Here is a 112770-nt window from a genome sequence, read left to right as displayed (position 1 = left end):
GTTTCATCATCACGGCCTGGCAATCGGCATCCAGCGGCGTGACCGATGGCCGACGGATCAGGTCGCAGGCGAGTTGAAGAGTGGGCGAGAGGTCGGCTGGGGCTGTCATGGAAGGTCCGATGAAAATGAAGTTAAAACGTGTTGGAGCGAGGCTTGCCCGCGAAGGCGGTGGGTCAGGTGTAGGTGAGGCGTCTGACACAACGCCTTCGCGGGCAAGCCTCGCTCCAACAGTGCAAAAAAGGGGGACATCTTAAAGCAAAACGGCGACCCGAAGGCCGCCGTTTGGCTATGCATTTACCGGTTTTAGACCGTCACCGGCTCAGCCACCGCCTTGGGTTTAGGCAGCGACGACAAAAACGCCATGATCAGCGCGGCAAGGTACGGCAGCGATTGCACCAGCAGCATGGCGACCCAGAAGCGCATGTCGTTGCTCGGCAGGCCCTGCACCAGGCAAATCCCCAGCGCCGCACCCCACAGCAGCAGCATGATGAACACTTCTTCACGAGCCTCGGAAATGGCGACCAGGAATCCATGACTGGATGCGTTTTTCGGCGTGCGAAAAAACGGAATGCTGGTGGTGAAGAAACCATACAGCACCGCTTTGGCGATGGTGTGCGACAAGGCCAGCCCGGCCAGCGCAGCGAAGAACGCATCCTTCAGGTTCACGCCCACGGCGCGGCGGTAAAGAAAAATGATCTTGCCCACTTTGAAGAAAAACAGCGCCAGCGGCGGAATGGCGAAAATCAGCAGCGGCGGGTCAACGCGCTTGGGCACGATGATCATCGCCGATGACCACATCAACGCGCCGACCGTGAAGAAGATGTTCATGCCGTCCGCCACCCACGGCAACCAGCCCGCGAGAAAGTGATAGCGCTGGCCGCGAGTCAGCTCAGTGTCTTTGCCGCGCAGGAGGCTGGCGGCGTGACGCTTGATGATCTGAATAGCGCCATAGGCCCAGCGGAAACGCTGCTTTTTGAAGTCGATGAAGGTGTCCGGCATCAATCCCTTGCCGAAACTGTTATGGGCATAGGCCGCCGAATAGCCCTTTTCGAATACTCGCAGACCCAGCTCGGCGTCCTCACAAATGCACCAGTCAGCCCAGCCGAGCTCTTCGAGCACCGAGCGACGGGTCATGGTCATGGTGCCGTGCTGAATGATCGCGTCACGGTCGTTGCGGGTGACCATGCCGATGTAGAAGAAGCCTTTGTACTCCGAATAGCATAGCTTTTTGAACGTGCTTTCGTTCTGATCGCGATAGTCTTGGGGCGACTGCACGACGGCGATTTTCGGGTCGGCGAAATGCGGGACCATGTGCTTGAGCCAGTTGCGGTCAACGCAGTAATCCGAATCGATCACGGCAATGACTTCAGCGTCAGCAGCGGTGTGCGGAATCAGGTAATTCAGCGCGCCGCCTTTGAAGCCGGCCAAGGGCGCGACGTGGAAGAACTTAAAGCGCGGGCCAAGCGTTTCACAGTGCGCCTTGACCGGCTCCCAGACGGCGGGGTCCTTTGTGTTGTTGTCGATCAACAGCACCTCAAAGTCTGGATAATCGAGAGCGGCGAGGGCGTTGAGCGTCTGTTTGACCATCTCCGGCGGCTCGTTGTAGCACGGCACGTGGATGGAGACTTTCGGTCTGTAGGCGCTGTCCGTTTCGACTGGCAGGAATTCACGACGCCGCTTGTGGGTCCATACCGCCTCCGCCAGTTCGTGGGCTTCGGTCAACAAGACGATGAACACGCCAAGCGCGCCCAATGCCAGCAAAAAGCCCACCAGCAAACTGAACCATGTGCTGTATTGCTGGCTGTAGTCGTAGCCGATCCACACCAACACCGACCCGCACAAGAAGGCGATGAAGGTCAGGAACGTACGACCGCGTTGACGCAGCGCCGAGCCATCGATCAGCAACAGGGCGAGCGAAAGCATCGCCAGCACCGCTGAGCCTGTGGCTAGTACGCGCCATTGCGGGATCGCGACGACGGGGCCTTCAAAGTTGAATTTCTGCTGGCGGTTGGCGTTGTACACGCCCCAGTACGCGCCGACCGAGCCTTCGTCGCTGGCCTTCCACGGTTGGTCGAACGCTTCGATGACGAAGTAGTTGAAGCCCTGACGGTTCAGCTTGTTCACCAGCGTGCGCAGGTAGACCGCCTGATCGGCAGGGGTCGCGTCAGCACCGCCACGCATGTGACCGTTGCTCGGCCAGCCGACTTCCGACAGCAGCAACGGCTTTTTCGGGAACATGCGTTTGAGCTCTCGCGCACGGTCAAAAACGAACTGCCCGGCGTCGGCCATGGGCACAAATTCCCAATAGGGAAGAATGTGCGCCGCGATCAAATCGACGTGCTTGCCCAGTTCCGGGTTGTCCTTCCAGATATGCCATTGCTCGGACGTGGTCACTGGGACTTTCACCGCCGCTCGCACGCGATCGATGATGGCGATCAGCTCCTTGACCGTGATTTCTTTGCGGAACAGGGCTTCGTTGCCGACCGTCACCCGCACTACGCTGCGGGTGGTATTGGCCAGTTCGATGGCGCGGGTGATTTCGCGCTCATTGCGCTCCTGGTCCGGGCTGATCCAGATACCCAGCGTCACCCGCAAGCCGAATTCTTCCGCCAGCTTGGGTATGTCACCCAACGGGCCGTCGACTGAATAGATGCGGATGCTGTCGGTTTGTTTGCTGATCAGCTCCAGGTCCTGGCGCATCTCATCGTCGGACGGATACACACCTTTCTGTGGGTTTTGTCCCAGGCGAAAAGGGGAGTAGGAGAAACCGGAGATTTGTTCCGGCCAATTGGGCGCTGTTACAGGGCGATTGATCAACGCCCAGAAACCAGTGAACAGCGCAGCAATAGCCACGACGACGACCAGGTTGAGTCCAAATTTACGCGATGACATAGATGTTTCGGGTTCCGAAAGGGGGAACAAGCGATCGCCGAAGAGCTTCGGTGGGCTAGAGCTTTGTCAGCCTACACGGCTTGAAGTTCGATTCAGTATTTGGTGTAGGAAGATTCTACCGGGTGGCATCTTCTGTAGGAGCGAATTTATTCGCGAGGGGTTTTGCGCTCTGCACCCCTTTGTCGGCTGTACCAGCGACTCGCGAATGAATTCGCTCCTACAGAAGGGCGTTGCGCCTATAATGCGCGCCGGTTTTTGGGGGATTGGTCATGAGCACAGAAGATCCGCGTTTCGCTGGCGTCGCCCGGTTGTATGGCATCGAAGGTCTGGAGCGGCTGCGCGCGGCCCATGTGGCGGTCGTTGGCATCGGCGGCGTGGGGTCGTGGGCGGCCGAAGCCATGGCCCGCTGTGGCGTAGGAGAAATCTCGCTGTTCGACCTGGACGACGTGTGCGTCAGCAACAGCAACCGCCAATTGCACGCCCTGACCAGCACCGTCGGGCGGGCGAAGGTCGAGGTCATGGCCGATCGTCTGCGTGAGATAAACCCCGATTGCGTCGTCCATGCGGTGGCGGATTTCGTCACCCGCGAGACCATGGCCGAGTACATCACGCCAGACATCGATTGCGTGCTCGACTGCATCGACAGCGTCAACGCCAAGGCGGCGCTGATTGCCTGGTGCAAACGCCGCAAGATTCAGATCATCACCACCGGCGGTGCAGGCGGGCAAATCGACCCGACGCTGATTCAGGTGTGCGACCTCAACCGAACCTACAACGACCCGCTGGCCTCAAAAGTGCGCTCGACACTGCGTAGGGATTACGGCTTCTCGCGCACCGTCACCCGCCATTACAGCGTGCCGTGCGTGTTCTCTACCGAACAACTGCGCTACCCGAAACCCGACGGCAGCATCTGCCTGCAAAAGAGTTTCGTCGGTGATGGCGTAAAGCTCGATTGCGCAGGCGGTTTTGGCGCGGTGATGATGGTGACGGCCACGTTCGGCATGGTAGCGGCGACCAAAGCGGTGGATAAGATCGTCGCGGGCGTGCGGCGTCCATCCGACCGGATCAAAGCGAAAGAAGCAGCTCAGCCTGCCAGTTGACGCATCCGCTGCAGCACGGCGTTGAGTCCGTTGCTGCGCGAAGGCGAGAGCTGGCGACTCAAGCCCAACTGATCGAACCAGTGGGTCAGGTCGATGCTCTGCAGTTCAGCTGCGGGCAAGCCGTTGACCCGTGCCAGCAACAACGCCACCAGGCCGCGAATCAGCCGCGCGTCACTGGCTGCACGAAACTGCCAATGGCCGTTGCTGAAATCAGCCAGCAACCAGACTTTGCTTTCGCAGCCGTCGACCAGATGCTCATCGGTTTTTTCGTCGTCGGGGAGGGAGGGCAGGCGTTCGCCCCATTGCATCAACAGTCGAGCGCGCTGCTCCCAGCTCAATGGCGCGCTGAAGGTTTCCAGCGCTGTTTGTGCCTCGATTGGCAGGCTCATCGCAGCAACTCCAACGCCTGATCCAGCGCGGTAAAAAATCGCTCAAGATCGTCGGAATCGTTGTACATCCCCAGCGACACCCGAATCGCCCCGGCCAGCCCCAGACTGTTCAGCAGCGGAATCGCGCAGTGATGGCCAGCGCGCACCGCGATGCCTTGCTCTGTGAGCAAATGCGCCACATCGGCATTGTGGACGCCTTCCACCACAAAGCTTACGAGGGCCAGCGTCGGGCTGCCCAATAAACGCACGCCGTCGCGGGCGAGCAGTCCTTCGCGCAAGAGGGCGTGGAGCCCTGCCTCATGTTCCGCGATGGCCCGAGCGTCCAGGCTGTTGAGGTAATCGAGCGTTGCACCCAAACCAATCACTCCGGCAATCGGTGGAGTGCCCGCTTCAAAGCCCAGTGGCGCAGGGCGGAAGGTGGCTTCGTGATAGTTCGTCTGCAACAACATCTCGCCGCCAAACTGCCAGTGGCGTAGCAGTTCGAGCGCATTGTTGCGGCCATACAGCACGCCAACGCCGTCTGGACCGTACAGTTTGTGGCTGGAAAAAACGTAGAAATCACAGCCCAATGCCGCGACGTCGTGCCGGCCATGCACCACGCCTTGCGCGCCATCGACTACGGTGATCGCATTGTGCGCTCTGGCCATCGCCAGCAATTGGGACAGCGGTTGCCAGCCGCCCAGTACGTTCGACAGCTGGCTCACTGCTACCAATCGCGTACGCGGGCCGATCAGCGAGGCCGCTAGATGCAGATCGATCAAGCCACTTTCAGCGAGCGGCAACACCACCAGTTTCAAACCCCGGCGCTGCACCAGTTGCTGCCACGGCAACAGGTTGGCGTGGTGTTCCAGTGCGCTGATGACGATTTCGTCGTCGGGTTCGAACAGGTGTTCCAGCCCGTAAGCCAGCAGGTTGAGCGCCGAAGTCGCGCCATGGGTGAACACCACTTGCCCGGAGGTACCGGCATTGAGCCATTGGCCGACTTTATGGCGCGTGTCTTCATAGGCTTGGGTCGCCAGCGCGCCCGGCAGATGCTGCGCCCGGTGCACGTTGGCGGCGCCGTTGGCGTAGTAATGGCTCAGGGCATCGATCAGGCGTTGTGGCTTTTGGGCGGTGGCGGCGCTGTCCAGATACGTCTGGCCTTGCCGTTGCAGGGCGGCGATGGCTGGAAAGTCAGCGCGCCAGGGAGAGGGAAGCAACATGTTCAGGAACTCGGTGGGGCGGGTTCGGAGCCCCGAGAGGCTCCGACTCGCACGCAGCATCGATCAGTTGTGAGCGTGCAGCGCTTCGTTCAGCTCGATGGCCGACTTGTGGGTTTTGCATTCCACTGCGCCGGTCTGCGAATTGCGACGGAACAGCAGGTCAGGCTGACCGGCCAGATCACGCGCTTTCAGCACTTTGACCAGTTCGTTGTTTTCATCCAGCAGCGCGACTTTGGTGCCAGCAGTTACGTACAGACCGGACTCAACGGTGTTGCGATCGCCCAAAGGAATGCCGATGCCGGCGTTCGCGCCAATCAGGCAGCCTTCGCCGACCTTGATCACGATGTTGCCGCCGCCGGACAAGGTGCCCATGGTCGAACAACCGCCGCCCAGGTCCGAACCTTTGCCGACAAACACGCCAGCCGACACACGACCTTCGATCATGCCCGGGCCTTCGGTGCCGCCGTTGAAGTTGACGAAACCTTCGTGCATGACGGTGGTGCCGTCGCCGATGTAAGCGCCCAGACGCACGCGCGCGCTGTCAGCGATACGCACGCCACTCGGCACGACGTAGTCGGTCATTTTCGGGAATTTATCAACAGAGAACACTTCCAGCAGCTCGCCCTTCAAGCGCGCTTCGAGCTGGCGCTGAGGCAGCTCAACCAGATCAACGGCGCCTTGGCTGGTCCATGCCACGTTCGGCAGCAGCGGGAAGATGCCGGTCAGGTTCAGCCCGTGAGGCTTGGCCAGACGATGGGACAGCAGATGCAGCTTGAGGTAAGCCTCCGGCGTTGAGGTCAGCGCGGCATCTTCGGCCAGCAGCGTGGCGACCAGCGGCTTGTGGCTCTCGGCCAGACGGGTCAGCAGGGCTGCTTGAACCGCGTCGACAGATTTCAGTGCGTCGGCCAGTTTGGACGCCAGATCGGTATTGAATGCGATGGCCTGGTTGCCGCCGGTGTATCCCAGAATGGGAGCGACCGCGGCGATCAATTCAGCCGACGGATTGACCAGCGGCTGAGCGTAAAACACTTCCAGCCAAGTGCCTTGACGGTTTTGTGTGCCAACGCCGAAGGCCAGGCTGAACAATGAAGTGGACATGTAAATACCTCTTTAACGATTAAAGGCTATCTCAATCAGTCGATAGCCGCTGCGTACAGTTCGGGTTTGAAACCAATCAGGGTTTTGCCGCCAAGATCCAGCACGGGGCGCTTGATCATCGACGGCTGCGCGAGCATCAGTTCGATAGCCTTCTCTTGGTCGAGATCGGCTTTCTGAGCGTCGTCGAGTTTGCGGAAGGTCGTGCCGGCGCGGTTGAGCACCACTTGCCAGCCATGTTCGTTGCACCACTGCGTCAGGTGCTCGCGATCAATGCCTACCGCTTTATAGTCGTGGAAATCGTAATTCACCGATTTTTCGTCGAGCCAGGTGCGAGCCTTTTTCATCGTGTCGCAAGCCTTGATCCCGAACAGGTGCAACGTGTTTTCATCAGCCATGAACGTGTCGCCGGTGAGAGGTTGGAAAAAACGGTGACGGATTATGCCACGACCACACCCATTGGGCGCGGCCCGCTGGCGGGTTTATCCGGTCGATACCTGTGTGCGGTCTGTTTATACCCATGGGCAACAGCGAAATGACAGCTTAACCCGCTAAGATGGCACTTCGAAGCTGCAGCACAGTCAGTCTCCGGACGACTCACACATCTCGTCCGATCAGGAAACTACGCCGATGCAAACAGCCTATACCGTCCTTATTCTGTTGACGCTGGTAGGCCTCTCTCGGTTAGTGGCCCGGGTCATTCCGGTGCCACTGCCGTTGGTGCAGATCGCCGCCGGAGCGTTGCTGGCCTGGCCGACGCTGGGCCTGCACGTCGCCCTCGATCCAGAACTCTTCCTCTTCCTTTTTCTGCCTCCGCTGCTGTTTTCAGACGGTTGGCGCATGCCTAAACGTGACCTCTGGCGTTATCGCGGGCCCATTCTGACGCTCGCTGTCGGGCTTGTGATCTTCACCGTCGTCGGTGCTGGCTATTTTATCCACTGGATTTTGCCGACCATTCCACTGCCGGTGGCCTTCGCACTGGCCGCGGTACTTTCACCTACAGATGCTGTGGCAGTTTCGGCTATCGCTCAAGAACGCTTGCCGGTGCCGATCATGCGTCTGCTGCAAGGCGAAGCGCTGATGAACGATGCGTCGGGCCTGGTGACGTTCAAGTTCGCCCTGGCGGCGGCGATCACCGGCGTGTTTTCTCTGGCCGACGCCAGCCTGACTTTCGTGTTGGTGGCGCTGGGTGGGCTGGCGGTGGGTGTGGCATTGAGCTGGCTGGTAGGGCGGCTTCGCAGCTGGATGATCGCGCGGGGCTGGGATGACCCTGCAACGCATGTCGTGTTCATGTTGCTCGTGCCCTTTGCTGCGTACGTGCTCGCCGAGCAACTGGGCGGCTCGGGCATTCTTTCGGCCGTGGCGGCCGGGATGATGCAAAGCTGGGTCGATCTGCTGCCACGTCAAACCAGTACCCGGCTGCTTAATCGAAGCGTCTGGACGCTTTTGGAATTCGCCTTCAACGGACTGATCTTTCTGCTGCTGGGCTTGCAGTTGCCGGACATTATCGGCGCTGTTACTCACAACGAGACTACGTTGTGGCCAACGCTGATGTGGCGCTGTCTGGATGTGTTAGCGATTTTTCTGGTGTTGATCGTGCTGCGCTACGTCTGGGTGCAGAGTTCATGGCGCTTGATGATCGCCCTCAGGCGTTGGCGCGGACGCGGCGATGATTCGCTCGAACCGACCACGCGTTCGGCGCTGCTGTTGACCGTCGGTGGCGTGCGCGGCGCGGTCACGCTCGCCGGTACCCTGTCGGTGCCAATGCTGCTGTCGGCCGGGGTGGAATTCCCCGAGCGTGATCTGCTGATTTTCATCGCGGCCGGGGTGATTTTGCTTTCACTGGTTGCTGCGAGTATTGCGCTGCCCCTGCTGCTGCGCGGAGTCGAGAATAGGCCCGACCCGAAGATGAAGCAGGAAGTGCGGGACGCCTGGAAACACACCGCTGAAGCTGCGATTCACGCATTGGAGAGCGAAGAGATGACCGACGCCACGGTGTCTCCGGACGCAGCACAGGCGGTGCTTGCGACCGAGGTCAAGGCTCGGATCATGTCGGAGTATCGGCACCGCCTGGAAATATTCAATGACACGGCTGAGGCGCAGGCATTGGCGTTCCAGATGGATGTTCTGGAGCGCAAAATGCGCATCAGTGCCCTGCGGGCGCAGCGGCTTGAGCTGTACAGGCTGCATCGTCATCACCAGATCGGTGATGACGTGTTGCGGCAGGTATTGGCGGAGCTGGATCTGAACGAGGCGAATCTTGGCGTCGTCCGGTAATTCTGCGGGGGCCTGTAGGAGCGAACTTGTTCGCGAGTCACTGCGTCAGGCGATAGATATGTATCGGTTGTGGCGACGTCTCGCGAACAAGTTCGCTCCTACAGCTTCAAGTTCAGATCCACGTCCTGGCGAAAGCGCGGTCAACGCTTCTGAACGAAATCCCTGATCCGCTCGGCCGCTTCGATGCACTCGGCCAGTGGCGCAACCAGTGCCAGACGCACGCGGCCTGCCCCTGGATTGAAGCCGTCCACTTCGCGAGACAGGTACGAACCGGGCACTACAGTCACGTGTTCGGCCACGAACAGGTCGCGGGTGAAGGCGGCGTCATCGGTGCCCACGTCGGGCCACAGATAAAAACCGCCATCAGGACGCTGTACGTCCAGGACCGGAGACAGAATATTCAGCACCGCGTCGAATTTTTCGCGGTACAGCGTACGGTTGGCGCGCACGTGCTCTTCATCGTTCCAGGCCGCGATGCTCGCCAGCTGGGTTTGAATCGGCATGGCGCAGCCGTGATAGGTGCGATACAGCAGGAACGCCTTGAGAGTCTCGGCATCGCCCGCCACGAAACCCGAGCGCAGCCCCGGCAGGTTCGAACGCTTGGACAGGCTGTGGAACACCACGCAACGTTTGAAATCTTCACGACCCAACGCAACGCAAGCGCTGAGCAAACCCGCTGGCGGAGTCGCCTCGTCGAAGTAAAGCTCGCTATAGCACTCGTCTGCGGCAATCACGAAATCATGCTTGTCGGCCAAGGCGATAAGCTTCTTCAGGGTTTCCAGCGGGATCAATGCGCCCGTGGGATTGCCGGGCGAGCAGAGGAACAGGATCTGACAACGGTCCCAGATGTCAGCCGTTACCGCGTCGAAATCCGGATTGAAACCGTGGCTTTTCAGGCACGGGAGATAGTGCGGCTGCGCGCCGGCAAGAAACGCCGCGCCTTCGTAGATTTGATAGAACGGGTTGGGGCTGATTACCAGGCCATCGTCGCTGCGATTGACAACCGTCTGAGTGAAGGCGAACAGCGCTTCACGTGTGCCGTTGACCGGCAGAACGTGCTTCGCCGGATCGAGCCAGCCCTTTGGCACGCCAAAACGACGCTCGCACCAGCCAGTGATGGCTTCGCGCAGCGCCGGGATGCCCGCCGTGGTCGGGTACACGGCCATCTGATCGAGATTATCGGTCAGAGCCTGGGCCACGAAGGCGGGCGATTTGTGTTTGGGCTCGCCAATCGACAGCGCAATGGGACGCTTGTCCGGGTTTGGCGTGACGCCGCCGAGCAATACGCGGAGCTTTTCGAACGGATAAGGCTGAAGCTGTTGCAGGGCGTTGTTCATCGGATGTCAGTCTCAATAAGCGGGGCGCCCTGGTCCGCAGAGCGAAAGGCAGGGCGCCGTTAAATCAAAAGTTCGGGCGACTCAAATGCTGATGCGCCATTCGCCAGCAGGCTCTTGCGTGACGCTGAGCTGTTCGACGATGGCGGCCTGTAAGCGCATACACAGTTGCGGGTCGGAGAGCGGCTGATTGTTTTCATCTGTTATAAAGAAAACGTCTTCGACTCGCTCGCCCAAGGTGGCGATTTTGGCGTTCTGCAAAGACAGGTCGAACTCCAGGAAAATCTTGCCAATTCGGGCCAAGAGCCCTGGCCGGTCTGGCGCGCTCAGTTCCAGTACCGTCACTGGGCGTTGGGCGTCGTTGGAAATCGTCACCTGAGGCGGGAAGGCGAAATGCTTGAGCTGACGCGGTACGCGGCGTTTGATAATCGTCGGGTAATCGTCCGGGTTGCGCAGCGCTTCGGTCAAACCGTCACGGATGTCCTTGATACGCTCTGGATTATCGCCAATCGAGCCGCCGTCGCTGTCGAGAACGATGTAGGTGTCGAGCGTGAACTGGCTGCTGGAGGTGATGACGCGGGCGTCATGAATGTTCAGGTTCAGCTGGTCCATGGCGGCCACGGTCACTGCGAAGAAGTCGTGCTGGTCCGGCGCGTAAATGAAGATCTGCGTGCCGCCCTCGAATTCGCGCTGGGTGGTTTCCTTGATCAGTACCAACGGACCGCCGTCAGCAGGTTGTTGCAGGATGGCATCGCTGTGCCAGGCCACGTCACCTGCGGTATGCCGCAGAAAATAGTCGTCCCCCAGCTGCGACCATAATTGCTCAACGTCGTCCGGGTCTGTGCCGTTACGCACCAAGATGTCCAGCGCTGCGGTTTGGGTGCGACGGATTTGTTCTTCGCGGTCTACCGGGTTCTCTAGGCCGCGCCGCAAGGCACGCTTGGTTTCGGTGTACAGCTGGCGCAACAGACTTGCTCGCCAGGAGTTCCAGAGGGTCGGGTTGGTCGCGTTGATGTCGGCGACCGTCAGCACGTACAGGTAGTCCAGATGCACTTCGTCGCCAACGAATTGGGCGAAATCGTGGATTACCTGCGGATCGGATAAATCCTTGCGCTGGGCAGTGGTGGACATCTGCAAGTGGTTTTGCACCAGCCACACGATCAGATGCGTGTCCCAGTTCGGCAACTGATGACGAATGCCGAACGCTTCTGCGTCGAGCGCGCCGAGCTCCGAATGGTCGCCACCCCGGCCCTTGCCAATGTCGTGATACAGGCCCGCCAGATAGATTAACTCGGGTTTGGGCAGCTTGCCCATGATCTTGCTGGCCAGCGGGAATTTCTCTGAAACCTGCGTGTACTGCAGCTTGCGCAGGTGTTTGATCAGGTTCAGCGTGTGAGCATCGACGGTGTAGATGTGGAACAGGTCGTGCTGCATTTGCCCGACGATATGGCCGAACTCCGGCAAGTAAAGCCCGAGGATGCCGTAGCGGTTCATCCGGCGCAGGTTGCGATGGATGCCGATCTCGCATTTGAACAGCTCGATGAACAAGCTGGTGTTGCGAATATCATTGCGGAAATCATCGTTGATCAGGTGCCGGTGCTCACGCAGCAGGCGAATGGTGTCGGCGCGCACACCCTTGATTTCCGGGCGTTGCGCCATCAGCACGAAAATCTCCAGCATCGCGAACGGCGTACGCTTGAAGACATTGGGGTGAGTGGCTTCGATGTAGCCGTCGTGCAGCTGGAAGCGCGAGTTGATCGACTCTGTGAGCGCGTTTTGATCGTCCGAGAGAATGACTTCTTCGAAATGCTGAATGATCAGGTCGCTCACCTGCGCGATGCTCATCACCACGCGGTAGTACTTCTGCATGAAGCGTTCGATGGCCAGTTTTGCGTCACTGTCCTGGTACCCCAGGAGGCGCGCGATGGTGCTCTGGTGATCGAACAGCAGCCGATCCTCGGAGCGCCCCGCCAGCATGTGCAAGGCGTAACGGACTTTCCAGAGAAACTCCTGAGACGACGCCAACAGGTTATTTTCACTCTCCAGCAGAAAGCCTTCGCCGGCGAGCGCGTGCAGATTCAGCGTGCCGTATTGGCGACGTGCTACCCACAAAATCGTCTGGATATCACGCAAGCCGCCTGGCGAGCCTTTTACGTTGGGCTCCAGGTTGTATTCGGTATCGTTGTACTTGTGATGACGGTTTTTCTGCTCGGCGCGCTTCGCCAGGAAGAATTCCTTGCTCGGCCACATCTGGCTCGGACTGGTGACTTCGAGCATGCGCTGGCGTAGTCGCTCAGGCCCGGCAATGGTGCGGCTTTCCATCAGGTTGGTGATCACCGTCAGGTCAGCCAGCGCCTCGACGGCGCACTCATCCACCGAACGCACGCTTTGCCCGACTTCCAGGCCGATATCCCACAGCAACGTAAGAAATCGCTCAATGGGCTCACGGAAAACTTCGTGGTCGGCGCTGTCCAGCAGAATCAGCAGGTCGATGTCAGAATAGGGGTGCAGTTCGCCGCGACCATAGCCACCGACTGCCAACAGTGCGATGTCGGCGTCCTCACTCCAGTCGAACTGATCCCATGCCTTTTGCAGGATATTGTCGACGAACCAGGCACGGTCCTCGATCAGCCGGCGGATGTCGCGGCCTGATTTGAAGCGCGCATCCAGCACTTCATGGGCCTGACGGATGGCTTTCTTGAACGCGGCTATAGGGCTCGCCTTCAGTGCCAGTTCAGCCTGGAACTGACCGCGATCGAACAAATCTGGATCCACCTGCGGCATCGAACTGCTTTCCTTCTATCTATATCGGGCCGAACGTCATAGTCGGCGCAACCATCAGGCCGAGGTGCGGGCAATGGTGTCGTCGCTGCGAAGGGTGAAAATTTCGTAGCCGTCTGCAGTGACGAGGATAGTGTGTTCCCATTGTGCAGATAGCTTGCGGTCCTTGGTGATCGCTGTCCAGCCATCGCCAAGCAGGCGGGTTTCAGCCTTACCCTGGTTGATCATGGGCTCGATGGTGAAGGTCATGCCTTCCTTGAGTTCCATGCCATCACCGGCTTTGCCGTAGTGCAGGATCTGCGGTTCTTCATGGAACACTTTGCCGATGCCATGGCCGCAGTATTCGCGGACTACTGAGAAGCCGTTCTTCTCGGCGTGCTTTTGGATGACTTCGCCAATGTCACCCAGGCGTGCGCCTGGCTTGACGATCTCAATGCCTTTGTACAGGCATTCCTGGGTGATGCGAGAAAGGCGCTCTGCCCACTCAGGGACTTTGCCGACATGGAACATCTTACTGGTGTCGCCGTGGTAGCCATCTTTGATGACGGTGACATCGATGTTGAGCACGTCGCCTTCCTTCAAAGGCTTCTCATTGGGAATGCCGTGGCACACCACATGGTTGATCGACGTACAGATCGACTTCGGGAAGCCTTTGTAGTTGAGCGGGGCAGGGATGGCTTTTTGTTCGTTGACGATGTAGTCGTGGCAGATGCGGTCGAGCTCGTCAGTGGTGACACCGGGCTTGACGTGCGCACCGATCATTTCCAGAACGTCGGCGGCCAGGCGGCCGGCGATGCGCATCTTTTCGATGTCTTCAGGGGTTTTGACGGTCATACAAGGCTCTCTGGGCGCGGCGGGGCCGCGGCTAAACACGGAAAAAAGCGATTCTATCAGACCGCTGGAAGGGCGGTTATCATCGTGGCTTATACAGAGTGCGCAAGCGCTGGCCAGATGCCTTTGCCAGCAACGCAAAACGCTCGAAGAAACAGGCGCTTATTTCGTGTTTCGTTTATCGAGTCTTTTGTGATATAAAATGCGCCGCTTTCCGGGGTCCGTCCCCGCGAGCTTAAACCCACACACGTGTCGACACGATGACCTGGGTGCCCTCGGCTTTAGCCGCTGGTTGGTCATTGGGATACGTGGAGGCCTAACCCGACTTATCAAGGAACTATCATGTCCCAAGTCAATATGCGCGATATGCTGAAGGCCGGTGTGCACTTCGGTCACCAAACCCGTTACTGGAACCCGAAAATGGGTAAATACATTTTCGGCGCGCGTAACAAGATTCACATCATCAACCTTGAAAAAACCCTGCCTATGTTCAACGAAGCTTTGACTTTCGTTGAGCGCCTGGCTCAGGGCAAAAACAAGATTCTGTTCGTCGGCACCAAGCGCTCCGCTGGCAAGATCGTTGCTGAAGAAGCGGCACGTTGCAACTCGCCGTACGTTGATCACCGCTGGTTGGGCGGCATGCTCACCAACTTCAAAACCATCCGTGCTTCCATCAAGCGTCTGCGTGACCTTGAAATCCAGGCCGAAGACGGTACTTTCGCCAAGCTGACCAAGAAAGAGGCGCTGATGCGTACTCGCGATCTGGAAAAGCTGGATCGTAGCCTGGGTGGTATCAAAGACATGGGCGGTCTGCCAGACGCACTGTTCGTTATCGACGTTGATCACGAGCGCATCGCGATCACCGAAGCCAACAAGCTGGGTATCCCGGTTATCGGCGTAGTCGATACCAACAGCAGCCCGGAAGGCGTTGACTACATCATCCCAGGTAACGATGACGCAATCCGCGCTATCCAGCTGTACATGGGTTCGATGGCTGATGCTGTAATCCGTGGTCGTAACAATGTTGCTGGCGGCACCGACGTTTTCGTCGAAGAAGCTCCAGCTGCGGTCGTTGAAGGCTGAGTAGTTAACGCCTAGCGTTTACTCAGTACGCAAAAAGGGGGCTTAGCCCCCTTTTTGCCACCTCGAAAACCCTTCTGGCGTTGCCATCGATCAAATGGTCATGTGCAGCTGTCAGCATGGATTTTCAAGAATTTGAACGCCCGCTCACGTGGGTGGAATGGTTGAAGACCTATCCAAAGAGGATTTTGAAATGGCAGAGATTACTGCAGCGTTGGTCAAAGAACTGCGCGAGCGTACCGGCGAAGGCATGATGGACTGCAAGAAGGCCTTGACCAAGGCTGGCGGCGACATCGAAAAAGCCATTGATGATATGCGTGCTTCGGGCGCGATCAAGGCAGCCAAAAAAGCAGGCAACGTTGCTGCTGAAGGTGCTATCGCTGTCAAAGTCAGCGAAGACGGCAAGCGTGCCACTATCATCGAAGTCAACTCTCAGACTGACTTCCTGGCTCTGCAAGACGACTTCAAAAACTTCGTCAACAACAGCCTGGAAAAAGCGTTCGCTGACAAGCTGACTGAAGCCGCTCCGTTGATCGAAGCGCAAGAAGTCGAGCGTACTGCGCTGGTTGCCAAGGTTGGCGAAAACGTCAACATCCGTCGTCTGGCCAGCATCGAAGGTGATGTGGTCAACGCTTACCTGCACGGCAACAAGATCGGCGTAGTTGTCGTTCTGAAAGGCGGCGACGCTGAGCTGGCAAAAGACATCGCGATGCACGTTGCTGCAAGCAACCCTGAGTTCCTGCTGCCGTCGGAAGTTTCGGCCGAAGCGATCGAGCGCGAAAAGGGTGTCTTCCTGCAGTTGAACGAAGACAAAATCAAAGGCAAGCCTGCCGAAATCGTTGAAAAAATGGTTGGCGGTCGTATCACCAAGTTCCTGGCTGAAGCCAGCCTTGTTGAGCAGGCGTTCGTCAAGAACCCTGAAGTCAAGGTCGGTGAACTGGCCAAGAAAGCCGGCGCTGAGATCGTTTCCTTCACTTACTACAAAGTAGGCGAAGGCATCGAGAAGCCAGTCGACAACTTCGCTGAAGAAGTCGCTGCTCAAGTAGCTGCCAGCAAGAAGTAAGACGGTTATCCAGCTGTCGCCCCGAAGAGGCTGCCCGCTTACGCGCGCAGCCTCTTTGTCAAAGCGGTGGGGGGAATTTGTTTTTCAGGATGTGGTCCACAAGGCTGCTTTTACCTGACGTTGTAGCCTAGAGTTAGCGCAAGAACCGGCTCACAACCTAGATTTTTTTTAAACGCCGCAGGAGAGATTCGCAATGGCTCAGCAGGGCAGTGGTTATCAAGCTCGCTATAAACGCATTCTACTCAAGCTTAGCGGCGAGGCCCTGATGGGGTCTGAAGAATTCGGTATTGATCCCAAAGTGCTGGATCGCATGGCGCTGGAAGTCGGCCAGTTGGTCGGTATCGGTGTTCAGGTAGGTCTGGTCATTGGTGGTGGTAACCTGTTTCGTGGCGCGGCGCTGAGTGCTGCCGGCATGGATCGGGTCACGGGCGATCACATGGGCATGCTGGCCACGGTGATGAATGCCTTGGCGATGCGCGATGCCCTGGAGCGCGCCAACATCTCGGCCATTGTCATGTCGGCCATTTCCATGGTGGGCGTGACCGATCACTATGATCGTCGCAAGGCAATGCGTCATCTGAACGCCAAAGAAGTCGTGATTTTCGCAGCCGGTACGGGCAATCCGTTCTTCACCACTGACTCGGCCGCTTGCCTGCGAGCGATCGAAATTGACGCCGATGTAGTGCTCAAGGCGACCAAGGTCGATGGCGTGTACACTGCGGACCCATTCAAAGACCCACACGCCGAGAAGTTCGATCATTTGACTTACGATGAAGTTCTGGATCGCAAATTGGGTGTTATGGATCTGACAGCGATTTGTCTGTGTCGCGACCACAAGATGCCGCTGCGTGTATTTAATATGAACAAGCCCGGCGCCCTGCTGAACATCGTGCATGGCGGCGCTGAAGGCACCCTGATCGAGGAAGGCAAACAATGATCAATGAAATCAAGAAAGACGCTCAAGAGCGGATGCAGAAATCCCTGGAATCCCTGGCCCATGCGTTCGGCCAGATCCGCACCGGCAAGGCGCATCCAAGCATCCTGGGCAGCGTGATGGTCCCTTATTACGGTTCGGACACTCCCTTGAGCGGCGTCGCCAACGTGACTGTCAAGGACTCCCGGACCCTGCAGGTCGTAGCGTTTGAGCGCAATATGCTCGCGGCGGTCGACAAGGCTATCCAGAGTGCCGGCCTGAACCTTAACCCTACCAACCTGGGCGAGCTGCTGCTGATCTCCATGCCAGCGCTGACCGAGGAAACCCGCAAGGGCTTCACCAAGCAGGCTCGCAGTGCAGCAGAAGACGCCCGCGTTGCCGTGCGTAATATTCGTCGCGATGCTTTGGGTGACTTGAAAAAACTGGTCAAAGACAAAGAAATCAGCGAAGACGAAGAGCGTCGTGGTGCGGCAGATATTCAAAAGCTGACCGACAAGGCTGAAGCGGATATCGACGCTGCTACCAAGACTAAAGAAGCAGACCTGATGGCCGTATAAGGGTCCGGAAGCTTTCATGGAAAAGACTAAGCTGGCTGAGCCGTCGTCGGTGCCGCGTCATGTCGCGATCATCATGGATGGGAACAATCGTTGGGCGAAAAAGCGTCTGCTGCCGGGTGTCGCCGGTCATAAAGCAGGCGTGGATGCTGTTCGTGCGGTGATCGAAGTGTGTGCAGAGGCCAAGGTCGAGGTGCTGACACTGTTCGCGTTCTCCAGTGAAAACTGGCAGCGCCCCGCCGAAGAGGTTGGGGCGTTAATGGAACTGTTCTTTACTGCGTTGCGTCGAGAGACCAAGCGGCTAAATGACAACGGCATCAGCCTGCGCATCATTGGTGATCGTTCACGTTTCCATCCGGAGTTGCAGGCAGCAATTCGCGAGGCCGAAGCGCGCACGGCGGGTAACGACCGTTTTGTCCTGCAGATTGCTGCCAATTATGGCGGACAGTGGGACATTGCCCAAGCTGCGCAACGCCTGGCGCGGGAGGTTCAGGCGGGCCATCTAAAGCCTGAGGACATCACCCCCGAGCTGCTGCAGACGTGCCTGTCGACAGGTGATTTGCCATTGCCGGACCTCTGCATTCGTACCGGCGGCGAGCACCGCATCAGCAACTTCCTGTTATGGCAGCTGGCCTATGCCGAGCTGTACTTCTCCGACCTGTTCTGGCCGGACTTCAAACACGAAGCCATGCGCAAAGCGCTGGCCGATTTTGCTTTGCGCCAACGCCGCTTCGGGAAAACCAGCGAGCAGGTAGAAGCTGGAGCCCGAGCTTAATGCTGAAACAACGAATCATCACTGCGCTGATCTTGCTGCCCATAGCCCTCTGCGGCTTCTTCCTGCTAAAAGGCGGCAGTTTTGCACTGTTCATTGGGGTGGTCGTTACGCTTGGGGCGTGGGAGTGGGCACGTCTGGCCGGGTTCGAGGCTCAATCATCGCGAGTGCTCTACGCGGTAGTCGTTGCGGTTTTGCTGTTTCTCCTCTACTTGCTGCCAGGCCTTGCGCCGTGGGTATTGGTGGCAGCGCTGATCTGGTGGCTCGTTGCGACCTGGCTGGTGCTGACATACCCAGAGTCCAGTGAGCATTGGTCCAGTTCCATCTGCAAACTGGTCATCGGACTCCTGATTTTGTTGCCGGCGTGGCAAGGTTTGATCTTGATCAAGCAGTGGCCGCTTGGTAACTGGCTGATTCTTTCGGTCATGGTGCTGGTCTGGGGTGCGGATATCGGCGCCTACTTCTCAGGCAAAGCCTTCGGCAAGCGCAAGCTCGCACCGAAAGTCAGCCCTGGCAAAAGCTGGGAAGGGCTATATGGCGGGCTGGTCGCCAGTTTGCTGATTACCGCCGTGGTAGGGATTTTCCGTGGCTGGTCCTTCTCGCAGTTCTGCTTTTCCCTGATTGGCGCGGCCATCGTTGTGCTGATTTCGGTGGTTGGCGATTTGACGGAAAGCATGTTCAAGCGCAAATCCGGGGTCAAGGACAGCAGTAATCTGCTGCCGGGTCATGGCGGCGTACTTGATCGTATCGACAGCCTCACCGCTGCAATTCCGATTTTCGCGCTGCTGCTCTGGGCTGCTAACTGGGGCGTGATGTGAGCCAGCTCCAGCAGATCACTGTATTGGGTGCCACAGGTTCTGTGGGCTTGAGCACCCTGGATGTCATTGCCAGGCATCCCGAGCGTTACCAGGTTTTTGCGTTGACCGGCTTTAGTCGTGTGACCGAGTTGCTGGCGTTGTGCGTACGCCACAAACCTCAGTTTGCGGTGGTACCAACGGCAGAAGTTGCGCAGACGCTGCAGGTCGATCTTCAGGCCGCAGGGTTGGACACTCGCGTATTGGTGGGGGAGGGCGGTCTCTGTGAGGTGTCGGCCCATCCGGAGGTCGACACCGTTTTGGCAGCTATAGTCGGCGCCGCAGGTTTACGTCCGACCCTTGCTGCGGTCGAGGCCGGGAAAAAGGTCCTGCTTGCCAACAAGGAAGCGCTGGTTATGTCCGGAGCCTTGTTCATGCAAGCGGTCCGGCGCAGCGGGGCAGTGCTGTTGCCTATCGACAGCGAACACAACGCCATTTTCCAGTGTCTGCCGGGCCACTACGCCAACGGTCTTGGGGCTGTGGGAGTGCGTCGCATATTTCTGACAGCTTCGGGCGGCCCGTTTCGAGAAACACCGCTGGCTGAATTGGCTCATGTCTCGCCGGAACAGGCGTGTGCGCACCCCAACTGGTCGATGGGTCGGAAAATTTCAGTCGATTCGGCCAGTATGATGAACAAGGGGCTTGAGTTGATCGAGGCCTGCTGGCTGTTCGATGCCAAGCCTGCCCAGATCGAAGTGGTGATACACCCGCAGAGCGTCATTCACTCCATGGTGGATTACATCGATGGCTCGGTGTTGGCGCAGTTGGGCAATCCTGATATGCGCACTCCTATTGCACATGCACTGGCATGGCCGGAGCGTATTGATTCAGGAGTGGCTGCACTCGATCTCTTCTCAATCGCGCGCCTGGACTTTCATGCTCCAGACGAGCTGCGCTTCCCTTGTCTGCGGTTGGCGCGTCAAGCTGCAGAAGCCGGTGACAGTGCGCCGGCGATGCTTAACGCGGTGAACGAAGTGGCCGTAGCTGCGTTTCTGGACAGGCGTATTCGCTATCCGGAAATCGCGAGTATGATCGACGAGGTTTTGAGCAAGGAGGCTGTGGTCAGCGTCTCCGAACTTGATGCTGTGTTCGCCGTGGATGCCAAGGCTCGCGAACTGGCCGGGCAGTGGCTTGGCCGCAATGAGCGCTAAGAGCGATATATCAGTCTCTACGGGCCCGTTGGCTTGCGCATGCGTCGATAACCTTTTGCCAGGAGAACAGCAATGAGCGCGCTATATATGATTGTTGGCACCCTGGTTGCGCTGGGTGTGCTGGTGACCTTTCACGAGTTCGGTCACTTTTGGGTGGCCCGGCGTTGTGGCGTTAAGGTATTGCGGTTTTCGGTTGGCTTCGGCATGCCGCTGTTGCGTTGGCATGACCGTAAGGGCACCGAATTCGTGGTTGCCGCGATCCCCCTGGGTGGCTACGTCAAAATGCTTGATGAGCGTGAGGGGGATGTTCCGCCGGAACTCGCCGATCAATCGTTCAATCGCAAGACCGTCTATCAGCGTATCGCCATCGTCATTGCAGGCCCTGTGGCCAATTTTCTGCTGGCAATTGTATTTTTCTGGATACTCGCGATGCTGGGCAGCCAGCAGGTGCGGCCTGTTATCGGCGCAGTAGAGGCGGGCAGCATTGCCGACAAGGCAGGGCTGACCGCTGGGCAGGAAATTGTTTCGGTTGACGGTGAGGCGACGTCGGGCTGGGCTGCGGTCAATCTGCAACTGGTCAGGCGTCTGGGCGAAAGCGGCACCATCGCGCTGAAAGTGCTGGATAAGGATTCCACGGCGCAATCCCCGCACCAGTTGGTCCTTAACGATTGGTTGAAGGGCGCTGATGAGCCTGATCCGATTCGCTCGTTGGGGATTCGTCCATGGCGTCCGGCCTTGCCACCTGTTTTGGCTGAACTCGATGTTAAAGGTCCTGCGCAGGCCGCGGGCCTTCGAACCGGTGATCGCTTGCTGGCGCTGGACGGTCAGCCACTCGCGGAGTGGCAACAAGTGGTTGACTGGGTTCGTGTCCGTCCTGAAACCAAAGTTTCGTTGCGCGTCGAGCGTGACGGTGCGCAAATCGATGTCCCGGTGACGCTGGCCGCCCGCGGCGAAGGCAAGGCCGCTACCGGTTATCTGGGTGCGGGAGTCAAGGGTGTCGATTGGCCACCGGAAATGCTTCGAGAAGTCAGTTACGGTCCTGTAGCCGCCATTGCGGAAGGTGCGCAGCGTACCTGGACCATGAGCGTGCTGACGCTCGATTCGCTCAGAAAAATGTTGTTCGGCGAGCTGTCCGTAAAAAACTTGAGCGGACCGATAACCATTGCTAAAGTGGCGGGCGCTTCGGCCCAGTCGGGTGTAGGTGACTTCTTGAATTTCCTTGCTTATCTGAGCATAAGCCTGGGAGTTCTCAATTTGCTGCCCATTCCAGTATTGGACGGGGGGCATTTGCTGTTTTATCTGATTGAGTGGGCGCGTGGTCGTCCCTTGTCAGAAAAAATACAGGGCTGGGGGGTTCAGATCGGAATCAGTCTGGTGGTCGGAGTGATGTTGCTCGCACTGGTCAACGATCTGGGACGACTGTAAAAAGCTACACCGAATTGTGAATCTGCCGCATTTTGCGGCAGTTTGTTTATTGCCAGTTGGAATAAGAAAGGACTTCATGAAACGTCTGCTGCTAACTGCGGTTCTTGCCGTACTGATGATCGCCGAAGTTCACGCTGAGTCCTTCACTATCTCCGATATCCGTGTCAATGGCCTGCAGCGGGTGTCCGCTGGCAGTGTATTTGGTGCGCTGCCGCTGAACGTGGGTGAGCAGGCGGATGATTCGCGTCTGGTTGATGCGACTCGTGCGCTGTTCAAGACCGGCTTCTTCCAGGATATTCAGTTGGGCCGTGACGGCAACGTCCTGGTCATCACTGTCGTCGAGCGTCCATCCGTCTCGAGTATCGAGATCGACGGCAACAAGGCAATCACCACTGAGGACCTGATGAAGGGCCTCAAGCAGTCAGGGCTGGCGGAAGGCGAGATCTTCCAGCGTGCCACCCTGGAAGGCGTGCGTAACGAGCTCCAGCGTCAATATGTGGCTCAGGGTCGCTATTCCGCCGAGGTTGCCACCGAGGTTGTTCCTCAGCCACGCAACCGTGTCGGTCTCAAGATCAACATCAATGAAGGCGCTGTCGCAGCCATTCAGCACATCAATGTGGTGGGCAACAATGTCTTCGCTGACGACGACCTCATTGATCTGTTTGAGCTGAAGACCACCAACTGGCTGTCCTTCTTCAAAAACGATGACAAGTACGCTCGGGAAAAACTCTCGGGCGACCTTGAGCGTCTGCGTTCGTACTACCTCGATCGCGGCTATATCAATATGGATATCGCCTCGACCCAAGTCTCGATCACGCCCGACAAGAAAAGCGTTTTCATCACCGTCAACATCAATGAAGGTGAGAAGTACAGCGTCAAGTCAGTCAAGTTGAGCGGTGACCTCAAGGTCCCTGAAGATCAGGTCAAGTCGCTCTTGCTGGTCAAGCCTGGCCAGGTCTTCTCCCGCAAGGTCATGACCACTACGTCCGAGCTGATCACCCGCCGTCTGGGTAACGAGGGTTACACCTTCGCCAACGTTAACGGCGTGCCGACTGCACATGACGAAGACCACACTGTCGATATCACCTTTGTTGTCGATCCGGGCAAGCGCGCTTACGTTAACCGTATCAACTTCCGTGGCAACACCAAGACTGCAGACGAAGTGCTGCGTCGTGAAATGCGTCAGATGGAAGGCGGCTGGGCATCTACTTACCTTATCGACCAGTCCAAGACCCGTCTTGATCGTCTGGGCTTCTTCAAGGAAGTGAACGTCGAAACCCCACCGGTGCCAGGCACCGATGATCAGGTTGACGTGAACTACGCCGTTGAAGAACAGGCATCCGGTTCGATCACCGCCAGCGTTGGTTTTGCTCAGAGCGCCGGTCTAATCCTGGGTGGTTCGATCAGCCAGAATAACTTCCTCGGTACCGGTAACAAGGTCAGCATCGGTCTGACCCGCAGCGAATACCAGACCCGTTACAACTTCAGCTATGTCGACCCGTACTTCACGCCGGACGGTGTGAGCCTGGGTTACAGCGCGTTCTACCGTAAGACCGACTATGACGACCTCGATGTCGATGTGGCGAGCTACTCGGTGAACAGCCTGGGTGCCGGCATCAACATGGGCTACCCGATTAACGAAACATCGCGTCTGAACTTCGGCCTGTCCGTGCAGAACGATGAGCTGAGCACCGGTCGCTACACCGTCGATGAAATCTTTGACTTCATTGACAAAGAAGGCGACAGCTTCACCAACTTCAAAGGCTCCATTGGCTGGTCCGAGTCGACCCTGAACAAAGGCACCTTGCCGACCCGTGGTTCGTCTCAGAGCCTGACGCTGGAAACCACCCTGCCGGGCAGTGACCTGTCGTTCTACAAAGTCGATTATCGGGGCCAGTTGTTCCACCCGATCACCACCAACTACACCCTGCGTCTGCACTCGGAGCTCGGTTACGGTGACGGCTACGGTTCGACTTCCGGTCTGCCGTTCTATGAAAACTACTACGCGGGTGGCTTCAACTCCGTGCGCGGTTTCAAAGACAGCACTCTTGGTCCTCGCAGTACGCCTAGTAAGGGGGAGAATGACCCTAAAGGCCTAGGCAAACCTGGTACAACGCTCGATCCCGACCAGGACGCACTGCCGTTCGGCGGCAACGTCTTGATCTCCGGTGGTGCGGAAATTCTGTTCCCGCTGCCGTTCATCAAAGACCAGCGCTCGCTGCGTACCTCGCTGTTCTGGGACGTGGGTAACGTCTTCAACACCAACTGCGGTGCGACCAAATTCACCAATGACGGCGATAAAGTCGAGTGTAACGGTCCTGATCTTTCCGGTCTTGCCAGCTCCGTCGGTGTCGGCGTGACCTGGATCACTGCGCTGGGCCCGTTGAGCTTCGCTCTGGCGATGCCGATCAAGAAGCCGGACGACAGCACCGAAACCCAGATCTTCCAATTCTCTCTTGGTCAGACCTTTTAAGCGTCTGATCACCGATAACGACAACGGATTCTGTAGGAGTACATCGTGCGTAAGTTGACCCAATTGGCATTGCTGGCAACGGTTTTGATTGCCACTCCCGTATTTGCCGACATGAAAATCGCTGTTCTGAACTATCAGATGGCGCTGCTGGAATCTGACGCAGCCAAGAAGTACGCTGTTGATGCAGAGAAAAAATTCGGCCCACAACTGGCCAAGCTAAAAACACTGGAAAGCAGCGCCAAAGGCATTCAAGACCGTCTGGTCGCAGGTGGTGACAAGATGGCTCAGCCAGAGCGCGAGCGTCTTGAGCTTGAATTCAAGCAAAAGGCCCGTGATTTCCAGTTCCAGTCCAAAGAGCTGAACGAAGCCAAAGCTGTTGCAGACCGCGAAATGCTCAAGCAACTCAAGCCTAAGCTGGACCAGGCCGTGGAAGAAGTGATCAAAAAAGGTGCCTTTGACCTGGTGTTCGAGCGCGGTGCTGTGATTGACGTCAAACCTCAGTACGACGTTACTCGCCAAGTCATCGAGCGCATGAATCAGCTGAAGTAACTTCATGACCGCGACTATCAAACTCGGCGAGTTGGCCGAGTTCCTCGGCGCCACACTGCGTGGCCCCGCGGACAAGGAAATATCCGGGCTGGCCACTTTGCATGAGGCGGGCCCCGGTCAGGTCAGTTTTCTGGCCAATCCGCAATACCGTAAATTCCTCGCCACGACCCACGCCTCTGCGGTGCTGCTCAAGCCTGCAGATGCCGAAGGTTTTGCCGGGGACGCGTTGCTCGTAGACGATCCGTATCTGGCTTACGCGAGAATCTCCCACCTGTTCGACCCAAAACCCAAGTCCCCTGCGGGTATCCACCCGAGCGCCGTCGTTGCTGATGATGCTCAGGTTGATGCAACCGCCAGTGTCGGTGCTTTTGCGGTTATCGAAAGTGGTGCGTGGATCGCAGCCGGTGTCACCATTGGCGCTCATTGCTTTATCGGTGCGCGCAGTACTATCGGTGAGGGTGGCTGGCTTGCTCCCCGAGTGACGCTCTATCACGACGTCAGAATCGGGCAGCGTGTTGTTATTCAGTCAGGTGCGGTCCTGGGCGGCGAAGGTTTCGGTTTCGCTAACGAGAAGGGCGTCTGGAACAAGATTGCGCAGATCGGTGGCGTCAGCATCGGTGACGATGTCGAGATCGGTGTGAACACCGCTATCGATCGCGGCGCGATGGATGACACGCGCATCGGCAACGGAGTGAAACTGGACAATCAGATCCAGATCGCGCACAACGTCCAGGTGGGTGATCACACCGCCATGGCCGCCTGTGTCGGGATCTCCGGCAGTTCAAAAATTGGCAAGCATTGCATGCTTGCAGGCGGGGTCGGGCTGGTCGGGCACATCGAGATCTGCGATGGGGTTTTCATCACAGGGATGACGATGGTGACCCGGTCGATTACCGAGCCCGGCGCTTATTCATCGGGTACAGCGATGCAGCCAGCCGCAGAATGGCGCAAGAGTGCAGCGCGGATGCGTCACCTCGATGACATGGCCCGACGCCTGCAACAGCTGGAAAAGATTGTCGAGGCAGTGACCTCAGGCGGTAAAGCTTCATCTGATGGCTGATACCTTTTCCTTATCAAGTGTGCACAGCCGATAAACTGCCTCCTTGATTTGCTAGAGGAGTGCTGCGCAACCGTCGCGCACTCCCAATCTTTACTACAGGCTTGCTCTCGAAATGATGGACATCAACGAAATTCGCGAATATCTGCCACACCGTTACCCGTTCCTGTTGGTGGATCGAGTGGTGGAGTTGGATGTTGAGACTAAAAGGATTCGGGCCTACAAAAACGTCAGCATCAATGAGCCGTTCTTCAATGGCCATTTCCCCCAGCATCCAATCATGCCGGGCGTGTTGATCATCGAGGCCATGGCGCAAGCTGCTGGCATCCTTGGTTTCAAGATGCTTGACGTTAAACCTGCCGATGGCACTCTTTATTACTTCGTGGGCTCCGACAAGCTGCGTTTTCGCCAGCCAGTACTGCCGGGCGACCAACTGATTCTTGAAGCGAAGTTTCTTAGCTGCAAGCGTCAGATCTGGAAGTTCGAGTGCCAGGCTTCGGTAGACGGCAAGCCGGTATGCTCCGCAGAAATCATCTGTGCGGAACGTAAACTATGAGTTTGATTGACCCTCGCGCAATCATCGATCCGACAGCCATTTTGGCTGACAACGTTGAGGTCGGCCCTTGGTCGATCGTCGGAGCCGGTGTGGAAATTGGCGAGGGTACCGTGATTGGTCCACATGTGATCCTTCGCGGGCCTACCAAAATCGGTAAGCACAACCACATTTACCAGTTTTCGTCGGTGGGTGAAGACACGCCTGATCTGAAGTACAAGGGCGAGGAGACTCGCCTGGTGATCGGCGACCACAACGTGATTCGTGAGGGAGTGACGATTCATCGCGGGACGATTCAGGACCGCGCCGAAACCACTCTGGGTGATCACAACCTGGTTATGGCCTATGCCCACATCGGTCATGACAGCGTTATTGGCAATCACTGCATCCTGGTGAACAACACTGCGCTGGCCGGCCACGTTCACGTTGACGACTGGGCAATTCTCTCGGGTTTCACCTTGGTTCATCAGTATTGCCGAATCGGCGCCCACAGCTTTTCCGGCATGGGTACTGCGATTGGCAAGGACGTGCCTGCTTTCGTCACAGTCTTCGGCAACCCTGCCGAAGCGCGCAGCATGAACTTCGAAGGCATGCGCCGCCGCGGTTTTTCCGAAGATTCTATCCACGCCCTGCGCAGCGCCTACAAGGTTGTCTATCGCAAAGGACTGACCGTGGATCAGGCCATTGCCGATTTAGCCGAGCCCGCCGCGCAATTCCCCGAAGTGGCGTTGTTCCTTGAGTCCATCCAGACTTCGACTCGCGGCATTACCCGCTGATCATGGCTGCCCTGCGTATCGCGCTGGTTGCCGGCGAAGCGTCTGGCGACATTCTTGGCTCGGGACTGATGCGTGCCATTAAGGCTCGTCATCCTGAAGCCGAGTTTATCGGCGTCGGCGGTCCGCTCATGGAAGCCGAGGGGATGACCAGCTACTTCCCCATGGAGCGCCTGTCGGTCATGGGGCTGGTCGAAGTCCTTGGTCGCCTGAAGGAGTTGCTGGCGCGCCGCAAAGAGCTGATTCAAACGCTCATTTGCGAAAAGCCCGACGTCTTCATCGGAATCGACGCGCCAGACTTCACCCTCAATATCGAACTCAAACTGCGTCAGGCCGGTATCAAGACCGTGCATTACGTAAGCCCGTCGGTGTGGGCGTGGCGGCAAAAGCGCGTGCTTAAGATTCGCGAAGGCTGTGATCTGATGCTGACGCTGCTGCCATTTGAGGCGCGTTTCTACGAAGAGAAAGGCGTGCCGGTGCGTTTCGTCGGTCATCCGCTGGCCGATACCATTCCCCTGGAAGCGGATCGTGATGCTGCTCGCATTCAGCTAAATCTGGGTGCCGGCCCAGTCGTGGCGCTCATGCCCGGCAGCCGTGGCGGCGAAGTCGGGCGTCTTGGCGCGTTATTCTTCGACGCGGCCGAGCGACTGCTCTTGGCGCGTCCTGAAATGCGCTTTGTGCTGCCGTGCGCAAGTCCTCAGCGTCGCGTGCAGATCGAACAACTGCTTGAAGGGCGCGACTTGCCGCTGACACTGCTCGACGGTCAGTCTCATCTCGCGTTGGCAGCCTGTGACGCAGTGTTGATCGCTTCCGGTACCGCGACACTGGAAGCGTTGCTGTACAAACGACCGATGGTGGTTGCCTATCGCTTGGCACCGCTGACCTTCTGGATACTCAAGCGTATGGTGAAAAGCCCGTACGTATCCCTGCCCAATCTGTTGGCCCAGCGCATGCTGGTCCCGGAACTGTTGCAGGATGCGGCGACCGCCGATGCCCTGGCCCAGACCCTGCTGCCGTTACTGGATAACGGCGCCGAACAAACGGCCGGTTTCGACGACATTCACCGGACCTTGCGTCGCGACGCATCCAATCAGGCCGCCGAAGCGGTGTTGAGCCTGATCGGCGCGTCGCCTTCACAATGAGCACGCATTCAATGCAAATGGGTCTGGACTTCAATCTGGTCGAAGAATTGGTCGCCGGCGTCGATGAAGTGGGCCGGGGCCCGCTGTGTGGCGCGGTTGTAACGGCTGCCGTGATTCTCGACCCCAAACGGCCCATTCTTGGGCTCAACGACTCCAAAAAACTGACGCACGCCAAGCGCGAAAAGCTGTTCGACGAGATTTGCGAAAAGGCGCTGTGTTGGCACATAGCGCGCGCCGAAGTCCACGAAATCGACGAGCTCAACATTCTGCACGCCACGATGTTGGCGATGAAGCGCGCTGTCGAAGGTTTGCTCATTACGCCAAAGCTGGCGCTGATCGACGGCAATCGTTGCCCGCAGTTGTCAGTGCCCAGTGCGCCGGTGATTCAGGGTGATGGGCAAGTTCCCGCCATTGCTGCGGCGTCGATCCTGGCCAAGGTCAGCCGCGACCGCGAAATGGCCGCCATGGAGATGATTTATCCGGGCTACGGGATCGGCGGGCACAAAGGCTATCCGACACCTGTTCATCTGGAAGCCTTGGCCCGATTGGGGCCGACGCCAATTCATCGCCGTTCATTCGCACCAGTACGTGCGGCTTACGAAGCCCGTGACATGATGATCGCTACATCGTTTACGCCGCTTCCGTTCGCGTGATCGCGTGCTGATGTTTTCATAAGAGGCCGGTACAATCCGGCCTTCGTTTTCTGTGCTTGATAGGATCACCCATGCCGGCTTCTTTCGTTCATCTACGCCTGCACACTGAATATTCCCTGGTTGATGGTCTGGTCCGGGTCAAGCCCCTGGTCAAAGCCCTGGCCGGGATGAATATGCCTGCGGTGGCGGTGACCGATCAGAACAACATGTGTTCGCTGGTCAAGTTCTACAAAGCGGCGATGGGTGCAGGCATCAAGCCTATCTGTGGCGCCGACCTGTGGCTGGCGGGCCGAGACAAAGATGCCGCGCTGAGCCGCATCAGCCTGCTGGTGATGAGCCCCAAAGGCTACCGTAACCTGACCGAACTGATCTCTCGCGGCTTTATCAGCGGCCAGCGCAACGGTCTGGTGATCATCGAGCGTGACTGGATCGCGGAAGCCAACGAAGGCCTGATCGCCCTGTCGGCCGCCAAAGAAGGCGAGATTGGCATGGCGTTGCTCGGTGGTAATCCGGGTGAAGCCGATCAGTTGCTCAAAGAGTGGATGGGCGTTTTCCCGGACCGCTTTTATATCGAGGTGCAGCGCACCAGCCGCATCAACGATGAAGAACATTTGCACGCCGCCGTTGCTCTGGCTGAACGCCACGGTGCCCCGCTGGTCGCCACCAACGACGTGCGCTTTATCAAGCAGGAAGACTTCGAAGCCCACGAAACTCGCGTGTGCATCGGCGAAGGCCGCGCCCTTGACGACCCCCGTCGCTCTCACAATTACAGCGATCAGCAATATCTGAAAAGCGCCGCCGAGATGGCCGAGCTGTTCAGCGATTTGCCGGACGCGCTGGAAAACACCGTCGAGATCGCCAAGCGCTGCAATATCGATGTGAAGCTGGGCACGGCGTTCCTGCCCAACTTTCCGATCCCAGATGGCATGACCATCGATGAGTATTTCCGCAAGGTTTCGTTTGACGGTCTTGAAGAACGTCTTGCCGTGCTGTGGCCCAAGGCGACCACGCCCAACTACGAAGAAAAACGTCAGGTGTACGTTGATCGGCTGAATTTCGAGCTGGATATCATCATCCAGATGGGCTTCCCCGGTTACTTCCTGATCGTGATGGACTTCATCCAGTGGGCCAAGAGCAATGGTGTGCCAGTGGGCCCCGGCCGTGGGTCGGGCGCCGGTTCGCTGGTCGCTTACGTGCAAAAGATTACTGACCTCGATCCGCTGGAATATGACCTGCTGTTCGAGCGCTTCCTTAATCCGGAGCGGGTCTCGATGCCCGACTTCGACGTCGACTTCTGCATGGACGGTCGCGATCGGGTCATCGATTACGTGGCCGAAAAGTACGGTCGCAACGCGGTCAGCCAGATCATCACGTTTGGTTCGATGGCGGCGAAGGCGGTGGTCCGGGACGTGGCGCGGGTGCAGGGCAAGTCTTACGGGCTGGCTGATCGTCTGTCGAAGATGATTCCGTTCGAAGTCGGAATGACTCTGGAAAAAGCCTACGAGCAGGAAGAGATCCTGCGTGACTTCCTAAAGGTTGACGAGGAAGCGGCGGAAATCTGGGAGATGGCGCGCAAGCTTGAGGGCGTGGTGCGTAACGTCGGCAAGCACGCCGGTGGTGTGGTGATCGCGCCGACCAAACTGACTGACTTTTCGGCCATTTATTGCGATGAAGAGGGCGGCGGTCTGGTCACCCAGTTCGACAAGGATGATGTCGAAGCCGCTGGCCTGGTGAAGTTCGACTTCCTTGGCCTGCGTACGCTGACCATCATCGATTGGGCGCTCAAGACCATCAACCGCGATCGCGCCAAGGTCAACGAACCGCCGTTGGACATCGCGTTCATCCCGCTGGACGACGCGCCGACTTACGAACTGCTGCAGAAGGCAGAAACCACCGCGGTGTTCCAGCTCGAGTCGCGCGGCATGAAAGAGCTGATCAAAAAGCTCAAGCCCGACTGCCTCGAAGACTTGATCGCTCTGGTGGCGCTGTTCCGTCCTGGCCCGCTGCAGTCAGGCATGGTTGACGACTTCATCAACCGTAAACACGGTCGTGCAGAACTGTCGTATCCGCACATCGATTACCAGTATGAAGGCCTCAAGCCGGTGCTGCTGCCGACCTACGGCATCATCCTGTATCAGGAACAGGTGATGCAGATCGCCCAGGTGATGGCGGGCTACACCCTCGGCGAGGCGGACATGCTGCGTCGTGCGATGGGTAAGAAAAAGCCCGAAGAGATGGCCAAGCAACGCGGCGGTTTTATTGACGGGTGCAAGACCAACAACATCGAGCCGGACCTTGCCGGTAACATTTTCGACCTGGTGGAAAAATTTGCCGGTTACGGTTTCAACAAATCTCACTCGGCGGCTTACGGCCTGGTTTCCTACCAGACCGCATGGCTGAAGAAGCACTACCCGGCGCCGTTCATGGCGGCGGTGTTGTCGGCGGACATGCACAACACCGACAAGGTCGTGACGTTGATCGAGGAAGTGCGCAACATGAAACTGCGCCTCGATCCGCCGGACGTGAATACCTCCGAATTCAAGTTCACCGTGGACGATGACGGTCGCATTCTGTACGGCCTTGGCGCGATCAAGGGCGTAGGCGAAGGCCCGGTCGAGGCGATCACCGATGCACGGATGGACGGTCCATTCACTGATTTGTTCGACTTCTGCGCCCGGGTTGACCTCAAGCGCGTGAACAAGCGCACCCTCGATGGCTTGATCCGCAGCGGTGCACTGGATCGCCTCGGGCCGTACTTCTTCGATGAGCCAAAACCGTATCAGGCCAACATCGATCGCAACCGGGCGGTCTTGCTGACTGCGTTGGCAGAAGCGATCCAGGCAGCCGAGCAGACTGCACGCAGCCATGACAGCGGCCATGCCGACCTGTTTGGCGGTTTGTTCGTTGAAGAAGATACCGACGTGTACGCCAATCATCGCGCAGCCAAGGAAGTCACCCTCAAAGAGCGGCTGCGTGGTGAGAAGGAAACCCTGGGTCTGTACCTGACCGGTCACCCGATCGATGAGTACGAAGGCGAGATCCGGCGCTTCGCCCGCCAACGCATCGTCGATCTGAAGCCTGCGCGCGATACTCAGACCGTTGCTGGCCTGATCATCAATCTGCGGGTCATGAAGAACAAAAAGGGCGACAAAATGGGGTTCATCACCCTCGATGACCGCTCCGGACGTATCGAAGCATCGCTGTTTGCCGAAGCGTTCCATTCCGCTCAGTCGTTGTTGCAGACCGATGCGATGGTCGTGGTGGAAGGGGAGGTCAGTTCGGACGACTTCTCCGGTGGCCTGCGTTTGCGCGCCAAACGGGTCATGAGCCTGCAAGAAGCGCGTACTGGCCTGGCCGAGAGCCTGCGCCTGACCGTGCGCAGCGAGTCGCTCAAGGGCGATCGTCTACGCTGGCTGGGCGATCTGTGCAAAAAGCATCGCGGCGCGTGCCCGATTACACTCGATTACACCGGGCTGGATGCCAAGGCGTTGTTGCAGTTTGGCGAAGCGTGGCGAATTGATCCCGCAGACGGCTTGATTCAAGCGTTGCGTGACCAGTTCGGACGAGAGAACGTCTTCCTGCAGTATCGTTGAACGCACAGGCGCGTTGTGACTGCCGGCCACGAAGGCCGGGCTCGCATAGCGCCTGTTCTCAGCCCTGAATTTTTAATCTCGACCTGAATGCGCCATCTCCCTTAAGGTATGGCGCTTACGGATCAACCGGCCGGCCTCTTGGCCGTCGACCCAAGACGGATGCCTATGAACCCGAATTTTCTGGATTTCGAACAGCCGATCGCTGACCTGCAAGCCAAAATCGAAGAGCTGCGTCTGGTTGGTAATGACAATTCGCTGAATATCGGCGATGAAATCTCTCGTCTGCAAGAGAAGAGCAATACGCTCACCGAAAGCATTTTCGGCAACCTGACCAGTTGGCAGATCGCTCGCATGGCGCGTCATCCGCGTCGCCCGTACACCCTGGATTACATCGGGCACATTTTCACTGAATTCGATGAGCTGCACGGCGATCGGCACTTCTCTGATGACGCTGCCATCGTCGGCGGTATTGCCCGTCTGGACAATCAGCCAGTGATGGTGATCGGTCATCAAAAAGGCCGTGAAGTGCGTGAGAAAGTTCGCCGTAATTTCGGCATGCCGCGTCCTGAAGGCTACCGCAAGGCTTGCCGTCTGATGGAGATGGCCGAGCGTTTCAAGATGCCGATCCTGACGTTCATTGACACCCCGGGCGCCTACCCTGGCATCGACGCCGAAGAACGTAACCAGAGCGAAGCGATTGCCTGGAACCTGCGTGTAATGGCCCGCTTGAAAACCCCGATCATCGCTACCGTTATCGGCGAAGGCGGTTCGGGCGGCGCATTGGCGATCGGCGTGTGCGATCAGTTGAACATGCTGCAGTACTCCACTTACGCGGTAATCTCGCCAGAAGGCTGTGCTTCCATCTTGTGGAAAACCGCCGAAAAAGCGCCGGATGCAGCAGAGGCCATGGGCATCACAGCTGATCGCCTGAAAGGCCTGGGTATCGTCGATCAGGTTATCGGCGAGCCATTGGGTGGCGCTCATCGTGATCCAGCCGGCGCCGCTGCGTCGATCCGCGAAGAGCTGAGCAGCCAGCTGTCGATGCTCAAGGGGTTCAATACTGACGAATTGCTGGCTCGTCGATATGACCGTTTGATGAGCTACGGTATTTGATTCAGCGTCGCTCTTGATTGTCGTCCGGCCAGCGTAACGCAGGGTCTTTCCAGCATGAGCAAGCCGGACTCCATCAAAAAAGAACTCTCCGCCCGTTTGCTCTCGCGCCTGGCCCCTTGGCGCGAGGCAGTCGGCTGGCGAATCGCCTTCTCCGGTGGTCTTGATTCCACCGTCCTGCTGCACCTGCTCGCCGATCTTTCCAGGCACGAGTCGCTTCCCCCCCTTTACGCAGTACACATCCACCATGGTCTTCAGACTGCTGCTGATAACTGGCCGGCGCATTGCCGTCGCGTCTGTCAGATTCTGGACGTACCGTTGCAGGTCATATCGGTTCAGGTTCTGGCCGGGCCCAGTGTCGAACAGGCTGCGCGTGAGGCTCGCTATGCGGCATTCAGTGAGGTGTTGCTGGAGGAAGAAGTGCTGCTGACGGCGCAGCACCGGGATGATCAGGCCGAAACCTTGTTGTTCCGGCTGCTGCGCGGAGCCGGTGTCCGAGGGCTGGCAGCGATGCCGTTTGAGCGCGATCTGGGTGTGGGTCGATTGTTGCGCCCTTTGCTCGACGAATCCCGGGAGCGGCTGGAGGCTTACGCCCGTGAGCAGGGTTTGAGTTGGGTGGAAGATCCGAGTAACGAGAGCAGCCGTTTCTCGCGAAACTATCTGCGACACCGGGTCATGCCTTTGTTGACTTCGCGTTGGCCGCAGGCAGTGGCGAGTATGGCGCGTACGGCGAGTCATCTGGCCGAGGCGCAGACACTGCTGACGGAGTTGGCCGAGCAGGATCTCGCTCAGGCCGCCACGCCTTCACCCTTTGACTGGCTCAATATTCCGTCTCTGGAACTGGCGCCGCTGGAGGCATTATCAGCTGCACGTCAACGCAACGCCCTGCGTCACTGGCTCGGCTCGCGAACGCGCCTGCCGGACAGCGATCATTGGGCCGGATGGGACAGCCTGCGCGATGCCGGCCCCGATGGACGTCCGATCTGGCGCCTGACCGATGGGCAGTTGCACCGCGCAGAAGGGCGCATCTGGTGGCTAGCCGGGGTATGGATGCGCAATGTCAGCGGCGCTCATGCCTGGCCACTGCCCGAAGATCCGCTGATCCTGCCGGGTAATGGTCAGCTTGAGTTTATCGGCGACGCGCCCAAAGGCGGGCTGCACATGCACTACCGACAGGGTGGCGAAATAATGAATCTCCCCGAGCGCGGGCGGCGCGATCTCAAAAGGCTGCTCAACGAACGCGGCGTGCCGGTGTTTTTGCGCGGCCGATTGCCGCTGTTGTATCGCGGTGAAGAGTTATTGGCCGTCGCCAACCTGCCCGGACTGGACGCTGAGCCCCGTGGACAATGGCGATTGCAGTGGTTGCCGCCGACGAACGACCAAAGTTTGAGCTGAAAGGGCGTTTCCGGTAGACTACGCTCCCTTCTTGATACAGCTTCTGTCGACCCATCTGGATCGATGAAAGTTGCCGATCACCAGCCAGTCTTTACTGGGCGATTCTCAAAAAATGTGGCGAATTATGGACAGGCCTTCATCCGGTCAGCCGTTTCCAGCGCAACAGTTTCAGGAATGCACTGTGAAGCACGCAGGTCATCGGGGGCTTCGGCCTTCCTTCGCTTTCCCCGGCGGCTCTGACCGCTTTAACGCAGACTTCTAGGGTTTTTCATGACGCGCTACATCTTCGTCACGGGCGGTGTTGTTTCTTCATTGGGGAAAGGCATTGCTTCGGCATCATTGGCGGCCATCCTGGAGGCGAGGGGACTTAAGGTCACCATGCTCAAACTGGACCCGTACATCAACGTCGATCCGGGCACCATGAGCCCTTTCCAGCACGGTGAAGTGTTCGTCACTCACGACGGCGCCGAAACTGACCTGGATTTGGGTCACTACGAGCGTTTCATTCGCACCACCATGACCCAGAACAACAACTTCACCACTGGCCGTGTGTACGAACACGTCCTGCGCAAAGAGCGTCGTGGTGATTATCTGGGCGCGACCATCCAGGTCATTCCGCACATCACCGACGAAATCAAGCGCCGCATCATCAAGGGTGCAGGCGACGCCGATGTCGCACTGGTCGAAATCGGCGGCACCGTGGGTGACATCGAGTCGCAACCGTTCCTCGAAGCGATCCGCCAACTGCGTTTCGAAGTCGGTGCACGTCGCGCGATGTTGATGCACCTGACTCTGGTGCCGTATATCGCGACAGCGGGCGAAACCAAAACCAAGCCGACGCAGCACTCGGTCAAGGAATTACGTTCCATCGGTCTACAGCCTGACATTCTGGTCTGCCGTTCCGATCACCCGATCGACATGTCGTCCCGTCGCAAGATCGCGCAGTTCACCAACGTTGAAGAGCGTGCGGTGATTGCGCTGGAAGACGCCGACACTATCTACAAAATCCCTGGCATCCTGCACTCCCAAGGCCTGGATGATTTCGTCGTCGAGCGCTTCGGTCTGCAATGTTCGGGCGCAGACCTCTCCGAGTGGGAAGCGGTGGTGGACGCCAAGCTCAATCCTGAGCATGAAGTCACTATCGCCATGGTCGGCAAGTACATGGAGCTGCTGGACGCTTACAAGTCGCTGATCGAAGCGATGAGTCACGCCGGCATCACCAACCGCACCAAGGTCAATCTGCGCTACATCGACTCTGAAGACATCGAGAATCAGGGCACCGGCCTGCTCGAAGGCGTGGACGCAATTCTGGTTCCTGGCGGTTTCGGACTGCGTGGCGTAGAAGGCAAGATCACTGCCGTCCAGTTCGCTCGCGAGAACAAGGTGCCCTACCTGGGTATCTGCCTGGGCATGCAAGTGGCGGTCATCGAGTTCGCACGTAACGTGCTGGGCTGGAAAGACGCCAACTCCACCGAGTTCGATCGCAGCAGCCCGCATCCGGTTGTCGGCTTGATCACCGAGTGGGAAGACGCCACCGGCGCAGTCGAAACCCGTACCGAAACCTCCGATCTGGGTGGCACCATGCGTCTCGGCGCACAGGAATGCCAACTGGAAAGCGGCTCGCTGGTGCATGACTGCTACGCCAAGGATGTGATCGTCGAGCGTCATCGTCATCGTTATGAAGTGAACAACAACCTGCTGCCTCAACTGATCGGTGCCGGTCTGAAAATCTCCGGTCGTTCCGGCGATGGCGCCTTGGTTGAAGTGGTTGAAGCGCCGGATCATCCGTGGTTCGTGGCTTGCCAGTTCCACCCGGAGTTCACTTCGACACCACGCGACGGTCACCCGCTGTTCAGCGGTTTCGTCAAAGCAGCGCTTGCTCAACATCAGAAAAAAGCCTGATAGGGAATTCATTACATGGCACAGAAAATCATCCGCGTCGGTTCTATCGAGATTGCCAACGACAAGCCAATGGTTTTGTTCGGTGGCATGAACGTGCTGGAATCGCGGGACATGGCCATGCAGGTCTGCGAAGAATACGTGCGGGTCACCGAGAAACTCGGTATCCCTTACGTGTTCAAGGCCAGCTTCGACAAAGCCAACCGCTCTTCGGTGACGTCGTATCGTGGTCCGGGCCTGGAAGCAGGCATGCGCATTTTTGAAGAGATCAAACGCACCTTCAACGTGCCGGTGATCACTGACGTGCATGAGCCGGATCAAGCGGCGACGGTGGCTGAAGTCTGCGACATCATTCAGTTGCCAGCGTTTTTGTCCCGACAGACCGATCTGGTCGTGGCGATGGCGAAAACCGGCGCTGTGATCAACATCAAGAAGGCCCAGTTTCTCGCGCCTCAGGAAATGAAACACATCCTGTCCAAGTGCGAAGAGGCGGGTAACGACCAGTTGATTCTGTGCGAGCGGGGTTCCAGCTTCGGGTACAACAACCTGGTGGTGGACATGCTCGGCTTCGGCATCATGAAGTCGTTCGAATACCCGGTGTTTTTCGACGTGACCCACGCGTTGCAGATGCCGGGCGGTCGCTCGGACTCTGCAGGCGGACGTCGTGCTCAAGTGACTGATCTGGCCAAGGCTGGCATCAGCCAGGGTCTGGCCGGTCTGTTTCTTGAAGCGCATCCGGACCCGGACAACGCCAAGTGCGATGGTCCATGTGCGTTGCGCCTGGAAAAACTCGAGCCTTTCCTGACTCAGCTCAAGACCCTTGATGATCTGATCAAAAGCTTTGCGCCCGTAGAAACCGCGTAAGACAGGCTTCTCTGGCGCTGCACCCTCCGGTAAAGTGCCGCTCGTTCAGTTCCCGACCAATGGGTCGGGAATTTTGTCGTTTCAAGGCCTGCCCGTTGTCCTACAGCCTTGAGATGCACAGCCGTTTCCCAGCTGCGTCGTTTTCGTCAATCTTGGAGTGTTTACAACAATGGCAAAAATCGTCGACATCAAAGGTCGTGAAGTTCTCGACTCCCGTGGCAATCCCACCGTGGAAGCAGATGTGCTCCTCGACAACGGCATCATCGGCAGTGCGTGCGCGCCGTCCGGTGCTTCCACCGGCTCGCGTGAAGCACTTGAGCTGCGTGATGGCGACAAGAGCCGTTATATGGGCAAAGGTGTTCTGAAGGCAGTTGCGAACATCAATGGTCCGATTCGCGACCTGTTGCTGGGCAAAGACCCGGTAGATCAGAAAGCACTGGACCACGCGATGATCGCGCTGGACGCCACCGAAAACAAAGCCAGCCTGGGCGCCAATGCGATCCTTGCTGTGTCTCTGGCCGCGGCCAAAGCTGCCGCGCAGGATCAAGACCTGCCGCTGTATGCGCACATTGCCAACCTGAACGGCACGCCGGGTGTCTACTCGATGCCGGTCCCGATGATGAACATCATCAACGGTGGCGAACATGCCGATAACAACATCGACATCCAGGAATTCATGATTCAGCCCGTCGGCGCCAAGACCTTCTCCGAAGGCCTGCGCTGGGGCACCGAAATTTTCCATCACCTCAAAGCCGTTCTCAAAGCGCGTGGCTTGAACACTGCTGTCGGTGATGAAGGCGGTTTCGCGCCAAACCTTAACTCCAATGCCGACGCGCTCGACGCCATCGCCGAAGCGGTTGCCAATGCAGGTTATAAGCTGGGCACCGACGTGACCCTGGCTCTGGACTGCGCCGCTAGCGAGTTCTACAAGAACGGCAAGTACACGCTGAGCGAAGAAGGCGAGTACGACTCTGCCGGTTTTGCTGACTACCTGGCCGATCTGGTCAGCAAGCACCCGATCATCTCCATCGAAGATGGCCTGGACGAGTCCGATTGGGCCGGCTGGAAAGTCCTGACCGACAAGATCGGCGACAAGATCCAACTGGTGGGCGACGACTTGTTTGTGACCAACACCAAGATCCTGAAAGAAGGCATCGACAAGAAGATCGCCAACTCGATCCTGATCAAGTTCAACCAGATCGGCACCTTGACCGAAACCCTGGAAGCCATCCAGATGGCCAAGGCCGCTGGTTATACCGCCATCATTTCCCACCGTTCGGGTGAGACAGAAGATTCGACCATTGCCGATCTGGCCGTGGGCACGGCTGCCGGGCAGATTAAAACTGGATCGCTGAGCCGTTCTGATCGTGTCGCCAAGTACAACCAGCTGCTGCGTATCGAAGAGCAATTGGGCAGCAAGGCGAAATACAATGGTCGCGGCGAGTTTCGCGGCTGAGTCGGAGATGGTAAAAAGGCAGCAGGCGTTGTAGGGGAATTCTCTTTTTTGAGAGTTTCCGGACGTTCTGATCCGTGAGCCCGGTGACCACCGGGCTTTCGGTCGTTTTGCATGGTCGCTTCTGCTGTCTTTTTATTCACCGGGTAACTGATATTTCAAATGCGCAGTCCTAACTGGTTGTTCCTTGTTCTGCTCTTGCTGCTGGCTGGCCTGCAATACCGTCTGTGGGTCGGTAATGGCAGCCTTGCGCAGGTGGCCAGTCTGACTCAGCAGATCGCCGATCAACACGCTGAAAATGATGTGCTGCTGGAGCGTAACCGGGTCCTCGACGCGGAAGTGCTGGAGCTCAAAAAAGGCCTGGAAACAGTTGAGGAGCGTGCCCGTCATGAGCTGGGCATGGTCAAGGACGGCGAGACCCTTTACCAGTTGGCGCAATGACGTTGGTGCGATGACACACTCCCTTCCTGCCTTCTGGGCAGTGATTCCCGCAGCGGGCGTTGGTGCGCGCATGGCGGCAGACCGTCCCAAGCAGTACCTGCAACTGGGCGGCCTCACAATTCTGGAACACAGCCTGCTTTGTTTTCTGGATCACCCCCGGCTCAAGGGGATGGTGATCAGTCTGGCTGTGGATGATCCCTACTGGCCGACATTGCCTTGCGCGCTGGATTCTCGAATTCAGCGTGTGGACGGCGGCAAGGAGCGCTCGGACTCAGTGCTTAACGCATTGCTGCATTTACATGCACAAGGCGCGGACGACAATGATTGGGTGCTGGTGCATGACGCCGCCCGGCCCAATTTGGCACGCAGCGATCTGGACAACTTGCTCATTGAGCTGGCTGAAGACCCTGTTGGCGGTTTGCTTGCGGTGCCGGCAAAAGACACCCTCAAACGCGCGGATAGCAGCGGCCGGGTCACTGAGACCGTGGACCGCAGCCTGATCTGGCAGGCCTACACTCCGCAGATGTTTCGCCTTGGCGCGTTGCATCGGGCATTGGCGGATAGCCTTGTGTCGAACGTCTTGATCACCGATGAAGCGTCCGCCATGGAGTGGGCGGGGCAATCGCCACGGCTGATTGAAGGGCGGGCTGACAATATCAAGGTCACGCGGCCTGAGGATCTGGAATGGCTGCGGCAGCGCCGAGGTGATTTCACCCGCCATTGACTTCTTGTAGGAGCGAGGCTTGCCCGCGAAGCTGACACCTCGATTCTGAAGAATGCGCTGCCAGGGTTGGCCACTTCGCGGGCAAGCCTCGCTCCAACAGGTTTGAATTCACCCTTCCTGATACTCCCCCTGCATCGCCAGCCCATCCTTGAGATAATCCACCAGCTTCCTCACCTTCGGTGATAAATGCCGTTGTTGCGGATACAGCCCCCAAACGGCTGTATTGGGCGGCTGATGCGCGTCAAGCAGCGAAATCAAGGCCCCACTTTTCAAATGCCCCTGCACGTAATAGTCCGGAAGCTGACACAGTCCGGTGCCATGCAATGCCGCATCCAGCACCGCTTGCCCACTGTTGCAGCGCCAGTTGCCGTGAATCCGTTGGGAAAACTCCTTGCCGTTTTGCTGGAGCAGCCAGGTATCGGAGCTGCCAATCAGGCAATTGTGGTGGCTTAGTTCTGAAAGGCTGTGCGGCCGACCGTAACGCTGCACGTAAGAGGGCGAAGCGCACAGATACATTCGCCTTGGGGCCAGGCGCGTTGCTACCAGCCGTGACTCCTGCAAACGGCCCAGCCTGATCGCCAAATCCATGCCCTCATGCACCAGATCCAGTGTGTCGTTGCTCAGCTCAATGTTCACGCGCAGCTGTGGGTATTCATCCATGAAGCGCGTCACCAACGGCGCGATAAAGCGTTCGCCATAGGCGACAGCGCACGTCATGCGCAGCAAGCCTTTGGGCTCACTGGTGAGATCTCCCACTGCTCGCAACGCTTCTTCGCGTCCGTCCTGCAAGCGTTGGCAGTGATGCAGAAACGTCTGGCCCGCTTCTGTCAGCGCCACCCGGCGCGTACTGCGGTACAGCAACTTGGTCTGCAAACGCTCCTCCAGGCGAGCAATCTGCCGGCTGATGTGCGAAGACGAAACACTTAGGCGCTCAGCGGCGGCCGTGAACTGCCCGCATTCGGCCACGGCGACGAACTCGTCCATTCCTTCCCAACGATTGGAGTACATCAATTGTCCCTGTACAGCATTAATGTTTTGCTTTTGACCGGATTATTCATCAACTGGCGATGTATTACACTCCATGGCTTGCGTTTACATCACTGGAGATGATTGATGATCAAGTCACGTGCTGCCGTTGCCTTCGGCCCTAACCAACCCTTGCAGATCGTTGAAGTGGACGTCGAGGCGCCAAAGGCGGGTGAAGTATTGGTACGAATCGTCGCCAGCGGCGTGTGCCATACCGATGCGTACACCCTGTCCGGCGCAGACTCCGAGGGCGTGTTCCCCTGCATCCTTGGGCACGAAGGCGGCGGCATCGTCGAAGCGGTAGGCGAGGGTGTCACCTCTCTGGCCGTCGGTGATCATGTGATTCCGCTTTACACCGCTGAATGCCGCGAGTGCAAATTCTGTTTGTCCGGTAAAACCAACCTTTGCCAAAAGGTCCGCGCTACACAAGGCAAAGGCCTGATGCCCGATGGCACCACGCGTTTCAGCTACAAGGGCGAGCCGGTTTACCACTACATGGGCTGCTCGACATTCTCCGAGTACACCGTGCTGCCAGAAATTTCCCTGGCCAAAATTCTCAAAGAGGCGCCGCTGGAAAAGGTTTGCCTGCTTGGATGCGGCGTTACGACCGGGATCGGCGCAGTGCTGAACACCGCCAAAGTGGAAGAAGGCGCGACAGTCGCGGTCTTCGGCCTGGGCGGTATCGGCCTGGCAGCCATCATCGGCGCGAAGATGGCCAAAGCCTCGCGTATCATTGCCATTGACATCAACCCGGCCAAGTTCGACGTCGCCCGGGAATTGGGCGCGACTGACTTCATCAATCCGAAGGACCACGACAAGCCAATTCAAGACGTCATCGTCGAACTCACCGACGGCGGTGTGGATTACAGCTTCGAATGCATCGGCAATGTGGGCTTGATGCGTGCAGCGTTGGAAAGCTGCCACAAGGGTTGGGGCGAGTCGGTCATCATTGGCGTAGCGCCTTCGGGTCAGGAAATTTCTACCCGGCCCTTCCAGTTGGTAACCGGCCGCGTCTGGCGCGGTTCGGCATTTGGCGGCGTGAAAGGCCGCACCGAGCTGCCGAGCTACGTCGAGAAATCCCAGACCGGCGAGATCCCGCTGGATACTTTCATCACCCACACCATGGGTCTGGAAGCCATCAATGAAGCGTTTGACCTGATGCATGAAGGCAAAAGCATTCGCACTGTCATTCATTTCTAAAACAGCAGCTAGAAGCTGTAAGTTTCAAGCTGCAAGCGCAAGGGCGTATCTCCTTCTTGCAGCTTATAGCTTGCGGCTTGCAGCCCGGAGCCTATGACCATGACCCTCGAAAACATCTCGTGCCAGAAAAGCTTCGGCGGCTGGCACAAGCGTTACAAGCATCACTCCGACGTGCTCGGCTGTGACATGACTTTCGCCGTTTACCTGCCACCGCAAGCGGAGCAGGGCGGCAAGCTGCCGGTGGTGTACTGGTTGTCTGGCCTGACATGCACCGATGAAAACTTCATGCAGAAGGCGGGCGCACATCGCGTTGCTGCCGAGCTTGGGTTGATCATCGTCGCGCCTGACACTAGCCCGCGCGGACCTGACGTTCCGGATGATCCGGACAAAGCCTGGGACTTCGGGCTGGGGGCCGGTTTTTATCTGAATGCCACGCAGCAGCCTTGGGCGCGGCACTACCGCATGTACGATTATGTGGTCAGCGAGTTGCCGTCGTTGGTTGAGGCCCATTTTCCAGCGTCGGAACTGCGCGGTGTGAGCGGCCATTCGATGGGCGGACACGGCGCGTTGGTTTGTGCGTTGCGTAACCCCGGTCGCTATAAATCAGTGTCGGCGTTCTCTCCGATCACCAATCCGATGGATTGCCCGTGGGGACAAAAAGCGTTTTCCAACTATCTGGGCGACGATCGCGCGCGGTGGCGTGAATGGGACAGCTGCGCACTGATTGCCGACGCGACCGAAAAGCTGCCGATCCTTGTGGATCAAGGCGATCGTGACGACTTCCTGGCCACTCAGCTCAAGCCTGAGGCGCTGGTTCAGGCGGCGAAATCCGCCAATCATCCCCTTGAGCTGCGCTTGCAACCGGGCTATGACCACAGCTATTTCTTCATCGCCAGCTTCATCGAAGACCACTTGCGACATCATGCACGCGCCTTGATGCGCTAATGCTCGACAAAGTAGGTAGAATCACGCCCTGACTTTTTCAGGGCGTTTTTTTATGCGTATTGGCCACGGCTACGATGTGCACCGTTTCGCTGAAGGCGATTTCATTACCTTGGGTGGGGTGCGGATTGCGCACAAGTCCGGTCTGCTTGCTCATTCCGACGGCGACGTGCTGCTGCACGCCTTGAGCGATGCATTGCTGGGCGCGGCTGCACTTGGCGATATCGGCAAACACTTTCCCGACACTGACCCGCAATTCAAAGGCGCCGACAGCCGCGTGCTGTTGCGTCACGTCCTCAAGCAAGTTCAGGCCAAGGGTTGGAAAGTCGGTAACGTCGACGCGACTATCGTTGCCCAGGCGCCAAAAATGGCCCCGCACATCGACGCCATGCGCGCTTTGATTGCCGCTGACCTGCAGGTCGAACTCGATCAGGTCAACGTCAAGGCCACTACCACCGAAAAACTCGGCTTCACCGGCCGCGAAGAGGGCATTGCCGTTCATGCCGTTGCTTTGCTGATTGCCGCATGACCGAATTCGAACTGCTGGGACCGCGTGCCTACGGCGACGCATTGGGCAGCGCTGTATTGAAAGCCACCGCCGAAGACTTCCAGGTCGATGAAGTGCTGGACATCCCGCTGTCTGGCGATGGCGAGCATCTGTGGCTGTGGGTCGAAAAACGCGGCCTGAACACCGAAGAGGCCGCGCGCCGACTGTCCAAGGCGGCTGGCGTGCAATTGCGCACCGTAAGTTATGCCGGGCTGAAGGACCGACAGGCGCTGACCCGGCAGTGGTTCAGCATTCAGTTGCCTGGCAAGGCTGATCCAGACCTGTCCGCGGCCGAAAACGACACCCTCAAGATAATCAAAAGCACCCGCCACAAGCGCAAGTTGCAGCGCGGCGCCCATGCGGCCAATGGTTTTACCCTGCGCCTGACGCAATTGCAGGCTGACACCGCAGCGCTGGACGCCCGGCTTGAGTCGATCAAGCAGCACGGCATTCCCAACTATTTCGGCGCCCAGCGTTTTGGTCACGAAGGTGGCAACGTCGGGGAAGCGCGGCAGTACGCCGAACGCAAGGCGTTGCCTGAACAGCGCAATGTGCGATCGCGATTGCTCTCAACGGCCCGCAGTTACCTGTTCAATAAAGTATTGGCGGCACGCGTTGCCGATGGCAGTTGGCAGCGTGCGCAAGTGGGTGATCTGCTGGCGTTTACCGACAGCCGCAGTTTCTTCCCGGCAGGTGAGGCGGAGTGCAGCGATCCGCGACTGGCAATCCTCGACCTGCACCCGACTGGCCCGCAATGGGGCGAGGGTGATTCGCCCGCTTCAGGGGTGACCGCCGATCTTGAAAACTCCATTGCTGGCGATGAGTCGGCCCTGCGTGACTGGCTGATCAGAGCGGGGATGGAGCACGAACGGCGCATCCTGCGACTGCCCATTGGGCAGTTGACGTGGCATTATCCCGAGCCTGACATTCTGCAACTGGAATTCGTTCTACCGGCCGGATGCTTCGCCACTGTTTTGGTGCGCGAACTCGTCGATCTGGCGCCGGTGGGGCAGACGGATAGCTCATGCGTATTCTGATTTCAAATGACGATGGGGTCACTGCACCCGGTATCGCCGCGCTCTATGGTGCGTTGGCTGATTATGCCGAGTGCGTAGTCGTCGCCCCCGATCAAGACAAAAGCGGCGCGAGCAGTTCGCTGACGCTCGACCGCCCGTTGCATCCCCACACGCTGGACAACGGTTTCATCAGCGTCAACGGCACGCCTACCGACTGCGTCCATCTCGGGCTCAATGGCCTGCTGGACGTTGAGCCCGACATGGTGGTCTCGGGGATCAACCTGGGCGCCAACCTGGGCGACGATGTGCTGTATTCAGGCACAGTGGCGGCTGCGCTGGAAGGTCGTTTTTTACAACGTCCTTCATTTGCCTTTTCATTTTTGTCGCGTCAGGTCGATAACCTTGCAACAGCTGCTCATTACGCCCGCTTGCTGGTCCAGGCGCATGAGCTTCTCGATCTGCCACCGCGCACCGTATTGAACGTGAATATTCCAAACCTGCCGCTCGAACACATCCGTGGTATTCAGCTGACCCGTCTTGGCCACCGTACCCGAGCGGCCGCGCCGGTTCGCGTCGTCGATCCGCGTGGCAGGGCCGGTTACTGGATCGCAGCCGCGGGCGATGCCGAAGACGGCGGTCCGGGCACTGATTTTCATGCTGTCTTACAAGGTTATGTATCGATTACCCCGTTGCAGCTGGATCGGACCTATCAGGACGGTTTCAACAGCCTGAACGCTTGGCTTGAGGGAATGGCCTGATGTCGCGTGAACAAGATGACCTGCTGCGTCGCGGCGTGGGGATGACCTCCCAACGCACGCGCGAGCGTTTGATTCAACGGCTTTATGAAGAAGGCGTATCCAACGCGCAAGTACTGGACGTGATCCGAAAAACGCCCCGGCATTTGTTCGTCGACGAGGCACTGGCCCATCGCGCGTATGAAGACACCGCTTTGCCGATCGGCCATAACCAGACCATCTCCCAGCCCTATATGGTGGCTCGCATGAGCGAGCTGTTGCTGGCGGCTGGCCCGTTGGACAAGGTCCTAGAGATTGGCACCGGCTCGGGTTATCAGACCGCAGTGCTGGCACAGCTGGTCGAGCGCGTCTTTTCAGTGGAGCGGATCAAGGTTCTGCAGGACCGGGCGAAGGAGCGACTGCTCGAGCTGAATCTGCGCAATATGGTTTTTCGCTGGGGGGATGGCTGGGAAGGCTGGCCGGCGCTGGCGCCCTATAACGGCATCATCGTGACGGCGGTGGCGACCGATGTGCCCCAGGCACTGCTCGATCAGCTGGCGCCGGGCGGGCGATTGGTGATTCCGGTGGGGTCGGGTGAGGTACAACAATTGATGCTGATCATTCGTGAAGAAAACGGGTTTTCCCGACACGTCTTGGGCGCTGTGCGCTTTGTACCATTGCTCAACGGACCTTTGGCCTAGTGCTCGTTTCAATGAGTACTGAATTCTCCTTGATACCGTCTGTCTACAGGCTGGCATTTTGGCGTGTGGCAGGACTTATGTGCCGGTAATCGTCGCAATGCGTGTCTACACCAGTAATCGTCAAGCTGTCTGCCGTACATTCGGCATATCGGGCAGCTTCAATTCAGTCACCAGTAAAGGGAGTGGCGGGTGAGTCTCACAGTCATTCGGCAGCGTATGTCTTCAACAAGTTTTCAGCGGCTGATGACTGGCATTGCCCTCAGTGTCCTGTTGGTCGGCTGTTCCAGTACCCCTTCAGGCGGCGTGCGCGTCGTTGATCGCAACGGCAAAGCGATTGCACCACAGCGCCAGCCGGTCACCACCGGACAGTACGTGGTCAAGCGTGGCGACACGCTGTTTTCCATTGCCTTTCGTTACGGTTGGGACTGGAAAGCGCTGGCTGCGCGCAACAGCGTCCCGGACCCGTACACCATTCACGTGGGCCAGACCATCCGTTTTGATGGCCGCTCAAGTTCTTCGGGCAGCGTCATTGCTGCAGCGCCGCAGACCACTACGTCCAGCACGACATCGCCATCGGGGTCCTTGAAAACGACGGTTATCTCCCGTCCTGTCGGGGTGACGCCGGTGGTTGTACCTCCGGTTGCAACGACCCCGGCGACCACGCCAGTCATCGCCGGAGTGAAGTCGGCAAGCGGCTGGGCATGGCCAACAAATGGCATTTTGATCGGCAAATTCTCTTCAAACGGTAGTTTGAATAAAGGAATTGATATCGCTGGGGATTTGGGACAGCCTGTTTTGGCTGCGTCTGATGGTGCGGTGGTTTACGCCGGGAGTGGTTTGCGGGGCTACGGCGAGTTAATCATCATCAAACACAGCGATACCTACGTCAGTGCTTACGGTCACAACCGTAGGCTGTTGGTTCGGGAGGGGCAGCAGGTCAAAGTCGGGCAAACAATTGCCGAGATGGGGTCGACGGGTACTGACCGGGTGAAACTGCATTTTGAGATTCGCCGCCAGGGTAAACCTGTTGATCCACTGGAATTTTTGCCGCGTCGTTGATCAGTTGTCAGCCTGTTCCTGCCGTAGAAGGAACAGGCTCAAGCGTTGCCAGGGAAAACACAGGCGCCGCTAGAGCTTGAGGTCGAACTCACCAAAGGACTATAACAATGGCTCTCAGCAAAGAAGCGCCGGAGTTTGACATAGACGACGAAGTACTCCTGATGGAGCACGCAATCGTTCTGGATTCGGCATCGGACAAGAAGCCAGCTGCACCTTCTGTTCGTGCCAAGGCCAAAAACTCCACAGCGCTCAAGCAACACAAGTACATCGACTACACGCGGGCGCTCGACGCCACTCAGCTGTATCTCAATGAAATTGGTTTCTCTCCTCTGCTGTCCCCGGAAGAGGAAGTCCACTTTGCGCGTCTGTCGCAAAGCGGATGTCCGGCCGGGCGCAAGCGCATGATCGAAAGCAACCTGCGACTGGTTGTGAAGATCGCCCGACGTTACGTTAATCGTGGCCTGTCACTGCTGGACCTGATCGAAGAGGGCAACCTCGGGCTGATTCGGGCGGTCGAAAAGTTTGATCCGGAACGTGGTTTCCGTTTCTCGACATACGCAACCTGGTGGATTCGCCAGACCATCGAACGCGCCATCATGAACCAGACCCGGACCATCCGGCTGCCGATTCATGTGGTCAAAGAACTCAATGTCTACTTGCGTGCGGCACGCGAGTTGACGCAAAAGCTCGATCACGAACCCTCTCCCGAAGAAATTGCCAATCTGCTTGAAAAGCCGGTGGGCGAAGTCAAACGCATGCTGGGTCTGAACGAGCGGGTGTCGTCGGTAGATGTTTCCCTGGGGCCGGACTCGGACAAAACCCTGCTTGACACGCTGACGGATGATCGCCCAACCGATCCGTGCGAGCTGCTGCAGGACGATGATCTTTCGCAGAGCATTGACCAGTGGCTTTCGGAGCTCACCGATAAACAACGCGAAGTCGTGGTAAGGCGTTTTGGCTTGCGTGGACACGAGAGCAGCACGCTGGAAGATGTCGGTCTGGAAATTGGTCTGACTCGGGAACGCGTCAGGCAGATTCAGGTTGAAGGTCTCAAGCGTCTGCGTGAGATTCTTGAAAAAAACGGGTTGTCGAGTGAGTCGCTGTTCCAGTGATGAGCTGACCGCCCAATGTAAAAAGCCCCGACTATTCGGGGTTTTTTTATGCCTGTGTCCCACAACGCGCGGAAAAAAATGGGCGTCTACCTCGACGGGTTTTGGATGCCGGAGTTCATATAAACCGGCATAGCGTCGTGTTCTGACTTCGCCTGTAAGCCATCTCTTACTCGTGATGTAAGCGATATTAGTGTCAGGGGGAAAGTTTTAGGCGGGTAGGAAGTAGGACGATTCCTATCTATTTGAATTCAAAGGCTATTTAATTTTTTCGACCTGAGCGCGCGTCTTGTTTTGAAAAGTTTGGGTGGTTGCGTGCAGCGCTCAAACCACTAATATCAGAACTGTGTCGAGGGATCGACGCAAGCGGTCAAGGAGGACTGCTCAAGGACATCGCAGGATGCGATTCATCAGGATGATGAAATGGATTAAAGGGATTATGGAAAAAATGTGGGCGGGTCATACCGCCCCTTTTTTCGCCTGCGAAAAAGTGTTGAATGCCCTTGACGCACAGAGGGCCCGCTAAGGCCCTTTGCTGATGCCGCTTTGAATCAGCGTTCCAGATCAGCAATCTTGCCGGTCTTGCCATCCCACTCTTTAGCATCAGGCAACGCATCTTTGCGTTCGGTGATGTTCGGCCAGATGTCCGCCAGCTCGGCGTTCAATTCTGTAAAGTTCTCCATGCCTGCGGGCACTTCATCTTCCGAGAAAATCGCGTTGGCCGGGCACTCAGGCTCGCACAGTGCACAATCGATGCACTCATCCGGGTGAATCACCAGGAAATTCGGGCCTTCGTAGAAGCAGTCCACCGGACATACTTCTACGCAGTCGGTGTACTTGCACTTGATGCAGTTGTCGGTGACGACGAAGGTCATTTCTAATTCTCTCCTCAGGCGGCGGCAGCAAAGCCCTACACGCGGGGCTGCTAGGTTCGGGAAGTCCCCCGGCCGTTTAAAACCCAGCTTTTGCCAAGCAGCGCTGGCTGTTTGCCCAAGCTGCACTGCTCGACCCTGGTTCGCTGCGTTTAAACGCGGCTCGGATTTTCTATGAAGCCAGGCTAAAAGCTCACAGCATCCCAAACCGCGCGGGATTCTAGCAGCTTGTTACGATTCTCGTTAGAGCCGTGTTTGCAATGCGTATAACAAGTCCAATGCCTGACGCGGTGTCATGTCGTCGACTTTGACCTTCGACAGCTCTTCAAGAACAGGGTGCGGCAAACTTGCAAACAGGTCGCTTTGCATCGGAATGGCCGGCTTGCCGGGTTTCGCCTTGGGTTGTTCGTGGGGCAGGCTGGTGGTTTCGAGCCGATGCAGGTGCTCTTTGGCGCGGCTGATGACCTTGGAGGGGACCCCCGCCAGTTGCGCCACTGCCAAACCGTAACTCTGGCTGGCAGGGCCGGGCAAGACACGATGAAGAAAGACGATGCGCTCGTTGTGCTCCGTGGCATTGAGATGCACGTTTGCCACCAATGGCTCGCTTTCTGGCAATACGGTCAATTCGAAATAGTGCGTCGCAAACAGCGTGTAGGCACGCAGTTGCGCCAGGCATTCCGCCGCTGCCCAGGCCAGAGACAAACCGTCGAAGGTGCTGGTGCCGCGTCCGACCTCGTCCATGAGCACCAGGCTCTTGTCGGTCGCGTTGTGCAGGATGTTGGCGGTCTCGCTCATTTCCACCATGAACGTCGAACGACCGCCTGCGAGGTCATCGCTTGAGCCGATCCGCGTGAAAATCCGGTCCACCAACGACAGCTCGCAACTGGCCGCCGGCACGTAGCTGCCGATATGCGCCAACAGAACAATCAGTGCCGTCTGGCGCATGTAGGTCGATTTACCGCCCATGTTCGGGCCGGTTATGACCAGCATGCGCGTGTTGTCGTCCAGCGCCAGATCGTTGGCCACAAACGGTGAAGCGAGCACTTGTTCAACGACAGGATGACGACCTTGCTCGATGCGCATGCAGGGCTCATCGACGAAGCGCGGGCAGTTCAGGTCCAGATTCAATGCACGCTCGGCCAGATTGCTCAGCACGTCCAGTTCCGCCAGTGCCGCTGCGGTGTCCTGCAGAGGCGCAAGGTGGCCGATCAGGTCTTCGAGCAGCGCTTCATAGAGCATCTTCTCCCGCGCCAGCGCACGGCTCTTGGCAGAGAGGGCCTTGTCTTCAAATTCCTTGAGTTCTGGCGTGATGAAGCGCTCGGCGCCTTTAAGCGTCTGGCGCCGAATGTAATCAGCAGGCGCCTGTTCGGCTTGCTTGCTTGGCAGCTCGATAAAGTAACCGTGCACGCGGTTGTAACCGACTTTCAGATGTGACAGGCCGGTGCGTGCTTTTTCACGGGTTTCCAGATCGATCAGGAACTGGCCGGCGTTTTCGCTCAGCGATTGCAGGTCGTCGAGTTCAGCGTCGTAGCCGGTTTTCAGTACTCCACCGTCACGGATGATGGCGGGCGGATTATCATTGATGGCGCGCTGCAGCAAATCGGCCAGTTCCGGATAGGTGCTGGTGGTCGATGCCAATTGCTGCAGATGCGGGGTGTCCAGGTCGATCATGGCCAGTTGCAGCTCTGGCAGCGCGCCGAGTGCGTCACGCAATCTGGCCAAGTCGCGAGGGCGGGCGTTGCGCAGGCCGATCCGCGCCAGGATTCGCTCGATGTCACCGATCTCCTTGAGCTGCGGCTGCAGTTTCTCAAAGCGATAATGTTCTAGCAGGCATGTGATCGACTGCTGACGCGCCTGGAGGATTTTCAGGTCTCGCAGCGGGCGATTGAGCCAACGTGTGAGCAGGCGTGTGCCCATGGCGGTCTGGCAGCGATCGACAACTGACTGCAACGTATTCTCGCGGCCGCCGGACAGGTTGGTGTCCAGCTCCAGGTTGCGCCGACTGGCGCCATCCAGCACCACCGTGTCGTCTAGACGCTCGTGGCGCAAGCTGCGCAAATGCGGCAGGGCTGTGCGCTGGGTTTCCTTGGCGTAGCCCAGCAGGCAACCGGCTGCTCCGATCGCCAGTGTCAGGTTCTCGCAGCCAAACCCTTTCAGATCCTGAGTCGAGAATTGCTGGCACAGGCTTTTGTGCGCCGAGTCACGCTCAAAATCCCAAGGCGCCCGACGACGAGCGCCGCGACGTTTCTCGGCAGGCAAGCCCTGAGGCCAGTCATCCGGAATCAATAGCTCAACCGGGTTGATTCGCTCCAGTTCCGCCAACAGGTTTTCCCAGCCCTTGATTTCCAGCACGCTGAAGTTGCCGCTGGTGATGTCCAGCACGGCCAGGCCGAACAGGCGTTCATCGCCCAGTACTGCAGCAATGAGATTGTCGCGGCGCTCGTCGAGCAGGGCTTCGTCGCTGACGGTGCCCGGCGTGATGATCCGCACCACCTGCCGATCGACTGGGCCTTTGCTGGTCGCCGGATCGCCGATCTGCTCGCAGATCACCACCGACTCGCCCAGCTTGACCAGTTTCGCCAGATAGCCTTCGGCCGCGTGGTACGGGATGCCGCACATGGGGATGCTTTGGCCTGCCGACTGGCCGCGAGCAGTCAGCGTGATATCCAGCAGCTTGGCGGCTTTCTTTGCGTCTTCGTAGAAGATCTCGTAGAAGTCGCCCATGCGGTAGAACATCAACTGATCCGGATGCTGGTTTTTTAGCTTCCAGTACTGCTGCATCATCGGGGTGTGTGCGGAGAGATCGGAAATTGCTTTATTCATCAGGTATTTAGGCAAATTCGTTGGGAGATTGAGGCAAATATGGGACAGCAGACGGGAATACCACCTACGTGGGCCGTCGACATGTCCGATTGCTTTTGCGATGGGCGCAAGGTTAACACGCGCCCCTGAGGGGCGCCGAATCGCTGCAATCGTCACCCTTCATTTCAAATCGATATTTTTCGCTCATTGCTGGCTAGGCTATCGCAACCGCCGCCAATTACAGGCGGCTCATATCAAAAGGATTTTTTATGAAGAGAAAACGCGGACGAGATTCGGTGAATGGGCGCTTCATCCCTCTGGAGGAAGCCAAGCGTCGTCCGAACGAAACCGTCATTGAAACTGTCAGAAAACCCTGCCCTCAAAAAGCACGCACCGAAGAAAAGGAACCTGCGTAGGTGGGCTGTCAGCGAGCGGTTACCGAGGTAGCCGTTCCAAGCCTTGCACCAGAATCTGCCTCGTGTACGGTATCGTTTTTACCCACCCCTACAGGAACACGCGTTGTGGATGAGATCTCGCAACTGGCTGCGACATTGGGTAGATCCTTGCAGGTATCCGGCGCTCAAGTGACCACCGCCGAGTCTTGCACCGGCGGCGGCATTGCAGAGGCCATCACCCGCATTTCCGGCAGTTCTGCCTGGTTTGAAGCAGGCTACGTGACGTACTCCAATGCTCAGAAGACTCAGCAACTGGATGTGCCGAGCCGATTGTTTCAGTCAGTGGGCGCCGTCAGTCGGGAAGTCGTGGAAGCAATGGTCCTTGGCGCACTTGAAAAAAGCGCTGCGCAATTTGCAGTGGCGGTCAGTGGTGTCGCAGGTCCGGATGGCGGCTCGCCTGACAAACCCGTCGGTACGGTGTGGATTTGCTGGGGCGCGGGTCAACAGTTACACACCAGGCGCTGGCAGTTCGACGGCGACCGGGATGCGGTCCGCCGACAAACGGTGAAGGCCGCGCTAGAGGGGCTGATACAGCTTGCCTCTGGAGAAATACCAAACCGGGGGTAGGCGCGCGCTGAACCCTGTGGAATAATACTGTCTACTTATACAGTTGTGTCGGCCGTCAGGCCCCAAATTATTACGTGAGGACTTCAATGGACGACAACAAGAAGAAAGCCTTGGCTGCGGCCTTGGGTCAGATCGAGCGTCAGTTCGGCAAAGGTGCCGTAATGCGCATGGGTGACCATGACCGCCAGGCTATTCCTTCTATCTCCACCGGCTCGCTCGGTCTCGATATCGCATTGGGTATCGGCGGCCTGCCAAAAGGCCGGATCGTGGAAATCTACGGTCCTGAGTCTTCCGGTAAAACCACTCTTACTCTTTCAGTGATCGCCGAAGCCCAGAAAATGGGCGCAACGTGCGCTTTCGTCGATGCGGAACACGCCCTCGACCCTGAATACGCCCTCAAGCTTGGCGTCAATGTCGACGACCTGCTGGTTTCGCAGCCGGACACCGGTGAGCAAGCGCTGGAAATCACTGACATGCTGGTGCGTTCCAACGCCATCGACGTCATCGTTGTCGACTCCGTTGCAGCACTGGTGCCCAAGGCCGAGATCGAAGGCGAAATGGGCGACATGCACGTCGGCCTGCAGGCCCGCCTGATGTCCCAGGCACTTCGTAAAATCACCGGTAACATCAAAAACGCTAACTGCCTGGTCATCTTCATCAACCAGATCCGTATGAAGATCGGTGTGATGTTCGGTAGTCCAGAAACCACCACCGGTGGTAACGCACTGAAGTTCTACGCTTCGGTCCGCCTCGATATCCGCCGCACCGGCGCGGTGAAAGAGGGTGATGAAGTCGTTGGTAGCGAAACCCGCGTCAAGGTCGTGAAGAACAAAGTGGCTCCGCCGTTCCGTCAGGCTGAGTTCCAGATTCTCTACGGCAAAGGCATCTACCGTAACGGCGAAATCATCGACCTTGGTGTGCTTCATGGTTTCCTGGAGAAATCAGGCGCCTGGTACAGCTATCAGGGTAGCAAGATCGGTCAGGGCAAGGCTAACTCGGCCAAGTTCCTGCAGGACAACCCTGAGATTGGCGCTACCGTCGAGAAGCAGATCCGCGAAAAACTGCTGACCGCCGCGCCGGACGTCAAGGCTCAATCGACCCGTGTTCCTCAGGACGATTTGGCTGAAGTCGAAGACGCCGACATCTGATCACGTCTATGTCTGCTGTACTGGATACACCCGTCGCCATACGGCGCACTGCAATGGACCTGCTCGCACGCCGCGAGCACGGTCGGGTCGAGCTGACGCGCAAGTTGCGTCAGCGCGGCGCCCCTCCTGAATTGATCGAAGCTGCTCTTGACCGTCTGACGGAAGAGGGGCTGCTCTCCGAATCCCGTTATCTCGAAAGTTTTGTCTCGTACCGTGCCCGTTCGGGTTATGGCCCTTTGCGTATTCGTGAAGAGCTCGGCCAGCGAGGTTTACAGCGCGCCGATATCGAGCATGCGTTAAGAGAGTGCGGTATCGACTGGCAGGAAAACCTCGAAGAAACCTGGCGCCGAAAGTTTTCCGGGCAGTTACCTGCCGATATACGCGAGCGCGCCAGGCAAGGGCGGTTTCTTACGTATCGTGGGTACTCGCTGGAAATGATCGGCCGCTTGTTGAGCGGCCGCAGAATGGACGACTGAGGCAAGCGCTATCGCCTGCCAAGCGTCCATGCTTCAAGTTTCCCGCAACGGCTCACGGGTCTGAACGGCGTCCGATTGGGATGCCTTCACCCAATTCTCTGATTGGTTGATGAAGTTCACCAATTCGCGCAAGCGTCCCTGGGTTCGGCCGTTGAAGCTGAACGCCAAGCGCGTCAGGAGGCTGAACTGAACGTCATCGTGCTCCTCACCCAAATACACATGCTGATGAAAGTCGTCATTCAGGCGCAGGTCGGCGAATGCGTCATGCATATGGGCCAATGCCCCTTCATTTAGAGCGTGGCGCATGCGGATGACGAACTTCTTCTTCAGCCAGCGGGTTGAGTGAAAGTTACCGTAGAACTGATTAATTTCGTCGACCGCTTCATCTGCGCTGTAAACCAGTTTGAGCAGGTTCATGTCGGCGGCCAGGATGTAATGGTTGCCTTCCAGCTCTTGCTTGATGAACTCAAGCGCGCCTTTCCAGAACGTCCCACCCGGTGCGTCCAGCAAAACGATCGGCACCAGCGGGCTTTTCCCGGTCTGGATCAGGGTGAGGACTTCCAGCGCCTCATCCAGTGTGCCGAAGCCGCCAGGGCAAAGGACCAACGCATCCGCTTCCTTGACGAAGAACAACTTGCGAGTGAAGAAGAAGTGGAACGGCAGTAAGTGGTCGGTGCCATCGACGGTTGCGTTGGCGTGTTGTTCAAACGGCAGGGTGATATTAAAGCCCAGGCTGTGATCCAGACCGGCGCCCTCGTGCGCGGCAGCCATGATGCCGCCCCCTCCGCCGGTGATGACCATCAAGTCCGAGGCAGCAAGCTTGGCGCCCAGTTCTTGCGCCAGTGCGTAGACGGGGTGCTCGCGAGGAGTGCGTGCGGAGCCAAAAACAGTCACCTTGCGCCGGCCCTTGAACGCATCCAGCACGCGAAAGGCGTTTTCCAGTTCGCGCAGCGCCTGCAATGTGATTTTGGCGTTCCAGCGATTGCGATCATCCTGAGCCATGCGCATGACGGTCAGCATCATGTCGCGGTACAGGCCGATGTTAGGGCTGTTGGGCGCTACTCGATTGATTTGCTCTTCTATCTTGCCGACGAGCTCAGCGCCATTGCTTTGAAAATGGGAAGACAGCACATCATTGGGTTCATAAGGCATTCAAGCTTTCTCCTTCTGCAGAATCTTCGATCCGTCTGTTAGGGAAGGATCGCGACGCATCATGCATCGCTGCTGGCAGCCTCTTATGGTGAAGGCGCGCACGGATGAAATGCCACGCTCATCCACACTGATTCTGCCTTTGTCCTGGGTTTAAAGAAAATTTACGTTGGGTGACGTGTTCAGGCAATTCCCATTTGCCTGCCGACTATTCAAGGGGACCAACGACCACTAACGGTCGGTGTCATCGATGATGTGCCCATTACCTCTGCTCAGGCAACAGCCGCGCAAGCTTGCAGGGATGCAGAAGTGGATCAACAGGTGTAGCGTGAGTTGACCGAGCCAGCGAAGAGCAATCACGCCACCCTTGAGCAGAGCGCGTGCGGCGGTGGGCGTCAGGAGGGAGATGGCGGTGTTGCATGCAGGCGCTGCTGGCTGACATGCGCTCCGGATATCTTAGTCGGGCGCAGTCAACCATGGGTCTGACGAATTACTTCTTGGCGGGTTTCGCGGCGCAGTCAGCACCGGTAAAAACCTGGCTGGTGATAGGGCGGTTGGTCTTGTACTCAGAGAACTGATACTTGAGCGTTGCGCCCTTAGCCATCAACTGGCGAAACCCGGCGTTGTGGCAGACACTATTTCCCAACTGATTTCGCACGGCGTCCGGGTTGGTACGCATTTGCTGCGCCTGACCTGATTGCACGCTCAGATGGTTGATCAGCTCCTTGCCATTAACGGTGTAGCCCTGATCCAGAATGTCTTCGTTAATGGCTCGAGGGGTACCGACGCTGCTTTCCTTCGCAACTGTTTCCAGCATTTTGCTCAGTTCGAAATCCTGCTTAGACGCCGCCTGGGCGCAAAGTGGAGCGACGAGTAAAAGCGTGAGGGTAGGGGCGATGAGGCGCAGCATTAAATTCTCCTGGTTCAGTGAATGGGCGTTGGACCCAACATAGGTGCAGGCGTTCACTGGCGGCACTGGTGCTTTTCAAGCGCCGCAGTATAGGTGAGTCGCCGGTCCGGACACCAGTCAGTGCGACGGGTCTGCTAGAATCCGCCGACTTTTTCACCTGAGCCTTTACCCCCGATGCGCATCCTTTTCCTGATGAATTGCTCATGGCTGATGACGCAATGAGCCACGCCGTCTCCCGCCTGCGTGCCGAGCGTCTGGCACGCAGTACCAAGCCTTTCATCGCAAGGGGATCGCGCGCACCTCGCTGTTCGGGCTGCAGGGTTATCGACAGCTACTGTCTGTGCGCGTGGAAACCGACCGTTCAAGCCAGTTCCGCCATGTGCCTGTTGATGTACGACACCGAACCGCTCAAACCGACCAATACCGGCTGGCTGATCGCTGACGTGATCAAAGATACCGAGGCCTTCGGCTGGTCACGCGTTGACGTGGACGCACACTTGCTCGCATTGCTCAGCGATCCGCAGTGGCAGCCTTATATTGTTTTCCCGGGGGAGTTCGTGGCGCCGGAGCGGGTGGTGACGGAGGTCCAAGTCGAGGAGGGCAGGCGCCCGTTATTCATTCTGCTGGACGCCACATGGAACGAAGCCCGCAAGATGTTTCGCAAAAGTCCCTACCTTGATCGGCTTCCGGTGCTGAGTCTGGCGCCTGAGCAGATGTCGCGCTACCGCTTGCGGCGCTCCAAGCGCGACGACCATTTTTGTACTGCCGAAGTGGCGGCACTGTGCCTGGAGTTGGCCGGTGACAACGTCGCAGCAGGCGTGCTCGACGCCTATCTGGACGTGTTCACTGCGCATTATCTGGGTGCGAAGTTCCAGCGACCGATCAATCTGGACGACGCTTCGCACACCCATCTCAAGGCTTTTCTATAAGCGCGTTGGTATTGGCAACGTGCTCAACGTCTTTGCGTGGCCACAACTGCGCCAATAGCATCCCGGCTAGCATCAACGCGCACCCCACGTATCCGCGCATTTGCAGCGATTCACCCAGCAGCCAGGCGCCAGCAATGGCGGCAAATACGGCTTCCATCGAGAAAATGATGGCCGCATGAGAGGCGATGGCATCTTTTTGAGCCACGACCTGCAGCGTGTAGCCGATGCCCACTGCGACGACGCCGCCGAAAAGCAGTGCAGGCATGGCACTGATAATCGAAGCGAGCTCGATGGGTTCAAAGCAGACTGCCAGCAACAGGCTGACTACCGCGCAGGTGACAAACTGCAGAAACGCCAGACGGATGGGATCGTGACGGCTTGCAAATATGCCCACCAGCACCACATGCCCGCCCCAAATGAACGCGCCAATCAGTTGCAGCCAGTCACCCGAGGCGACGTGAAAGTTGTCGCCGACACTGAGCAAAAACATGCCCATTACGGCCAGTGCACAGCCAATCCAGATCCCGACACCGGTTTTATGCCCCAGCATCAGCCCCAGAAGCGGTACTACAATCACATACAAACCGGTGATGAACCCTGAGTTGGTCACACTGGTAAATAGAAGGCCCACTTGCTGAAGGTTGATGCCCAGCGCCAACGCAATGCCCATGATCACGCCGCCTCGTAGCAGTCCGCGGGTCAGCAGCGGTTCTGGCGGCGGCTCGTTGGCAGGACGGCGCAAAATAAGCGGCAGCAGGCAAAGCGAGCCCAACGCAAAACGCAATCCGGAAAACAGGTAGGGCCCTATGTGGTCCATGCCCGCCATCTGCGCAACGAAGCCGGCACCCCAGATCATGGCAGTGAGCAGCATCAGCAGATCGGCGCGAAGGGCTTTTTTTCTCATGGTGTGGCTCGACAGGTCTGGGGTCGCAGACTTTGCCGCAAAGCGCCAAACTTGACCACCCCGGTTTCGCTGGGCATCCTTGGCGCCGCGTGACTACTTGAACGCCGTTTATTGCCTCTCTGGCGTTGAATGCGCCCCGTTGGCGCAGTGTGTATGTGTTGGCATTTCCGAATGCCATCGCGATGGCTGAATCCTTCAGCCGTCGCTATAAAAACAGGATCACGAAATGACTTACGACATCCTGATCGCCGATGACCATCCGCTGTTTCGCAGCGCTTTGCACCAAGCACTGACGCTGGGCCTTGGACCCGATGCGCGGCTGGTGGAAGCCGAGAGCATCGCTGATCTGGAAGCGCGTCTGAACGAGAAGTCGGATTGGGATTTGGTCCTGCTTGATTTGAACATGCCAGGTGCGTACGGGTTTTCCGGATTGGTCCTGTTACGCGGGCAATATCCTCAGGTGCCTGTAGTCATGGTTTCGGCCCAGGAAGAAGCGTCGGTGGTCGTGAAGTCAAGAGAGTTCGGCGCCAGCGGTTTCATTCCCAAGTCCAGTTCACTCGAGACCATTCAGCAGGCGGTCCGTCTTGTACTCGACGGCGATGTCTGGTGGCCGCCACAGGTTAATGAAACGATCAGTGTTTCGCCGGAAGCCAAGGCGGCGAGTCAAGGTCTGGCCAGCTTGACGCCACAGCAGTTTCGCGTGCTGACCATGGTGTGCGAGGGTTTGCTGAACAAGCAGATTGCCTATGAGCTGAGCGTTTCGGAAGCAACCATCAAGGCTCACGTTACAGCGATATTCCGCAAACTCAACGTTCGCACCCGCACCCAAGCCGCGCTGCTGTTGCAACAATTGGAATCTATTTCGCCCAACTGACAGGCTTTACATCCAGTGTTTGCGGGCGATTCGCAGGTCGTCTTCACACTTTTTTGACTGCCTCTGAACTAGCCTCCCTCGTCCTCATTATTAGTAGCCTTATTTATGTCGTCGCCCTTCAAAGGCCAAACCGGCCTTAAACGTATTCTTAACGCATCGGGTTATTCGCTCGATGGCCTGACTGCTGCTTTCAAGGGTGAGGCTGCGTTCCGTCAGTTGGTCATGCTCAACGTCATTCTGATCCCTGTTTCGTTCCTGCTGAATGTCAGCCGGGTAGAGCGGGCCTTGTTGATCGCAGTCTGCTTGCTGGCGCTGATTGTCGAGCTGCTGAACTCGGCCATCGAAGCCGCCATCGACCGGATTTCTCTGGATCGCCACCCGCTGTCCAAGAACGCAAAAGACATGGGCAGCGCCGCCCAGTTCGTGGCACTGACGATGATCGGAGCGGTCTGGTTACTGATTCTGCTCGGCTGATCACGCGATGCTGGGCAGAACAATCTCATCGCTGCGGCGCACACCCGCGGTGAATGAGCGACACAGGTCGAGGAATTCGCGAATCGCCGATGTCTGATATTTCTGCTTGTGCCAGATGAAATAAAATTGCCGCACCAGGTCCAGTTCCGGTGTTTCCACCGCCACCAGACTTCCCCGTCGAAACGCATCGCGCAACGCCAGGCGTGAAATACAACCAATCCCCAAACCTGATTCCACTGCGCGCTTGATCGCTTCGGTGTGCTCCAGCTCAAGGCGCACGTTCAGGCTATTGAGGTGGTGGCGCATCGCTTGATCGAAGGTCAACCGGGTGCCGGAGCCTTGCTCGCGCAGAATCCAGGCTTCGCGGGTCAGCTCTTCCAGGCTCGCTTTACCCCGTTTGGCGAGCGCATGCTGTGGCGCGCAGAACACCACCAATTCGTCCTCCACCCATGTCTGCACTTCGATGTCCGGGTGACTGCAATCGCCTTCGATCAGCCCCAAGTCTATTTCGTAATGAGCCACTTGCTGCACGATGTTGGCCGTGTTTTGAACATGCAGTTTCACCTGGCTTTCCGGGTGACGCTGCATGAAACTGCCGATTAACAGCGTCGCCAGGTAATTGCCGATGGTTAGGGTGGCGCCGACCGCCAGTGAGCCGAAACCTGACTTGCCGTTAAGCAGGTCTTCGATCTCCTTGGCCTGATCTAGCAGGGCAACGGCCTGCGGGAGCAGTTGCCGACCAGTGGCATTGAGGCTCAAGCGCTTACCGGCCCGATCAAACAACTGGCAGCTGGATTGGCGCTCCAGTTCAGTGACCGACGTACTGGCCGCCGATTGCGAGAGAGAAAGCAGCACCGCAGCACGGGAAACGCTTTCCTGCTGGGCGACGGCGACGAAGACCTGGAGCTGACGAAGAGTAAATCGCATATCTATATAACCGATAACCCATATCTTAATAATTCAGTTAACAGATATTGTGTCTGCCACTAGAATGTCGCGCAATGGCGCATTCACCTGCGCAGGCTTATTTCAGGAGTTCCCACGTACCATGAGCAACATGAATCACGAGCGTGTCCTCAGCGTTCATCACTGGAACGACACACTCTTCAGTTTCAAGTGCACCCGTGATCCAGGCCTGCGCTTCGAGAACGGTCAATTCGTCATGATCGGTCTGCAGCAGCCTAACGGGCGCCCGCTCATGCGTGCCTACTCGATCGCCAGCCCAAACTGGGAAGAGCATCTCGAGTTCTTCAGCATCAAGGTGCCGGACGGTCCGCTGACCTCCCAACTTCAGCACTTGAAGGAAGGCGACGAGATCATCATCAGCAAAAAGCCTACGGGCACGCTGGTGCTTGATGACCTCAAGCCTGGCAAGCACCTTTATCTGCTCAGCACCGGGACCGGTCTGGCGCCCTTCATGAGCGTGATTCAGGACCCGGAAACCTATGAGCGTTTCGAGAAAGTCATCCTCTGCCACGGCGTGCGCTACGTGAATGAAGTCGCCTACCGCGAGTTCATCACCGAGCACCTGCCGCAGAACGAATTCTTCGGTGAATCGCTGCGCGACAAACTGATTTACTACCCGACCGTTACCCGCGAGCCGTTCGAGAACGAAGGCCGCCTGACGGATCTGATGCGCAGCGGCAAGCTGTTCACCGACATTGGTCTGCCGCCGATCAACCCGCAAGACGACCGCGCCATGCTGTGCGGTAGCCCGAGCATGCTCGATGAAACCAGCGAAGTGCTCAACAGCTTCGGTCTGACTGTTTCGCCACGCATGCGCGAGCCGGGTGATTACCTGATTGAGCGGGCGTTTGTAGAGAAGTAATTTCGGCGAACGCCACCGAACTTTGTAGGAGCTGCCGAAGGCTACGATAAGACCTGAATGGTGTTTATCGATTCGATTTGCTCGCAGCCTTCGGCGGCTCCTACAGGGGGAATGTGTATTTCACGTTCCGTGTCTGACAAAAAAACCGCCTGGAGGTCACGGACCAGGCGGTTTTTTTGTTGGCGAAGATCTGGGGCGCTGCGTGGGAATCAGTGACCCGCCAGCACCACCTCCAACACCTGTATCAGGCCCGGCTGCGGATAATGCCATCGCACATCCACATCCCAGAACTGCGCGCCGTAGCGGCGCTCTGGCGCAGGTGTTTGATACGCCGGACGTGGGTCCTGCGCCAGGCATTGCTCGATCAACTCAACCATGGGCTCATTCAAACGCAAGCCGTGTTCGCGAGCTTGAGCCAGCGCCGCCACCTCCCATTCCACGGCAATCAATGTCGGCGCGCCGCTGGCCATGGTATTGGTCGCTTCACTGATGACATCGGCGTAAGGCACATACGGCTTGATATCCAGCACCGGCGTACCATCCAGCAAATCAATGCCGGACAGCCAGAGCTTCCCGGCCTCGATTTTGTCCAGCTTGACCACGGACTGGCCGATGCCATTGGGACGATGAGTCGCCCGCGTCGCGAAAACGCCCATGGACTGATTGCCGCCGAGGCGTGGAGGGCGCACTTTCAAGCGTGGCTTGTCCTCCAGCGCCTGATGAAACACAAACAGCAGCCAGACGTGACTGACGTGCTCAAGGCCCTGCACCGCATCGCCCTGATCAAACGGCGCTACCAACTCCAACACGCCGCGGGCAGCCGGTGCCAATTGAGGCTGGCGCGGGATGGCGAACTTCTCTTTGAAGCACGACCGAACGTAGCCCACAGGGGAGACGTTAAAAGTGTCAGTCATTGCGAGATCAGCAGCCGTCAGGTACGTACGCGCAGGGTCAGACCCTTAAGGAAGTTGCGTAGGAACTGGTCGCCGCAGGCGCGGTAGTTGTTGTGGCCGAACTTGCGAAACAACGCGCTAAGTTCAGGTTTGGAGACCGGGAATTCAGCGGCCTTGAGGATCGCGTGCATGTCTTCCTCCTTCAGTTCGAAGGCCACACGCAGCTTTTTCAGAACGGTGTTGTTGGTCATCGGCAGTTCGGTGGCGACCGCAGGGCGGCTTTCATCCTTACCGCGCTTGAAGAACACCAGGCCGTCGAGGAAGGACGCCATGATCTCGTCGCTGCACGGCTCGTAGCCTTCTTCTTCATCTTTCTTGGTGAACGCAATCACGTCAGCCTTGGTAACGTCGTGGCCGCCGAGCTTGATGATGTCCACGACTTTGGCGTCGCTGATATCAAGCATGTAGCGAACGCTACGCAGTACATCGTTGTTCATCATGGTGCTGGTGTCCTGATCAATCGGGTTAAGCGGCGCGCGAAGGTGCGCGCATCACTGAAAGGGGGCTGGTGTTAGAACTTCTCTTTGTCGGTCATGTATCGCCATTGGCCTTCTGGCACCTTGCCGATCGACACGCCACCGACGCGGATCCGGCGTACTGAAACGACTTTCAATCCGACCGCTTCGCACAGTTGGGCAATCACGCCCGGCTGCGGGTTTTTCATGGCAAAGCGCAGGCGGGTTTCGTTCTGCCAGCTGGCTTTGACCTTGGCCAATTCCTTGCCCTTGTAGGTCATGCCGTGGTTCAGGCGATTGAGACCGTGGGCGACCATGTCTCCAGAAACCTCAACGACGTATTCCTGCTCGATCTTGCTGCGGTCATCGGTCAGTTTGCGCAGGATTTTCCAGTCCTGGCTGAAGATCATCAGGCCGCTGGCGTTGGCCTGCATCGTCGATATAGCCTCCAGACGCAGGAAGTGACCTTTGAGCGGGCGCTTACTGAAGCTGTGATCTGCGGACAGTGTGCCGGGTGTGATCAACGCCAAGGCGACGTCGTCGGCCATGCCGGCTGGTTTGTTCAGCAGCAGGGTCACCGGCTCAGGCGCATCAGCCTTGGCATCCGGGCTGAGTTCGACTTTTTGATTCTCGACCTTGAACTGCGGCTCTTCGATAACCTGGCCGTCAACAGTGACCCAGCCACCTTCAATGAACAGCTCGGCCTCCCGACGGGAGCAGCCGACCAGTTCAATCAGGCGTTTGGAAAGGCGAATGGGGTCAGTCATGAGAAAAGCCGTTACAAAGAGGAAAGGCGCCTATTGTACCCGTGCAAGCACCGTTAATCGCGGCCACATTGAAAATGCACGGCAGATGGACGTCCATTCTGGGGATTTATTACGGGAGCATCGCGGCTGGCTGTGGTCTGCTGCTCATCCCCGACACTTTCGACCCCGGAGTTTGGACATGGCCAAATGGCTTCCCGCATTGCTTTTGACCCTCAGCCTGCCGCTGATGGCCTCCGAGAAACCCACTTATGGGCCGCAACTTGAGGGGTTTGAATATCCTTTCGCGGCGCAGAATTTCAGCTTTGAGTCCCAAGGTAAGAACGTTCAGATGGGTTATATGGACGTCAAGCCAACTGGTTCGTCGAACGGCCGCAGTGTGGTGTTGTTGCACGGCAAGAATTTCTGCGGCGCGACCTGGGAAGGCACTATCAAAGCGCTGAGCGCAGCCGGCTATCGTGTGGTGGCGCCCGATCAGATCGGCTTCTGCCGTTCGAGCAAGCCTGCCGATTACAGCTACACCTTCGAACAGCTCGCGCAGAACACCCAAGCGCTGCTGACCCATTTGGGTATCGATCACGTGACCGTGGTCGGGCATTCCATGGGGGGCATGCTGGCGACGAGGTTCTCGCTGTTGTACCCCGAGCAGGTGGATCAGCTGATGCTGGTCAACCCGATTGGTCTGGAAGACTGGAAAGCCAAGGGCGTTCCGGATCGCAGCTTCGATGACTGGTATGCGCGTGAACTGAAGACCAACGCCGAGAGCATTCGCAAGTATCAGCAATCGACGTATTACGCCAATGAATGGCGCCCGGAATTCGATCACTGGGTGGACATGCAGGCGGGGATGTTCAATGGCAAGGGCAAGGAAGAAGTCGCGCGTGCATCGGCGCAGACCTACGGCATGATCTTCAATCAGCCGGTGTTCTACGACTTTGAAAAGTTGAAGATGCCGACCGTGTTGCTCATTGGTCAGAAGGACAACACCGCCATCGCCAAGGATGCCGCGCCAGAAGCATTGCGCAAGGAGCTCGGCAATTATCCTGAATTGGGCAAAGCGGTCGCCAAGCGTATTGCGCAGTCCACGCTGGTGGAGTTCGCAGGCCTTGGTCATGCGCCGCAGATTCAGGACCCGGAGCAGTTCAATCGGGTGTTGATAAAAAACCTGAAGCATTAACGCTTGTTGGAGCGAGGCTTGCCCGCGAATACGGTGGGTCAATGACAGGGTGATCGACTGACACACCCCCTTGGCGGGCAAGCCTCGCTCCAACAGGATTACCTCGGTTGACGCAACTTCATCCGCAGCATCGGATAAGGTCTTCCCAGCCCATCCACTTCGGAGCGGCCAATGACCTCAAATCCTTGCTTGACGTAAAAGCCCAAGGCTTGCGGGTTCTGTTCGTTGACATCGAGCTGGTTGATATTGAAATGTTCTATGGCGTAGTCCAGCAGCTTCTTCCCCAGCCCTTGGCCTCGACATTCAGGCGCGATGAACAGCATTTCGAGCTTGCCGACGGTGGTGCCGGCAAAACCTGTGATCTTGAGGTCAGAATCGCGCAGGCAGATCAGGTTGACCACGTCCAGGTACTGAGTCAGCAACAGGTTCTTTAATAGAGCGATGTAGATGTCGGGGAGGAAGTCGTGGGTGGCGCGAACTGAATCCTCCCAGACCCGGGTGATTTCCGGGTAGTCATAAGCTTTCGGCAGATAGATGACCGAATGGTGGGGCATGTTACCGGCTCTCCCGTGACTGAGATGAGGACGTTGAAGTTTCACGATAGCCATAAAAAACTAACCCCGCCGTTTGAAGGGCGGGGTTGGTGTCGCTGAGATCAACTGTAGAGCCGATCCGACCTTTAGATCAAATCGTCTCAGCCCACAGGTCGTACTCATCGGCATCAATCACGCGGCACATCACTTTGTCGCCAGGCTTGAGGTTCTTGTCGCTTTCAACGAAAACGCTACCGTCGATTTCCGGGGCGTCAAAGAAGCAACGGCCGACGAAGCCTTGCTCGTCCACTTCGTCGATCAGCACTTCGATTTCCTTGCCGATCTTCATCTGCAGGCGCGCGGCGCTGATGGCCTGTTGGTGGGCCATGAAGCGATCCCAGCGCTCCTGTTTAACATCGTCCGGAACGATTGCCGCATCCAGCAGGTTGGCCGGCGCGCCTTCAACAGGCGAGTACTGGAAGCAACCGACGCGATCAAGCTGCGCTTCGGTCAGCCAGTCCAGCAGGTATTGGAAGTCTTCTTCGGTCTCGCCCGGGAAGCCGACGATGAACGTCGAGCGAATCACCAGATCCGGACACTGCTCGCGCCAGTTTTTGATACGCGCCAGGGTCTTGTCTTCGAAAGCCGGACGCTTCATCAGCTTGAGGATCTTGGGGCTGGCGTGCTGGAACGGGATGTCCAGGTACGGCAGGATTTTGCCAGCGGCCATCAATGGAATGATTTCATCAACGTGCGGGTACGGGTAAACGTAGTGCAAGCGGACCCAGACGCCTAAAGTGCTGAGCGCCTGGCACAGCTCGGTCATGCGGGTGCGCACCGGAGCGCCGTTCCAGAAACCGGTGCGGTACTTGATGTCGACGCCGTAGGCGCTGGTGTCCTGAGAGATCACCAGCAGCTCTTTGACGCCTGCTTTGACCAGACGCTGTGCTTCGTCGAGCACGTCGCCCACCGGTCGGCTGACCAGTTTGCCGCGCATCGACGGGATGATGCAGAAGCTGCAACTGTGGTTGCAGCCTTCGGAAATCTTCAAATACGCGTAATGACGCGGAGTCAGCTTGATGCCTTGTGGCGGCACCAGATCGATCAGCGGATTGTGATTGAGGTTGGGCGGGGCGGCGTCGTGTACGGCGTTGACCACTTGCTCATATTGCTGCGGACCGGTCACTGCCAGCACGCTGGGGTGAACGTTGCGGATGACGCTTTCGTCCACGCCCATGCAACCGGTCACGATGACCTTGCCGTTTTCAGCCAGGGCCTCACCGATGACTTCCAGCGATTCTGCCTTGGCGCTGTCTATGAACCCGCAGGTATTGACCACCACGACGTCAGCGTCTTCGTATGTCGGCACGACTTCGTAGCCTTCCATACGCAGTTGGGTGAGGATGCGTTCGGAGTCGACGAGTGCTTTCGGGCACCCAAGGGAAACGAATCCTACCTTCGGGGCGGAAGGCGTGGTAACGATGGACATGACTAACCTCGGCTTAGTGTGCCCAGGCTGTTGGCCGAGACACTGACTGGGCGCTTGGTGCGCCTCTGATCAAAAAGTGCGCAATTCTAGCGATGAGTCGCGCGATTGACCAGTGTTATACCGAGAATTACGACGAGTGCTGCGCTATGCTTCGCCGCGTTGCACCCGCAGCCAGAGCTACGGGGGGCATCTGAATTTAACGGTAGGGCGTGGGTCAATCTCTCAGCGCGCTATCGCGACGCTCGAGTCACGGTTTCAGGAGTGGTAAATGGGTCACGCAAGCAGTTCGGCAGAAGCCGGACATCAGTCCGCCAAACCATTGGGTTTACTGGTAGCAGCGGTTGGTGTGGTGTATGGCGACATCGGCACAAGCCCGCTTTATACGCTCAAGGAAGTGTTCAGCGGCGGCTATGGCGTGCAGGTCAGCCATGACGGGGTATTGGGCATTCTCTCGTTGATTTTCTGGTCGCTGATCTGGGTCGTTTCCTTCAAATATATGGCATTTGTCCTGCGCGCAGACAACCAGGGCGAGGGCGGGATCATGGCCCTGACCGCGCTGGCGCGGCGAGCAACTGCCAAATACCCCAAACTGCAATCGGCGATGATCGTCTTCGGCCTGTTCGGCGCGGCGCTGTTTTATGGCGACAGCATGATCACCCCGGCCATTTCGGTGTTGTCGGCCATTGAAGGCATGGAGCTGGCGTTCGACGGGCTTGAACGCTGGGTGGTGCCGATCTCGTTGGTGGTGCTGGTGGGCTTGTTCCTGATCCAGCGCCACGGCACGGCGCGCATCGGTATCCTTTTTGGTCCGGTGATGGTGACGTGGTTCGTCGTGCTCGGGGTGTTGGGCGTGTACGGGATAATGCAGCAGCCCGAAGTGCTGCATGCGGTGAACCCAATGTGGGCCGTGCGCTTCTTCATCGTGCACCCCGGCATTGGCGTGGCGATCCTCGGCGCTGTGGTGCTGGCGCTGACCGGTGCCGAAGCCTTGTACGCGGACATGGGCCACTTCGGGCGCAAGCCGATTTCCCGTGCCTGGTTCGCGCTGGTGCTCCCAGCCTTGGTGCTCAACTATTTCGGCCAGGGTGCGCTGGTGTTGCAGGACCCTGAAGCGGTGCGCAACCCGTTCTATCTGCTGGCGCCGAGTTGGGCTCTGCTGCCGTTGATCGCGCTTTCTACGCTGGCCACGGTTATTGCCTCACAGGCGGTGATTTCCGGCGCGTTTTCTATGACCCTGCAAGCGATTCAGTTGGGTTACATCCCGCGTATGTTCATTCAGCACACGTCCAGTGATGCTCAGGGCCAGATCTACATCGGCGCAGTGAACTGGTCGTTGATGGTCGGCGTCATTCTGCTGGTGCTGGGGTTCGAATCGTCCGGGGCCTTGGCCTCTGCGTACGGCGTGGCGGTAACCGGCACGATGCTCTGCACCACGATCCTGGTGTCGTCGGTAATGCTGCTGTTGTGGAAATGGCCGCCATTACTGGCTGTGCCAATCTTGGTGGGCTGTCTGCTGGTGGATGGCCTGTTCTTCGCAGCCAACGTGCCGAAAATATTCCAGGGCGGCGCGTTCCCGTTCATTGCCGGGATCGCGTTGTTCATCCTGATGACCACCTGGAAGCGCGGGAAGCAGTTGCTGGTTGAGCGTATCGATGAAGGCGGTCTGCCGCTGCCGATTTTCATCAGCAGTATTCGTGTGCAGCCGCCTCATCGTGTTCAGGGTACTGCTGTGTTTCTAACCGCCCGACCAGATGCCGTCCCGCATGCGCTGTTGCATAACTTGCTGCACAACCAGGTGTTGCATGAGCAAGTGGTGCTGTTGACGGTGGTGTATGAGGACAGTCCGCGAGTGCCTGCGTCCGAGCGTTTTGAGGTGGAGGCATATGGCGAAGGGTTCTTCCGGGTGATCCTGCATTTTGGCTTCATCGACGAGCCTGACGTACCGGCCGCGCTGAAACTGTGTCACTTGCCGGAGCTGGATTTCAGCCCCATGCGAACCACCTACTTCCTGAGCCGCGAGACCGTGGTGTCTTCCAAGCTGGTGGGGATGGCACGCTGGCGTGAAGGTTTGTTTGCCTTCATGTTGAAGAACGCTAACGGCAATCTGCGATTTTTCAAACTGCCGTTCAACCGGGTGATCGAACTGGGTACTCAGGTAGAGATGTGACGCTCAGCTGACGATAAAAAAATCCCCGCATTCTCACGAGTGCGGGGATTTTTTTTGCCGGCGGTTCAAGGCTTATTGCGTGGCTGTCTTGCCTTGGCGCTTGTTGATGGCATCAATCAAACGCTTGGCCAGGGCAGGGTAGTTCTCATCGAAGTGATGACCTCCTGGCAATTGCAGCTTCTCGCCTGGGGCGGTGGCTTCGGTGCAGCCGCTTTCGTCCTTCTCTTCGAGGCCGTAGACGCACAGCACCTTTGCCGCTGGAAGCTTGGCCATTTCAGGGCCGGTGGCAGCTTCTTTACCTGCAGCGCCGAGCCAGCCTTCTACCGCAATTTCGAAACTGCCGGTGCGGGCGAATGCCAACAAGACAATTGCGTCAACGCGGTTCTGATCATCGGGATCAAGACGGTTGTAGATCGCTGGCAGCACGTCTGCGCCGAACGAGTAGCCCATCAGGATGAAGCGTTTGGTACCCCATTTCTGGCGGTAATGGGCCATCAGGTCAGCCAGGTCAGTGGCCGTCTGCTCAGGCGACTTGTGCTCCCAGTAATAGCGCAAGGTATCGATACCGACGGTCGGGTAGCCCACTTTGGCCATCTCGCCGGCGACGTCTTTGTCCAGGTCGCGCCAACCACCGTCACCGGATAAGAACAGCGTGACCGTGTCAGTCGTCTGCCCGGCCGGGACTTCAACCACCGGAATGCGCAGGCCGCCGTCGTCATCGTCGCCACCGACCAACTGGTGACGCAGCTCGTTGTTCAGCACTTGCGGCAGCTTGATGTCGTAATCGCTGATGCTGGTTTCGGCGTTGGGCTGATCGCGCACCAGTTTGGCGGCGGTGTCGTCCGGTCCATCGTTCCACGCGGCCAGCCAGTGACCGTGGGCGGCCGATTGCGGCAGATTGTCGTGGCAGCCTGGGTCTTCAAGATTGAGACCGACCGAGATGGCCACAGCCTTGTCGTCGGTCTGCTCTGCGAGCCAGCGCCAGGCCAGAATCGAACCCGGGCCGATACCCGCCACCAGCGTGGCAGGCTTATCGAGTTTGCCGGCGGCCTGTTTGAATGTTTGCTCCTGCAGGGCGCAGTCTTCCTTGGGTATCACTACCTGAACGATCTGTGCTGACGCATCACGGCTCAGCGCCAGCAGCTGTTTTTCGCTCAGCGCTTCATCGGTGGTGACGGCCAGCGCGACATGGTTCTTGGGGCTGGACGGCGGCGTGGCGCGGATCAGCGCAGTACCGTTGTCGAGTGTGAGGTTTTCCAGCGTGGCTTGCGGGGCAGGGCGGTTCCACATCCAGGCCGCCAGTGCAACGGCGAGAATAATCAGGCCTGCAAGCAGAAATCGCCAGTAGCGTTGAATCATCAGCGTTTCACCAATCCAGTCAGGCCGCCCGCAATCAGGGCGGCGGTATCAGCCAGTGCAACCAGCGGATCGAGTCCGGCGGGCACGGCCATATAGCGGGGTTCCCAGTCAGGCTGGAATTTGTCTTTGAAGCGGCGCAGACCCTGGAAGTTATAGAGCTGCTCGCCGCGGCTGAACACCATGGAGCCCAGACGCTGAGTCAGCGGCGCGCCGCGTCGAGGCTGCAGGCCGGACAACGGCACCATTCCTAAGCTGAAGCGTGCGTAACCTTCTTTTTTGTAATGCAGAATCAAGCCGACCATCATGAATTCCATGGTCAACTTCGGCGCCTCAGGATGGGCGCGCATCAAGTCCAGGCTTGCCAAGTCGTGGCGCGAGGTTTCCAGAAGATTGGAAAACGCCACCGGCTTGCCTTCGAAGTGAATGATCGCGATACGGAAGTGCTTCAGGTATTCGGGGCTGAAACGGCCCAGCGAGAAGCCTTTTTCGCGAACGTTCTTACCGGTCAGCCAGGCGTCGGAGATGACTTTCAGCTCATCCAGCGGCGCTTGTCCGACTTCGTAGATTTCCAGCGACAGACCATCACGACCACCCCGATTCCAGGTGTAGCGCAGGTCTTTCATTTCCTTGCCTTTGGCCTCGATGTCGAACTTGTGCAGGTCGACCCGGGCTTCTTCGCCCAGCTTGATCGCAGTCAGGCCGATGTCCATATAGAACGGCAGGTTCTCGGCGCGTACCTGATAGAACACAGGGCGGGCGTGGTGGACGTCACATAGATCACGAAATTGCCAGATCAGCTCGGCGCGCTGTTGGGTCGGGCCGATGGGGTCATACAGTGCCACCAGGCTGCGTCCGCGATGGGCGTACATCAGAAACGCGTTACCGTCGGGATGCATTAGCACTGCTTTGTCGCCGGTCAGAACCAGGCCGCCGTCAGGCTGGTTGGAGGCATTGATGATCTGCGCCGCTTTGGCTAGCTCTTCAGTATCCGGCAGATGGATGACCGGGCGCGCGGTGCGCAGTAGCCAAGTCAGCGACACGATCACCAGCAATACCGCGCTGCCCAATGCTGAACGCAAACCGCGCGGGGCGTCGGCATCAAGGGTGAATTGCCACCACAGCTGATGGCTGTAGGGCACGTCCTGATAAGCGAACAGCAACAGCCAGAACGACGCGCCCAGCACGCAAATGCTCGCCACCAGATACAGCGGCGAAAACGGCAGCTCCAGCAAACGGCTCGGGCGGTAGAAGGAGCGTCGGAAGATCGCCAGCAAACACGCAGTCAGCAAAAGCATGCTGGCTTCTTCCCAGTCGAAACCCTTGAGAATCGAGAGGATCGAGCCGACGAACAGCAAAATCGTGGTCAGCATCCACGCCGCCGAAAGTCGACGGCGCAAGCCTTGGGCAAGCAACAGACACAGCACACCAATCAGGCTGGCGCCGAAGTGCGAAGCGTCGATCAAACGGTGGGGGATCAAGAATCCGAGACTTTCCAGGCGCGTGTCTATCTCAGGAGTCGCGCCGGAAAACAGCAGCACCACGCCCGACAGAAACACCAGCAGGGCGAGGATCGGCGCCCCGAGGCCTGATGCGACCCGGATGGCCTGTTGCGCGAAAATCAGACGCTTGGCTTCGCTATACAGCAACACCAGACAGGCGACGAGCAGTGGCAGCACCACGTAGATCAATCGGTACAGCAGCAATGCAGCCGCCAAAGGTGCGGCGCCCAATTCATCGGCGAAGGCGGCCAGCAAAATAGCTTCGAACACGCCAACGCCACCCGGCACATGACTGAGCACGCCAGCGGCAAGGGCCAGTAAGTAGACCAGCAGGAACGCGCCAAGGGGCGGGGCGGAAGGCAGCAGCATATAAAGGACGACTGCCGCAGCAGCGACATCCAGTGCCGTGATAACGAGTTGCATCAAGGTCAAGCGTGCGCTCGGCAAACGCAACGTGCGACGTCCGGCGCGGACCAGCAGATTGTGCGGGAGCGTCTGTTCAGGCAGACGACGGCGATAGATCGCAAAGCCCAGTAATGCACTCAGTGCCAGGATGATTACCGAGACGGTGGCCAGCACCGGCACTGACAGGTGCAGCGCCAGTGAGGCAGAGGGCAGATCGCTCAATGTCGCGAGTGCGGCCAGAGGTGGCAGAGCGCAACCGAGCGACAAGCTGGCGAACAGCGTCATTCGGGCTACTTCACCGGCGCCCAGGCCATGGCGCGAATACAACCGGTAGCGCACCGAACCGCCTGACAGCATTGACAGGCCCACCGCGTTACCAATGGCGAATGCACAGAATCCGCCCATGATCAGCGTCTTCTTGGGCAAGTCCACGTTGGCATAGCGGCTGGCGGACCATTCATATCCCAACAGAATGGTGAAGCCTGCGACTGTGGCGAGCACAGCGCCAAGTAGCGACGGTCCGGGGACGCTGAGCAAGGAATCCTGCAGCGCGTAGATGTCCAGCTCCGCCAGCATATGCCGGCAAGCGATCAGGGCGACTGCAAACAAGAGAATCGTGACACCGAGCCCGATGGACTGACGGTTCTTGCCAAGAAAATCAAGCAAGCGGCGCCGGGCAGGGTGAGGCGATGTAGGCGCCGTGACTGCTTCGGCGTTGTTATCTGACGGGTTGGCGCGCATCAATCACTCCTTGGATCGTGCGCGACAGGATGGAGGTATACAGCCAAGTTACCAATCCCTACGCAAAAAATAATTCAGGATGTTAGCGCTTCAACGTCTAACGGGCGAATAAGGCAGAAACGTTTCGGGAGCTATTCAGTCTAGGTTCAGCTGATCAATACCCTATCGGCAGCACAATCAAAAACTGCTGCGCTATTGAAAATACAGGTGAATGCCGGTTGAGGCCAATCGCCTGTCGGGTCTGACACCCCTTTGCGTGTGCTGTTCGGGGACTTTTTAACGGGGCAAAAAAAAGGCCACTCTTTCGAGTAGCCTTTCTTTCTAACGTTGGTTGCGGGAGCCGGATTTGAACCGACGACCTTCGGGTTATGAGCCCGACGAGCTACCAGACTGCTCCATCCCGCGTCTGTGTGGCGGCATTCTACAGTCGAACGCCGAAGTGTCAACCTTTAATGCAGAACCTCGACAAAATAACCGCACTTCGCCATTGGCGCTTCTAAGTTGCGGTGTTCCAAGGCTTTTATCGATGGTCGTCAATCAGTTCACCGTCTGCGCGCTTGAGTCTTGAAGACAATTGGAAGGGGCAAAAAGACACACGCACAAAAAAGGCCACTCTTTCGAGTAGCCTTTTTTGATGTTTGGTTGCGGGAGCCGGATTTGAACCGACGACCTTCGGGTTATGAGCCCGACGAGCTACCAGACTGCTCCATCCCGCGTCTGTGTGCCGGCATTCTATAGAGAAACGCTGGGCTGTCAACCATTGTTTCGAAAAAAATGCTTCTCCTTCAATTGGTTAGCGAGGTGCGTTAGCGGCTGAGTCATCAACGGGCCCAGCGGGGCGGGGGTTTTAGCGCATATTCCTACCTTGGCGTTGGGCTTCGATAGCGGGTATTTCAGACATTTCCTGCTGACAGGTCCGCTTGGCAAGTGCGGCGTTCAGGCGTCAATGAGATACTGCGCCACCATTCTCCGTACGACCGCACGTTATGCCGCAGCGCAAAATCATCCATGTTGACTGTGACTGCTTCTACGCCGCCATTGAAATGCGCGACGATCCGCGGCTCGCTGGCAAGCCTTTGGCGGTGGGCGGGTCGGCGGACCGGCGCGGGGTGATTGCCACCTGCAACTATGAAGCACGCGCGTACGGTGTGCGCTCGGCGATGTCTTCGCGTCATGCGCTGACCCTGTGTCCAGACTTGACCATCGTCAAGCCTCGCTTCGACGCCTATAAAGAAGCCTCGAAAGAGATCCATGTGATTTTTCGCGAATACACCGACTTGATCGAACCTCTGTCGCTGGATGAGGCCTTTCTCGACGTGTCCGAGAGCGAACACTTTGGTGGCAGTGCTACCCGTATCGCCCAAGACATTCGCAGGCGCGTTTCCAATCAACTGCACATCACTGTATCGGCCGGGGTGGCACCGAACAAGTTTTTGGCCAAGATTGCCAGCGACTGGAAAAAGCCCAACGGGCTATTTGTGATAACCCCCGATCAGGTCGAGGCGTTTGTCGCTGATCTGCCCGTCTCCAAATTGCACGGAGTGGGTAAGGTGACCGCAGACAAACTGGGCAGGCAGGGCATCATCACCTGCGCGGATTTGCGCCAGTGGAGCAAGCTCTCATTGGTTCGCGAGTTCGGCTCATTCGGTGAGCGGCTTTGGAGTCTGGCCCACGGTATCGACGAGCGTGCGGTGCAGAATGACAGTCGCCGACAATCCGTCAGTGTCGAGAATACCTTTGACACCGATCTGCCAGACCTGGCGAGTTGCGTAGAGAAGCTGCCGGCTTTAATAGAAACGTTGTCCGAGCGCATCGAGCGCATGGACACCCAATACCGTCCGGGCAAGCCGTTCGTGAAAGTGAAATTCCACGACTTCACGCAGACGACGCTGGAACAGGCGGGGGCGGGGTGGGATCTTGAAAGTTACACACAACTGCTGACTCAAGCTTTCGCACGCGGTGGCAAGCCGGTTCGGCTACTGGGAGTGGGCGTTCGTCTGCATGACCTGCGCGGTGCCCATGAACAGCTGGAGCTTTTTACCCACTGATCCAGCAGACCTATGGGTGGGGTGTTTTATTCAATTAGCCGGTGCGAAGTCATTCAGCGCTGGCAGGTACAGCAACCAGGCGGCCTGCATCCTTGGCCAGCGACCTCAAAAATTCGTGCTGTAGTTGCGGATCGTTGCGGGTCATTTCGATCAGCGTTTGTTCCAGGTCGCTCGCTTCTTCCTCAAGCCCCAATTCAGACAGACGCTTAACGCGATGAACCCACTGGCTGACTTCATCGTCTTCCAGGTCATCGTAAATAAGCCCGTGAGCCTCGATCAGTTTACCGCGCAGTGATTTGCTCAATGGCAAGGATGCGTTGGTGTGGACGGTTGCCTGATCGTCTTCCACTCGAAGACTCAATTGGGTGACGCGACTCAGATCTTGCTCGGCAAACGGGCTGTCCAGCAAGTTAATGCGCAGGACGCCGTTGCGATCCGTGATCAGTTCGTGGGCTTGATTGCCTGCTTTGACTTCCACCGGGCTTTCGCTCCAGGGCAGGGTCGTGTGCTCGATGCGATGATCATGTTGAACCTCGTCGATACCCGCAAGGTTCTGCTGCGCTCGCCCATGGGAAGGCACGTTCATAAATGGATTGAGCCCGGCGACGCCGTAGCTGATCCAGTCTTTGGTGACGCTATCGGGCAGGCTGCCAAAGGTGATGACGTTGACAATGTTCGCACCGATACCGGCGACGACTGTCACGGCCCCCAGCGGAATCTCGTAAATCTCCCGCCAAGGTTGATAGGGGGTGTAGCGGTCGTAATGACGCGTGACGTCGAATTCTGTGACGTCGAAAGTTTTCAGCTCGTGAATACGCACGCGCCGTTGCGGTAATTCCAGGGTCTTGGGCTCACCGATATCCACTTCCAGGCTGTGCTCGAGCAGTTTTCGCTCGACGCGTTCTTCGTGCTCGCTGCGCTGAGACAGATGATTGGCGCAACCGCTGATCATCAGCGTGCCGCAAAGCATGATGCTTGCGGGGCTAAGGGAACTTCGCTTGGACATGGGATCTCTTGAAGCAGATAAGGCTAATACGTTCGGACAAGCGTCGAAACTGAGGGCGCGCGTCCGCAAGGGCGAACGCGCGCAGGTCTCAGCGGTTGAGACGACCCCTGATGAAGGACAGCACGTCAGCGACCGGCAAGGCCTGGGCTTCTGGCTCGGTACGGCTCTTGTATTCCAGATTGCCTTCGGCCAGACCGCGGTCACTGACAACGATGCGATGCGGTATGCCAATCAGCTCCATGTCAGCGAACTTGATACCCGGGCTGACTTTCTTGTCGCGATCGTCAAGCAGGACATCGAAGCCGGCCGCCGTCAATTCGGCGTACAACTTGTCGGTGGCTTCGCGCACGGCTTCAGTTTCATACCGCAGCGGCACAAGTGCGATCTGGAAAGGCGCAAGGGCTTCGCTCCAGATAATGCCGTTGGCGTCGTTGTTCTGCTCGATTGCTGCCGCCACCACGCGGGAAACGCCGATGCCATAGCAACCCATGGTCAACAAGACCGGTTTGCCGTTCTCGCCCAACACCTGGCACTTCATCGCTTCGCTGTATTTGGTGCCCAACTGGAAAATGTGGCCGACTTCAATCCCGCGTTTGATCACCAGCGTGCCTTTGCCGTCAGGGCTAGGGTCGCCGGCGACGACATTGCGCAGGTCGGCAACCTCAGGCACCGGAAGATCGCGCTCCCAGTTCACGCCAAAGTAGTGCTTGTCGTCGATGTTTGCACCGATGCCGAAGTCGCTCATCAATTCGACCGAGCGGTCGATGATGCATGGCAGTGGCAGGTTCAAAGGGCCCAGCGAGCCTGCGCCTGCGCCGATCGCGTCGCGAAGTTCTGCTTCGGTCGCCATCACCAGTGGGCTGGCCACTTGTTCTAGATTGGCGGCTTTGATTTCGTTGAGTTCGTGATCGCCGCGAATGATCAGCGCAATCAGTTTGCCTTCTTCTGCTGCGTGAACCACCAGCGTCTTGACGGTCTTCTCGATTGGCAGACCAAACTCTTCAACCAGCGCAGCGATGGTCTTGGCGTTGGGTGTATCTACCAGGCGCAGTTCTTGGGTCGCAGCACCGCGGCTGGTTTCCAATGGGATGGCTTCGGCCTTTTCGATGTTTGCGGCGTAGTCCGAGGTATCGCTGAACACGATGTCGTCTTCGCCGGACTCCGCCAGTACGTGGAACTCGTGAGAACCGGCACCGCCAATTGAGCCGTTGTCCGCTTCGACAGGGCGAAAGTTCAGGCCCAGGCGAATGAAGACGTTGCAGTACGCCTGATGCATGCGATCGTAGGTTTCCTGCAGGGAATCCTGAGTCGTATGAAAGGAGTAAGCGTCTTTCATGATGAATTCGCGGCCACGCATCAAGCCGAAACGCGGGCGGATTTCGTCGCGGAATTTGGTCTGGATCTGATACATGTTGATTGGCAGTTGCTTGTAGCTGTTCAGCTCGTTGCGTGCCAGATCGGTGATGACTTCTTCGTGGGTCGGGCCCGCGCAGAATTCACGATCATGTCGATCCTTCAAGCGCAGCAGCTCAGGGCCGTATTGTTCCCAGCGACCTGATTCCTGCCACAGTTCCGCCGGTTGAATACCGGGCATCAACACTTCCAGAGCGCCCGCAGCGTTCATTTCTTCACGAACGACCGCCTCGACCTTGCGCAATACACGCAGGCCCATGGGGAGCCAGGTGTACAAGCCAGATGCGAGTTTGCGGATCATGCCAGCGCGCAGCATCAGTTGATGGCTGATCACGACTGCGTCCGAAGGGGTTTCTTTCTGTGTGGCGAGCAAATATTGACTGGTGCGCATGGTAGGCCGTTGTCGGTTGCTGGGACTAGAAATGACCCGGCATTGTACGGTGGTGATACGGTCGAGTACAGGGCGGGGGCGCTGTTACGAAAGGAGAGACGGGGCTTTTTGTTATGAATGAAAAAGCCCGGCACAAGGCCGGGCTTTTCTATAACGAGTGTCAGACTGTGCGATTACAGAACCGAAATCGGGTAGTCGACGATCAGACGGAACTCGTTAACATCGCCTTCACCCTCGTCGGTGTTGGCACGGTGGAACGCTTGACGGATGCGGAAAGACAGGTCTTTCGCAGGGCCAGTCTGAACAACGTATTTAGCTTCAACGTTGGTCTCGTGGTGGCTACCGTCTTTGCCGTACAGGCCGGTGTAGGTGCTGTTCGATGGCGTGTTGGTGCCGTCGATGTCAGTACCGCTGATGTAACGGGTCATGAAGCTCAGACCAGGTACGCCGTAAGTGGCCATGTTCAGGTCGTAACGTGCCTGCCAGGATTTCTCGCCAGGACCGTTAAAGTCGGAGTATTGAATCGAGTTCGCAAGGAAGATCGAGTCGCCGCCACGGTTGTTGTCGCCGATACCGATGTAGTCGAACGGGGTGTCGCCGTTAACTTTCTGGAAAGCCAGGGTCAACGTGTGCGCTGCCAGGAACGAGTAAGCTGCAGACATCGAGTAAGCGGTGTTGCTGATGTCGCCGGCTTTTTTGCTGCCAGTATCTTTGGTGTTGTAGATGTTGAAGTCGAACGCCAAAGCCTGGTCGTCGGTCAACGGCAGTGCGTAGTTCACGTTGCCGTAGTACTGGTTCCAGACATCTTCCAGTTTGTTGTAGTAGAAGCCAACACCGAGGCTATCGGTAATGGCGTACTTACCGCCGCCATAAGTAGCGGAGTTGGAAGTCACACCTGCGTAAGTAGCCCAGATATCGCCGTTACGGTTGGTTTCGTCCTGGCTGGTGCCGGAAGTGAAGCGACCTGCTTCAACATCCAGACCTTTGAGCTCGCTGCTCTGCAAGGTCACGCCAGTTGCAGTTTGTGGCAACAGGCGGGAACCGCCGACTGCAAACACTGGGTTTTGAGGCTGCATGTCGCCGATTTTCAGTTCGGTTTTCGAGACGCGGAACTTAACAGCGCCACCGGCTTTGCCGAAGCTGTCTTCGTTTTTGCCTTGGCTGTCGGTAACCAGGTTGCCCGAACCTGAATACTTGTCGGAGCCGTCAAGTTTGAAGCCGACGTAACCGAATGCATCGATACCAACACCGATCAAACCCTGGGTGTAGCCAGAGCTGTAAGTGCCCCAGAAACCTTGGGTCCAGTCTTTATCGTCTACAGCACCGTTTTTCTTGTCACGGTTGTAGTAGTAGTTACGAGCCTTGAGATCCAGATGGCTGTCTTCTACAAAACCCTTGGCTTCAGATTGGTCGCTTACGAAAGCTGCCGCTGTTGCCAGTTGGGTGCTGGCGGCGGTAACTGCCAGTGCGATTGCGCTCCACTTCATCACTCTCATCGTGACTTTGCTCCTTTGGTTTTTAAGAAGAGTACTGCCGTCCCACCTGTTTTTTTATCTGGGCGGCTCTTTCTTTTTGTGTCGGCGAAACTTATAGCACGCTGACATTATTGGCGATAGTTACGAACCTATCCTTTCAAATTCTTTACGGCGGTGTCGCAAATCGATGCTGTTCGTGTCGCCTTTAACAGCCTCAATCATCAGTAAACGTGCAACTACGACAGTTTTTATAAGGGCGGAAACCCACTCCGCAGTGGTCCGAAAATCGCCCTTTGAATCTCCCCAAGGGAGCCTGACCGTTGACGCCTCTTGGCCTTCGTTTGGATGCTCTCGAATCCGCCCTGATGCTGCTCCTGTGAGTGATAAAGCAACAACCGTGCACAAAGTTCCTACTGACATGAAAAAAAAGTGAAAGGGCGATGCGAATTCGCAGGTTTGTCCCTTAGGTCTATGTTTTTAATGGAAAAAATATTATCAAAGTAAATCCATTGTTTATCTTCTTAGGGGCAGCCTACGTCCCGAACATGTCACCTTCGTTACCTGCTACTCGGCGCAAGTGAGTAAATCCCGGATACGGCGGGTAGATCAGGCGCCAAGAGTGAGTCGTTTTGGTGCGTCACCGATCAAGAATGCTAGATGTTGGTACCTGCGTACCGGTTCTCTGGCCGAGTTGCCCACCACGACCGTTGAATCTGGAATATTGGCGAGAGAAGTGCTTGATTAGCGGTCATCTACGCCAGCCCAGCGTCTTAAGGTTCGATTGCTGATTTAGCGAAACAGGGTGCGCGTACTGGGTCATATCAGTGCGTAGCTAACGAATTCGAGCAACGCTGGTGCGTGCCCTTTGCGAGTGCGCTTTGAAGATGACTGCCCCAGGATCAACAGCAATTGTGCAAAGTGCCCCGCTGGAGCCCCCGGCAGACGTGATTCACACCGTATTCCCGAGTATCCTGCCCGCTATTACGTGGCAGGGTCTATGCGCTCTGCCGGGCTTACCCGTTTTATGTGGAGTTATATATGTTTGTCTTGGATTCGCGGTTAGAGCAGGACACTTTCACTGTGGGAGATTTCCCACTGTGCCGGCTACTGTTGTCAAACGACTCGAACTACCCGTGGTTCATTTTGGTTCCTCGTCGCGCGGACATAGCTGAAGTGTTTGAGCTGACCGAAGCGGATCAGCTGCAACTCTGGAAGGAGACCTGTGCATTGTCCAGCCTGCTCAGTGGTGAGTTCAAAGCAGACAAACTCAATGTCGCCGCCTTGGGCAACGTTGTCAGCCAATTGCATATGCACGTCATCGTTCGCTATCGCGCCGATGCCGCATGGCCGGCGCCAGTCTGGGGCAAGCATGCCGCCAAGCCCTACACGTCCGAGCAGATCGCTGCTCTTTATCAGCGGCTCAACGACGTCATGCCAGACAATTTCAAGTTCGCCCAGGAGCCGGTATGAGTGTCGAAGACCGGGTGACTGAGCTGGAGACCCGCTTGGCGTTTCAAGATGACACTATCCAGGCGCTCAATGACGTATTGGTGGTCCAGCAACGAACATTGGAAAGGATGCAGCGGCAGGTCGCAGCTTTGATCAAGCGTCAGGATGAGATGGGTGGCCAGTTCGAAGCGTCTGAGGAGGATGCACCGCCCCCTCATTATTAAGGGGCGCGCTGCGCCTGGAATTCCCATAAAAAAACGCGCCCTGTTGAGGCGCGTTTTTTTTGGTTTAACTGACGCTTATCGGCGAGGTAGCGCCGCAATCACATCTTCGGCTTGCAGGCCTTTGTCGCGGTTCATGACCGAAAATTCTACGCGCTGGCCCTCGACCAGTACTCGATGACCTTCTCCACGAATAGCCCGGAAGTGCACGAAGATATCGTCACCTGAGTCGCGGGAGATGAAGCCAAACCCTTTCGAGGTGTTGAACCACTTCACCGTGCCGGTATCGCGATTGCCCAACTCTTGGCTCTGAGCTGCCGGGGAGGAAGGTGACGACTTGTAGAAGCTGACGGCCAGATGAAGTGCAACTGCGATCACGACAGCGATCAGACTGACCAGAATGGCCGGTTGGCCCGCGATGGTTTCAAGCGGTATGAGCAAAATCATTATTTGAAGAACAACAGCAAGGATGAGCAATGCGCTGACCAGATTTTGCAATTGGTGGCGTGGTCCTCTGTTCCAATAGGGGATCACTGGGGCAAGCACCAGGTTCAGCAAGCCAAAGAAAGCAAGATACAGCGCATCAGGTTGGGACAGGTAGGAGGCTAATTCCTCGCTGCGCAGGCCCGGTATGAATGACAGCAGCAGGGCAGCGGCGCCCGTTAGCAGATGGACTATTTTCAACATTTTGAATAACTCACATTAAGACGGATCACGAGGAAATAGCTGCTGACCTTCGGTACGCTTCTGAAAAGTGGGAGGCGTGATGCACTTGGGTCAAGTCAGCCTATGCGCTACAGCCGGTTGGCAAATCGATAGCGACACGTTGTGTATTTAACAGCAAAGCCGAGAGCTACTCAAATCAACTGCTTAGCGCTTCTAAATGTGAGAGTAGGTGGCCCTTTGACTTGATTTTGGCTCCCTTGCGTAGAGCGCTGCTGCAGAGCGGTCAGTGGTCCAGGCCAGTGCTGACCGGCCTTTGGTGATATTGGCGTATCAAGCTTGTGGGTGTTTCGGCGGCTAGTGGTGCAGTGAAATATCCCTTTGGCTTGCTTTCAGGGGTAGACCTAATACCGATGGATGGCTGCGCTTGAGGCGCGCTCTTGGTAGAGTGGCGAAGATCTGTATGCAAAACACCATCATATAAAGGGGAAGAAACATGGCAATCGATATCGGTATTAGCGAAGAAGATCGCAAGTCGATCGTGGACGGTCTTTCGCGTCTGCTGGCTGATACCTATGTGCTTTACCTCAAAACCCACAATTTTCACTGGAATGTCAGCGGCCCGATGTTCCGTACTTTGCATCTGATGTTTGAAGAGCAATATAACGAACTTGCGCTGGCCGTTGATTCTATTGCCGAGCGGATTCGCGCACTTGGATTTCCGGCGCCTGGTACTTATTCAACTTATGCGCGCCTGTCCACCATTAAAGAAGAGGAAGGTGTGCCCAGTGCCGAAGAGATGATTCAATCACTGGTCCACGGTCAGGAAGCTGTAACGCGCACTGCACGCGGGATATTCCCACTGCTGGATAAGGTCAGTGACGAACCGACTGCGGACTTGCTGACCCAGCGTATGCAGGTGCATGAGAAAACTGCATGGATGCTGCGCTCCATGCTGGAAACGAAGTAATAAAAATGGGGCGAGCGGCGACTCGCGCGCTGCTCGCCCCATTTCGCCCCGCCTCCATCACAACAGCAAAACCACGCAGATGTTCCAGCGATGTCGTGCTCTGGGCTGCATCTCTGTTTATGAGCGCGAGTCCTGGAGCGCTGTTACTCAGTCCTCCGGGGCGCCGTCTTCCATAGAATTCATAGTTGTCTCGGGCAGTCTTTTAATTTCCTTTTCGTATATAAAAGACCAAAAATATAGATATGTATTACCACTATATTTTTATAGCGATTGCCTATGGATGCCTCCCGTTATTCCCTTGGTAGAAGTGGTTATCTCCTACGTAGTTCGGGTGTTGTACCTGCTGGATAAACTGTTGTGGATAAGGCCTGATAGAGATGTATTCATGTATGTAAACATTTCTTGGCAATTGAATCAGGTATCGGAATAAAGGAGGCGTCATGGGTCGAGTATTCTCTCGAGAAATTGGGGATATGGACGGGGGAGTAGGCATAACCAGCGATCCGTTCGTCGAAGATTTCAATATGCAGCTTGCACAGCCTCAGGCGAGATCGGTGAGGTTGAACGGTTTGGCGACGTGTTTACGTCTGGAAGAGGTCTACTGGAATATCCTTTCCGAGATGGCGCGGATCAACTGCTGTTCCGTGAATACGATCTTGTCCCACGTCGACCGAGAAGTGCACCTGCGGCATGGAGGGGTGAAAAATTTCAGCGGTTTGATCCGCGTGGTTTGCGTGACGCATCTACTCAAAGGTGACGATTTGCCGGTGTCAAAAGCGTGATACCGAAGGATCCGAAATTTCGCAGACTCGCCGTGGGCGGGTCTGCACTCTAAGGGCTGTCCTGCCTGCGCAACAGACCCCCATGGGGGCGCAGTCTTCGCTGCGATCAATTTGCGCGGCTGCACAGCCTTGATTAACCCTATATAATCCCCCGCCTTACATGGAAGGCCGATATACCCTGCCGGGTTCATCTGCATACCAAGGCTCTCGCACCGGTGCCTACCGATGCTGACTAGAGCTCCACCGAATTCCGAATTACGAGAAGTGAAAACACCATCATGATGCGCAGCCATTATTGCGGCCAACTCAACGAGAGCCTGGAAGGTCAAGAAATCACCCTGTGCGGATGGGTTCACCGCCGTCGCGACCATGGAGGTGTGATTTTCCTCGACATTCGCGATCGTGAAGGTCTGGCTCAGGTAGTGTTCGACCCTGATCGTGCTGAAACCTTCGCTGCTGCCGATCGCGTGCGCAGCGAGTACGTTGTCAAAGTGACAGGCAAAGTACGTGCGCGTCCTGCTGGCGCGGGCAATGCGAACATGGCCTCCGGCGCAATCGAAGTGCTGGGCTATGACCTTGAAGTTCTCAATGAGTCCGAAACGCCTCCGTTCCCTCTGAACGAATACTCCGACGTCGGTGAAGAAACCCGTCTGCGTTATCGCTTCATTGACCTGCGTCGCCCGGAGATGGCTGAAAAGCTGCGTCTGCGCTCACGCATCACTTCCAGCATTCGTGGATTCCTGGACGGCAACGGCTTCCTCGACGTCGAAACGCCGATCCTGACTCGTGCGACCCCTGAGGGCGCTCGCGACTATCTGGTCCCGAGTCGTACCCATGCTGGCAGCTTCTTCGCCTTGCCGCAGTCGCCTCAACTGTTCAAGCAATTGCTGATGGTTGCTGGTTTTGACCGTTACTACCAGATTGCCAAATGCTTCCGTGATGAAGACTTGCGTGCCGACCGTCAGCCTGAGTTCACTCAGATCGACATCGAGACCAGCTTCATGAACGAAGCTGAAATCATGGGCGTTACCGAAACCATGATTCGCAAGCTGTTCAAGGAAGTGTTGGATCTGGAATTTGGCGACTTCCCGCACATGACGTTCGAAGAAGCCATGCGGCGCTATGGTTCCGACAAACCGGATCTGCGCAACCCGCTGGAATTGGTTGACGTTGCCGATCAGCTCAAAGACGTTGAATTCAAAGTCTTCAGTGGTCCGGCCAACGATCCGAAATGCCGCGTTACTGCCTTGCGCGTGCCGGGCGGGGCGAGCATGCCGCGCAGCAAAATCGATGACTACACCAAGTTCGTCGGTATCTACGGCGCCAAGGGTCTTGCGTATATCAAGGTCAACGAGCGCGCCAAAGGCGTTGAAGGGTTGCAGTCGCCAATCGTTAAAAACATTCCTGAAGCCAGTTTGAACGTGATCCTGGACCGCGTCGGTGCGGTTGACGGTGACATCGTGTTCTTCGGTGCCGATAAATTCAAAGTGGTCAGCGAGGCACTGGGCGCACTTCGGATCAAGGTGGGTAACGACCTGAACCTGCACACCTGTGAGTGGGCGCCGATGTGGGTTGTCGATTTCCCGATGTTCGAAGAGAACGACGACGGCAGCTTCTCGGCCTTGCACCACCCTTTCACTGCGCCGAAGTGCTCGCCTGAAGAGTTGGAAGCCAGCCCTGCCACTGCCTTGTCCCGTGCCTATGACATGGTCCTCAACGGCACTGAGTTGGGCGGCGGTTCGATTCGTATCCACCGCAAGGAAATGCAACAGGCGGTTTTCCGTTTGCTGGGTATTTCCGAAGACGAGCAGCAAGAGAAGTTCGGCTTCCTGCTGGACGCGCTGAAGTATGGTGCACCGCCCCATGGCGGCTTGGCGTTCGGTCTTGACCGTCTGGTAATGCTGATGACCGGCGCTCAGTCGATTCGTGAAGTGATCGCTTTCCCGAAAACCCAGAGTGCTGCGGACGTAATGACTCAGGCACCGGGTGCTGTCGATGCCAAAGCTTTGCGCGAACTGCACATCCGTTTGCGCGAGCAGCCAAAAGCCGAATAAGTCAGGAAGGGTGCCCTGTGGATACAGAGCGCTGATTCTCGGACAGTAATGAGTGAAACGTCGTCGCTTGAGTTATCAAAGCGACGGCGTTCGTGTTTCAAGGTTTGGAGCGTGTTATGGCTGGTCATTCCAAGTGGGCGAACATCAAGCACCGCAAAGAGCGTCAGGATGCCAAGAAAGGCAAGATTTTCACCAAGTGGATTCGTGAACTGACCGTCGCTGCTCGTCAGGGTGGTGGAGATCCAGCTTCTAATCCACGTTTGCGTCTGGCGCTGGACAAGGCCCTCGGCGCGAACATGACTCGCGACACTATCGATCGCGCCGTTTCCCGAGGCATTGGTGCTGATGATGGCAACGATGTCGAAGAATTGGGTTACGAAGGATATGGCCCGGGTGGTGTGGCGATCATGGTTGAGACCATGACTGACAACCGCAACCGCACTGCTGCGGCTGTTCGTCACGCATTCAGCAAATGCGGGGGTAACCTGGGTACGGACGGGTCGGTCGCTTATCTTTTTGAGCGTAAGGGGCAAATCTCCTTCGCCGCAGGTGTCGACGAAGACGCCCTGATCGAGGCGGCCATGGAGGCCGATGCCGACGACATCGTGACCAACGAAGATGGCTCGATTGACGTGTTCACCTCGTTTGCGGGCTTTTATGCCGTACGCAATGCCATTGATGCGGCAGGGTTTAACGCCTCCGATGCTGAAATCGTCATGCAGCCCACTACCAGTGCGCTGCTCGACCTTGAGATGGCTGAGAAAGTATTGAAGCTGATCGACATGCTTGAGGATCTGGACGACGTGCAAAACGTGTATTCCAATGCTGAAATCCCGGACGATGTGCTGGAGCAGCTTGGCTGACAGTCTTTGTGTCCTTGTCGGGAAACCGAAGCCGGAGCAACGAAGCGCTGATGACCTCATCGCTATCGGTCTCCGGCTTCTGCCTTTATGCTGCGTTTCTTTGTGCGCATCACTTCTCATGCTGCAGGCGTTATGACTCTTATTCTAGGTATCGACCCCGGTTCGCGAATCACCGGTTACGGCGTTGTGCGTGACACCGGACGTGGCTGCGAATACGTTGCTTCCGGATGTATTCGCACGGGCAGCGGCTTGTTGCACGAGCGGTTGCAGATAGTTTTTCGAGGCGTAAGGGAAGTCATTCAGACCTATGGTCCGGTGACGATGGGCATTGAAAAAGTGTTTATGGCCAAGAATGCCGACTCGGCTCTAAAGCTTGGGCAAGCTCGGGGCGCAGCGATCGTTGCCGGCGCGGAGGAGGGTCTGGAGATCGCTGAATACACCGCGACCCAGGTCAAGCAAGCCGTTGCCGGAACAGGTGGCGCAAATAAAGAGCAGGTGATGATGATGGTCATGCACTTGCTGAAGCTCACGCAAAAGCCGCAGATAGATGCATCTGATGCGCTGGCAATTGCGTTGTGCCACGCTCATACCCGATCAAGCCTCATTCCTCACGGTTTGAATACCGCGCGCAGTCGGGGTGGACGACTGCGTCTGTGATGCGTCATTCGCTGATAAATTTTCACTTGCAGGTCTCAGCGGTCCTGCAAACGTGGCGAGCACGGCCAAGCCGGGAAGCAGCATTGCTCCGGTTATCGATAAGGATCTGATAGGTGATTGGACGTTTATGCGGTTCATTGGTCGAGAAACAACCTCCACACCTGGTGCTTGATGTCGGTGGAGTGGGATATGAAATTGAAGTCCCCATGACCACGCTCTACCGGTTGCCGCACCTGGGAGAGCAGGTCACCCTTCACACTCATCTGGTGGTCCGTGAGGATGCGCATCTGTTGTTCGGGTTCTACGAGAAGCGTGATCGCGAGATGTTTCGTGAGCTGATTCGCCTCAACGGTGTAGGTCCCAAGCTGGCACTGGCCTTGATGTCCACCCTTGAGGTCGATGAGCTGGTACGTTGTGTTCAGGCCCAGGACACTTCAGCGCTGACTCGCGTGCCAGGGGTCGGCAAAAAGACCGCCGAGCGTTTGCTGGTCGAGCTCAAAGACCGCTTCAAGGCCTGGGACTCGTTGCCGGGCTCGTTCCGGCTGGTGTCGGAAGGGCCGGGCGCGCCGGTACAAGTGGCGACGGCCGAATCCGATGCGGTGAGCGCGCTCGTATCGCTCGGGTACAAGCCTCAAGAAGCCAGCAAGGCCATTTCCGCGATCAAGGACAAGAATTTGAGCAGTGAAGATTTGATTCGGCGCGCATTGAAAGGGATGGTTTAAGTGATTGATGCTGACCGCTTGATAGCCGCCACGGGAGGACGCGACCGCGACGAGCAACTGGATCGCGCAATAAGGCCGCTGAGTCTGGCCGACTACATCGGGCAGCCGACCGTGCGCGAGCAAATGGAGCTGTTTATCCAGGCGGCCCGCGGACGTAACGAAGCCCTCGACCATACGCTGATCTTCGGCCCTCCCGGTCTTGGCAAGACGACCCTGGCCAACATCATTGCCCAAGAAATGTCGGTTTCGATCAAAAGTACGTCGGGGCCGGTCCTTGAACGTCCAGGCGATCTCGCGGCGATACTGACCAATCTTGAGCCGCACGACGTGCTGTTTATCGACGAGATTCATCGCCTGTCCCCCATCGTCGAAGAAGTGCTGTATCCAGCGATGGAGGATTTCCAGCTCGATATCATGATCGGCGAGGGGCCGGCCGCGCGCTCCATCAAGCTCGATCTGCCACCGTTCACGCTGGTGGGTGCGACAACCCGCGCTGGCATGCTAACCAACCCGTTGCGTGATCGATTCGGGATTGTTCAACGTCTTGAGTTCTACAACGTCGCGGACTTGTCGACGATCGTCTCCCGCTCGGCAGGTATCCTCGGACTACATATAGAAGACGCGGGTGCATTCGAAATTGCCCGGCGTGCCCGTGGCACTCCGCGTATCGCCAATCGGCTGCTTCGCAGGGTTCGGGATTTTGCCGAAGTTCGGGCTCAGGGTCAGATCACCAAGGAGATCGCTGATCTGGCACTTAACCTGCTGGACGTCGATGAGCGCGGCTTCGACCATCAGGATCGACGACTGCTGCTGACGATGATCGAGAAGTTCGATGGCGGTCCGGTTGGGGTGGACAACCTGGCGGCTGCCATCAGCGAAGAAAGACACACCATCGAAGATGTACTCGAACCCTATTTGATCCAGCAAGGCTATATCATGCGCACGCCTCGCGGCCGTGTGGTGACGCGGCACGCCTATTTGCACTTCGGTCTCAACATTCCGTCTCGAATGGGCGACCTGCCTACCTTGAGCACGCCGATTGAAGATAACGATGATTAAAGATGATCCCGGGCGATTTATTCGGATGTTTCATGGTCTGACGGGCAGTCGTAAGAAAATCCTGACGCGCCACGCAGCAAAATCTATGAAAAACAGTTGCCTGGCCGGATTGGCAACCTGAGGAGTAAGCACTAGAGTATGCGCGCGCAAACCGGGGGTCAGTCGTTCTCACATCGCTGTCGCGTTTATTACGAGGACACCGATGCGGGCGGCATCGTCTATTACGTAAATTATTTGAAGTTCATGGAGCGGGCTCGTACCGAGCGGCTGCGGGACCTGGGTTTTGCCCAATCCGCACTGGCTGGTGAGAACCTGTTGTTTGTCGTGCATTCCAGTGAGGCCCGATATCACAAGCCTGCCCGACTGGACGACGAGCTGCTGGTCAGCGCCGAAGTAACCGAATTGAACCGTGTCAGTCTGCGCTTTCATCAGCAAGTCAGACGGGCAACGGATGATGTACTGCTCTGTGAAGGGCAGTTTTTAGTGGCGTGTGTGCGCGCCGACAGTTTGAAACCCCGGGCCATTCCCGAAGCTTTGCGCACGGCCTTTGCCGGCCAAAGCGGCGCGGGTACACATTCAGAGCAGGAGATACAGCGTGGAAGCTAATGTCGTCGACCATTCCTCCATGTGGAGTTTGGTCAGCAATGCCAGCGTGGTCGTTCAATTGGTAATGCTGATCCTGGTGGCTGCTTCAGTCACTTCATGGGTCATGATTTTTCAGCGCAGCAGCATGCTGCGTGCAGGTCGTCGTGCGCTGGACAGCTTCGAAGAGCGATTCTGGTCGGGTATCGACCTGTCCAAACTCTACCGTCAGGCGGGTAGCAACCCGGATCCGGATTCTGGCGTAGAGCAGATATTCCGTGCCGGCTTCAAAGAATTTTCCCGGCTGCGTCAACAGCCTGGTGTCGATCCTGACGCCGTCATGGAAGGTGTGGCGCGTGCGATGCGCGTTGCGATTTCCCGTGAAGAAGAGAAGCTGGAACAAAGCCTGCCCTTCCTCGCAACCGTCGGTTCGACAAGCCCGTATGTAGGCCTGTTCGGTACCGTCTGGGGAATCATGAACTCCTTCCGCGGCCTGGCCACCGCTCAGCAAGCTACCTTGGCAACTGTCGCGCCGGGTATCGCTGAAGCACTGATCGCGACTGCCATCGGCCTGTTCGCGGCAATCCCTGCAGTAATTGCCTACAACCGTTTCGCTGCCACCGGCGAAACCCTAATTGGTCGTTACTACACATTCGCCGACGAATTCCAGGCAATCCTGCACCGTAAAGTGCACACCAGCGAAGACTAAGCAGGTATTTCCAAATGGCTTTAATCGCTCGCGATCGACGAAAAAAACGCAAGCCGGTCGCCGAAATGAACGTGGTGCCATACATCGACGTGATGCTGGTGCTGCTGGTCATTTTCATGGTGACCGCGCCAATGATTAACCAGGGTGTGAAAGTTGATCTGCCCAAGGTCTCCAGCGAGGCCTTGCCCCAGGACAACAACAACCAGGTGCTGACCATTTCGATCAAGGCTGACAAGACCTACTACTGGAACCTTGGCACCGAAGTCGATACCGACAAACAGATGGACAAGGCCATGACCTTGCCGCAACTGACCAGTGCTGTGACCAAGATCATCCAGGCGGGTCGGGACGGCGGTAAACAGACTCAGGTATTCATTCGCGGCGACAAGACTGTCGACTACGGAGCCGTCATGGGCACCATGGGTGGGTTGCAGAAAGCCGGGGTCGGGAACGTTGGTTTGATTACTGAGGCGCCCTGATGCAGCCAATTCGAGAGCCGACAGCCTCGGAAAGCTACTTCTGGCCCGCAGTATGGGCTGTGGCGTTGCACGTCCTGATTTTTGGGCTGCTCTTCGTCAGTTTCGCGATGACACCGGAACTGCCTGAGGCAAAGCCTATCGTTCAAGCGACGCTCTACCAGTTGAAGTCTAAAAGTCAGGCAACGACCCAGACCAACCAGAAGCTTGCCGGCGAGGCAAAGAAATCCGCTGCGCGACAAACAGAAGTCGAGCAGATGGAGCAGAAGAAAGTTGAGCAGGAGAAGCAGGAAGCGGTGAAGGCGGCGGAACAAAAGAAAGAGGATGCCGCTCAAAAAGCCGAAGAACAGAAGGCCGAAGAAACCAAGAAGGCAGACGAGGCCAAAAAAGCCGATGACGCAAAAAAGGCTGAGGCTAAAAAAGCGGACGACGCCAAGAAAGCTACAGAAGAGAAACAATTGGCAGATATAGCCAAGAAGAAAGCCGAAGACGACGCCAAGAAAAAGGCTGACGAAGACGCCAAGCGCGCTGCCGCCGAAGAAGCGAAGAAGCAGGCAGCCGACGACGCGAAAAAGAAAGCCGCTGAAGACGCCAAGAAACAAGCTGCCGATGACGCCAAGAAGAAAGCGGCCGAGGACAGCAAGAAGAAGGCTGCTGCCGATTCTGCCAAGAAAGCCCAGGAAGCCGCGCGTAAGTCTGCTGAAGACAAGAAGGCCCAAGCGTTGGCTGACTTGCTTTCCGACAAGCCGGAGCGTCAACAGGCATTGGCCGATGAACGTGGCGATGAAACAGCGGGCAGCTTCGATGATCTGATTCGTTCGCGAGCAGCGGAAGGATGGGCTCGACCACCTTCGGCGCGTAAAGGCATGACAGTGGTTCTACAGATCGGCATGTTGCCGGACGGTACGATCACGTCGGTCACGGTTGCCAAGGCAAGCGGAGACGGGCCTTTCGATAGCTCCGCGGTTGCTGCGGTCAAGAACATTGGTCGTTTGACAGAAATGCAGGGTCTGAAACCTTCTGATTTCGCCCCTTACCGGTCATTCAAGATGACATTCACACCTGAGGATCTAGCCTTGTGATAAACATTCTTCGAGGATTGCTTGTCGTTCTATGTTGCGCAGCGGGAATGGCCGCTGCCGACGAAAAGAACATCCTGGTCACAAGCGGTAGCGATCGTGCCACTCCGATCGCGGTCGTACCGTTCGGTTGGCAGGGCGGTAGCGTGTTGCCGGAAGACATGTCGTCAATCATCAGCAACGACATGCTCAACTCGGGCTACTACACCCCGATTCCCAAGCAGAACATGATCAGCCTGCCGACTCAGGCTAGCGAAGTCATTTTCCGTGACTGGAAGGCGCTGGGCGCACAGTACGTTATGGTCGGCAGCATCACCCCGGCTGGCGGACGCCTGCAGGTGCAGTACGCACTGTTCAACGTCGCAACCGAACAGCAAGTGTTGACCGGCAATGTGTCGGGCACGCCTGATCAGCTGCGGGACATGTCGCACTACATTGCTGACCAGTCATTCGAAAAACTGACCGGCATCAAAGGCGCATTTTCTACCCGCATGCTGTATGTAACGGCTGAACGCTTCGGCGGCATGAATACCCGTTACACGTTGCAACGTTCGGATTACGACGGTGCCCGTGCCGTGACCTTGCTGCAATCGCGCGAGCCAATTCTGTCGCCGCGTTTCGCGCCTGATGGCAAGCGCATCGCTTATGTGTCGTTCGAACAGAAGCGTCCGCGCATCTTCATTCAGCACATTGATACTGGCCGTCGCGAGCAAGTCACCAACTTCGAAGGTCTTAACGGTGCTCCTGCCTGGTCTCCGGATGGCAGCAAGCTGGCGTTTGTGCTATCGAAAGACGGTAACCCGGAAATCTACGTTATGAACGTAGCGTCTCGCCAAATAAGCCGTGTGACTAATGATGCCTCGATCGATACTGAACCGTTCTTCGGTAAAGATGGTTCGACCATTTATTTCACATCCGACCGGGGTGGCAAGCCACAAATCTATAAAACCAACATTAATGGTGGTGGTGCAGAACGCGTTACTTTCATCGGTAACTACAACGCCAACCCTAAACTGTCGGCTGATGAAAAAACGCTGGTCATGATTCATCGTCAGGATGGATTCACCAACTTCAAGGTTGCAGCTCAGGATTTGCAGCGCGGTAGCGTTAAAATCCTTACAGACAGCAACCTTGATGAGTCGCCTACTGTTGCGCCCAACGGCACCATGGTAATCTACGCCACCCGCCAGCAGGGCCGGGGAGTCTTGATGCTCGTGTCCATTAACGGACGCGTAAGGCTCCCGCTTCCTACCGCTCAAGGCGAAGTCAGAGAACCTTCCTGGTCCCCTTACCTGAACTGACGCGGCGCTTCACGTTTTACTTAACACACTGGGGTTCATTAGGAGTTTTACGATGGAAATGCTGAAGTTTGGTAAATTTGCTGCGCTGGCTCTGGCCATGGCTGTAGCTGTAGGTTGCTCGTCCAAAGGCGGTGATAATGCCGGTGAAGGCGCTGCTGTAGATCCAAACGCTGGTTACGGCGCTAACACTGGTGCTGTTGACGGCAGCCTGAGCGAAGAAGCTGCTCTGCGCGCAATCACCACCTTCTACTTCGAATACGACAGCTCGGACCTGAAACCAGAAGCCCTGCGCGCTCTGGACGTTCACGCCAAAGACCTGAAAGGCAATGGCGCTCGCGTAGTTCTGGAAGGCAACACCGACGAACGTGGTACTCGTGAGTACAACATGGCTCTGGGCGAGCGTCGTGCGAAAGCCGTTCAACGCTACCTGGTCCTGCAAGGTGTTTCGCCAGCTCAGCTGGAAGTGGTTTCCTACGGTGAAGAGCGTCCAGTTGCTACCGGCAACGACGAGCAATCCTGGGCTCAAAACCGTCGCGTCGAACTGCGTAAGTAATTTGACATGCGAACGTGCCGCCGTGCTCTAACCGTTTTGGCCCTCTCCCTTCCGCTTGCAGCGTGGGGTGCGGTTCCTGTGGTCGATGACAATTCTGGCTCTGCTGGTAGCAGTTATCCGCCATCAGGTTATGGTACGGCCGGCGCCTACGCCGGGGGTGGGGCTACGGCTCAACCCTCGGCGCAAGGTCAGCTGTTCATGCAGTTGCAACAGATGCAGGAAGAAATTTCGCGCTTGCGCGGAATAGTCGAAGTCCAGCAGAACGATATCCAGCAGATAAAGCAGCAATCTCTGGAGCGTTATCAGGATCTCGATTCCCGCATAGGAGCTGGCGGCGCACCCGCTGCACCAGCTGCCAATAATTCTTCGTCCGACGGCGGTAACAATGCCGGCGGATCTTCCGCTGCACCGGCCCAGGCCCCACAGGCAGGCAGCGAGCCACCTGATCCGGCAAAAGAAAAGCTTTATTACGAAGCCGCTTTTGACTTGATCAAGGCAAAAGATTTCGACAAGGCCAGTCAGGCATTCACGGCCTTTCTGCGCAAGTACCCGAATAGCCAATACGCGGGCAATGCGCAATATTGGCTGGGTGAAGTGAACTTGGCCAAAGGTGATCTTCAAGGCGCCGGTCAGGCTTTTGCCAAAGTCAGTCAGAATTATCCCAAGCACGCCAAAGTGCCAGATTCTCTGTACAAGCTGGCTGATGTCGAGCGTCGTTTAGGCCACACCGACAAAGTAAAAGGTATTCTGCAGCAGGTGGTTGCCCAATATCCTGGGACTTCAGCCGCTCAGTTGGCGCAGAGAGATCTTCAGCGTCTCTGACAGAGTCTGACCGCCGATTCAAGAAAGCCGCGCTTTGCGCGGCTTTTTTCGTTAGAATCTCGCACCCGAAATTCCGGTATTGTTTTCGCTTCTCTGGATTCTGCGTGCGCAGAGTGCTTTGAAGTGCCTGACGGAGGCGGATGGCCTGTTTAGCCGTTACGCCCGTGGCCCTTATGCAAGACACATTACGTATTACCGAAGTTTTTTACTCGTTGCAGGGTGAAACACGCACTGCTGGTTTGCCCACTGTTTTCGTGCGCCTTACAGGTTGCCCTCTTCGCTGCGAATACTGCGACAGTGCCTACGCCTTCACTGGCGGGACAATCCAAACTCTGGATTCGTTACTCGAACAAGTGAGCAGCTATCGTCCGCGTTACGTTTGCGTCACCGGTGGCGAACCTCTTGCCCAGCCCAATGCAATTCCACTGCTCAAGCGCTTGTGCGATGCAGGCTATGAGGTCTCGCTTGAGACCAGCGGTGCACTCGATATCTCCAAGGTCGATCCCCGTGTCAGCCGCGTTGTCGATTTAAAGACTCCGGGCTCCAAGGAAGTGGCACGTAACCGATACGAAAATATCGAGTTGCTTAACGCCAACGACCAGGTCAAGTTCGTTATCTGTTCCCGGGAAGATTACGACTGGGCCGTGTCGAAGATCATCCAGTATGGATTGGAGCGGCGCGCAGGCGAGGTGCTGTTTTCCCCTGTGCACCGCGATTTGAATGTCAGAGATCTGGCTGACTGGATCGTCGCCGATAATCTGCCGGTGAGGTTGCAACTGCAACTGCACAAGATCCTCTGGAACGATGAACCGGGACGCTGATATGAGTGAGCAAGCAATGAGCGAGAAAAAAGCGGTAATTCTCCTGTCGGGCGGCCTAGATTCGGCTACGGTCGTTGCCATGGCGCGTGCTGACGGTTACGTCTGCTACACCATGAGCTTTGACTACGGTCAGCGTCACCGCGCCGAATTGGACGCTGCTGTGCGCGTGGCGAAAGATCTGGGGGTCATCGAGCACAAGGTGATTGGCCTGAATTTGAATGGTATCGGCGGATCAGCGCTGACGGACAGCAGCATTGACGTCCCCGAGACGCCAGGCGAGGGCATTCCCGTCACCTACGTACCTGCACGCAATACCGTGTTTCTGTCGTTGGCGTTAGGTTGGGCCGAAGTGCTGGGCGCTCGCGACATATTTATCGGCGTGAATGCAGTGGATTATTCGGGTTACCCCGACTGCCGCCCTGAGTTCATCGAGTCATTCGAGCGCATGGCTAACCTTGCGACCAAAGCCGGCGTAGAAGGGCAGGGGTTTACCATTCAGGCGCCACTTCAGAACTTGAGCAAGGCTGATATCGTCAAGGCCGGCATGCGTCTTGGTGTGGATTATGGGCTGACGGTTTCTTGCTATCAGGCCGACGACCAAGGGCGGGCGTGTGGCAAATGCGACAGCTGCCGTCTGCGTGCAGAAGGCTTTGCATCGGCGGGTGTAAGCGACCCGACCCGCTATTTTTAAATTATTTTCAAATCAGGTGTTGAATTACTGAGAAAAATCAGTAATATACGCGCCACCACAAAGCGGGTCGTTAGCTCAGTTGGTAGAGCAGTTGGCTTTTAACCAATTGGTCGTAGGTTCGAATCCCACACGACCCACCATTTTGAAAATCTGGAAGGCCCACGAAAGTGAGGATTTCCAGGTTTTTTTTTGCCTCAAACAAAGTGAGGCGCTTCGGGTTAGATGTGGTTTGAGCATTACTTCATCGCACCCTGTACCAGCCTCCGCTCGTGACTCGCGCTTTGTTCAGTTTCGTGAAGCGATCTCGTCAAGGTGGTCGAGTAAATCCAGGGGATCCTCGTAGACCCTGAGTGCCCCAGCCCTCTCTAGCTCACCGATGTCGTAACCGCCAGATAACAAACCAATGCCGGTAGCCTTGCAGCGTCGTGCTGCGAGCATGTCCCAGATTGCATCTCCAATGACTAAACATTCCTCGATCGGGACGTCCAGGCGATGGGCCGCTGCTAAAAACAAATCGGGGTCTGGCTTGCCATACTGAACGTCATCGCGTGTCACGATTTCGATGTCGTTGAAGCTCAGCGAAAGCGCTTTGAGATTTATTTTGGCGGTATCAACTCCGCCGCTGGTAGCAATGCACCACTTGAGGCCGTCTTTGGTCAGCGCTTCCAGCAACTCGACCGCGCCGGGTAGTGCGATGATCTGGCCCTGCAGCTGTTCATATACCTCAGCATGCTTTTTGCTGAGTCGATCTGCTTGTTCTTCAGTAATTTCCATGCCCGTCTCACGGGACAAAGACTTCAACATCAGTCCACCGCTCATCCCGATTTTGCGGTGGATACGCCACATCGCCAACGGGATTTTCTCTGAATCCAGTGCTTGCTTCCAAGCCGCAACGTTTTGGTAAACGCTGTCGGTGAGCGTTCCGTCCAAATCGAATATGAACGATGTTTTTGGTCGCATGAGTCTGTTCTCCGGCTTTACAGATGGATGTCAAAAATCGCTAGGCTGCAAGTCCAGTAGCTTTGAAATGAGCCGGCACGCGTTGACGACATGCAAACCGGCGCGGATGAGCCATCCTGAATCATTTGCCTACTTTGGACTTCTCAACCATTTCCAAAATCGTGCCGGTGGGAATATTGACCAGAGCATATTTGTCCTGGATTTCTACCCACTGCTGATTCTTCTCTGGGGCGGCAAGGTTTCGGTGCTTCCAGTCCTTGAGCGCAAGGCTTTCACGTTGATATTCGTCCGGAACGTTGTCGCCCTTTTTAATTTCACGTACACCTGCACCCGGGCGATCAAGAGAGACGGTTGGCTGCTCGGCTGCATGAGCAAGACTGCCCAGTGCGCACAGAGCCGCAAAGGCAAGGCTGGGAAGAAAGCTGCTGCGAGTCATTGTGATATTCCTGTTTTGAATGGGCTGCCCGAAATTTGATTTACAGCGCTACGTCATACGCAGGTATTTTATCGACCGTTTGGCTGATCGAAGTTTCAATCAATATCCAGCGGGTGACTGCCGCGAGCGCAACGGCGCACAGCAATCGGGCTCTCTCACTGTCGTCAAGAAAGGTTTTCAGGGCGGAGGTCTTGTTCGAACAACTTGGGTCTGTAGTCGAAGGGCTGGGCGGCATTGGAATTTTTGATGAGCCAGTAGAACTAGGTCGCTACATGGTCAGTATCAGAATGAGATGCACGCTACGCAGTGCGCGGATGCAGTATGGCTTAGGCTGGGTTTGGCAAAGAATACCCATGACAAACCAGGTCAAGTTCATCCCATGGATTAATTACCTCCCGAGCGCAATGGCAACCAGGCAGGTGCTCAAAGGGCAGGGATTTGTCCGTTTCAGACTGGTGCGCTTCACACTCTCGGCAGATTGCAGATCCGTTCAGGAGCTGCCATTGAAAGTGCCACTTGATGAGTCGATCTTGCGAATTCATGGGGTCTCCGGGTTCAACCACGGAGCGGGATTGATTCCAGAGAATGCGCGCTACCTATGCGAATAGATATCTAAATCGAAAAAACTATTCATTTGAGTAATGGCGGGTCTAAAATTCGATCAGGGATAAGTGGCCCTGAGGACGAACTAGACGTGTTGTTCTGCGAATCGAATACATCGGGTGTTTTAGACGATTCAGTCGCTTGCGTTGAAAAACCGATGTTTGTGGTCAGCCGCAGGTAGTTGGACGCAATCGTACCGGCCGAACAGTTTGTAGCGATTGACTGCGATTTTGTCGTACATCCAGTCACGCATTCTGCCGGGCACGATTCGCGTCATTTGCAGCCAGCTCCACGGCGCCGGCAATCTTGCGGTGATCTCGAACATGGCTTCTGATCGTATGAAAAACTCGTCTGCGTGAATGATGACAATCGTATTGAAGTTGTCGGTAGGCAACCCTGCCCACGCCAACAGTTTCTGTCCTTCCAGTGACTGAACCGTAGCCAGCTTTATCAGGTGCGCTCGATCATGCGTAATGATGAATTGGGCCCAGCCGTTGCAAAGCTTACAGGTGCCATCGAAAAGCACGACCACATCCCCGGGAGCAAGGAGGGGAGGCTGGGTATTCGTTCTATTACGCATGGTCTTCTCTTTCCGAGGCCTGGATGAATCGGCGCCATGCTGATGCAGGCGGGTGATCAGGAATGCGATAGCAAAGGCCTGATTTACATCATGTTGCCAACACACTTTCAGTGCCTTGGCCTAAGTGCCTGTTCGTTGAACTTCGTTCGACTGCCCAGGTTCGAAGTAACTCATTAAATGACCATGGGGTTTCACACGTGCAGAAGTTTTTAGCTTGTCCTCTGATCCTGGCCGCAGCAATTGGTATGTCAGCATGCGACTCAAAGTCCGAAGACAAAGCGCAGCAAGCTCAGCATCATGCCGAGCAAGCTCAAGACAAAATGAACGACGCCGCAAAGGAAAACGAGAAGGCGGCCAAGGCTGAAGCTGAGTCCAAAGACGCAAAAGCCCAAGAAAACAAGACATTCGTCCCTACCAGCGCGGTTCCAGAATCCATTCAGACTCCGCCCAAAAACTGAGTTCGCTTTTGAGCCGGGGCCGTTCGATCATGCCCTGGCTCATAGCTGGCGTCGCTGTCAGTTCTGAATTGCCTGCACTGAGCCGCCCTCCCTCAATCCTTCGCGAAACCAGTGAGCAGCCCATTCGACTCCCGCCTCGTCGTCCGCCCCGAACCGCTGCTTGAGTTGAGCGCGAACCCGTGGAACAACAAGCGGATGTGTCTGCCGCCGTTGGCAAGAACATGGCGCGTATCCTGGCATGACCGGCCGCATCGCTCGGCAGCAAAGCGGGAGCAGGGTAGGTCTCCTCTGGCCATTCAAGGATCGCTAGGCTCTGCGTCGCATAGGCCTGAAGAACACGCGTATATCTTCAGCGAGCAGTCCAGGTTGTTCTAACGCTGCGAAGTGTCCACCCGCGGGCATCACGCTCCACCGTTGAACGTTATAGCAACGTTCTACCCAGCTTCGCGGTGGCATGGGAAGTTCGGCGGGAAACAGGGCGACGCCCAGTGGAGGTTCTATGCGGGCCCCGGTTGCCAGCGCAATGGGTCGTTTGCTCCCCTCAACGTATTGTTGAAACGAAGAGCCAATGCATTCGGTTAGCCAATACAGCGTCACATGGGTCAAAAGCGTATCTCGATCAATGGCTGCTTGACCGCTACTTGAGTCACTCCATGTCAAAAACTTCTCAGCCATCCAGGCCAGCAATCCCGCCGGGGAATCATTGAGCCCGACAGCCAGCGTCTGAGGTTTGGTGCGCTGGATCTGTGCGTAAGCCCCTTCGGTGTTGGCAAACTCTGCGGCACGTTGGAGGTAGGCGCGTTCTTCACCGCTGACCTCTGGCGAGCCTTCACCCGCCGGCGGACGATAGGATCCGGGTATGTAATTGAGGTGGATGCCGTTGACCCGTTCAGGAAAGCGCAACCCGAGCCATGTAGATACGCCGGCACCGATATCACCCCCTTGCGCCGCGAATCGCTCATAGCCCAGTTCAGACATCAGTTGCGCCCAGAGACCGGCTATCTCATAGGGTCCAACCCCTTTGGCAGGGGCTGAAGACAGCGTGTACCCCGGCAGTGAGGGCACAACGACATGAAACGCATCCGCAGGATCCCCACCAAACCTGGCCGGGTCGGTCAGCGGTGCAATGATGTCCTGCATCTCCATAAATGAGCCGGGCCATCCATGGGTGATGATCAACGGCATAGGCGAGGGACCAACGCCCCGCTGATGAATGAAATGCAGCTTCTGATCGCCGACATGGGCCATGAAATGCGGCAGGGCATTCAATCTGGATTCTTGGGCTCGCCAGTCAAAACCCGAGACCCAGTACTTGATGAGATCTTTTAAAACACTCAAGTCCATCCCTTCCTGCCACCCGTCGCCCGTCAGCGGCTGAGGCAGGCGTGAAAGCAGCAGGCGGCTGCGTAAATCAGCGAGCGCCGCCTCGGGAAAATTGAGTTGGAAAGGTTCGATGTGCATGTGCTGTTCTCAAGTAGGGCGCCTTTGCCACTCTACAAGCCAAGGATGCCGGAGCCAAAGACTGCGCTAACGCCTTCTACGATGCGTAAAAATTTCACGTCTAACCAAAAGCGCAATCTTGCCCTGCAGTTGACCGCGTGCGGTCGGTTTATGTGCCTGCACATGCTTCTTTGTCAGCCCCGACTCTGTGGCTGCTGACCGTTGGGGGTTTTGGCTGTTGCCGATCTTGGCGGGTTCAGTGCAGCCGCCAAGGCGCTCCATTTGTTGATGTGCGCCCACGCTCCTTTTGCGAAGTGAAACACGTGCCCGCGTCAGTAAGCCTGGTGGAAGCCGGACTTTGAGGCGGGGTGTTTGTTAATCGCCATCCGGTTGCTGCAGGTAAGCTGTCAAGAAATGCTCCGGTATGCTCTCTAAAGCCAACGCAGAATTCGGAAATATATTCACTGGCGGGCTCTCTCCCGGAAGGTGCAGTTCACCTATTCCACTGTTCATGATCAGTGCGACGTACCGCTTGCCCTTCACCTCAATGGAGTAGCGAACGTCTTTAAAGGTTTTTTCCACGTTCATTTTTTGAATGCGGCCATCCCAATCATGATCGATGCCGGTAATTTGCACCAGTGCCCGATTATCGAGGCGTTCGCCCACGCGCAGTATCCGCACCTGAATATTTTGGAGGCCACTGTGGGCTTCAATTTTGTTGCCTATGACAGGGCGCACTGCTTCTGCAGAGGCAATCATCGGCACCATCAAAGAGGTGGCGAGCACGAAGGCGATCAGTCTTAAGTTTCTCAACATAATTAATCTCTCATAATTAAATTTTGGTTCAGGCAACACCGCCATGGGTAGAACGGCGTTCTTCGGACGTGGATACATGCCGTAATCAGAAACGGGCCGGATGATAGGAGCAGAGCGAATCTGAAGATGTCGGGAGGGCGCTTGAATCAGGTAGGACATTTCTGGCCATGGAGTGGGCCGTCTTCTACCTGAAAGAGGCAGGGGGGCGAAAATCGCTGAATACCCTAAAACGGGCTCAGCGGGGAAGGTTTTTTCTGTCTGTCGTCAGGTGTAAACTTCGCGCTCGCGCGCAGGCGCACTCAGGCCCAGCAAACATGACACAGATTTCCGAACGCCTTCTGGTTCAGGCTCATCTTGATGCCAAACAGCCCAAACCCCTGACGCCCGAACAGCAAGCGCAGTACCGCCACGACATTGCCGCCGAGCTCAAGGCTCAGGACGCAGTGTTGGTCGCTCATTACTACTGCGACCCGGTTATTCAGGCGTTGGCCGAAGAAACCGGCGGCTGCGTGTCTGACTCCCTCGAGATGGCGCGCTTCGGCAGAGATCACCCCGCCAAGACCGTGCTGGTCGCGGGGGTGCGTTTCATGGGGGAGACCGCGAAGATACTGACCCCCGAAAAACGCGTGCTGATGCCGACGCTCGAAGCAACCTGCTCCCTTGATCTGGGTTGTGGCGTCGATGAGTTTTCGGCGTTTTGCGACAAGCATCCGGAGCGCACAGTGGTGGTGTATGCCAACACGTCGGCCGCCGTCAAAGCTCGCGCAGACTGGGTGGTGACTTCAAGCTGCGCGCTGGAGATCGTCGAGAGCCTGATGGACAACGGCGAGAAAATCATCTGGGCGCCGGACAAACATCTGGGCCGCTATATTCAGCGTGAGACAGGAGCCGACATGCTGCTGTGGGACGGCGCTTGCATCGTCCATGAAGAGTTCAAGTCCAAGCAGCTGGAAGACATGAAGGCGTTGTACCCGGACGCTGCGATTCTGGTTCATCCCGAATCGCCTGAGTCGGTAATCGATCTCGCCGATGCGGTGGGCTCAACCAGCCAGTTGATTGCCGCGGCGCAGAACTTGCCGAACAAGACTTTCATCGTCGCGACCGACCGGGGCATTTTCTACAAAATGCAGCAACTGTGCCCGGACAAGGTGTTTATCGAAGCCCCAACCGCTGGCAACGGCGCTGCCTGCCGCAGTTGCGCGCATTGCCCATGGATGGCGATGAATACGCTGGAGCGCACGCTCCAGTGCTTGCGTGAGGGCACCAATGAAATTTTCGTCGACCCTGCCATCATTCCCCACGCCGTCAGGCCGCTGCAGCGCATGCTCGATTTCACCCAGGCTGCGCGGTTGAAGCTGGCGGGGAATGCTTGAATCCTCTGTAGGAGCAACCGGGACGCGCAGTCTTGTTCGCGAGGCGGCGTATCAGGCACACCGCGTCCAGCGCATCGCCAACAAGTTGGCTCCTACAGAGCGCGTGTTAATTCATCATCTCTTTCACAGCCCGCTCTTGAGCGATGATCTCTTGCTGTCGCGCATCAATTCGTGACGCCAGCTGGAAGTTGTTGTTCGCTCGGCGCTTGGCGAAGTCCAGTTGCTGAATGGCCTGCTTGAAGTCGCCGACCAGTGCAAAATATTCAGCGCGGGCCTGGTGCAAGCCGATGGTGTCCCCGGAGAGGCCGCGCGTTTCCGCAACCATGTACCAGACATCCGGATCTTCTGGCCGGCTCTTCACCAGTTTCTCCAGCACTTTCTGCGCCTCCGGTGCGCGATTTTGCTTGAGCAACACGTCGGCTCGCTCCTGAATCAGCGGGTAGTTATCGGGATAGATAGACAACATGCGCTCAACCCGTGCCTGCGCATCAGGCAATCGGTTATTGGTGATGTCCAGCTCGATCTGCGCCAGGTTGTACGTGATGTCAGTCGGGGCCTTGTCGAGCAACGGCTTGAGTGATTCGCGCGCCTCGTTCAGTTGTCCGGCCTTGGTCTGCGCCAGCGCCAGGCCATAACGTGCAGCGTCTGATTTCGGATTCTCTGTCAGTTGAGCGCGGAAACGCTTGGCCGCCATGCCCGGCGTTTCCTCGTAAATCAACGCGACTCGAGCGCGCATCAGCTGATATTGCGGACTGTCTTCCTTGCCGCCGGGCTTGGCTTGCTCGGCGCGGTTGCGTGTGTCGGCGATGCGCGATTCAGTCACCGGGTGACTCATCAAAAACTCAGGCGGTTTGCGGTCGTAGCGATATTGACGGGCCAGCCGCTCGAACATGGTCGGCATGTTGCGCGGATCGTATCCGGCTTTTTCCAGGTTAAGAATGCCGATGCGGTCGGCTTCCGCTTCATTCTGACGAGAAAAGCGCGCCTGCTCCTGAATCGCAGCAGCTTGTGTGCCAGCGATGGTGGCGATGCCGGCATCACCTGCACCCGCAGCGGCCAAGACGATACCCGCGAGCATCGCGGCCATCACCGGCACCTGCATGCGCTGCTGCGCTTGTACCCCTCGGGCAAAGTGGCGTTGCGACAAGTGAGCCAGTTCGTGTGCCAATACTGCGGCGTACTCGCCTTCGCTTTCTGCGTGCAGAAACAGGCCGCCGTTGACGCCAATGATCCCGCCTGGAGCGGCGAAGGCGTTGATTTCCGGTGTGTTGATCAGAATGAATTCTAGGCGGTGGTCCTGAACCTGGCTGGTTTCGGCCAGACGGTAAACAGTGGTTTCAACGTAGTCCTTGAGTTGAGGGTCATTGAGCTGCGCGACTTCCGAACGCAGCAGACTTAACCATGCGCGACCCAGATCATGTTCTTGTTGTGGGGAAACGACCGAAGAACTGGCGTCTCCGAGCGACGGCAAGTCATCGGCCGAACTCGGCATGGCGAGCAAGCATGCAATCGTCAGCAGGGTGGGGCGCAAAAAATTCATGCACGAAACTCTAAGGCAGAAAGGCCTTACTGTAGCTGGCTCAATAGCTTGCTGACCAGAGTGGGGTATTCTTGCGCTCTTGCGCGAGACGTTCGCAATTTGGTTTGTGTTTTTACGAAATTCAATGTGTCTGCCCGGAGAGAAACGATGTCTGACGCTGTAGTGCGCCCCGAGACCTGCGACGCCGAGCTTGATGCCAGCGGCCTTAACTGCCCGCTGCCGCTGCTCAAGGCCAAAATGGAACTCAATCAACTGACCGCAGGCTCGGTCCTGAAAGTAACGGCCACCGATGCCGGCTCTCAGCGTGATTTCAGAACCTTCGCCAAATTGTCTGGCCATGTGTTGCTACACGAAGAAGCGGTCGACGGCGTATATCGCTACTGGCTACGCAAAGCTTGATTTTGTTTACCCTCGGCCCAAAGGATTTTTGATGTTCAAGGTGCTTCGTGACTGGATGCAGCGCTACTTTTCCGACGAGGAAGCGGTGGTGCTGGCGGTATTGCTGGTCCTGGCGTTCACGATCGTTTTGACTCTGGGCGGCATGCTGGCTCCGGTGCTGGCTGGATTGGTGCTGGCGTTTCTGATGCAGGGACTGGTGATCCATCTGGAGCGCCTGCGCATGCCGGAGGGGGGCGCCGTTGCGTTGGTCTTCACGCTGTTCATGGCGGCGTTGGCGGTTTTCCTGCTGGTACTGGTGCCTTTGCTTTGGCATCAGTTGATCACCCTGTTCAACGAACTTCCTGGCATGCTCGCCAAATGGCAGTCGTTGTTGTTGCTGCTGCCTGAGCGTTATCCGCATTTGGTGTCGGATGAGCAGGTGCTGCAGGCCATTGAGGTTGCGCGCGGGGAAATCGGCAAGTTCGGTCAGTGGGCGCTGACTTTCTCGCTGTCAAGCCTGCCGCTGCTGGTCAACATGATGATCTACCTGGTGCTGGTGCCGATTCTGGTGTTCTTCTTTCTGAAGGACCGCCGCATGATCGGCCGCTGGGTGCGCGGATATTTACCCCGCGAGCGCACGCTGATTACCCGCGTTGCAGAAGAAATGAACCGGCAGATTGCCAACTATATTCGCGGCAAGGTCATCGAGATCTTTATTTGCGGCGGAGTGACCTACGTCGCATTCTGGGCGATGGGCCTCAATTACTCGGCGTTGTTGGCGATGCTGGTGGGGATTTCGGTGGTGGTGCCTTACGTCGGTGCCGTAGTGGTCACCGTGCCGGTGGCATTCATCGCACTGTTCCAGTGGGGCTGGAGCGATCAGTTCATCTATTTGATGGCCGTCTACGGAATCATCCAGACGCTGGACGGCAACGTACTGGTGCCACTGCTGTTTTCCGAAGCGGTGAGTCTGCACCCGGTCGCCATCATCTGCGCGGTGCTGCTGTTCGGCGGGCTCTGGGGCTTCTGGGGGATATTCTTCGCGATTCCGCTGGCCACGTTGTTCAAGGCCGTGCTGGATGCCTGGCCGCGTAATGAGCCGACTGTGGCGCCGTTGTTGTAGGGCTAACCGTTGAACGCTGAAGATTCCTGTAGGAGCCAATTGTTGGCGAGAGGTCTTTGAGCGGTGAGTCAGACTCGCCGTCTCGCGAATAAATTCGCTCCTACAGGATGAACATCAAGCGTTGTTCAGCAACTGAGCCTGTTCCAGCACCGCATCAACATGGCCGGGCACTTTCACGCCGCGCCATTCCTTGCGCAGCACGCCTTCTTTGTCGATCAGAAAAGTGCTGCGGTCCACGCCCAGGTATTCCTTGCCGTACAGCTTCTTCAGCTTGATCACGTCGAACAGTTGACACAGCGACTCATCCTTGTCCGAAATCAGTTCGAACGGAAAAGCCTGTTTGGCCTTGAAGTTCTCATGAGATTTCAGACTGTCCCGCGACACGCCGAACACCAATGTGTTGGCAGCGTTGAAGGCCTCGTGCTGGTCGCGAAAGCCTTGCCCCTGGGTCGTGCAGCCGGGCGTGCTGTCTTTGGGGTAAAAATAAAGCACCACTTGCTGGCCTTTCAGCGCGGACAGGCTGACAGCCTGATCGCTGGTAGCCTGTACCTGAAAATCAGTAACGGGTTTATCCAGTTCAACGGCCATGAGGCTTCCTTACATCGGTGCTTGTGGGCGCCATGGTTCGATCAGCGCATCGAGGTTCAGTGCGTCGGCGAAATCCAGGAACTGATCACGCAGCCAGCTGATTTGCGTACCGGCCGGCAGGGTCACGGTAAACGTCGCGTTGAGCATGGTGCCGCCAGTCTGTGGCGCCTGATAGGTGTCACAGATCAGGTTCTCCAGTTCGACGTTATGGTCGATGAAGAACTGACACAGCTCGTTGATGATGTCCGGACGATACGCCGAGCTGACATACGCCACATAAGGCAAGGCCTCGGGGCGGCTTTCGAGGGTAGCGCTGCGCACCACGCTGACAGTGAAGGCATGTTTCTTGGACAGGTTCGGCAGGCCGGTTTCGAGCCGGGCAAGAGCGTCCCAGCTACCGGAAATCTGGAGGATCAGTGCGCTGTATTCGCCATGACGGGTCAGGCGGGAGCTGACCACGGAGCAACGGTTTTCATGACTGGCGCGGCACAGGACGTTGGTCAGCTCCATGGGGTTGGCGCCAAGGGCACTGATGACAAGGAATTGTTCGCGAACTGTGGGGATTGACGACATGCAGCATTCCTAAGCGATGAGCGGTCGGTACATTATTGGCTTGCGTGACGGGTTCGACGAGCGCCGGCCTCAAAAATACCCCCGTGCCGCTGGCCATACGCGTTTGGGTGAACGGGTCACGGCACGCGAAGACAACGCTGCAGCGGGGGTTGTGACGACGAAAACGGGTGATCGAACGAGCTGCGCAGATGACCAGTACCGATCAAAGAATGAAGGGTAGCGAAAACCGTCGCTCAGGGGAATGCTCGTAGCACGGTACTTCGCTTGTGCAAGGCTGATGGCGCCAGTACCATTACCGCTCTCTTTTTCCGGCAGGAGCGGTTTGCATGATTGCGGGCAGTATGGTGGCACTGGTCACACCGATGGATGCACAAGGACGTCTTGACTGGGACAGCCTGAGCAAACTGGTGGACTTTCACCTGCAAGAGGGCACCAACGCCATTGTTGCCGTCGGCACCACGGGTGAATCCGCAACTCTGGACGTCAACGAGCACATCGAAGTCATTCGACGTGTGGTCCAGCAGGTCAATGGCCGCATTCCGGTCATCGCCGGTACCGGCGCCAATTCCACCCGCGAGGCGGTCGAGCTGACCACCAACGCTAAAAACGCCGGAGCCGACGCCTGCCTGCTGGTAACGCCGTACTACAACAAACCGACCCAGGAAGGCTTGTATCAGCATTTCAAGCACATCGCCGAAGCCGTCGACATCCCGCAGATTCTCTATAACGTGCCGGGCCGTACCGCCTGTGACATGCAGGCCGCCACGGTCATCCGTCTGTCGACAATCAAAAACATCATCGCCATCAAGGAAGCCACTGGCGACTTGCAGCGCGCCAAAGACATCCTGGCTGGTGTCAGCAGCGACTTCCTGGTGTTCTCCGGCGATGACGCTACAGCGGTCGAATTGATGCTGCTGGGCGGCAAAGGCAATATTTCCGTAACTGCCAACGTTGCGCCTCGGGACATGAGCGATCTGTGCAAGGCCGCAATTGCCGGTGATGCCGTGACAGCCCGTGCGCTCCACGAAAAACTGATGCCGCTGAACAAGACCTTGTTCATCGAATCAAATCCTATCCCCGTGAAATGGGCCCTGCATGAAATGGGTTTGATGCCGGACGGTATCCGTCTGCCGCTCACCTGGCTCAGCGAGTCCTGTCACGAACCGCTGCGTCAGGCCCTGCGCCAGTCCGGCGTATTGGTTTAATGAGGAAGCACTACGCAATGAAGCGACTGGCCGGACTTTCCGCACTAGCTCTGATTATCACCAGCACCAGCGGTTGCAGCTGGCTGTTTGGCCAGGATGGTTATTTCCGTGATCGCAGCAGCGATTACCTCGAAGCCACTCAGAAACCGCCCATGCAGTTGCCTGCCGGCGTTGCCGAAACCAAGCGTCTGGATCCGTTGTTGCCGATTCCGCGCAACGTGGCTGACGACGCTCAAAAGGGCGGTGAATTCAACGTTCCGCGTCCGCAGCCGTTGGCGACCACCCAGGATGCCAGCGATTTCAGCCTGCAGAAAGCTGGCGACAATCGCTGGATTCTGGCTCAGCGCTCCCCGGCTGAAGTCTGGCCAGTGGCGCATCAGTACTTTGAAGACAACGGTTTCCGCATCGCCGAAGATCGTCCTGCCACGGGTGAATTCAACACCTCCTGGCAGCGCATGGACGAACTGTCCGCAGCGGTCGCCAAGCGCATGAGCACGGGTGGCTCCGCCGCCGACACCGAAACCAAAGTGCGCGTGCGCATCGAGCCGGGCGTTCAGCGCAACACCAGCGAGATCTACGTAGTCAGCGTTCAACGCCCGGCGGGCAGCACGTCCGAGGCTGAGTTTCCAACCAACAGCACCAACGTTGGCCTGGACTCGGTATTGACCGATGACATGCTCGCCAGCTTGAGCCGCACGGCTGAGAAGGGCGGTTCGGTTTCTCTGTTGGCAGCGCAGGATTACGACACCCCAAGCCGTGTTTCCCTGAGCGAAGACGGCAGCGGCAACCCGGTTCTGAACCTGGGTGCTGACCTTGATCGCGCATGGTCCAGTGTTGGCCGCGCGTTGGGGCAGGGCGATTGGCGCGTTGAAGACATCAACCGCAGCCTGGGTCTTTACTACATCAACCTGGCTGAAAAGGCCGATAAGCCTGAAAACAAACCCGGCTTCTTTGCGCGCATGTTCAGCAGTGAAGAAACCACGGAACAGAAAGAAGCACGTGCCGACCGTTATCAGGTCCGCCTGAGCAAAGTGGGCGACAACGTGCAGGTCACCGTCGAGAAGAACATCAACACCGTCGCGCCGGCTGAAATCGCTCGTCGTGTGCTGGGTGTGATTCAAGACAACCTGGGTTAAGTGCGCTTCGCAGTTCTTGGCAGCGGCAGTCGGGGTAACGGCACGCTGATCGCAAGCAACGACACTTACGTTCTGGTCGATTGCGGTTTCTCATTGCGCGAAACCGAGCGTCGGCTGGACAGGCTAGGTGTCAGTGGCAAGCAACTGAGCGCGATTCTGGTGACCCACGAACATGCCGATCATGTGCATGGCGTGGGCTTGCTGGCCCGGCGCTACGATGTGCCGGTGTATCTGAGCGACGGCACGTTTCGCGGCCTGCGTAAGCCGGTCGAAGTCGCTGGAGTGTTGGCAGGCGGTCAAGGGTTGCGGCTTGGGGCGTTGAACATCGATGTTGTGGCTGTGGAGCATGATGCGCTGGAGCCTACGCAGTTTGTGTTCAACGACGGGCAACGCCGATTCGGACTGTTGACCGACCTTGGCTCCTGGTGCCCTTCGGTGTTGCAAAGCTATACCGGCCTCGATGCACTGATGATCGAGGCCAACCACTGCCGTGACATGCTCGCTCGTGGCCATTACCCGTACTTCCTCAAGCAGCGGGTTGGTGGCGAAAGGGGCCATCTGAACAACCATCAAGCGGCAAGCCTGGTGAGCGAGTTGGGATGGCAGGATCTACAGCACCTGGTGCTGGCGCATTTGAGCAGCAAGAACAATCTGCCGCATCTGGCCCGGCAATGTTTCGTCGACACCCTCGGGTGCGATCCGGACTGGCTACAATTGGCCGATCAAGATTCAGGGCTCGACTGGCGCGAAATCGCCTGACGTCCCAAACGGGGCGCCTGGCCCAACTTTTAACGGGCGCCTCGCCCAACTCTTTAGCAAGCGGAGCCCATCATGGAAAAACGTGAAGAACTCTACCGCGGCAAAGCCAAGTCGGTGTACACCACTGACGACGCCGACCGCTTGATCCTGTTGTTTCGCAATGACACGTCGGCATTCGACGGCAAGCGCATCGAACAGCTCGACCGCAAAGGCATGGTGAACAACAAGTTCAACGCGTTCATCATGCAGAAGCTTGAAGCTGCTGGCATTCCGACCCAGTTCGACAAACTGCTGGCCGACAACGAAGTGCTGGTCAAGAAGCTCGACATGATCCCGGTTGAATGCGTTGTGCGTAACTACGCAGCTGGCAGCCTGGTCAAGCGCTTGGGCATCGAAGAGGGTCAGAAACTTAATCCGTACACCTTCGAACTGTTCCTCAAGGACGACGCCAAAGGCGACCCGTTCATCAACGAATCCCACGTTGTGGCGTTTGGTTGGGGCACTGCTGAGCAACTCGTTCGCATGAAAGAGCTGTCGCTGAAGGTCAATGAAGTGCTGACCAAGCTGTTCGACGATGCAGGCCTGCTGCTGGTCGACTTCAAGCTTGAGTTCGGCGTGTTCCACGGCGAAATCGTCCTCGGCGATGAGTTCAGCCCGGACGGCTGCCGTCTGTGGGACAAAGACACCCGCAAGAAGATGGATAAGGACCGCTTCCGTCAGGGCCTCGGTGATGTCATCGAAGCCTACGAAGAAGTCGCCCACCGTCTGGGCGTGCCGCTCTAAGCCGGGAAAGTTACGCAAGCATCTGATAGCACGCGAAAAATCCTCAAAAAGGGGTTCGCGTTCTGCAACTGAGCTGTTATGATGCGCGCCGTTGGAGAGATGCCGGAGTGGCCGAACGGGACGGATTCGAAATCCGTTGTACTGGCGACAGTACCTAGGGTTCAAATCCCTATCTCTCCGCCATTATTGTTGCACGCCAAACCCCTGATAACGTTGAAGTTATCGGGGGTTTTTCGTATCTGGCCCGCAATGTTCGGGCAGGTTTAGGACGAAATGCATTCCTTGCTCTTCTGGTAAGGTCTATTGGTGCATTGCTCCGGAGTGAACCGATGGATATCCAGAAAGCGTCGCAGCATCTGCGTGATCGACTTCCGGGCTTATTAGCGATTTACCTGTTTGGCAGCCATGCCAGCGGCGATTCCAATGCTGACAGCGATCTGGACTTGGCGGTTCTACTTCCGGGCACTGCGGACCCACTTTTGATCTGGCGTCTATCCGGCGAACTCGCGGACATCGCCGATGTGCCGGTGGATCTTGTCGACCTTCGTGCCGCTTCCACCGTGATGCAACACCAAATCCTGACCAAAGGGCAAAGGCTATGGGCTCGGTCCCTGGAAGCCGGATTGTTCGAGGCGTTTGTTCTCAGCGAGAAAACGGCCCTGGATACTGCCAGGGCAGGCTTGCTGCAGGATATTCAAAAGGAAGGGTTCACCCATGCCCGATGACGTACTGATCAACAAAGCCGCCTCTATTGAACGTTTTGCCGCCTGGGCGCGGGAGGAGTATCAGAAAGACTCTTCCACGTTTGCAACCGACCTTACCCGTCAGGATGCTTCGATCCTGAACATTCTGCGAGCGTGCGAGGCTGCGTTGGGTATGGGCCAACACCTCATTCGTCGTGAAAAATTGGGTGTTCCGCAAAGTGCTCGTGATGTGTTCGAGTTATTGAGCCGTGGCGGATGGTTGGATGTTGCTTTGCTGGCGACGATGAAAAATATGGTCGGCTTTCGAAACATCGCGGTCCATGAATACCAAACGCTGCAACTGCCGATCACCGTTGCAATCATTACCGAGCATCTGGACGATTTTGTTGCGTTTAGCTCGGCGATCATTCGCAAAGATGCAGCCTTGAGCGACTGATTTACTGCAATCGCGGGCAAGCGCCCTCCTACAAGGGAAGGGTAATTCGGGGAGGAGGGTGAATCGGGGTGCGCCATCCTTCGGCGCACCTCTTTTTCAGGACCTTACTGCCAAGCGCGATCGCCGCTTTCGTCCTTGATCCGCGTCGGCAGGCCCATCAGGTCAAGCGCCCGCAGGAACGGCTCGGCCGGCAGTTGCTCGACGTTGACCATGCGCTGCACGTCCCATTCGCCACGGGCGACCAAGAGGGCTGCGGCCACGGGCGGTACGCCTGCGGTGTAGGAAATGCCCTGGCTGTCGGTCTCGGCGAACGCTTGCTCGTGGTCGGCGACGTTGTAGATGAACATCTCGCGCGGCTGGCCGTCTTTGGTGCCTTTGACCAGATCTCCGATGCA

107 protein-coding genes, 4 tRNA genes and 2 pseudogenes (1 of these 113 only partly in view) are annotated in these 112770 nt (G+C 57.2%); 74 read left to right on the top strand and 39 right to left on the bottom strand.

Translation table 11 applies throughout. From position 1 onward, the window contains the following. Both dapE and ACWKWM_RS12085 read right to left on the bottom strand, forming a co-directional pair. Positions 1-109, bottom strand: partial view of a succinyl-diaminopimelate desuccinylase gene (dapE, locus tag ACWKWM_RS12090; protein WP_483846367.1) — the 5' portion only. The gene continues 1043 nt to the left of window position 1, outside the view; the window shows 109 of its 1152 coding nt (coding positions 1-109); the start codon lies at positions 107-109; the stop codon falls past the left edge of the window. 194 nt (positions 110-303) lie between these two features. After that, positions 304-2892, bottom strand: coding sequence for a glycosyltransferase (locus tag ACWKWM_RS12085; RefSeq protein WP_483846366.1), 2589 nt, complete (start codon positions 2890-2892; stop codon positions 304-306). A 269-nt stretch (positions 2893-3161) separates the two neighbouring features. Between ACWKWM_RS12085 and tcdA the strand changes: the two genes are divergently transcribed. Beyond that, positions 3162-3992 carry a tRNA cyclic N6-threonylcarbamoyladenosine(37) synthase TcdA gene (gene tcdA / locus ACWKWM_RS12080; protein ID WP_483846365.1) on the top strand — a complete coding sequence of 277 codons (831 nt, stop codon included), beginning with the start codon at positions 3162-3164 and terminating at the stop codon, positions 3990-3992. On the opposite strand, the gene ACWKWM_RS12075 is transcribed toward tcdA, so the two are convergent. From ACWKWM_RS12075 to ACWKWM_RS12060, 4 genes are all read right to left on the bottom strand, one after another. Continuing rightward, on the bottom strand, positions 3977-4381 hold the full coding sequence (locus ACWKWM_RS12075; RefSeq protein ID WP_483846364.1) for a SufE family protein: 405 nt from the start codon (positions 4379-4381) through the stop codon (positions 3977-3979). The genes tcdA and ACWKWM_RS12075 overlap by 16 nt on opposite strands. Next, positions 4378-5583 carry an aminotransferase class V-fold PLP-dependent enzyme gene (locus ACWKWM_RS12070; protein ID WP_483846363.1) on the bottom strand — a complete coding sequence of 402 codons (1206 nt, stop codon included), beginning with the start codon at positions 5581-5583 and terminating at the stop codon, positions 4378-4380. Before ACWKWM_RS12070 ends, ACWKWM_RS12075 begins: the two co-directional genes overlap by 4 nt. Before the next feature lie 63 nt (positions 5584-5646). Next, on the bottom strand, positions 5647-6681 hold the full coding sequence (dapD, locus tag ACWKWM_RS12065) for a 2,3,4,5-tetrahydropyridine-2,6-dicarboxylate N-succinyltransferase (protein ID WP_483846362.1): 1035 nt from the start codon (positions 6679-6681) through the stop codon (positions 5647-5649). Between the two features lie 35 nt (positions 6682-6716). Beyond that, the gene (locus ACWKWM_RS12060; RefSeq protein WP_483846361.1) at positions 6717-7076 is read right to left on the bottom strand and encodes an ArsC family reductase; all 360 of its coding nucleotides are present in this window, start codon (positions 7074-7076) and stop codon (positions 6717-6719) included. A 232-nt stretch (positions 7077-7308) separates the two neighbouring features. Here ACWKWM_RS12060 and ACWKWM_RS12055 point away from each other — a divergent pair, with 232 nt between their 5' ends. Continuing rightward, positions 7309-8955, top strand: a complete 1647-nt coding sequence (locus tag ACWKWM_RS12055; RefSeq protein WP_483846360.1) for a Na+/H+ antiporter — start codon at positions 7309-7311, stop codon at positions 8953-8955. A gap of 140 nt (positions 8956-9095) precedes the next feature. Here ACWKWM_RS12055 and dapC read toward each other — a convergent pair whose 3' ends face one another. From dapC to map, 3 genes are all read right to left on the bottom strand, one after another. Further along, on the bottom strand, positions 9096-10292 hold the full coding sequence (gene dapC / locus ACWKWM_RS12050) for a succinyldiaminopimelate transaminase (RefSeq protein WP_483846359.1): 1197 nt from the start codon (positions 10290-10292) through the stop codon (positions 9096-9098). A gap of 81 nt (positions 10293-10373) precedes the next feature. Next, the gene (locus tag ACWKWM_RS12045) at positions 10374-13073 is read right to left on the bottom strand and encodes a [protein-PII] uridylyltransferase (protein WP_483846358.1); all 2700 of its coding nucleotides are present in this window, start codon (positions 13071-13073) and stop codon (positions 10374-10376) included. Between the two features lie 54 nt (positions 13074-13127). After that, positions 13128-13904, bottom strand: a complete 777-nt coding sequence (gene map / locus ACWKWM_RS12040) for a type I methionyl aminopeptidase (protein WP_483846357.1) — start codon at positions 13902-13904, stop codon at positions 13128-13130. A 339-nt stretch (positions 13905-14243) separates the two neighbouring features. On the opposite strand from map, the gene rpsB reads away from it, so the two are divergent. From rpsB to ispD, 23 genes are all read left to right on the top strand, one after another. Next, a complete protein-coding gene (gene rpsB, locus ACWKWM_RS12035; RefSeq protein ID WP_483846356.1) occupies positions 14244-14984 on the top strand; it encodes a 30S ribosomal protein S2 in 741 nt (246 codons plus the stop codon). 190 nt (positions 14985-15174) lie between these two features. Beyond that, complete coding sequence (tsf, locus tag ACWKWM_RS12030; protein WP_483846355.1) at positions 15175-16044, top strand: translation elongation factor Ts; 870 nt, start codon at positions 15175-15177, stop codon at positions 16042-16044. A 193-nt stretch (positions 16045-16237) separates the two neighbouring features. Beyond that, entirely contained in the window at positions 16238-16981 is a 744-nt protein-coding gene (pyrH, locus tag ACWKWM_RS12025; RefSeq protein ID WP_483837796.1) for a UMP kinase, read from the top strand. Next, positions 16978-17535: a ribosome recycling factor gene (gene frr, locus ACWKWM_RS12020; RefSeq protein ID WP_483846354.1), complete on the top strand. Its 558-nt coding sequence runs from the start codon at positions 16978-16980 to the stop codon at positions 17533-17535. The genes pyrH and frr overlap by 4 nt, the downstream gene beginning before the upstream one ends. 16 nt (positions 17536-17551) lie before the next feature. After that, positions 17552-18307, top strand: coding sequence for a polyprenyl diphosphate synthase (gene uppS, locus ACWKWM_RS12015; RefSeq protein WP_483846353.1), 756 nt, complete (start codon positions 17552-17554; stop codon positions 18305-18307). Continuing rightward, the gene (locus ACWKWM_RS12010) at positions 18307-19122 is read left to right on the top strand and encodes a phosphatidate cytidylyltransferase (protein WP_483846352.1); all 816 of its coding nucleotides are present in this window, start codon (positions 18307-18309) and stop codon (positions 19120-19122) included. Before uppS ends, ACWKWM_RS12010 begins: the two co-directional genes overlap by 1 nt. Continuing rightward, on the top strand, positions 19119-20309 hold the full coding sequence (gene ispC / locus ACWKWM_RS12005; RefSeq protein WP_483846351.1) for a 1-deoxy-D-xylulose-5-phosphate reductoisomerase: 1191 nt from the start codon (positions 19119-19121) through the stop codon (positions 20307-20309). The genes ACWKWM_RS12010 and ispC overlap by 4 nt, the downstream gene beginning before the upstream one ends. Before the next feature lie 72 nt (positions 20310-20381). Then, on the top strand, positions 20382-21734 hold the full coding sequence (gene rseP / locus ACWKWM_RS12000; RefSeq protein WP_483846350.1) for a sigma E protease regulator RseP: 1353 nt from the start codon (positions 20382-20384) through the stop codon (positions 21732-21734). Between the two features lie 76 nt (positions 21735-21810). After that, the gene (gene bamA, locus ACWKWM_RS11995) at positions 21811-24207 is read left to right on the top strand and encodes an outer membrane protein assembly factor BamA (protein WP_483846349.1); all 2397 of its coding nucleotides are present in this window, start codon (positions 21811-21813) and stop codon (positions 24205-24207) included. Positions 24208-24252: 45 nt separating this feature from the next. After that, complete coding sequence (locus tag ACWKWM_RS11990) at positions 24253-24756, top strand: OmpH/Skp family outer membrane protein (protein ID WP_331189061.1); 504 nt, start codon at positions 24253-24255, stop codon at positions 24754-24756. A 4-nt stretch (positions 24757-24760) separates the two neighbouring features. After that, complete coding sequence (gene lpxD / locus ACWKWM_RS11985; RefSeq protein ID WP_483846348.1) at positions 24761-25816, top strand: UDP-3-O-(3-hydroxymyristoyl)glucosamine N-acyltransferase; 1056 nt, start codon at positions 24761-24763, stop codon at positions 25814-25816. A gap of 112 nt (positions 25817-25928) precedes the next feature. After that, positions 25929-26369: a 3-hydroxyacyl-ACP dehydratase FabZ gene (gene fabZ / locus ACWKWM_RS11980; RefSeq protein ID WP_483837804.1), complete on the top strand. Its 441-nt coding sequence runs from the start codon at positions 25929-25931 to the stop codon at positions 26367-26369. Further along, entirely contained in the window at positions 26366-27142 is a 777-nt protein-coding gene (gene lpxA, locus ACWKWM_RS11975) for an acyl-ACP--UDP-N-acetylglucosamine O-acyltransferase (protein WP_483846347.1), read from the top strand. Before fabZ ends, lpxA begins: the two co-directional genes overlap by 4 nt. Positions 27143-27144: 2 nt before the next feature. Beyond that, positions 27145-28281, top strand: a complete 1137-nt coding sequence (lpxB, locus tag ACWKWM_RS11970; RefSeq protein ID WP_483846346.1) for a lipid-A-disaccharide synthase — start codon at positions 27145-27147, stop codon at positions 28279-28281. An 11-nt stretch (positions 28282-28292) separates the two neighbouring features. Next, complete coding sequence (gene rnhB, locus ACWKWM_RS11965; RefSeq protein ID WP_483846345.1) at positions 28293-28934, top strand: ribonuclease HII; 642 nt, start codon at positions 28293-28295, stop codon at positions 28932-28934. Positions 28935-29005: 71 nt separating this feature from the next. Continuing rightward, complete coding sequence (dnaE, locus tag ACWKWM_RS11960) at positions 29006-32527, top strand: DNA polymerase III subunit alpha (RefSeq protein ID WP_483846344.1); 3522 nt, start codon at positions 29006-29008, stop codon at positions 32525-32527. A 165-nt stretch (positions 32528-32692) separates the two neighbouring features. Then, positions 32693-33640 carry an acetyl-CoA carboxylase carboxyl transferase subunit alpha gene (accA, locus tag ACWKWM_RS11955; protein ID WP_483846343.1) on the top strand — a complete coding sequence of 316 codons (948 nt, stop codon included), beginning with the start codon at positions 32693-32695 and terminating at the stop codon, positions 33638-33640. Between the two features lie 54 nt (positions 33641-33694). Continuing rightward, entirely contained in the window at positions 33695-35032 is a 1338-nt protein-coding gene (tilS, locus tag ACWKWM_RS11950; RefSeq protein ID WP_483846342.1) for a tRNA lysidine(34) synthetase TilS, read from the top strand. 270 nt (positions 35033-35302) lie between these two features. Further along, entirely contained in the window at positions 35303-36934 is a 1632-nt protein-coding gene (pyrG, locus tag ACWKWM_RS11945) for a CTP synthase (RefSeq protein WP_483846341.1), read from the top strand. 15 nt (positions 36935-36949) lie between these two features. Beyond that, on the top strand, positions 36950-37795 hold the full coding sequence (gene kdsA, locus ACWKWM_RS11940; protein ID WP_483846340.1) for a 3-deoxy-8-phosphooctulonate synthase: 846 nt from the start codon (positions 36950-36952) through the stop codon (positions 37793-37795). 169 nt (positions 37796-37964) lie between these two features. Continuing rightward, positions 37965-39251 carry a phosphopyruvate hydratase gene (eno, locus tag ACWKWM_RS11935; protein WP_483846339.1) on the top strand — a complete coding sequence of 429 codons (1287 nt, stop codon included), beginning with the start codon at positions 37965-37967 and terminating at the stop codon, positions 39249-39251. A 159-nt stretch (positions 39252-39410) separates the two neighbouring features. Continuing rightward, the gene (gene ftsB, locus ACWKWM_RS11930) at positions 39411-39689 is read left to right on the top strand and encodes a cell division protein FtsB (RefSeq protein ID WP_331189073.1); all 279 of its coding nucleotides are present in this window, start codon (positions 39411-39413) and stop codon (positions 39687-39689) included. A gap of 10 nt (positions 39690-39699) precedes the next feature. Beyond that, complete coding sequence (ispD, locus tag ACWKWM_RS11925; RefSeq protein WP_483846338.1) at positions 39700-40413, top strand: 2-C-methyl-D-erythritol 4-phosphate cytidylyltransferase; 714 nt, start codon at positions 39700-39702, stop codon at positions 40411-40413. A gap of 108 nt (positions 40414-40521) precedes the next feature. Here ispD and ACWKWM_RS11920 read toward each other — a convergent pair whose 3' ends face one another. Beyond that, entirely contained in the window at positions 40522-41421 is a 900-nt protein-coding gene (locus ACWKWM_RS11920) for a LysR substrate-binding domain-containing protein (RefSeq protein ID WP_483846337.1), read from the bottom strand. Between the two features lie 105 nt (positions 41422-41526). On the opposite strand from ACWKWM_RS11920, the gene ACWKWM_RS11915 reads away from it, so the two are divergent. The 8 genes from ACWKWM_RS11915 (at position 41527) to rpoS (ending at position 48750) form a co-directional block, all read left to right on the top strand. Next, a complete protein-coding gene (locus tag ACWKWM_RS11915; RefSeq protein ID WP_483846336.1) occupies positions 41527-42639 on the top strand; it encodes an S-(hydroxymethyl)glutathione dehydrogenase/class III alcohol dehydrogenase in 1113 nt (370 codons plus the stop codon). Between the two features lie 93 nt (positions 42640-42732). Next, on the top strand, positions 42733-43584 hold the full coding sequence (gene fghA, locus ACWKWM_RS11910; protein ID WP_483846335.1) for an S-formylglutathione hydrolase: 852 nt from the start codon (positions 42733-42735) through the stop codon (positions 43582-43584). 52 nt (positions 43585-43636) lie between these two features. After that, on the top strand, positions 43637-44110 hold the full coding sequence (gene ispF, locus ACWKWM_RS11905; RefSeq protein WP_483846334.1) for a 2-C-methyl-D-erythritol 2,4-cyclodiphosphate synthase: 474 nt from the start codon (positions 43637-43639) through the stop codon (positions 44108-44110). After that, positions 44107-45165: a tRNA pseudouridine(13) synthase TruD gene (gene truD / locus ACWKWM_RS11900; RefSeq protein ID WP_483846333.1), complete on the top strand. Its 1059-nt coding sequence runs from the start codon at positions 44107-44109 to the stop codon at positions 45163-45165. Before ispF ends, truD begins: the two co-directional genes overlap by 4 nt. Further along, the gene (gene surE / locus ACWKWM_RS11895) at positions 45153-45902 is read left to right on the top strand and encodes a 5'/3'-nucleotidase SurE (protein ID WP_483846332.1); all 750 of its coding nucleotides are present in this window, start codon (positions 45153-45155) and stop codon (positions 45900-45902) included. Before truD ends, surE begins: the two co-directional genes overlap by 13 nt. Before the next feature lie 41 nt (positions 45903-45943). Beyond that, entirely contained in the window at positions 45944-46579 is a 636-nt protein-coding gene (locus ACWKWM_RS11890; protein WP_483846493.1) for a protein-L-isoaspartate(D-aspartate) O-methyltransferase, read from the top strand. 189 nt (positions 46580-46768) lie between these two features. Continuing rightward, positions 46769-47638 carry a peptidoglycan DD-metalloendopeptidase family protein gene (locus tag ACWKWM_RS11885; RefSeq protein WP_483846331.1) on the top strand — a complete coding sequence of 290 codons (870 nt, stop codon included), beginning with the start codon at positions 46769-46771 and terminating at the stop codon, positions 47636-47638. Between the two features lie 107 nt (positions 47639-47745). Next, positions 47746-48750 carry an RNA polymerase sigma factor RpoS gene (gene rpoS / locus ACWKWM_RS11880; RefSeq protein ID WP_483846330.1) on the top strand — a complete coding sequence of 335 codons (1005 nt, stop codon included), beginning with the start codon at positions 47746-47748 and terminating at the stop codon, positions 48748-48750. A gap of 548 nt (positions 48751-49298) precedes the next feature. Here rpoS and fdxA read toward each other — a convergent pair. Further along, positions 49299-49622: a ferredoxin FdxA gene (gene fdxA, locus ACWKWM_RS11875; RefSeq protein WP_483837823.1), complete on the bottom strand. Its 324-nt coding sequence runs from the start codon at positions 49620-49622 to the stop codon at positions 49299-49301. 240 nt (positions 49623-49862) lie between these two features. After that, positions 49863-52430 (bottom strand): DNA mismatch repair protein MutS, encoded by a 2568-nt coding sequence (gene mutS / locus ACWKWM_RS11870; protein ID WP_483846492.1) that lies wholly within the window; start codon positions 52428-52430, stop codon positions 49863-49865. Positions 52431-52690: 260 nt separating this feature from the next. On the opposite strand from mutS, the gene ACWKWM_RS11865 reads away from it, so the two are divergent. The 4 genes from ACWKWM_RS11865 (at position 52691) to recX (ending at position 55067) form a co-directional block, all read left to right on the top strand. Beyond that, positions 52691-52837 carry a hypothetical protein gene (locus tag ACWKWM_RS11865; protein WP_483846329.1) on the top strand — a complete coding sequence of 49 codons (147 nt, stop codon included), beginning with the start codon at positions 52691-52693 and terminating at the stop codon, positions 52835-52837. Positions 52838-52942: 105 nt separating this feature from the next. Beyond that, entirely contained in the window at positions 52943-53443 is a 501-nt protein-coding gene (locus ACWKWM_RS11860) for a CinA family protein (RefSeq protein WP_483846328.1), read from the top strand. A gap of 86 nt (positions 53444-53529) precedes the next feature. Continuing rightward, the gene (recA, locus tag ACWKWM_RS11855; protein WP_483837826.1) at positions 53530-54591 is read left to right on the top strand and encodes a recombinase RecA; all 1062 of its coding nucleotides are present in this window, start codon (positions 53530-53532) and stop codon (positions 54589-54591) included. An 8-nt stretch (positions 54592-54599) separates the two neighbouring features. Continuing rightward, positions 54600-55067: a recombination regulator RecX gene (gene recX / locus ACWKWM_RS11850; RefSeq protein WP_483846327.1), complete on the top strand. Its 468-nt coding sequence runs from the start codon at positions 54600-54602 to the stop codon at positions 55065-55067. Between the two features lie 33 nt (positions 55068-55100). Here recX and ACWKWM_RS11845 read toward each other — a convergent pair whose 3' ends face one another. Both ACWKWM_RS11845 and ACWKWM_RS11840 read right to left on the bottom strand, forming a co-directional pair. After that, positions 55101-56219: an LOG family protein gene (locus ACWKWM_RS11845; protein WP_483846326.1), complete on the bottom strand. Its 1119-nt coding sequence runs from the start codon at positions 56217-56219 to the stop codon at positions 55101-55103. 487 nt (positions 56220-56706) lie between these two features. Continuing rightward, complete coding sequence (locus ACWKWM_RS11840) at positions 56707-57126, bottom strand: quorum-sensing-regulated virulence factor family protein (RefSeq protein ID WP_483846325.1); 420 nt, start codon at positions 57124-57126, stop codon at positions 56707-56709. Positions 57127-57344: 218 nt separating this feature from the next. Between ACWKWM_RS11840 and ACWKWM_RS11835 the strand changes: the two genes are divergently transcribed. Then, positions 57345-58055, top strand: coding sequence for a tRNA-uridine aminocarboxypropyltransferase (locus ACWKWM_RS11835; protein WP_483846491.1), 711 nt, complete (start codon positions 57345-57347; stop codon positions 58053-58055). On the opposite strand, the gene ACWKWM_RS11830 is transcribed toward ACWKWM_RS11835, so the two are convergent. After that, a complete protein-coding gene (locus ACWKWM_RS11830) occupies positions 58039-58959 on the bottom strand; it encodes a DMT family transporter (protein ID WP_483846324.1) in 921 nt (306 codons plus the stop codon). The two genes, ACWKWM_RS11835 and ACWKWM_RS11830, sit on opposite strands and share 17 nt — an antisense overlap. A 226-nt stretch (positions 58960-59185) precedes the next feature. Between ACWKWM_RS11830 and erdR the strand changes: the two genes are divergently transcribed. Together erdR and ACWKWM_RS11820 are read left to right on the top strand one after the other, a co-directional pair. Then, complete coding sequence (erdR, locus tag ACWKWM_RS11825; RefSeq protein ID WP_483846323.1) at positions 59186-59833, top strand: response regulator transcription factor ErdR; 648 nt, start codon at positions 59186-59188, stop codon at positions 59831-59833. A 105-nt stretch (positions 59834-59938) separates the two neighbouring features. After that, complete coding sequence (locus ACWKWM_RS11820) at positions 59939-60307, top strand: diacylglycerol kinase (RefSeq protein ID WP_483846322.1); 369 nt, start codon at positions 59939-59941, stop codon at positions 60305-60307. Here ACWKWM_RS11820 and ACWKWM_RS11815 read toward each other — a convergent pair whose 3' ends face one another. Beyond that, positions 60308-61234: a LysR family transcriptional regulator gene (locus tag ACWKWM_RS11815; RefSeq protein WP_483846321.1), complete on the bottom strand. Its 927-nt coding sequence runs from the start codon at positions 61232-61234 to the stop codon at positions 60308-60310. Between the two features lie 121 nt (positions 61235-61355). Between ACWKWM_RS11815 and fpr the strand changes: the two genes are divergently transcribed. After that, positions 61356-62135, top strand: a complete 780-nt coding sequence (gene fpr, locus ACWKWM_RS11810) for a ferredoxin-NADP reductase (RefSeq protein WP_483846320.1) — start codon at positions 61356-61358, stop codon at positions 62133-62135. Positions 62136-62344: 209 nt separating this feature from the next. Here the strand turns inward: fpr and tsaA are convergent, their stop codons facing one another. The 3 genes from tsaA to ACWKWM_RS11795 all read right to left on the bottom strand — a co-directional run bounded on the left by tsaA (position 62345) and on the right by ACWKWM_RS11795 (position 64310). Further along, complete coding sequence (tsaA, locus tag ACWKWM_RS11805) at positions 62345-63049, bottom strand: tRNA (N6-threonylcarbamoyladenosine(37)-N6)-methyltransferase TrmO (protein ID WP_483846319.1); 705 nt, start codon at positions 63047-63049, stop codon at positions 62345-62347. Positions 63050-63066: 17 nt separating this feature from the next. Further along, positions 63067-63528 (bottom strand): YehS family protein, encoded by a 462-nt coding sequence (locus tag ACWKWM_RS11800; RefSeq protein WP_483846318.1) that lies wholly within the window; start codon positions 63526-63528, stop codon positions 63067-63069. Positions 63529-63599: 71 nt separating this feature from the next. Continuing rightward, complete coding sequence (locus ACWKWM_RS11795; protein WP_483846317.1) at positions 63600-64310, bottom strand: rRNA pseudouridine synthase; 711 nt, start codon at positions 64308-64310, stop codon at positions 63600-63602. Between the two features lie 178 nt (positions 64311-64488). Between ACWKWM_RS11795 and ACWKWM_RS11790 the strand changes: the two genes are divergently transcribed. Next, on the top strand, positions 64489-65484 hold the full coding sequence (locus tag ACWKWM_RS11790) for an alpha/beta fold hydrolase (RefSeq protein ID WP_483846316.1): 996 nt from the start codon (positions 64489-64491) through the stop codon (positions 65482-65484). A gap of 98 nt (positions 65485-65582) precedes the next feature. Here the strand turns inward: ACWKWM_RS11790 and ACWKWM_RS11785 are convergent, their stop codons facing one another. After that, positions 65583-66038 (bottom strand): GNAT family N-acetyltransferase, encoded by a 456-nt coding sequence (locus tag ACWKWM_RS11785; RefSeq protein ID WP_483846315.1) that lies wholly within the window; start codon positions 66036-66038, stop codon positions 65583-65585. Positions 66039-66168: 130 nt separating this feature from the next. Then, on the bottom strand, positions 66169-67506 hold the full coding sequence (gene rimO / locus ACWKWM_RS11780; protein WP_483846314.1) for a 30S ribosomal protein S12 methylthiotransferase RimO: 1338 nt from the start codon (positions 67504-67506) through the stop codon (positions 66169-66171). A gap of 268 nt (positions 67507-67774) precedes the next feature. Between rimO and ACWKWM_RS11775 the strand changes: the two genes are divergently transcribed. Then, the gene (locus ACWKWM_RS11775) at positions 67775-69673 is read left to right on the top strand and encodes a potassium transporter Kup (protein ID WP_483846313.1); all 1899 of its coding nucleotides are present in this window, start codon (positions 67775-67777) and stop codon (positions 69671-69673) included. A gap of 72 nt (positions 69674-69745) precedes the next feature. Here ACWKWM_RS11775 and ACWKWM_RS11770 read toward each other — a convergent pair whose 3' ends face one another. From ACWKWM_RS11770 to ACWKWM_RS11755, 4 genes are all read right to left on the bottom strand, one after another. After that, complete coding sequence (locus tag ACWKWM_RS11770) at positions 69746-71032, bottom strand: virulence factor family protein (protein ID WP_483846312.1); 1287 nt, start codon at positions 71030-71032, stop codon at positions 69746-69748. After that, positions 71032-73677, bottom strand: a complete 2646-nt coding sequence (gene mprF / locus ACWKWM_RS11765) for a bifunctional lysylphosphatidylglycerol flippase/synthetase MprF (RefSeq protein WP_483846311.1) — start codon at positions 73675-73677, stop codon at positions 71032-71034. The genes ACWKWM_RS11770 and mprF overlap by 1 nt, the downstream gene beginning before the upstream one ends. A 328-nt stretch (positions 73678-74005) precedes the next feature. Continuing rightward, positions 74006-74082 (bottom strand) — tRNA-Met (locus ACWKWM_RS11760). A 234-nt stretch (positions 74083-74316) separates the two neighbouring features. Continuing rightward, positions 74317-74393: transfer RNA gene (locus ACWKWM_RS11755), tRNA-Met, on the bottom strand. A gap of 270 nt (positions 74394-74663) precedes the next feature. Here ACWKWM_RS11755 and dinB point away from each other — a divergent pair. After that, positions 74664-75725 (top strand): DNA polymerase IV, encoded by a 1062-nt coding sequence (gene dinB / locus ACWKWM_RS11750; protein WP_483846310.1) that lies wholly within the window; start codon positions 74664-74666, stop codon positions 75723-75725. Between the two features lie 49 nt (positions 75726-75774). Here the strand turns inward: dinB and ACWKWM_RS11745 are convergent, their stop codons facing one another. The 3 genes from ACWKWM_RS11745 to ACWKWM_RS11735 form a co-directional block, all read right to left on the bottom strand. Next, the gene (locus ACWKWM_RS11745) at positions 75775-76731 is read right to left on the bottom strand and encodes a hypothetical protein (RefSeq protein WP_483846309.1); all 957 of its coding nucleotides are present in this window, start codon (positions 76729-76731) and stop codon (positions 75775-75777) included. An 88-nt stretch (positions 76732-76819) separates the two neighbouring features. After that, the gene (locus ACWKWM_RS11740) at positions 76820-78535 is read right to left on the bottom strand and encodes a proline--tRNA ligase (RefSeq protein ID WP_483846308.1); all 1716 of its coding nucleotides are present in this window, start codon (positions 78533-78535) and stop codon (positions 76820-76822) included. Between the two features lie 173 nt (positions 78536-78708). Then, a complete protein-coding gene (locus ACWKWM_RS11735; protein WP_483846307.1) occupies positions 78709-80031 on the bottom strand; it encodes an OprD family porin in 1323 nt (440 codons plus the stop codon). A gap of 1017 nt (positions 80032-81048) precedes the next feature. Here ACWKWM_RS11735 and ACWKWM_RS11730 point away from each other — a divergent pair. Continuing rightward, on the top strand, positions 81049-81480 hold the full coding sequence (locus ACWKWM_RS11730) for an HIT domain-containing protein (protein WP_483846306.1): 432 nt from the start codon (positions 81049-81051) through the stop codon (positions 81478-81480). Next, positions 81477-81683: a SlyX family protein gene (locus ACWKWM_RS11725; protein WP_483846305.1), complete on the top strand. Its 207-nt coding sequence runs from the start codon at positions 81477-81479 to the stop codon at positions 81681-81683. The genes ACWKWM_RS11730 and ACWKWM_RS11725 overlap by 4 nt, the downstream gene beginning before the upstream one ends. A gap of 75 nt (positions 81684-81758) precedes the next feature. Here ACWKWM_RS11725 and ACWKWM_RS11720 read toward each other — a convergent pair whose 3' ends face one another. Both ACWKWM_RS11720 and ACWKWM_RS11715 read right to left on the bottom strand, forming a co-directional pair. Continuing rightward, the gene (locus ACWKWM_RS11720) at positions 81759-81980 is read right to left on the bottom strand and encodes a cold shock domain-containing protein (RefSeq protein ID WP_004667445.1); all 222 of its coding nucleotides are present in this window, start codon (positions 81978-81980) and stop codon (positions 81759-81761) included. A 63-nt stretch (positions 81981-82043) separates the two neighbouring features. Further along, a pseudogene (locus ACWKWM_RS11715) lies at positions 82044-82367 on the bottom strand (cold shock domain-containing protein membrane protein); the annotation flags it as partial. Between the two features lie 472 nt (positions 82368-82839). On the opposite strand from ACWKWM_RS11715, the gene ACWKWM_RS11710 reads away from it, so the two are divergent. The 17 genes from ACWKWM_RS11710 (at position 82840) to ACWKWM_RS11630 (ending at position 96624) form a co-directional block, all read left to right on the top strand. Next, entirely contained in the window at positions 82840-83313 is a 474-nt protein-coding gene (locus ACWKWM_RS11710; protein ID WP_483846304.1) for a Dps family protein, read from the top strand. A gap of 440 nt (positions 83314-83753) precedes the next feature. Beyond that, complete coding sequence (locus tag ACWKWM_RS11705) at positions 83754-84095, top strand: ribbon-helix-helix domain-containing protein (protein WP_483846303.1); 342 nt, start codon at positions 83754-83756, stop codon at positions 84093-84095. A 278-nt stretch (positions 84096-84373) separates the two neighbouring features. Then, on the top strand, positions 84374-86149 hold the full coding sequence (gene aspS, locus ACWKWM_RS11700) for an aspartate--tRNA ligase (RefSeq protein ID WP_483846302.1): 1776 nt from the start codon (positions 84374-84376) through the stop codon (positions 86147-86149). Positions 86150-86265: 116 nt separating this feature from the next. Continuing rightward, a complete protein-coding gene (locus ACWKWM_RS11695) occupies positions 86266-87012 on the top strand; it encodes a YebC/PmpR family DNA-binding transcriptional regulator (RefSeq protein ID WP_483846301.1) in 747 nt (248 codons plus the stop codon). A gap of 132 nt (positions 87013-87144) precedes the next feature. Then, positions 87145-87669: a crossover junction endodeoxyribonuclease RuvC gene (gene ruvC, locus ACWKWM_RS11690; RefSeq protein WP_483837852.1), complete on the top strand. Its 525-nt coding sequence runs from the start codon at positions 87145-87147 to the stop codon at positions 87667-87669. Between the two features lie 113 nt (positions 87670-87782). Next, positions 87783-88391 carry a Holliday junction branch migration protein RuvA gene (gene ruvA, locus ACWKWM_RS11685; protein WP_483846300.1) on the top strand — a complete coding sequence of 203 codons (609 nt, stop codon included), beginning with the start codon at positions 87783-87785 and terminating at the stop codon, positions 88389-88391. Next, positions 88392-89450 (top strand): Holliday junction branch migration DNA helicase RuvB, encoded by a 1059-nt coding sequence (gene ruvB / locus ACWKWM_RS11680; protein ID WP_483846299.1) that lies wholly within the window; start codon positions 88392-88394, stop codon positions 89448-89450. A gap of 138 nt (positions 89451-89588) precedes the next feature. Further along, complete coding sequence (gene ybgC / locus ACWKWM_RS11675) at positions 89589-90056, top strand: tol-pal system-associated acyl-CoA thioesterase (protein WP_483846298.1); 468 nt, start codon at positions 89589-89591, stop codon at positions 90054-90056. Then, positions 90046-90741, top strand: a complete 696-nt coding sequence (tolQ, locus tag ACWKWM_RS11670) for a protein TolQ (RefSeq protein WP_483837856.1) — start codon at positions 90046-90048, stop codon at positions 90739-90741. The genes ybgC and tolQ overlap by 11 nt, the downstream gene beginning before the upstream one ends. 14 nt (positions 90742-90755) lie before the next feature. Then, on the top strand, positions 90756-91220 hold the full coding sequence (gene tolR, locus ACWKWM_RS11665; protein ID WP_483846297.1) for a protein TolR: 465 nt from the start codon (positions 90756-90758) through the stop codon (positions 91218-91220). Next, positions 91220-92299, top strand: coding sequence for a cell envelope integrity protein TolA (gene tolA, locus ACWKWM_RS11660; protein ID WP_483846296.1), 1080 nt, complete (start codon positions 91220-91222; stop codon positions 92297-92299). Before tolR ends, tolA begins: the two co-directional genes overlap by 1 nt. A 47-nt stretch (positions 92300-92346) precedes the next feature. Continuing rightward, positions 92347-93597: a Tol-Pal system beta propeller repeat protein TolB gene (gene tolB / locus ACWKWM_RS11655; protein WP_483846295.1), complete on the top strand. Its 1251-nt coding sequence runs from the start codon at positions 92347-92349 to the stop codon at positions 93595-93597. 52 nt (positions 93598-93649) lie between these two features. Next, a complete protein-coding gene (gene pal, locus ACWKWM_RS11650) occupies positions 93650-94150 on the top strand; it encodes a peptidoglycan-associated lipoprotein Pal (protein WP_483837860.1) in 501 nt (166 codons plus the stop codon). A 6-nt stretch (positions 94151-94156) separates the two neighbouring features. Then, complete coding sequence (gene ybgF, locus ACWKWM_RS11645; protein ID WP_483846294.1) at positions 94157-94972, top strand: tol-pal system protein YbgF; 816 nt, start codon at positions 94157-94159, stop codon at positions 94970-94972. 173 nt (positions 94973-95145) lie between these two features. After that, positions 95146-95793 (top strand): 7-carboxy-7-deazaguanine synthase QueE, encoded by a 648-nt coding sequence (queE, locus tag ACWKWM_RS11640; protein ID WP_483846293.1) that lies wholly within the window; start codon positions 95146-95148, stop codon positions 95791-95793. Positions 95794-95809: 16 nt separating this feature from the next. Beyond that, positions 95810-96484: a 7-cyano-7-deazaguanine synthase QueC gene (queC, locus tag ACWKWM_RS11635; protein WP_483846490.1), complete on the top strand. Its 675-nt coding sequence runs from the start codon at positions 95810-95812 to the stop codon at positions 96482-96484. Positions 96485-96548: 64 nt separating this feature from the next. Beyond that, positions 96549-96624, top strand: a tRNA-Lys gene (locus ACWKWM_RS11630). 145 nt (positions 96625-96769) lie between these two features. Here the strand turns inward: ACWKWM_RS11630 and ACWKWM_RS11625 are convergent. From ACWKWM_RS11625 to ACWKWM_RS11615, 3 genes are all read right to left on the bottom strand, one after another. Next, positions 96770-97444, bottom strand: coding sequence for an HAD family hydrolase (locus tag ACWKWM_RS11625; RefSeq protein WP_483846292.1), 675 nt, complete (start codon positions 97442-97444; stop codon positions 96770-96772). A gap of 121 nt (positions 97445-97565) precedes the next feature. After that, entirely contained in the window at positions 97566-97880 is a 315-nt protein-coding gene (locus tag ACWKWM_RS11620) for an RcnB family protein (RefSeq protein WP_483846291.1), read from the bottom strand. Positions 97881-98616: 736 nt separating this feature from the next. Further along, on the bottom strand, positions 98617-99063 hold the full coding sequence (locus ACWKWM_RS11615; protein ID WP_483846489.1) for a thiol-disulfide oxidoreductase DCC family protein: 447 nt from the start codon (positions 99061-99063) through the stop codon (positions 98617-98619). 197 nt (positions 99064-99260) lie between these two features. On the opposite strand from ACWKWM_RS11615, the gene ACWKWM_RS11610 reads away from it, so the two are divergent. After that, positions 99261-99521, top strand: a complete 261-nt coding sequence (locus tag ACWKWM_RS11610; RefSeq protein ID WP_483846290.1) for a hypothetical protein — start codon at positions 99261-99263, stop codon at positions 99519-99521. 306 nt (positions 99522-99827) lie between these two features. Here the strand turns inward: ACWKWM_RS11610 and ACWKWM_RS11605 are convergent, their stop codons facing one another. Together ACWKWM_RS11605 and ACWKWM_RS11600 are read right to left on the bottom strand one after the other, a co-directional pair. Further along, positions 99828-100982, bottom strand: coding sequence for an epoxide hydrolase family protein (locus ACWKWM_RS11605; RefSeq protein WP_483846289.1), 1155 nt, complete (start codon positions 100980-100982; stop codon positions 99828-99830). A gap of 354 nt (positions 100983-101336) precedes the next feature. Beyond that, positions 101337-101936, bottom strand: coding sequence for a hypothetical protein (locus tag ACWKWM_RS11600; protein ID WP_483846288.1), 600 nt, complete (start codon positions 101934-101936; stop codon positions 101337-101339). A gap of 155 nt (positions 101937-102091) precedes the next feature. On the opposite strand from ACWKWM_RS11600, the gene nadA reads away from it, so the two are divergent. Next, positions 102092-103150 (top strand): quinolinate synthase NadA, encoded by a 1059-nt coding sequence (nadA, locus tag ACWKWM_RS11595; RefSeq protein ID WP_483846287.1) that lies wholly within the window; start codon positions 102092-102094, stop codon positions 103148-103150. Between the two features lie 106 nt (positions 103151-103256). On the opposite strand, the gene ACWKWM_RS11590 is transcribed toward nadA, so the two are convergent. After that, on the bottom strand, positions 103257-104690 hold the full coding sequence (locus ACWKWM_RS11590) for a M48 family metalloprotease (RefSeq protein WP_483846286.1): 1434 nt from the start codon (positions 104688-104690) through the stop codon (positions 103257-103259). A gap of 147 nt (positions 104691-104837) precedes the next feature. On the opposite strand from ACWKWM_RS11590, the gene ACWKWM_RS11585 reads away from it, so the two are divergent. Then, a complete protein-coding gene (locus ACWKWM_RS11585) occupies positions 104838-105089 on the top strand; it encodes a sulfurtransferase TusA family protein (protein ID WP_483846285.1) in 252 nt (83 codons plus the stop codon). Between the two features lie 31 nt (positions 105090-105120). Beyond that, a complete protein-coding gene (locus ACWKWM_RS11580) occupies positions 105121-106191 on the top strand; it encodes an AI-2E family transporter (RefSeq protein WP_483846284.1) in 1071 nt (356 codons plus the stop codon). A gap of 114 nt (positions 106192-106305) precedes the next feature. Here the strand turns inward: ACWKWM_RS11580 and ACWKWM_RS11575 are convergent, their stop codons facing one another. Together ACWKWM_RS11575 and ACWKWM_RS11570 are read right to left on the bottom strand one after the other, a co-directional pair. Beyond that, on the bottom strand, positions 106306-106779 hold the full coding sequence (locus tag ACWKWM_RS11575; protein ID WP_483846283.1) for a peroxiredoxin: 474 nt from the start codon (positions 106777-106779) through the stop codon (positions 106306-106308). Positions 106780-106788: 9 nt separating this feature from the next. Continuing rightward, the gene (locus ACWKWM_RS11570) at positions 106789-107352 is read right to left on the bottom strand and encodes a glycine cleavage system transcriptional repressor (protein WP_483846282.1); all 564 of its coding nucleotides are present in this window, start codon (positions 107350-107352) and stop codon (positions 106789-106791) included. 326 nt (positions 107353-107678) lie between these two features. On the opposite strand from ACWKWM_RS11570, the gene dapA reads away from it, so the two are divergent. From dapA to hepT, 7 genes are all read left to right on the top strand, one after another. Next, the gene (gene dapA / locus ACWKWM_RS11565) at positions 107679-108557 is read left to right on the top strand and encodes a 4-hydroxy-tetrahydrodipicolinate synthase (protein WP_483846281.1); all 879 of its coding nucleotides are present in this window, start codon (positions 107679-107681) and stop codon (positions 108555-108557) included. Between the two features lie 17 nt (positions 108558-108574). Beyond that, positions 108575-109693, top strand: coding sequence for an NlpB/DapX family lipoprotein (bamC, locus tag ACWKWM_RS11560; protein ID WP_483846280.1), 1119 nt, complete (start codon positions 108575-108577; stop codon positions 109691-109693). Next, on the top strand, positions 109694-110452 hold the full coding sequence (locus tag ACWKWM_RS11555) for an MBL fold metallo-hydrolase (protein WP_483846279.1): 759 nt from the start codon (positions 109694-109696) through the stop codon (positions 110450-110452). A 72-nt stretch (positions 110453-110524) separates the two neighbouring features. Beyond that, positions 110525-111235, top strand: coding sequence for a phosphoribosylaminoimidazolesuccinocarboxamide synthase (gene purC / locus ACWKWM_RS11550; RefSeq protein WP_483846278.1), 711 nt, complete (start codon positions 110525-110527; stop codon positions 111233-111235). A gap of 93 nt (positions 111236-111328) precedes the next feature. Continuing rightward, positions 111329-111418 (top strand) — tRNA-Ser (locus ACWKWM_RS11545). 146 nt (positions 111419-111564) lie between these two features. Further along, entirely contained in the window at positions 111565-111960 is a 396-nt protein-coding gene (mntA, locus tag ACWKWM_RS11540; RefSeq protein WP_483846277.1) for a type VII toxin-antitoxin system MntA family adenylyltransferase antitoxin, read from the top strand. Then, positions 111950-112375 carry a type VII toxin-antitoxin system HepT family RNase toxin gene (hepT, locus tag ACWKWM_RS11535; RefSeq protein ID WP_483846276.1) on the top strand — a complete coding sequence of 142 codons (426 nt, stop codon included), beginning with the start codon at positions 111950-111952 and terminating at the stop codon, positions 112373-112375. Before mntA ends, hepT begins: the two co-directional genes overlap by 11 nt. A 104-nt stretch (positions 112376-112479) precedes the next feature. On the opposite strand, the pseudogene ACWKWM_RS11530 reads toward hepT, so the two are convergent. Further along, positions 112480-112770 (bottom strand): annotated as a pseudogene (locus tag ACWKWM_RS11530) (saccharopine dehydrogenase); the annotation flags it as partial.

The sequence above is a fragment of the Pseudomonas rosaeacicularis genome (assembly GCF_057128745.1).
Note: the sequence above shows the minus strand (reverse complement) of the source record. Positions and strands in the feature narration are given on the sequence as shown.

Bases quoted from the DNA above. Each gene is read 5' to 3' on its own strand.
- ACWKWM_RS11865 (WP_483846329.1), top strand. From the start codon at position 52,691: ATGAAGAGAAAACGCGGACGAGATTCGGTGAATGGGCGCTTCATCCCT.
- ACWKWM_RS11735 (WP_483846307.1), bottom strand. From the start codon at position 80,031: ATGAGAGTGATGAAGTGGAGCGCAATCGCACTGGCAGTTACCGCCGCC.
- ACWKWM_RS11830 (WP_483846324.1), bottom strand. From the start codon at position 58,959: ATGAGAAAAAAAGCCCTTCGCGCCGATCTGCTGATGCTGCTCACTGCC.
- ACWKWM_RS11580 (WP_483846284.1), top strand. From the start codon at position 105,121: ATGTTCAAGGTGCTTCGTGACTGGATGCAGCGCTACTTTTCCGACGAG.
- ACWKWM_RS11845 (WP_483846326.1), bottom strand. From the start codon at position 56,219: ATGCCTTATGAACCCAATGATGTGCTGTCTTCCCATTTTCAAAGCAAT.
- ACWKWM_RS11770 (WP_483846312.1), bottom strand. From the start codon at position 71,032: ATGATTCAACGCTACTGGCGATTTCTGCTTGCAGGCCTGATTATTCTC.
- dnaE (WP_483846344.1), top strand. From the start codon at position 29,006: ATGCCGGCTTCTTTCGTTCATCTACGCCTGCACACTGAATATTCCCTG.
- ACWKWM_RS12010 (WP_483846352.1), top strand. From the start codon at position 18,307: ATGCTGAAACAACGAATCATCACTGCGCTGATCTTGCTGCCCATAGCC.
- fpr (WP_483846320.1), top strand. From the start codon at position 61,356: ATGAGCAACATGAATCACGAGCGTGTCCTCAGCGTTCATCACTGGAAC.
- lpxD (WP_483846348.1), top strand. From the start codon at position 24,761: ATGACCGCGACTATCAAACTCGGCGAGTTGGCCGAGTTCCTCGGCGCC.
- ACWKWM_RS11600 (WP_483846288.1), bottom strand. From the start codon at position 101,936: ATGTCCTACCTGATTCAAGCGCCCTCCCGACATCTTCAGATTCGCTCT.
- ACWKWM_RS11835 (WP_483846491.1), top strand. From the start codon at position 57,345: ATGAGCCACGCCGTCTCCCGCCTGCGTGCCGAGCGTCTGGCACGCAGT.
- ispD (WP_483846338.1), top strand. From the start codon at position 39,700: ATGACACACTCCCTTCCTGCCTTCTGGGCAGTGATTCCCGCAGCGGGC.
- tilS (WP_483846342.1), top strand. From the start codon at position 33,695: ATGAGCAAGCCGGACTCCATCAAAAAAGAACTCTCCGCCCGTTTGCTC.
- tsaA (WP_483846319.1), bottom strand. From the start codon at position 63,049: ATGACTGACACTTTTAACGTCTCCCCTGTGGGCTACGTTCGGTCGTGC.
- tolA (WP_483846296.1), top strand. From the start codon at position 91,220: ATGCAGCCAATTCGAGAGCCGACAGCCTCGGAAAGCTACTTCTGGCCC.
- truD (WP_483846333.1), top strand. From the start codon at position 44,107: ATGACCGAATTCGAACTGCTGGGACCGCGTGCCTACGGCGACGCATTG.
- ACWKWM_RS11745 (WP_483846309.1), bottom strand. From the start codon at position 76,731: ATGTCCAAGCGAAGTTCCCTTAGCCCCGCAAGCATCATGCTTTGCGGC.
- ACWKWM_RS12055 (WP_483846360.1), top strand. From the start codon at position 7,309: ATGCAAACAGCCTATACCGTCCTTATTCTGTTGACGCTGGTAGGCCTC.
- ftsB (WP_331189073.1), top strand. From the start codon at position 39,411: ATGCGCAGTCCTAACTGGTTGTTCCTTGTTCTGCTCTTGCTGCTGGCT.
- rpsB (WP_483846356.1), top strand. From the start codon at position 14,244: ATGTCCCAAGTCAATATGCGCGATATGCTGAAGGCCGGTGTGCACTTC.
- accA (WP_483846343.1), top strand. From the start codon at position 32,693: ATGAACCCGAATTTTCTGGATTTCGAACAGCCGATCGCTGACCTGCAA.
- pyrH (WP_483837796.1), top strand. From the start codon at position 16,238: ATGGCTCAGCAGGGCAGTGGTTATCAAGCTCGCTATAAACGCATTCTA.
- ACWKWM_RS11795 (WP_483846317.1), bottom strand. From the start codon at position 64,310: ATGACTGACCCCATTCGCCTTTCCAAACGCCTGATTGAACTGGTCGGC.
- dapC (WP_483846359.1), bottom strand. From the start codon at position 10,292: ATGAACAACGCCCTGCAACAGCTTCAGCCTTATCCGTTCGAAAAGCTC.
- bamA (WP_483846349.1), top strand. From the start codon at position 21,811: ATGAAACGTCTGCTGCTAACTGCGGTTCTTGCCGTACTGATGATCGCC.
- mntA (WP_483846277.1), top strand. From the start codon at position 111,565: ATGGATATCCAGAAAGCGTCGCAGCATCTGCGTGATCGACTTCCGGGC.
- ACWKWM_RS11575 (WP_483846283.1), bottom strand. From the start codon at position 106,779: ATGGCCGTTGAACTGGATAAACCCGTTACTGATTTTCAGGTACAGGCT.
- ACWKWM_RS11820 (WP_483846322.1), top strand. From the start codon at position 59,939: ATGTCGTCGCCCTTCAAAGGCCAAACCGGCCTTAAACGTATTCTTAAC.
- ACWKWM_RS11890 (WP_483846493.1), top strand. From the start codon at position 45,944: ATGACCTCCCAACGCACGCGCGAGCGTTTGATTCAACGGCTTTATGAA.
- fdxA (WP_483837823.1), bottom strand. From the start codon at position 49,622: ATGACCTTCGTCGTCACCGACAACTGCATCAAGTGCAAGTACACCGAC.
- queC (WP_483846490.1), top strand. From the start codon at position 95,810: ATGAGCGAGAAAAAAGCGGTAATTCTCCTGTCGGGCGGCCTAGATTCG.
- frr (WP_483846354.1), top strand. From the start codon at position 16,978: ATGATCAATGAAATCAAGAAAGACGCTCAAGAGCGGATGCAGAAATCC.
- ACWKWM_RS11815 (WP_483846321.1), bottom strand. From the start codon at position 61,234: ATGCGATTTACTCTTCGTCAGCTCCAGGTCTTCGTCGCCGTCGCCCAG.
- dinB (WP_483846310.1), top strand. From the start codon at position 74,664: ATGCCGCAGCGCAAAATCATCCATGTTGACTGTGACTGCTTCTACGCC.
- dapA (WP_483846281.1), top strand. From the start codon at position 107,679: ATGATTGCGGGCAGTATGGTGGCACTGGTCACACCGATGGATGCACAA.
- rpoS (WP_483846330.1), top strand. From the start codon at position 47,746: ATGGCTCTCAGCAAAGAAGCGCCGGAGTTTGACATAGACGACGAAGTA.
- nadA (WP_483846287.1), top strand. From the start codon at position 102,092: ATGACACAGATTTCCGAACGCCTTCTGGTTCAGGCTCATCTTGATGCC.
- ruvC (WP_483837852.1), top strand. From the start codon at position 87,145: ATGACTCTTATTCTAGGTATCGACCCCGGTTCGCGAATCACCGGTTAC.
- ACWKWM_RS11725 (WP_483846305.1), top strand. From the start codon at position 81,477: ATGAGTGTCGAAGACCGGGTGACTGAGCTGGAGACCCGCTTGGCGTTT.
- rimO (WP_483846314.1), bottom strand. From the start codon at position 67,506: ATGTCCATCGTTACCACGCCTTCCGCCCCGAAGGTAGGATTCGTTTCC.
- erdR (WP_483846323.1), top strand. From the start codon at position 59,186: ATGACTTACGACATCCTGATCGCCGATGACCATCCGCTGTTTCGCAGC.
- ybgC (WP_483846298.1), top strand. From the start codon at position 89,589: ATGCGCGCGCAAACCGGGGGTCAGTCGTTCTCACATCGCTGTCGCGTT.
- ACWKWM_RS11705 (WP_483846303.1), top strand. From the start codon at position 83,754: ATGGGTCGAGTATTCTCTCGAGAAATTGGGGATATGGACGGGGGAGTA.
- fabZ (WP_483837804.1), top strand. From the start codon at position 25,929: ATGATGGACATCAACGAAATTCGCGAATATCTGCCACACCGTTACCCG.
- lpxB (WP_483846346.1), top strand. From the start codon at position 27,145: ATGGCTGCCCTGCGTATCGCGCTGGTTGCCGGCGAAGCGTCTGGCGAC.
- ACWKWM_RS12085 (WP_483846366.1), bottom strand. From the start codon at position 2,892: ATGTCATCGCGTAAATTTGGACTCAACCTGGTCGTCGTCGTGGCTATT.
- ybgF (WP_483846294.1), top strand. From the start codon at position 94,157: ATGCGAACGTGCCGCCGTGCTCTAACCGTTTTGGCCCTCTCCCTTCCG.
- pyrG (WP_483846341.1), top strand. From the start codon at position 35,303: ATGACGCGCTACATCTTCGTCACGGGCGGTGTTGTTTCTTCATTGGGG.
- surE (WP_483846332.1), top strand. From the start codon at position 45,153: ATGCGTATTCTGATTTCAAATGACGATGGGGTCACTGCACCCGGTATC.
- ACWKWM_RS11615 (WP_483846489.1), bottom strand. From the start codon at position 99,063: ATGCGTAATAGAACGAATACCCAGCCTCCCCTCCTTGCTCCCGGGGAT.
- ACWKWM_RS11920 (WP_483846337.1), bottom strand. From the start codon at position 41,421: ATGTACTCCAATCGTTGGGAAGGAATGGACGAGTTCGTCGCCGTGGCC.
- ACWKWM_RS11785 (WP_483846315.1), bottom strand. From the start codon at position 66,038: ATGCCCCACCATTCGGTCATCTATCTGCCGAAAGCTTATGACTACCCG.
- rnhB (WP_483846345.1), top strand. From the start codon at position 28,293: ATGCAAATGGGTCTGGACTTCAATCTGGTCGAAGAATTGGTCGCCGGC.
- ACWKWM_RS11730 (WP_483846306.1), top strand. From the start codon at position 81,049: ATGTTTGTCTTGGATTCGCGGTTAGAGCAGGACACTTTCACTGTGGGA.
- aspS (WP_483846302.1), top strand. From the start codon at position 84,374: ATGATGCGCAGCCATTATTGCGGCCAACTCAACGAGAGCCTGGAAGGT.
- ACWKWM_RS11775 (WP_483846313.1), top strand. From the start codon at position 67,775: ATGGGTCACGCAAGCAGTTCGGCAGAAGCCGGACATCAGTCCGCCAAA.
- tsf (WP_483846355.1), top strand. From the start codon at position 15,175: ATGGCAGAGATTACTGCAGCGTTGGTCAAAGAACTGCGCGAGCGTACC.
- ACWKWM_RS12075 (WP_483846364.1), bottom strand. From the start codon at position 4,381: ATGAGCCTGCCAATCGAGGCACAAACAGCGCTGGAAACCTTCAGCGCG.
- map (WP_483846357.1), bottom strand. From the start codon at position 13,904: ATGACCGTCAAAACCCCTGAAGACATCGAAAAGATGCGCATCGCCGGC.
- ACWKWM_RS11625 (WP_483846292.1), bottom strand. From the start codon at position 97,444: ATGCGACCAAAAACATCGTTCATATTCGATTTGGACGGAACGCTCACC.
- tolR (WP_483846297.1), top strand. From the start codon at position 90,756: ATGGCTTTAATCGCTCGCGATCGACGAAAAAAACGCAAGCCGGTCGCC.
- ACWKWM_RS11800 (WP_483846318.1), bottom strand. From the start codon at position 63,528: ATGATGAACAACGATGTACTGCGTAGCGTTCGCTACATGCTTGATATC.
- tolB (WP_483846295.1), top strand. From the start codon at position 92,347: ATGGCCGCTGCCGACGAAAAGAACATCCTGGTCACAAGCGGTAGCGAT.
- ACWKWM_RS11840 (WP_483846325.1), bottom strand. From the start codon at position 57,126: ATGCTGCGCCTCATCGCCCCTACCCTCACGCTTTTACTCGTCGCTCCA.
- eno (WP_483846339.1), top strand. From the start codon at position 37,965: ATGGCAAAAATCGTCGACATCAAAGGTCGTGAAGTTCTCGACTCCCGT.
- ACWKWM_RS11585 (WP_483846285.1), top strand. From the start codon at position 104,838: ATGTCTGACGCTGTAGTGCGCCCCGAGACCTGCGACGCCGAGCTTGAT.
- ACWKWM_RS11710 (WP_483846304.1), top strand. From the start codon at position 82,840: ATGGCAATCGATATCGGTATTAGCGAAGAAGATCGCAAGTCGATCGTG.
- fghA (WP_483846335.1), top strand. From the start codon at position 42,733: ATGACCATGACCCTCGAAAACATCTCGTGCCAGAAAAGCTTCGGCGGC.
- rseP (WP_483846350.1), top strand. From the start codon at position 20,382: ATGAGCGCGCTATATATGATTGTTGGCACCCTGGTTGCGCTGGGTGTG.
- tcdA (WP_483846365.1), top strand. From the start codon at position 3,162: ATGAGCACAGAAGATCCGCGTTTCGCTGGCGTCGCCCGGTTGTATGGC.
- ACWKWM_RS12060 (WP_483846361.1), bottom strand. From the start codon at position 7,076: ATGGCTGATGAAAACACGTTGCACCTGTTCGGGATCAAGGCTTGCGAC.
- ACWKWM_RS11695 (WP_483846301.1), top strand. From the start codon at position 86,266: ATGGCTGGTCATTCCAAGTGGGCGAACATCAAGCACCGCAAAGAGCGT.
- ACWKWM_RS11620 (WP_483846291.1), bottom strand. From the start codon at position 97,880: ATGACTCGCAGCAGCTTTCTTCCCAGCCTTGCCTTTGCGGCTCTGTGC.
- bamC (WP_483846280.1), top strand. From the start codon at position 108,575: ATGAAGCGACTGGCCGGACTTTCCGCACTAGCTCTGATTATCACCAGC.
- purC (WP_483846278.1), top strand. From the start codon at position 110,525: ATGGAAAAACGTGAAGAACTCTACCGCGGCAAAGCCAAGTCGGTGTAC.
- pal (WP_483837860.1), top strand. From the start codon at position 93,650: ATGGAAATGCTGAAGTTTGGTAAATTTGCTGCGCTGGCTCTGGCCATG.
- lpxA (WP_483846347.1), top strand. From the start codon at position 26,366: ATGAGTTTGATTGACCCTCGCGCAATCATCGATCCGACAGCCATTTTG.
- uppS (WP_483846353.1), top strand. From the start codon at position 17,552: ATGGAAAAGACTAAGCTGGCTGAGCCGTCGTCGGTGCCGCGTCATGTC.
- recA (WP_483837826.1), top strand. From the start codon at position 53,530: ATGGACGACAACAAGAAGAAAGCCTTGGCTGCGGCCTTGGGTCAGATC.
- kdsA (WP_483846340.1), top strand. From the start codon at position 36,950: ATGGCACAGAAAATCATCCGCGTCGGTTCTATCGAGATTGCCAACGAC.
- ACWKWM_RS11605 (WP_483846289.1), bottom strand. From the start codon at position 100,982: ATGCACATCGAACCTTTCCAACTCAATTTTCCCGAGGCGGCGCTCGCT.
- ACWKWM_RS11790 (WP_483846316.1), top strand. From the start codon at position 64,489: ATGGCCAAATGGCTTCCCGCATTGCTTTTGACCCTCAGCCTGCCGCTG.
- dapD (WP_483846362.1), bottom strand. From the start codon at position 6,681: ATGTCCACTTCATTGTTCAGCCTGGCCTTCGGCGTTGGCACACAAAAC.
- ACWKWM_RS11915 (WP_483846336.1), top strand. From the start codon at position 41,527: ATGATCAAGTCACGTGCTGCCGTTGCCTTCGGCCCTAACCAACCCTTG.
- mprF (WP_483846311.1), bottom strand. From the start codon at position 73,677: ATGCGCGCCAACCCGTCAGATAACAACGCCGAAGCAGTCACGGCGCCT.
- recX (WP_483846327.1), top strand. From the start codon at position 54,600: ATGTCTGCTGTACTGGATACACCCGTCGCCATACGGCGCACTGCAATG.
- hepT (WP_483846276.1), top strand. From the start codon at position 111,950: ATGCCCGATGACGTACTGATCAACAAAGCCGCCTCTATTGAACGTTTT.
- ACWKWM_RS11570 (WP_483846282.1), bottom strand. From the start codon at position 107,352: ATGTCGTCAATCCCCACAGTTCGCGAACAATTCCTTGTCATCAGTGCC.
- ACWKWM_RS11740 (WP_483846308.1), bottom strand. From the start codon at position 78,535: ATGCGCACCAGTCAATATTTGCTCGCCACACAGAAAGAAACCCCTTCG.
- ACWKWM_RS11590 (WP_483846286.1), bottom strand. From the start codon at position 104,690: ATGAATTTTTTGCGCCCCACCCTGCTGACGATTGCATGCTTGCTCGCC.
- ispF (WP_483846334.1), top strand. From the start codon at position 43,637: ATGCGTATTGGCCACGGCTACGATGTGCACCGTTTCGCTGAAGGCGAT.
- ACWKWM_RS12070 (WP_483846363.1), bottom strand. From the start codon at position 5,583: ATGTTGCTTCCCTCTCCCTGGCGCGCTGACTTTCCAGCCATCGCCGCC.
- ACWKWM_RS12045 (WP_483846358.1), bottom strand. From the start codon at position 13,073: ATGCCGCAGGTGGATCCAGATTTGTTCGATCGCGGTCAGTTCCAGGCT.
- queE (WP_483846293.1), top strand. From the start codon at position 95,146: ATGCAAGACACATTACGTATTACCGAAGTTTTTTACTCGTTGCAGGGT.